This window comes from Faecalibacterium langellae, from assembly GCF_002549775.1.
GTDB lineage: Bacteria > Bacillota > Clostridia > Oscillospirales > Ruminococcaceae > Faecalibacterium > Faecalibacterium langellae.
Genome location: NZ_NMTR01000021.1, coordinates 284,265 through 399,607, shown reverse-complemented (window position 1 = coordinate 399,607; position 115,343 = coordinate 284,265). Strand labels below are relative to the sequence as shown.

Genomic DNA, 115,343 nt, shown 5'->3' with positions numbered 1-115,343 from the left:
AACCGCTGACCCTCTGCTTGTAAGGCAGATGCTCTCCCAGCTGAGCTAAACTTCCACAAAAAATGGAGCGGCCGACGAGGCTCGAACTCGCTACCTCCACCTTGGCAAGGTGGCGCTCTACCAGATGAGCTACGGCCGCACATTCCATGTGTCTGCGCCGGTGTTTCCCGGCGACGTTGGTTATTATACCGCAGGGAGCGGCACTTGTCAACCACAAATTCGCATTTTTTCAAATTTTCTGCCCGTTGCGCGGCTCTGCGTGAAAAAAATTTCAGTTTCGGGGCGCACAGTGCGTCTGCGTTCAAGTTTGCCGTGACATACACGAAGAAAATTGATTTGCTTTCCTTTTTATAAAACATTATAATAAAGATGTCATTTTGTCGCTTGAAGCCATGCGTTTGCACCGCCATGCGGGCGGGCAGGCGCATTTTCGTGCGCAGAAATAGGAAACGCCAGCATAAAGGAGCAAACACGATGTATAAGATCACTGAAAAAGTCGCGCTGAACCCCACCGTGACGAAGATGGTCATTGAAGCCCCGCTCATTGCCAAAAAGGCAAAGCCGGGCCAGTTTATCATTGTGCGCCCGTTTGAGGACAGCGAGCGCATCCCCCTGACCGTGGCCGGTTACGACCGCGAAAAGGGCACTGTGGACATCATTTTCCAGATCGTCGGCGGCACCACCATGGAGCTGAACAGCCTGAAGGTGGGCGAGAGCGTCCACGATTTCGTGGGCCCGCTGGGCCGCGCCACCGAGGTGGAAGGCCTGAAGAAGGTGTGCGTCGTGGGCGGCGGCGTGGGCTGCGCCATCGCTCTGCCCATCGCCCGCGAGCTGCACGAGCAGGGCTGCGTGGTGCACAGCGTGGTGGGCTTCCGCAACAAGGACCTGCTCATCCTCGAGGACGAGTTCAAGGCCTGCAGCGATGAGCTGCGCGTCATGACCGACGACGGCAGCTACGGCACCAAGGGTGTCGTCACCGCTGCGCTGGACGAGCTGGTGGCTGCCGGCAACCAGTACGATCTGGTCATCACCATCGGCCCGCTGATCATGATGAAGTTCGTGGTCAAGACCTGCCAGAAGCACGGCTTAAAGAGCATCGTTTCCATGAACCCCATCATGATCGACGGCACCGGCATGTGCGGCGGCTGCCGCCTGACCGTGGGCGGCGAGACCAAGTTTGCCTGCGTGGACGGCCCCGACTTTGACGGCGACCTGGTGGATTTTGACGAAGCAATGGCCCGCGGCACCATGTACCGCCCGTTTGAGGCACACGCCCGTGAAGCGGCATGCAATCTGTTCAAGGCTCAGGAGGGAATGTAAGATGGCTTTCAATATGGACCCGAAAAAGTGCCCCATGCCCACCCAGGACCCGAATGTCCGCAACAAGAACTTCAAGGAAGTGGCACTGGGCTATACCGAAGAAATGGCCGTGAACGAAGCAAAGCGCTGCGTGCACTGCAAGAATAAGCCCTGCCAGACCGGCTGCCCCGTGGGCATCGACATCCCCGAGTTCATCGGTCATGTGGCCGAGGGCGACTTTGAAGCCGCCTATCAGGTCATCAACCGTTCCTCCTCCCTGCCCGCTGTCTGCGGCCGTGTCTGCCCGCAGGAGAGCCAGTGCGAGGGCAAGTGCACCCGCGGCATCAAGAACGAGCCCGTGGGCATCGGCCGCCTGGAGCGCTTTGTGGCCGACTGGCACCGGGAGAACGTGCACACCGCACCCGTCGTTCCGGAGTGGAACGGCCACAAGGTGGCCATCATCGGTGCAGGCCCTGCCGGCCTGACCGCTGCAGGCGACCTGGCCAAGCTGGGCTACAAGGTCACCGTCTACGAGGCTTTGCATGTGGCCGGCGGCGTGCTGATGTACGGCATCCCCGAGTTCCGTCTGCCCAAGGCCATCGTGCAGCAGGAGATCGACGGCCTGAAGAAGATGGGCGTTGATTTCGAGTGCAACATGGTCATCGGCAAGGTGCTGACCATCGACGAGCTCATGGGCGAGTACGGCTACGAGGCCGTATTCGTGGGCTCCGGTGCCGGTCTGCCCCGCTTCATGGGCATCCCCGGCGAGAGCCTGAAGGGCGTGTACTCTGCCAACGAGTTCCTGACCCGCTCCAACCTGATGAAGGCTTACCTGCCCACCAGCAAGACCCCCATCCGCACCGGCAAGAAGGTGGCCGTTGTGGGCGGCGGCAACGTGGCCATGGACGCTGCCCGCAGCGCCCTGCGTCTGGGTGCCGAGACCGTGTACATCGTCTACCGCCGCGGCATGGCCGAGCTGCCTGCCCGTAAGGAGGAGGTCGAGCACGCCGAGGAAGAAGGCATCATCTTCAAGACCCTGTGCAACCCCGTGGAGATCCACGCCAACGACGAAGGCTTCGTCAAGTCCATCACCTGCATCGAGATGGAACTGGGCGAGCCCGATGCTTCCGGCCGCCGCCGCCCCATCGAGAAGAAGGGCAGCGAGTTTGAGCTGGATGTGGATACCGTCATCATGAGTCTGGGCACCAGCCCGAACCCGCTGATCCGCTCCACCACCCCGGGTCTGGAGACCAACAAGCACGGCTGCATCGTCACCGACGGCGACGACGGCAAGACCAGCCGCGACGGCGTCTATGCCGGCGGCGATGCTGTCACTGGCGCTGCCACCGTCATCAAGGCCATGGGCGCCGGCAAGGCTGCCGCAAAGGCCATCGACGAGTACATCCAGAATAAGTAACCCTCTGTATCCAATGGCGGAACGGCTGCGGCTGTTCCGCTTTTTTATGTCTCCGCGCCCCTCCCGCAGGCAGGGCGCAGAAAAGGGGCCGCCGCACGAAATTTGTGCAGCGGCCCCTTCTTCTTGGGCTTGTTTTATTCTGCAGCGGCAGCCGTCTCCGTCGTCAGGGTGGGATACCCGGTGCGCACACAGCGCACGGCGCAGCGGGCACTGCCGCCGGTGGTGCAGGTGAACAGGGTCAGGTCCCAGGCATCGGAATCCTCGGTCTTGGTGGTCATTTTCTCGATCTGGGTGGGCTGCAGGTTCTCCACATAGGAGACTTCATAGCTCCAGACCATGCCGTCCATATCGGTGAAATAGACCTCGGCCCCCTCAGCCAGCCACTTGATGGGGCTGAAGTGCTTTGCATAATTGTGGGCGCAGACCACCATGTTGTCCGCATAGGTGGAGCCGGAGTAGCGGCCCGGCGCGACCTTCAGGCCCGCATAGCTCCACTCGCTCATCACGGGCAGCTGCAGCCCGACGGACGGGATGGAGAGGTAGCCGATGTAGTTCCAGCCGTCCAGCTCCACCTCGGTCATCGCCTGCTCCTGGTCCAGCTCGGGCTGCAGGACCAGGGTGTCGTCCTTCGTCTTGTCCTCAATGGTCTGGGTCAGGGTCTGCTCCAGCTCGCCCAGTGCCTGCTGGGCGGCCTTGTCCGCGCGGGAGGCGTCCCACTTGTTGTAGGCCAGCAGCGCTGCCGACGCCAGGATCAGCAGGGCCCCCAGGATCATGCATACTTTGCCGATTTTCTGTCTCATTTCGTTTCCTCTTTTCTGCGCCGCACCCGGCCGCAGGCAAGCAGCAGAGCCGCGCCCAAAACCATGATGCCGCCCGCCAGCACAAAGGGCGCCGTGCCCCTGCCGCCGGTGGAAGGCAGTTCATAGCCCGGGTAGACCGTGTTGGTGATGAAGATCTTGCCGGTCTTGGTCAGCGGTGCGGCATCCCGGTGCACCGTGGTGGTGATGGAAGCCTTCTCCTCCTCGCCCCACTTGGCGCGGTTGGTGTACGGCACATCCGTGGTGAGCAGGCTGTTCCAGCGGCTGTCGTTCTTGAAGCTGACCTGATAGAGATACTCGATGGTGTGCGCTTTTCCGTCGTCGCAGCCCTGCACCGACACTTTCAGCAAATGCCATTGGCCGCGTCCGGTGCAGAAGTGATCTGCCAGCCACCATTATACCAGTTTTGCTGCACGCCGTCCACAAAAAGTTTGTTGTTGCCGCCGCCGGTGCCCCACGCGGTGCCCTCCGGCAGAGTGTCCTCAAAGACGATCTCGCCGCTCTCGTCTGCCGAGGTCACCAGCGTGATGCGGTACAAAAGCGTCTGGTCCTTGACTTCGGCATAGTCCACGGTGGTGTCCCCCGTGAGGTAGGTCTCCCGCTTGCCGTCGATGGCCACGGCCTTTTCAAAGGAGCGGTGGCAGCGGTAGATATCCCGCGCCGAAGCGGCGGCGCTCTCTGCCCGCACAACACGCCCGCTGCATTTTTGTCTATGCCGCGCGGTCCGGGAGCAGCCTTGTCACCAGCCGCACCATCCGCCCGGTGAGCGGCAGCCACACCAGTGCACAGCACACATTGAATAATGTATGTGCGTTGGCGATCTGCCGGGCGATGACCGCGCACTCCGGCCCGGCGGGGGAAAGCCGCTGCACCAGCGCCGCAAACGGCCCCAGCAGCCCGCAGCACACCACCGCACCGCTCAGGTTGAAGATGGCGTGGGCCGCCGCCACCCGCTTGGCATCTTTCCCCTGCCCGATGGATGCCAGCACCGCCGTGATCGTGGTGCCGATGTTATCCCCCAGCAGCACCGGGATGGCCCCGGCAAGGCTCAGCAGGCCGTGCACGCCGTCCGGGCCCGGCTGGGCGGCCACCGTCTGCAGCATGGCAATGGTGGCAGAACTGCTCTGCACGGTCAGGGTCATACCAAGGCCCGCCAGCAGACCGAGGGCCGGGTTTGCCTGCACCCGCACCAGCCACTGCCAGAGCTGCGGGCTTTCGGTCAGCGGCTGCAAGGCACTGCTCATGACCGTGATGCCCTCGAACAGCAGCCCGAAACCGAACAGCGCTTCGCCTGCGCAGCGGCCCTTCTGCCCCTTGCAGGCAAAGCAGAGCAGCACCCCGCCAAACAGCAGCAGGTACCGTCCCTGTTCCACCTGAAAGGCCAGCAGCTGGGCTGTGACCGTGGTGCCGATGTTGGCCCCGAACACCACCGGCACGGCCTGCCGCAGCTGCAAAAGCCCCGCCGCCAGAAAGGCAATGACCATCACCGTGACGGCGGAACTGCTCTGCACCACCGCCGTCACGGCAGCACCGGTCACAAGCCCGGCCACAGGGTTCGCCGTGCACCGGGCCAGCAGGCTGCGCAGCCGCTTGCCCGCCCCCAGCTGGATGGCGCGGCTCATGCTGTCCATGCCGTACAAAAACAGCGCCAGCCCGCCAAACAATTGCAAGATCATGGAAATATCCTGCATCCGTTCCACCTCACTTGTTGTCCTGCTTCCATGTTTATGCACCAGTCCGGCGGTGCAAGCTGGAAAATGTACCAAATTGTTTTGTGAACTTTTGTTTAATATTTCAAAATCCGCTTGCAATCCGGGCCCGGCAGGTATACTATTATCAAGCGTCAATATTTAACACATGTTAAGCATTTTGCAGGAAGGAGGGATCGTGTGCCTGCTGAAACCGAAGAAGCGCTGAATTTTCAGGGCCTGTGCCACTATATCGGGCGGCTGAGCAAAGCTGCCAAGGCGGGTATGAAAGCCGCTCTGGCCGACACACCAAAATGCCACTTTGCCTGGCTGGAAGCACTGCTTCATGCCATCCGCAGCCGCGGGCAGGATGGTGCCATCTCGGTGTCCGACCTGGCCCACGAGGTGCACCAGCCGCTGCCGGCCATCAGCCGCGGGCTGCGTCAGCTGGAGGCCGACGGACTCATTGCCCGGGAACCCGCACCGGAGGACCGCCGTAAAACGCTGGTGCGCATCACGCCCAAGGGCTACGAAGCCTGCCGGCAGTACGAGGACGCCCTGAGCGACTACTTTACCTGTGTAATGGCCCGGCTGGAGCCCGAACAGGCGGCCCAGCTGAACGCGCTGCGCGGCGCGCTGATGGATGCCATTCTTGCAGAAAATGCTGCGCGTACCACCAAACCGAAGGGAGAACCGAACCATGACGAAAATCTTTAAGCAGCTGGCCCGGCACTGGGCCGTCTGCCTTGTGGTGTTCGCGCTGCTGTTCGTGCAGGCGTACTGCGATCTTTCGCTGCCGGACTACACCAGCAAGATCGTGGACACCGGCATCCAGCAGGGCGGCATCGAGAGCCCCCTGCCGGAGACCATCCGCCAGAGCACGCTGGACGCCCTCTCGCTTTTGATGAGCGAGGAGGACGCCGACAAGCTGCAGAACGCCTACGGGTACTACCTGCAGGACGACGGCGTGCTGAAACTGCGCAGCGATCTGACCGCCGACGAGCGCACCGCGCTGGAAGATGCCATCACCACCCCGGACATCGTGCTGTATATGGCGGCTGCCCAGGCGGCCAACGCCCCCGCCGGGCAGTCCGCGATGGGCATGACGAGCCTGGCCGACATGCAGGCGGCTTCTGCGGACAGCACCGATACCGATGCTGAAGCTGAAACGGTCGCCCCCACCGCCGACGATCTGGACACCGTGTGCGCCCAGTTCGCCGCCATGACCCAGATGCCCGGTTTCAGCCGCGACGCCATCCAGCAGCAGCTGGCCGGTGCCTTCGCCAGCCTGGACGACACCGTGGTGGAGAACCTCAAGAGCCAGTCCATGCTGCTGGTGCAGCTGGAATACGAAGCCCAGGGCGTGGCCCACGACGTGCAGATGCGCTACCTTTATAAGGTGGGCGGCCAGATGCTGGGCCTGACCCTGCTGATGGTGGCTGTGTCCATCGCGGTGGGCTTCCTCGCTTCCCGCGTGTCTGCCGCCATCGGCCGCGACCTGCGCCGCGAGACCTTCTCCTCGGTCATCGGCTTCTCCAACGCCGAGATCGAGAACTTCTCCACCGCATCCCTCATCACCCGCACCACCAACGATATCCAGCAGGTGCAGTTCGTCTGCGTCATGCTGCTGCGCATGGTGGCCTATGCACCCATTCTGGGCATCGGCGGCGTCATCCATGTGCTGAACAGCAGCACCGGCCTTTCCTGGATCATCGTGCTGGATGTGGCCGTTCTGCTGCTGCTCATCATCTTTTTGATGAACATCGCCATGCCGAAGTTCAAGATCATGCAGAATCTGGTGGACCGCCTGAACCTCGTCAGCCGCGAGATTTTGACCGGCATCATGCCGGTGCGTGCCTTCAGCCGCGAAGCCTTTGAGGAACAGCGCTTTGATAAGGCCAACCGCGACCTGATGGGCACTCAGCTGTTCACCAACCGTGCCATGGTGGCCATGATGCCCTTTATGACCCTGATCATGAACGGCACCAGCCTGCTGATCGTCTGGTTCGGCGGCAAGGCCATGGATGCCGGTACCATGCAGGTGGGCGAGATGATCGCCTTCATCACCTACACCATGCAGATCGTCATGTCCTTCCTGATGCTGGCCATGGTGGCCGTCATGCTGCCCCGCGCCGGTGTGGCCGCCGACCGCATCGACGAGGTCATCCGCACCAAGGCCACCATCCACGACCCGGACGAAGCCACGGCAAAGCCCGCACAGGAACGCAAAAACTGGCAGGGCACCGTGCAGTTCAACGACGTGAGCTTCCGCTTCCCCGGTGCCGACAGCGACGCGCTGGAGCACATCAGCTTTACGGCCAAGCCCGGCGAGACCACCGCCATCATCGGCTCCACCGGCTGCGGCAAGTCCACCCTGCTGAACCTCATCCCCCGCTTTTACGACGTGACCGGCGGCAGCGTGACCGTGGACGGCATCGACGTGCGCGAGATGCCGCAGGCCAAGCTGCACGACCTGCTGGGCTATGTGCCGCAGAAGGGTGTGCTGTTCAGCGGTACCATCGACTCGAACCTGAAGTTCGGCGGCGACCACATCACCGACGCCGACGTGAAAAAGGCGGCTTCCATCGCGCAGGCCACCGAGTTCATCGACGCGAAGCCCGAGGGGTACCAGAGCCCCATCGCACAGGGCGGCTCCAATGTGTCCGGCGGCCAGAAGCAGCGCCTTTCCATCGCCCGCGCCATTGCGAAAAAGCCGAAGATCTATCTGTTCGACGACAGCTTCTCGGCCCTCGACTTCAAGACCGACGTGGCCCTGCGCCGCGCGCTGAAGGCCGAGACCGACAACGCTACCGTCATCATCGTGGCACAGCGCATCTCCACCGTGCTGCACGCAAACCAGATTTTGGTGCTGGACGAAGGCCGTCTCGTGGGCAAGGGCACCCATGCCCAGCTGATGGACAGCTGCCCGGAATATCAGGAGATCGCGCGCAGCCAGCTGAGCCAGAAGGAACTTGACCTCGAATCTCTGAATACGGAAAAGGAGGGTGAGTGATATGCCAAGACCCGGACGCCCCACGACCGAGCGCGCCAAGGACTTCAAAGGCACGCTGCTGCAGCTCATCCGCACCATGGGCCGCTATAAGCTCTCGCTGATCACGGCCATCGTGTTTGCTATCCTGTCTACTATCTTTAATATCGCAGGCCCCAAGGTGCTGGCAAAAGCCACCACGGCCCTTGCCACCGGCTGGATCGCCAAGCTGCGCGGCGCCGGCAGCATCGACTTTGTGTATATCGGCCGCATCCTGCTGTTTTTGCTGGGCATGTACCTGCTGAGCAGTGCGTTCAGCTTCATTCAGGGCTGGCTGATGACCGGCCTTTCGCAGAAAGTCTGCTACGACTTCCGCAAGCAGATCAGCGAAAAAATCAACCGCCTGCCCCTCGCTTACTTTGAAAAGCGCACGGTCGGCGAAGTGCTCTCCCGCATCACCAACGATGTGGACACGCTGGGCCAGAGCCTGAACCAGAGCATCACCCAGCTGATCACCAGTGTGACCACCATGATCGGCGTGCTGATCATGATGCTGTCCATCAGCCCCAAGATGACCCTCATCGCCCTGCTGATCCTGCCCGTCTCGCTGGTGCTGGTGCTCATCGTGGTCCGGTTCAGCCAGAAATACTTCAAGGCCCAGCAGGCCATCCTGGGCGTTGTGAACGGCCAGGTGGAAGAAGTGTACTCCGGCCACAACGTGGTCAAGGCCTTCAACCGCGAAGCTGTGGTGCTGAACGATTTCAACGCCGCCAACGATAAACTCTACGAATCTGCGTGGAAAAGCCAGTTCCTCTCCGGCCTGATGATGCCCATCATGAACTTCGTGGGCAATCTGGGCTATGTGGCTGTGGCCATCGTCGGCAGCATTTTTGCGGCAAACGGCGTCATCACCATCGGCGACATTCAGGCCTTCATTCAGTACGTCAAGAACTTCACCCAGCCCATCCAGCAGCTCTCGCAGGTGTCCAATATGCTGCAGAGCATGGCCGCCGCCGCCGAGCGCGTGTTCGAATTCCTGAACGAGCCGGAAGAAGACCAGACCGCCGACCCCGCCCGCCGCGCAGACCCCAGCTGCATCGACGGTCAGGTGACCTTTAACCACGTCAAGTTCGGCTACACCCCCGAAAAGACCATCATCCACGACTTCAGCTGCGAGGTGCAGCCCGGCCAGAAGGTGGCCATCGTGGGCCCCACCGGTGCGGGCAAGACCACCATGGTCAAGCTGCTCATGCGTTTCTACGATGTGGACTCCGGCTCCATCACCCTGAACGGCCACGATGTGCGCGACTTTGACCGCAGCGCTCTGCGCGAAGGCTTTGGCATGGTGCTGCAGGACACCTGGCTGTTCAAGGGCACCATCATGGAGAACATCCGTTACGGCCGCCTGGACGCCACGGACGAAGAAGTGATCGCTGCCGCCAAGGCTGCCAACGCCGACCACTTCATCCGCACCCTGCCCGGCGGCTACCAGATGGAGCTGAACGAGGACGCTTCCAACGTCAGCCAGGGCCAGAAGCAGCTGCTCACCATCGCCCGCACCATTCTGGCCGATAACCGCATCCTGATCCTGGACGAGGCTACCAGCAGTGTGGATACCCGCACCGAGCAGCGCATCCAGACCGCCATGGACCGCCTGATGGAAGGCCGCACCAGCTTTGTCATCGCCCACCGCCTTTCCACCATCAAGGACGCCGACCTCATCCTCGTGATGCGGGACGGCGACATCGTGGAACAGGGCACCCACGACCAGCTCATTGAAGCAGGCGGCTTCTACGCCGACCTGTACAACAGCCAGTTCGAGGACGTGGTGGACTGAGTCCGCCCGGCAAATTCCCCGTTTGGAATTACTCCCTTCATAATCCTGCCCGGAAGCCCTTTCTGCCAAGAGCTTCCGGGCTTTTTTTGCGGCGGTCTTTTTGCCGAATTTTGAACCACCTGCTGAAAAAAGAACTGCTATTTCACGCATTTTTTGTCGCATTATCGCTTTACCCCCCCCCCTATGATGTATAATAGAATAAGAAGTATTGGCCTTTTGAATAGAGCCATGCTTTTATCATCCATTAGGGGGTATTTGTGTGACAAACAAGAAGTTCAAATTGACCGCAGCCGCGGTTGCTCTTGCGGCATGTGCCGCCGCACAGCCCGTCTCTGCGTCCGCCGCAGATGAGCTGCCCGATGCCTTCCCGGAACAGGATGCCGTCGTGCAGCCGAAGAAAGCGCCCGCCGCCGACACGGCCGAGATCAACGACACGGTCAGCCCGTCTGCAGCCGATGCGGCGCAGGACACCACGCCTGGCGATGACTCTGACCCTGCAGAAGAACCACAGCCTGCCCTGCCCGTGCTCGGCCCGAAAGACACCATCGCCTACCCGCCTGCCGAAACCGTCCAGAACCCGGATGGCTCCACCACCGAAACGACCGAAGGCCCTGTGACGGACGGCGAGACCGGCAAGGACAAGGGCACTGCGGACAAGACCGAGACCCGCACCGACGAAAGCTCCACGACCTACGACCCCGCCGGAACGGTGGTGGATAAGACCACCACCGAAAACCCGGACGGCTCGGTCACCGAGACCACCACCACGGTGAGCCAGGGCACCACCACGACCACCACCACCGTGGAGGGCAGCGCGTCTTCTTCCACCAGCAAGACCGAGACCACGCCCAAGGATGAGCTGGATGCCGACGAAGAACTGAAGGACATCACCGTGGACTGGAGCACCGGCAAGGGTGCCGAGGTGGGCGGCAACTACATCGTGACGGGCGAATCCGAACTATCCGAAGACGGCAACTCCCGCCAGCTCACCCTGACCAAGGTCACCCACGAGACCGGCTCCATGGAGGGGCAGGACATTGCCAAGCTGATCGACGCAGGCTACGTTGACAACGGCGACGGCACCTATACCCTGACCAAGACCATCACCGACGCCAACGGCCGCCAGCAGCAGACCACCGTGACGGTGGATTCCAGCACCGCTTCCCGGACCGTGACCACCACCCTGATCGTCAAGGTGGAAAAAAGCACCCAGCACGGCCGCGAGGACGTGAAGCAGGACTACACTTACCCGCCCGAGACCACCCTGACCGACGGTGCCGGGAACTCCTACACCCTGAGCATCGCCGACCTGCTGGCCGACCCGGATGCGCAGCGCAGCGAGGACGGCAAGACCATCACGGTACAAAAGGGCAGCAAGACCTACACCCTGACGCTGGGGGATGAGACCACTGCCGGGCAGGCAGAGCTTTCCAACAAAGACCTTGCCGCTTTGATGGGCGGTGAAGAAAAGGGCTATACCGTCGGCAAGGACGGTGCCCTCTACCTGACCAAAGACGGCGAGACCTGCAAGCTGGATGCCGACCAGACCGCCCTGCTGCGCAAGCAGATGAAGGTGCATGTCAAGGTGGAAAACGACAAGGGCACGTTTGGCAGCCAGCAGCTGGCAGACGGCAGCCAGACCCCGGAGCAGGCAGCCGCCGCCGCAAAGCAGGCTGCGCTGGAAAATGCCCTGACCGCCGCTGCCGCCAAGGCCTCCGGCGTGGAAACGGTGTCTTTCTCCGAGCTCACCCTTAATGCAAACGGCAGTTACACCTATACGCATGACGGCAAGACCTACACTTTTGCGGTCACGGTCAGCGGCGAGACCAGCGAGACCTATCAGGTCACCGAAACGGCCAGTGAGACCAATAACGGCGAGTCCGGCACCCACACCGTCACCGGCAGTGCCACCGCAGGCGGCGCCGTCATTGCATGGAGCGAGAGCGGCAAGCCCTACTTCCAGCTTGACGGCAGCACTGCCGCCTCTCCCCTGACCGATGCTCTGGGTGCCCCGTCAGACGCCACCGACATCAAGACCGACGCCGAAGGCCGTGTGACCGAATACACCCGGACGGTGGACGGCAAGACGAAAGTCTACCGTTTCCATTACGACAGCAGTGCCAGCCTGACCGACGATGAAAAGCGGGACTACGCCCTGAAGCAGCTTGCCGCCGAAAAAGGCATGACGGTGGAGCAGCTGGTTGCCGCCGGGTATACCGTGACCGACACCAGCTTTACCGGTCTGACCCGCATTGCGTGGGACGTGTTTGAAAAGGCCGACAGCACGGAAACCCCGGGCACGGTCCAGCAGGGCAGCAGCTGGACCATCACGCCCGCAGGCGAGGGCGACGACGCCACCTACACCATCGTGAAAAACGGCCAAACCTACACCGGCCTGAAAAAGGACGGCGATACCTACACCAGCGAGGTGACCGACGCTTCCGGCAAGACCACCAAGACCACCATCACCCTGAAAAACAAAAACGACCTGACCGATAAGCAGATCCTTGCCCTGCTGGCGGACAAGACCGCCGGTGCCTCCGACCTTGCCGTGACCCGGAAGGACGGCAAGGTGACCGCGACCTACACGAAGGGCCAAACCATCTACACCATCGACTGCACCGACCTGCTGGAGCAGACCCTCAGCGTGGAGACCCGCGAGAGCTGGTCGCTCTCCGAGACCCGCACCGAGGACGAGAAGGACGATGCCTACCAGAAGCTGTGGGATCAGATTGACGCCATCCGCCAGAGCCTGAAACCCAACCAGGTGCTGAAGGTGGGTGATATGGAGATCACCTCCACAAGTACGAAAGAGGACATCATTAAGAAGATCACCACCGCCGTCAGCCTGAACAACATGAACGAAGATCAGCTGGCGAAAATCCTGAAAGAGCAGGAGAAGCTGGCGCAGGACCCCAACAAGAAGGTCTGGGTCAACGAGGACACCGTAGGCACGCAGTATGAAGCAATGTACCACGAGCTGCGCAAAAACTATTATACCGGTGGAACCAATGACGACCTCAAGCATCTGGAACTCATCACGGATTCCACCCTGCATCTGCTCCCGGATGAAGGCGGCAGCTCGAAAACAACCGATTGCCTGATCATCCGCAATGGCCTTCAGCTGGAATGGAACTACAACGTAGACGATCTGCTCAATAAGCCTGCAAGCAACCAGAAAGCCGGCCTTGCCAAGAATATCGGCTTCGACAAAACCGATGGCATCCAAGGCTTTTATGAATATGCCCGTACCGAAAACCAAGAGTATAACAACAACCCCACTAAGAGCGCTTTCTATAAGCTGACCGGCACCGTAGTCTACGATGCCCTCACCAATGCAGACGGCACCGTACAGCACTATGCCACTTACGGTGAAGCTGTCGCTGCCTACAAGGCTGCTATGGAAGCGCAGGGCAAAAAAGTCACGGATGCAGACATCCAGCGGCAGGTCGTCCGCCTTTCCGACCAGTCCTGGTATGACGCAAACAAGGGAACGCCTGAAACGGTCTGGTATCAGGTCTACCTCAACAATTCCAAGCTTTCCGCCTATGGTTATATGGATGTCAGCAGCAACAAATGTGCCAACGCAACCAAGGCACGCTGGAACCATTCGAATAGCTGGTACGGCGGTTACGACCTGAAGATCTCTGACCTTGTGCAGGTGGAAAGCGGCGAAGTGGTGGGCCAGAACGAATCCACCATCAAGACCTATGTTGCCCCGCTGACCGTTATCACCAAGGAGGACGACGCCGTGGGCACCTCCATGAGCACCCGCACCGCTTCCACCGCTGCCCACAGCGGCTCCGGCTGGCAGCAGCAGGGCAGCTACCGCGCCGGTTTCCGGCAGACCACCACCGAGACGACCACCGAGACCGGCACGGGTACCTACGATACCGTAAAGCCCTGGCAGCAGACCACTGCCGAAACGGACGAGACGGCCGAAAAGCTGGACGGCGACGTCACCTACACCTATCGCTCCGAGAAAGACCCGGTCGTGACGCTGGACGGCGACAAGACCGTGCAGACGGACACCAAAGCCTCCGTCCGCTATACTTACGGCTGCGTCTCCACCACCGACGCGGCCCCGCTGGTGACCACGACCACCCAGACAACACCCGGCACCCCGGAGCAGACCCCGGCCGACAGCCTGCCTGCCGAGACCCCGGCTGACACCGTTGTTCCCCCGGCAGAGGCCCCCGTCGTCGCCCCGGCTGCTCCTGCGGCTTCCACCCTGCCGCAGACCGGCGTCAACCGGCTGGCGGTGCTGTTCAGCGCCCTGAGCGGCAGCATCCTGCTGGGGCTTGGCGCTGTGTTGAACCGCCGCAAAGAAAACCGCTGAGCACCCCTTTGACCCCTTTGCATGTTTGCCCCTTCCCCGGAGAGCCCCATCGCCCTCCGGGGTTTTTATTTTCCGTTTCTTTGCTCCCCCGCCCCCTACACAAACGCCCCGGATTGTGCTATGATAAGCTTGAACAGCCGGTCAGTGATGTGAAACCGACCGGCAAAATCGAGGTGTTTGTACAAATGTCTGATCTCCTTGAGACTCTGCGGCAGGAGGGCGTTGACCCTGCCCTGCTGGAAGCGGTGCAGCAGTACCGCGCCGCCCACCCGCTGGCCGCCGAACTGCGCCCGCGCATCCCTTCCCCTGCCTTCACCTACTACGGCAAAGAGGTGTGGGAGCAGGCGCTGGCGGCCCTGCTCTGCGGCGAAAACCTGCTGCTGGCGGGCGGCAAGGCCACCGGCAAAAATGTGCTGGCCGAGAACCTTTCCGCTGCCTTTGGCCGCCCCGCGTGGGACATCTCGTTCCATGTGAACATGGACGCGGCGTCCCTCATTGGCATGGACACGTTCGCAGGCGGGCAGGTGGTGTTCCGCCCCGGCCCGGTGTACCGCTGTGCCCAGTGCGGCGGCTTCGGCGTGCTGGACGAGATCAACATGGCCAAAAACGAAGCGCTGGCCGTGCTGCACGCGGTGCTGGACTTCCGCCGCGCCATCGACGTGCCCGGCTACGACCGCATCCCGCTGGCGGAGGAGACCCGCTTCATCGCCACCATGAACTACGGCTACGCCGGCACCCGGGAGCTGAACGAGGCCCTCACCTCCCGCTTTGTGGTCATCCAGATGCCCACCATCACCCAGGATAATCTGGAAAAGCTGCTGCGGGCCCAGTTCCCGGACCTGACGGCGAAATATGTGCACCAGTTCGCGCTGCTGTTCCTCGACCTGCAGAAAAAGTGCGACAGCGCGGAAATTTCCACAAAAGCGCTGGACCTGCGCGGTATGCTGGACGCCCTGCGGCTCATCCGGCGCGGCATCCCGGCGGGCGCGGCGCTGGATATGGGCATCACCAACAAGGCCTTTGATTCCTACGAGCAGGGCCTGATCCGGGACGTCATCGCAGCGCGCATCCCGGCAAAGCTGGATGCCGGAAAGCTGTTCGGCTGATGGAAGCCCAGAGCTACACCGCCCAGGAGCGGCGCGCGGCCAATCAGGTCTGGGCTGCTGCAGGAGCCTATGGCTTTGAGCCGCTGTTCCTCGCCCGCTACACCGACGGCACCACCGATTTTTACATGAATACCGTCGTGGGGCTCATCCACAAATATTACGGAGATGCGCTCATCCGCAGCATCTTTGATGCATGGGACGGCGACATGCGGCAGACCATGCTGGACGACATGACCTGGCTGTACCTGGAAAACGCGGCTTACCGGCTGGAACTGCCCCGCCGCCCGGTGCTGGAAGCACTGCGCCATGCCCATGCGGACTACTTTTTTGCCATCCAGTACAAGCTTTCGCGGCAGGAATGGATGGCGAAAAACCAGCTGGTCTACACCATGCAGGCGGCGCGCTGGCGGCGTGTGCTGGGCCGTGCCGACCCGGTGATGACGCCTTATGAGTCCGGCCTTGCGGCGGCCCTTGCCCCCGAAAGCGCACCCGAACCGGAACAGCTGAAGGCCGAGATTTTGGCCGTCTACGCAAAATTCAACTTATTCGACGGCACCGTGCACCAGAAAGCGGCCCTGCATCTGCACCTGGACGGCCTGCTGGCAAAGCTTGCCACCAAGGCCATGCCCACCCAGATGATCAAGACTGACCGGGTGACCGTGGAGCACTCCAATTCTGTGGACGCCGCCGGCGGCGGGCTGGCCGTGGACAAGCGCAAAGCCCACATCACCTTAAAGCAAAACGCCGCGCAGGACCGCGCCTACATCGAGAGCTGCTTTGGCCGCTCCATTTACCCGCCGGAACGGCTGCGCAAGGCCGAGCAGGAGCTGTGCGTGGGCGACCATCTGGGCTGCCATTTGTGGTTCAGCGCCGGTGTGCCCAGCCCGGAGCAGGCCCCCACGCCGGAGGCAAGGCATCTGGCCGAACAGGCCGAGCTGCAGGCCGACCGCAACCGCGCCTATTACGCCAAAAACCGGGAACTGCACCGCAGCGTCGTGCTGCGGCTGACGGAGCAAATTCGCAACTGCATCCTCGTGCACCAGCAGCCCAACGCCCGCGTGGCCCGCAGCGGCAACTTAAACGCCGGGCGCATCTGGCGGGCCCCGCTGCTGAACGACGACCGGGTGTTTTTGTGCGCGGAAGAAGAAAACCAGCCCGCCTTCACCGTGGACCTTCTGCTGGATGCATCGGCCTCCCGCCTGCATTGTCAGGAGGTCATCGCTGCGCAGGGCAGCATCTTGGCCCAAAGCCTTGCGGCCTGCGGCATCCCGGTGCGGGTGTCCAGCTTCAGCAGCCTGCGGGGCTACACCGTGCTGCGGGTGCTCAAGGGCTTTGCAGACAAAAACCTGCAGAACATCAACCGTTACTTTGCCTCCGGCTGGAACCGCGACGGCCTTGCCCTGCGCGCGGCAGGCGACCTTTTGCAGTTTGCGCCCGGGCCGGCGCCGCGGCACCTGCTCATCGTGCTGACGGATGCTTCCCCCAACGACAGCCGCCGCATCCCGCCCAGTGCAGAAAATCCCCTCGGCTGCGGCTATGAGGACGCCGCCGGTGTGGCCGACACCGCCGCGCAGGTGCGCGCGCTGCAGCGCATGGGCATCCGGGTCTCGGCCGTGTTCATGGGGGAGGACAGCTCTGCCGGTGCCGCCGCACAAATTTACGGCAAGAACATGGCCCGCATTCGCGGCATGGACCAGCTGGCCCGCGCCGCCGGACGGCTGATCCAGAACGAGATCCGTGAACTGGGTGACTGATGATACCTTATTAGAATAGCGCCCGCAGGCGAGCGGTTTTGCCGTTCCGTCTGCGGGCGTTTTGCGTTCAAATACAACCGCGCGCATGTTTCAACAACCATATTTCGAGCCGTTCCGCCCCGGTTTGCAGAATTTTTTCGAATTTTGACAAACTTATAGTTGTTTTTTGTTGTGAGATGTGCTATACTATGTTCAGTCAATAAAACATTCCTGCGTAAGCCGCCTGTCGTGCACCGGGTCGTCTCACGCAGCGCCCGTCCGTTATACAACGAACCGCTGTATCTCATTTTTAGGGAGGAACCGCTCATGGATGCCAACCGTTATTTTGATGCCATGCACAACGCCATGTCAGCCCAGCACCCCGGTGCCCAGCTGCTTTTAACGGTAAAGCTGCAGGACACCTGCGGCAACGATGCCTGCCTGGAGCTCAAACAGCTGCCCGGCGAGAGCACCTCCATCCTGTGCTACTCCACCATGGGCCGCCGCTGCCTGAGCTTCCAGCTGTTCCGCAAAGGCTGGCAGCTGTGCCACAACGCCGACGGCCAGCTGGTGGGCCGCTTCCCCGCCAGCGCCAACGGTCTCATCGACGAGACGGATTTCCGCGCCTACTGCCGCGAGGACCGGCTGGACCTGGCCCGCACCCAGCGCATCCTTTCTGAGCTGCAGCAGTGTGCCGGTGTCAATTACCGGGGCCGCATCCCGCAGGATGCCCGCACCGGGGCCCAGATCACCGTGGAAAGCTTTGTGGGCACCGGTGCCCGCTGGACCTATTGGAGCCAGGACGCCGCACCCAGCCTGCCGCTGGCAGCCATCCTCTATTGGCTGGCCGATTTTCTGGCCGGTGCTGAGCGCCGCACCCTGCAGGCAGACCCGCAGGCAGCGCGCCTTGCGGCCCAGTGGCTGGCCGGTGACACCGCCGTGTTCTTTCACCCGACGGTGCCCCTGACCGCCATGAACGCGGCCGCTTCGGCCAGTACCAGTGCGCCTGCCCGCCGCAGCCGTTCTGCCGTGCCTGCCGCCCGGAACAAAAGCTGGCAGAGCATCATGGCCGTGATGGCAAGCATGTGAGAAGTTCTCTCCGCTTCGCTGCGCTCAGCAGCTCTCCCGAAGGGCGAGCTTTCTATATTCGGAAGCAAAAGCCGCCTGCAAACCAAACGCTTGCAAGCGGCTTTTTCTGTGTTTTTATTCCAGATACGGGTCCAGCAATTCGTCCACCGTCTTGTTGCGCTTGGGGTTCGGTTTTTTCACCACATGGCCGCGGCAGACCACCAGCTCCAGATGCTGCAGGGCACGCAAGTCTTCCAGCGGATTGCGCTTCGTCACGATGAAATCGGCGCTCTTGCCCGGCTCAATGGAACCGGTGATGTCCCCCACCCCGGCCAGCTGGGCGTTGCGCAGGGTGGCGGTGTAGAGGGCAAACTGGTTGCTCACGCCGCAGTACTTGTGGAAATAGCACAGCTCCCGCCAGAAGTCGTACTGGGTGATGTAGGGGCAGCCCACATCGTTGCCCAGGCCCACCGGAATGCCGTTGGCAAGGGCGGTCTTGGCGCTTTCCACCACACCGTCAAAGACGATCTTGCCGTTGTACTGGTCTTTTTCCGATGCGCCGGAGACGGCCGTATCGAACAGCGCATAGGGCAGCGCCGGAGAGATGGTGGTGCACACGAATGCGCCGCGCTCCTTGTACAATTTCACCGTTTCTTCGTCCATTTTTGCGCCGTGCTCAATGGAATCCACGCCGTTTTCCAGCGCCACCTTCACGCCCTCGGGCGATTCGGTGTGCGCCGCCACGGGATAGCCCAGCTTGTGGGCCTCGTCGCAGACGGCCTTGACCATTTCCGGCGGCATTTTCAGCTCGCCGGGGGTGCCCTTCTCGGTGGCGTCCAGCACGCCGCCGGTGATCATCAGCTTGACAAGGTCCACTTTCTGGCCGCTGGCCTTTTTCAGCTGGGCCAGTGCTTCGGCGTTGTTATGGGCTGCCACGGCCACCGAGCCTGCCATGTGGCCGCCCGGCACCGAGATGCCCTCGTTGGCGGCAAGGATGCGGGGTGCCAGCAGCTTGCCGGCTGCGGCATCGTCCCGGCAGCGGGTGTCAAAATCTGCGATGCCGCCCACGGTGCGGATGGTGGTCACGCCGCCCAGCAGTTCCAGCTTTGCATAGCTGCACACCAGCCGGTAGGCCACCGCCCGGGTCAGGGCATTGCTCAGGATCTTGCGCACCAGCGCTGCATTGTCGCGGGGCTTTGCGCTGGGCTTGCCGTTGCCCGCCAGGTGCACATGCAGGTTGATGAGGCCCGGCATCACATAATTGCCGTGCAGGTCGATGACCTCATACCCGTCCAGATCGGTGCCCTCGTCCGCCAGCGCGGTGATGGTGCCGTCCTCGCACAGCAGCACCTTGTGGGCCTGGGGTTCCATATGCTGGGTGCCGTCCAGCAGAATGCCGTTGATGTAGGCTCGCTTCATTGGTGGTTCCCTCGCTTTTACACGACAGCTGTCGTTTTTTCTTCCAGTATAGCACGTTCGTGCCCCGGGTGCAATCGGGCGCACAAAAAGGGCAGGCAAAGGTTTTGCCTCTGCCTGCCCTGTTGCTCTTAGATGCGGCTGAAACCGTGCCTCCCCGCCCGTACCGACAAAAGCCGATACGGAGGCTTTTAGATGCACGCGCGATTGCATTGCTGCATTTTATCAAAGCCTTAACCTTATCCATAACCTTGATCAAATAACAAAACAACCCAAATTTGTAACCTTGTACCAGAACCTTATGGCTCTCCCAGATTCAAATAAAAACGCATTCACCCCGGAATATCACGGTCACCCCTCCAGCTCCACTTCAAATTCCAAAAGCAGATTGGCGCGGTCCAGCGTCAGCTGCAAAGCCGTCAGCTGATCACTGACACGGCGGTACTCCTGTTCCACCTGTTCTGCATCGTAGTTGCGGCAGGTCATTTCCGGAGTGTTGCTGCCATAGCCGGGGGATGTGCGCACCAGCGACGGCACCTGCTTCATCCGTGCCAGACGCTGCTTCTTTTTTGTCAGCATTGCCATGCGCACCAGTGCCTCGTCGATGGTAAACCCAAATCCCTCCAACACAGTGGTGGTATTAAACACGTTCACTGCATGACGCAGCACAGCGATCTTCTGGTTCAGCGCATCCATCTGCTGCTGCATCCGAGCAAAGTCGTAGTTTGCGGGCAGCGGTTCCTCATTGATTCCATAGGTCGTTCTGCTTTCCGCTTCTTCTTTTTTCAGCAGCCCCTCCAGGTCTTCGTTCCATGCTTTGATCATTTTATTTGCGCCTGCGGATGTCAATTTCATGCGTTGTCCCTCCCTGTCGTTTTTTCTTCCAGTATAGCACGTTCGTGCCCCGGGTGCAATCGGGCGCACAAAAAGGGCAGGCAAAGGTTTTGCCCCTGCCTGCCCTTGAACCATTTTCCGGTTTACTGTGCTGCGGATGCGGAAGCAGCCTCGGAAGAAGCAGCCTCGCTGGAAGCGGCATCGTCCGAGCCGCCCACAACGCCGCCCTCGACGACCAGCTCGTCCTCGTAGTCCAGGCCGTAGGTGTCCACCAGAGTCTCCTCATAGTCCTTGTGGAAGAAGTTCTCCTCGCCCAGTGCCTTGATCTCCTCGTTCAGCCAATCCAGCACGGTGGTGTTGCCCTGGCTCACAGCGGGAGCAATGGTGTCGGCGCTGCCCAGCGAGGGGATGCCCACGGTGTAGCCGGGGTTCTGCTTTGCAAAAGCGATGACCTCGGTGTTGTCGTTGGCCCATGCCACGCCGTTGCGGTTCTCCAGTGCATTCTTTGCAGTTGCGTAGGAATCGTACTTCTGCAGCGGGATGTCGGGATACTCCTTGGTCAGGTAGGTCTCGGCGGTGGTGCCGGAGATGACGATCATCTGGTCATCGGCGTTCCAGTTGTCCAGCGTGGTGACAACGGCATCGTCCGGAGAAATGACGCCCAGGGCCACGTTCATGTAGGGCAGAGCGAAGTCCACTTCCTCAGCACGCTCGGGGGTGACGGTGAAGTTTGCCAGGATCACATCCACCTTGCCGGTCTGCAGGTACTCGATGCGGTTGGCAGCCTCGGTGGAAACGTAGTTGATCTCCACGCCCAGGTCTTCGCCCAGACGGTTGCCGAAGTAGATGTCATAGCCCTGATACTCGCCGTTCTCGTCCACATAGCCGAACGGGTTCTTATCGGAGAAGACGCCGATATTGATGGTGCCGGACTCCTTGATCTCGTCCAGGGTGCGGTACACGACGCCGCTGCCGGAAGCAGCACTGCCAGATGCTGCAGTGGAAGCAGAGGAGCCGCCGCATGCGGTCAGCGCGGCAGCAGCGGACACGGCACCCAGGCCCAGCAGGAAGGAACGACGCGAAATTTTGGACTGTTTCATAATGGATTCTCCTTTACAAAATCTTTCCCATGGCCCCGGAACCCCCGGAGCCGTTATATGATCTGTGACTCATTTCACAGCATCAAACGTGAAGGTGCGCAGGAAGCGCTGCGCGCGCTCGGTCTTGGGGTGGTCGAAGAAGTCCGCCGGGGCAGCTTCTTCCACGATCTTGCCGCCGTCCAGGAAGATGACCCGGTTGGCGATGGCGCGGGCGAACTGCATCTCGTGGGTGACGATGATCATGGTGCGGCCCTGCTTGGCAAGGTCCAGCATCACGTCCAGCACCTCGCGCACCATTTCGGGGTCGAGGGCGGCGGTCACTTCGTCAAACAGCAGGATCTCCGGGTGCATACACAGGGCGCGCACGATGGCCACGCGCTGCTTCTGGCCGCCGGAAAGCTCGCGGGGGTAGCTGTTTTTCTTGGCCAGCAGACCCACGCGGTCCAGCAGGGCTTCGGCTTCCTTCTGCACCTCGTCCTTCGGGCGCTTCTGCACCTTGGTGGGGGCCAGCAGGATGTTATCCAGCACGGTCAGGTGCGGGAACAGCTCGTAGCTCTGGAACACCATGCCGATGCGCTGGCGCAGCTGGGTCAGGTTCTTGCCGCCGTAGGCGACCGTTTCATTGCCCAGCCGGACGCGGCCGCTCTGGGTGGGTTCCAGACCATTCAGACAGCGCAGCAGGGTGCTCTTGCCGCAGCCGGAAGGGCCGACCACCACGATGACCTCGCCGGGCTTGACGGCAAAGCTGATGTCGTCCAGCACCGGGGTCTCACCATAAGCCTTGATCAGATGTTCAACAGTCAAAATAGGTTCTGCCATGTGCGGTCACTTCCATTTCTTCTCGAGGTAGCTTGCCAGCAGGCTGATGGGCCAGCAGGCAAAGAAATATAACACGAAAACCGTGAGATAAATGCCGAAAGCGGCGTTGGGGCTGGCGGTGCGGTTGGCTTCGATGATCTGCTGAGCCACCTTGATCACCTCCACCACGCCGATCATCAGCACCAGACTGGTGGTCTTGATCATGCGGGTGATCAGGTTGATGGACAGCGGGATCAGGCGGCGCACCGTCTGCGGGATGATGATGTACCAGTACGCCTGCGCGCGGCTCATGCCCAGCGCTTCAGCGCTTTCGTACTGGTGCTTCGGGATGGCGATCAGTGCACCGCGCACAAGGTCGCTCATCTCGGCGGTGCCCCACAGCACGAACACGATGACCGACGCCGTCTCGCCGGAAAGGTTCCACCCAAAGGCGCGGGTGGTGCCGAAGTAGACGAGGAACAGCAGCACCATCTGCGGCATGATGCGGATAAACTCCAGATACAGCCGCAAAATCGCCTTGATGATGGGGCTGCGGAAGGTCATCAGCACGCCCAGCAGGATGCCCAGCGGCAGGCTGATGAGCACCGAGGTGGCACTGATCTTGAGCGCCACGCCCAGGCCTCCCAGCAGACGGGCCAGGTTTTTGCCCTTGAACAGGACGTCAAGACCCAAATCCAGCATAGCGCAGCCTCCTTTCGATCAGGCTGCCCACGATGGACACCGGCAGCAGAATGATGAGGTAGAACACCACCAGCAAAAACAGGCACTCGATGGTCTTGGAGTACATGCCGATGAGGTCCTTGGCCGTGAACATCAGGTCCATCAGGCTGACCGCGCTGAACACGCTGGTCTCCTTGAGCAGGAAGATGACGTTTGCCATGAAGGCCGGCATGCTGGTGGACATGGCCTGCGGCAGAATGACGTACCGCATAGCCTGCCAGCGGTCCATGCCCAGGCTGTAGGCGCTTTCGGTCTGGATCGGCTCAATGGCCTCCAGACCGCTGCGGAATGCTTCGGCCATGTAGCTGCCGCCCAGGAAGGCCAGACCCGCGATGCCGCAGAGCTCGGCGTTGGTACGGATGCCCACCTTGGGCAGGCCGTAGTAGATGAAGAACAGCTGCACCAGCAGCGGTGTGTTGCGGGAAAGCTGGATGTACACCCCCACGATCTGCCGCAGCACGGGAATTTTGTCATACTGGATCACCGCGCACACAAGGCCGATGACGATGGCAAAGATGATGCCTGCGACGCCCAGCCGCAGGGTGAGCACGGCGGCTTTCTGATAAAGCGGCAAATATTGCTGGATCGCATTCCAGTCCATTGCCGGACCCCCTCCTTGTTATCCTGATACTGCGAAGGCCAAAACAAAAAGCCCGGAAGCCCTATGCAAGCTTCCAGGCAGTTGACGACCTTCGGGCTGCACCCTTTGTGCAGCGCTGCGGGACATGCTCAGAATGCACGCCCGTTTGCAAGGCAGCCGGTCCGGGAAGCGTTCGCAGAACAACAACACATTGCGCAACAACACATCATGACCGTTTCCTCCCTGCAGTTTTTGTTCCGGGCCGTTCCGGCCCATTGCTGGTAGTTTACACCCCATTCCCCACTATGTCAATATGATTAAGGGCATTTGTAAAAATCTCCGCGCAGCCAACAAAAAACCGCCTTTCTGCCCCGTGAAATTTATCTACTTTTGCAAGAAAGCTGTTTTTACTCCGCGGACAAAAATCGACCCGTCCGGGTAAGTTTCGGCTTACTCCTGCTGGATCTCCTCCACCAGCGGCAGATAGGCGGCGCAGAACTGTGCATACAGCGGCTGCACCAATGTGCGGAAGCGCTCCAGTTCTTCGTCCGAGAGGGTGATCTCGCGGCAGCCGGCGTCCAGCGCCTTCTGGCGGGCCGCCGTCTCCTCCTGCGCCCAGAGCCCGCGCTCATACTGCGCTGACTCCCGCGCGCACTCCCGCAGCGTTTCGCGGTACTCTGTCGGCAGCTTCGTCCAGGTGCTGTCGCTGGCCAGCTGGATCTCCGGCACGCGGCTGTGCTCGTCCAGCGTGTAATACCGCGCCACCTTGTAGTGGTCCATAGAGTAGTAGGCCGGCCAGTTGTTCTCGGCCGCGTCGATCTGCCCCGTCTGGAACGCCGCATAGACATCGCTGTAGGCGGTGGTTTCCGGCACCGCGCCCAGCAGCCGGATCATTTCCAGAATGACCGGCGAATCCTGCACGCGGACCGTCTTGCCCGCAAGGTCCGCAAGGCTGCGGATGGGCTGGCGGGAATAGAACGACCGGGCCCCGGCGTCGTACCAGCTCAGGCCCACGCAGCCGCCCTCGGCGAAAGCCTGCAGAAATTCTTCGCCAATGTCCCCGTCCAGCACCCGCCACATATGGCCGGCATCCCGGTAGAGGTAGGGCAGCATCAGCACATTCAGCTTGGGCAGATCGTCGGTGAGGACGGACAGCGAAAGCCGGGCAAAGTCCACCCCGCCGATGGCCAGCTGCTGCCATACCTCCTGCTCGGTGCCGTACTCGCCGTCGGCCTTTACCTGAATGACCACCTTGCCCCCGGTGCGCTCCCGCACAAGGTCGGCGAAATACTGTGCGCCCTGGGTGGTTGGATAGTCAGAGGGCTGGTTGTCGGCATAGGTCAGCACGTAGTCCGGCACCGTCTGCGGCGCGGTGCCGCAGCCTGCCAGCTGCAGCGCTGCAAGGCCCGCCCCGGCCAGAAATGTCCGTCTGCGCATGATGCACTCCCCCTTTGCCCTTGTAGTATAGCGCATTTTGCCTTCTTTGTGCAAGCGGTATGGAAAAGGGCGGTGCCTTTTGCAAGGCACCGCCCACGGAGAAGAAAAGGATGATATCTGTTTTACATCAGGCCCATTGCCTGGGGCAGTGCGATAGACACTGCGGGGATGAAGGTGACCAGCAGCAGGCCGCCGATGATGGCCACATAGTACATGAGCATGTACGGCATGACCTTGGACAGCGAAGTGCGGCCCACCTTGATGCCGACGAACAGGGCGTTGCCAACGGGCGGGGTGATGTTGCCGATGCACAGGTTGTACACGAGGATCAGACCGAACTGGATGGTGCTCATGCCAAAGCTCTGGCAGATGGGCAGGAACAGCGGGGTGAAGATCAGGATAGCCGGGGTCACGTCCATGAAGGTGCCGGACACCAGCAGGATCACGTTCATGATGAGCAGGATGATGTACTTGTTGCTGGTCAGGCTCAGCAGAGCGGCCGCCACAGCGTCCGGGATCTGCAGGAAGGCCATGACCCAGCCCAGAATGTTGGAAACGCCCACCAGGAAGACCACCATGCCGGACATCTTGGCAGAGTCCACAATGATCTTCCACAGGCTCTTGAGGTTGATGGAGCGGTAGCAGAAGGCCAGCACCAGAGCATAGACAACGGCAATGGCCGAGCCCTCGGTGGCGGAGAACACGCCGCCGATGATGCCGCCGATGACCACGATGATCAGCGAAAGGCTGGGCAGGGCGCGCAGGGTGCACACGCCCAGGTTCTTCCAGTCGAACTTGCCCGGTGTGCCCTTATAGCCCAGCTTGATGGCCAGCAGCACGCCCACCACGCAGCAGCACAGTGCCCAGATGATGCCGGGAATGTAACCAGCCATGAACAGGGCAGCAACAGACGTGCCGCCGGAAGCCAGCGAGTAGGTGATCAGGGCGTTGGACGGCGGGATCAGCAGGCCGGAGCAGGAGGAAGCCGCGTTGGTGGCGGCGGTGACGGCGGGGTCATAGCCCTGCTCCTCGGCACCGTCGCGGATCATGGAACCGACGGCAGCGGCAGCGGCGGAAGCAGAACCGGAGATGGCACCGAACAGGGCATTGGTGCCGATGTTGGTCACCAGCAGCGCGCCGGGCAGCTTGCCCAGAATGGCCATGACGAAATCGACCAGACGCTTTGCAATGCCGCCCTGGTTCATGATGTTGCCCGCCAGGATGAAGAACGGGATGGCGGTCAGGCTGAACTTGCTCATGCCCACAAAGGTGCGCTGGGCAGCGGTAAGCACGGCAACGTTCAGATCAATGGACGAGAGGATAGCGGTCAGAGAAGAAACCGCAATGGCGTACGAGATAGGCACACCGAGGAACAGCAGCACCAGCAGGACTGCCAGAATAACGAGTAATGCTTGAATTGCCACAGCTTAGTCCTCCTTGTTATCTTTATCAGCTTCGGCAGCCATTTCAGCTTCCACCTTGGCGAAGTCTGCATCCTCCGGGGTATCCAGACTGATGGAGCCGTTGGCAATGCCGATGATGTTGAGGATGGAGTAGATCAGGATGATCACACCGCAGACGGGCATGACCCAGTAGAACACGCCCACGGCCACACCCAGCGAGGATGTCTGCTGGCCCATGGCCAGCTTGGACACCTGGAAGCCGCCGAACACCAGAATGGCGGCGGAGAAGATGAAGGCGATGACCTCGGCAAAGATGTGGAAGGCCTTGCGCATGGTGGGGTTGAAGCGGTCCACCAGCACGGGGATGTTCATGTGGCCGCGCTCGCCGGAAACGATGGTGGCACCCAGCATGGTGCTCCAGCCGAACAGATAGCCCACCAGTTCTTCCGACCAGGTGGAGGGCGAATTGAAGATGTAACGGACGATGACCTGATAGGTGGTCAGCACCACCATGACGGTCATGCTCAGGCCTGCCAGCAGGTTGAGCACCTTGTTCAGGGTATTTCTCAGTTTTTCCATGATGCTCCTCCTCAGTCTGCGGTGTTGGCCGCGTTATGCTGCTGGATCAGGTCGTAAATGGGCTGCAGCTCCGGGTTTGCGGCCAGCACAGAGTCATGCAGGGGGGCCATTGCCTCCTGGAACGGAGCAGTGTCCGGGTAGATGAAGTTGACGTGCTGCTCGTTCTCGGCCTTATCCTTGGCCTCGGCTACAGCGTCCTCCCAGGCGCCCTGCTCGACCTGCTTGACGATCTCGAAGCCCTCATTGAAGATGGCGCGCTCCTCGTCGCTGAGGCCCTCCAGGAAAGCATAGTTCGCCACCAGCAGGTCCGGCACCATCTGGTGCATATCGTAGGAGTAATACTTGCAGATATCGCCGTGGCCGTTGTCGGTCAGGGCCAGCTCGTTGTTCTCGGCACCATCCAGGATGCCGGCCTGCAGGGCGGTGTACACATCGCCGAAGCCCATGGGGGTGGCGGTGCCGCCCAGCAGACGCATCATTTCCACGTTGGTGGGCGACTGCTGCACGCGGATCTTCAGGCCCTTCAGGTCGGAGGGCTGGTTGATGGGGGTCTTGATGGTGTAGAAATTGCGGGTGCCTGCGTCCAGCCAGGCCACCGTCTCCAGACCGGCCTTGGAGGTGGTCTTGAAGATGGGGTCCGTCACCTCGGGGTCGTCCATGGCCTCGTGGTAGGCCTCCACGCTGGAGAACAGGTACGGCAGGTTGAAGATCTGGTATTTGGCGCTGAAGGTCTCCATGATGGCAGTGGACGCCACCACAAAATCGATAGCACCGGTCTGGGTCAGCTGCACCATTTCGGTCTGGGAGCCCAGCAACTCACTGGGGTAGACCTCCACACGGTACTTATCGCCCAGCTTTTCATTGATGTGGTCGGCAAACGCTTCCAGGCCCAGGTGATCCGGGTGGGTCTGGGACTGCACATGGCCGATGCGCACGATCTTGCGGTCGTCATCGGAGCCGGCGCCGCAGCCGGTAAGCATCGCGCCGCTTGTCAGTGCCGCTGCGCCCATCAGCGACAGAAACGTTCTTCTTTTCATGAATTGCATCCTCTCTTTTCGCTTTTTCGCATTCTTTCATGTTTTTATTTTAACAAGCTGTGAATTTTTTCGAAACGGGAATTTTTTGCGAAAGCCAGCACGATTTTGTCTTTGTTGTATCCAAGTACAAATTTCGTGCGGTGCGGACGAAAGAAACTGGCAAAAAGTAAACCGGGAGCAGGCTGATTTCTCCGCCCGTTCCCGGTCATTTTGCACAAAATCAGTTTTATTGGATGCTCTGCTCTGCCGCTGCCGTCCGGTACTCGGAAGGCGTCTGCCCGGTGAGCCGCTTGAACACCCGGGTGAAGTAGTTGGCGTCCGCATAGCCCACCGCCGTGCCCACGTCCTTCAGGCTCAGGCGGGAATCCCGGATGAGCTGCTGGGCCTTTTTCACCCGGTACTCGTTCAGGTAGGCCGAAAAATTTACCTTGAAGCACTGCTTGAACAGCTTGCAGAAGTAAGCGTCCGAGTAGCGCAGGGCTGCTGCCGCGTCCTGCATGGAGATGTCCTCCCGGTAGTGATTCTCGATAAAGTTGCCGATCTCGGCCCGGATGATGGTGGTGCGCACATCTTCGTCTTCCTCCCGGCGCACCGGGGCCGGGGCGGATGCCGGGGCCGGGCGGCTGGGCCGCGTGGGCCGGGCCGTCACCTGATGGATGGCTTCCTCCACCGCAAACACCAGCTCCTGCTCGTTGTAAGGCTTGAGCAGGTAGTCCAGCGCCCGCACCGAGATGGCCTGCCGCGCGTAGGCAAACTTATCATAGCCGGTGAGGAACAGGATGGCACAGTTCTTATCCGTTTCACGAATTTTGCGTGCCACTTCCAGCCCGTTGGCACCGGGCATCTCGATATCCAGAATGGCCGCCTGCGGGGCTTCCCGCTCAAAAATTTCGATGGCTTCCCGGCCGTTCTTCGCTTCATACAGGGTGATAAGGTCGCCCAGATACTTCTGCAGCGTCTTGCACAGCACCTTGCGCTCGATCAGCTCATCTTCCGCCACCAGCAGCTTACACTTCATGCGAACCATCCTCCTCTCGGTCCTCCTGCGGGATCTCGAACCGGATCACCGTGCCGTGCCCTTCCCGGCTGAAGACCTGCATCCGGCCCTCCGGGTACAGCATGGTAATGCGGCGGGAAATGTTGCCCAGCCCGATGCTGCGGCCGGTGCGCTCGCTCTGGGCGATCTTTTCCTGCAGGGCGTCCAGCTCCGCCGGGGTCATGCCCCTGCCGTTGTCTGCCACAGTGAGGATCAGGGTGCGGCCCTGCATCCAGCCCCGCAGCAGGATGCGCCCGCCTTCCTCGCAGGACTTGAGCCCGTGGGAGAAGGCGTTTTCCACGATGGGCTGCAGGGTGAAGGACGGCAGCCGCACCGCCGCCGGGTCGGCTTCGATCTTCTTTTCCACGGTGATGCGCCCATCAAAGCGCATCTGCTGCAGGTAGATGTAGTCTTCCAGCCCGTCCAGTTCTTCTTCCAGCGTCACTTCCTGCTGCTTGGTGCGCAGGTTGTGCCGGAACAGGCTGCCCAGGTGCACGATCATCTGGTCGGTAGTGGACGCATCTTCCAGCCGGGCCATACAGGAGATCATGTTCAGGGTGTTGAACAGAAAATGCGGGTTCACCTGGCTTTTCAGCACTTCCAGCCGGGTGTGTTCCAGGTCCTTTTCCAGCGCCAGATTCCGCACCTCCTCCCGGTGCAGGGCGTTCAGGGTGGAGAGGTGTTCCGCCATGGCGTGCTTCATGCGGTTGAAGGTGCCGGTGAGCTGGCCCACCTCGTCGCCGCTGTGCACCGGCAGGTCCGCGCCGGTGTAGTCGCCGCCCGCAATGCTGCGGGACGCCTGCGCCAGCCGCAGCAGCGGCTGCACCACGGCCCGGTTCAGCACCCGGATGAGCAGAAGCATCAGTGCCACTGCCGCCGCCAGCAGCCCAAAGTAGAGCCACGGCAGCCGCTGCAGCCGGGTGGCCTGGCTGCTGTAGGTGGTGTTCTCCTGCTCCAGGGTGGCCTGGGTCAGCCGCAGGGCATACTCGGCCAGATAATCCTGCTGGTCCATCACGGCGTACATCCGCTCCACATAGTCTTCCGCCGAGGGGGCCAGCTGCAGGAAGGCGTCCCGCGCCTTCTGGTAGCCCGCATAGCCCTGCCGCAGGCTCCAGGTGCGGGCATAGCGGTCCTCGCCGATCTTGGCGTAGTCGAAGGGCAAAGCGGCAAGACTTTCTTCCGCCGCCGCGCAGGCATCGGCAAAGGTCTGACTGCTCTCCTGCGAGGGCTCCCGCACATAGTGCTCGAAGGCGCGGGTCTCCTCTTTGATGGCATCCTGCACGGCATAGCAGGCAGCGTTATCCTCCAGCAGGGTGTCGAAGGCCTTCACGGTCCACTGACCCACCGCCGTGGCAATGCCGATAGAGATCAGGGTCACCAGCAAAATGGCCGCAAGCCACCCGGTGGCCTTTGCGCGCAGTGACATCTGTTTTTGTGCCGTCGTCTGCTGTTCCATGCTGCTCCCCCGCCCTGTTCGTCCGTTTTCTATCAGTATAATAATTTTCCGCAAAAAGTGCAACAAAAAAGCCGCACCGTTTCCAAAAGAAACAGTGCGGCGGCAGTTCAGGCTATTTTAAGATCAATCGAACAGCATGTCGTGGATGGAGCTGACAGCCTTGTCGGCATCCTCACGGTTGATGATGCAGGAGATCTTGATCTCGCTGGTGGAGATCATCTTGATGTTGATGTTGTTGTTGGACAGTGCTTCGAACATCTTGGAAGCAACGCCGCTGTGGCTCTGCATACCGGCACCCACGATGGAGACCTTGGCGCAGGTGGTGTCCACACTGACATCCTTGAAGTGTGCGCTCTCCTTCAGCACGCGCATGGCCAGGTCGGCTTCACCCTCAGAGCAGGTGAAGCTGATGTCCTTCTTGCCGTCGCGGCCGGTGGACTGCAGGATGATGTCCACGTTGATGTTCTTCTGGGCCAGCAGGCCGAAGATCTTGAAGCTCATGCCCGGCTCATCGGGAACGTTCAGAATCGTGATAACAGCAACATCGGTGTCCTTTGCGACGCCCTTGATCAGCATACCTTCCATGTCTTTCGTAACCTCCTTGACCACCGTACCGGGGACGGGATTCAGGCTGGAGAGCACCTCCAGCTCCACGTTATACTTCTTTGCCAGCTCAACGCTGCGGTTGTTCAGCACCTGTGCGCCCAGAGATGCCAGCTCCAGCATCTCGTCGAAGGTGATCTCCTCCAGCTTGCGGGTGTTGCGCACCTTGCGCGGGTCGGCGGTGTAAACGCCTTCCACATCGGTGAAGATCTGGCAGCGGTCTGCGTGCAGGGCGGCCGCAATGGCAACTGCGCTGGTGTCGGAGCCGCCGCGGCCCAGGGTGGTGATATCGTCCAGCTTGTTCAGACCCTGGAAGCCTGCCACCACCACCACACGGTTGCGCTCCAGCTCGGAGGAGATACGCTCGGTCTCCAGGCGGGTGATGCGTGCCTTAGTGTAGGCGCGGTCGGTGCGGAAGCCTGCCTGCCAGCCGGTCAGGCTGATGGCATGGCAGCCCAGCTCGTTCAGGGCCATGGCCAGCAGCGAAATGCTGATCTGCTCGCCGGTGGCCAGCAGCATATCCATTTCACGCGCCGAAGGGTTGTGGGTGATCTCCCCTGCCTTGGCGATCAGGTCATCGGTGGTGTCGCCCTGAGCAGACACCACCACAACTACGTCATTGCCCGCGTTGTGGGTGTTGGCCACAATGCGCGCCACGTTGAAGATACGGTCACGGTCCTTCACCGAAGAACCGCCGAACTTCTGTACGATCAACGCCATATCTTGTCACTCTCCTCTTTTTGCCCCCGTACACACGGGGTCTCACCGGGCGGAAGCGGTTGGCACAGCCTTGCACTTCCCTTACCCGTTTATCATTCCACAGTCGCGCCGGTGTTATCGGCATCCAGTCGCAGCAGTGTAAATGCTTCACATCCGTCCAGACCTTCCAGCAGCTCCAGACCTTTTTCCAGCTTGGAATAGAACTTTTCGGCGTCGGCCTTCTCGGCCACCGCCATCACGGTGCTGCCTGCGCCGGAAACATAGACAGCCTTTGCGCCGCACAGCCGCGCCATGTCGAACACCTCTTTGGAGCCCGGCATCAGCGGCATACGGTAGGGCTGGTGCAGCTTATCCTCGGTGGCAATGGCCAGCAGGTCGTGGCGGCCCTCGCAGAACGCGGCGGGCACCAGCGCTGCGCGGGACAGGTTATACACCGCATCCCGGTGCGAGACTTCCTTCGGCAGGGCTGCACGAGCCGCTTCGGTCAGCAGCTTGTAGTCCGGCACGATGGCGGCAAAGCACAGCGTTTCGTCCACGTTGCGCTTGACCGAGTAGACCTTGCCATCCTCAAAGACGCTGCTGGTCAGGCCGCCCAGCAGGGCCGGGGCCACGTTATCCGGGTGGCCCTCGATGGAAGTAGCCAGCGTGAGCAGCTCCTGGGTGTTGAGCACATCGCCCAGCATCCGGTTCGCGCCAAGCAATCCCGCGATGATGCAGGCCGAGGAAGAACCCAGGCCGCGCGCCATGGGGATGGGGTTCGTCTGGGTGATCTTCAGGGGCGGGATCTGCTTGCCCACCTTCTCGAACAGGCCCTTTGCCGAGCGGTACACGAGGTTCGACTCGCCGCGCGGGATGCGGGTGCCGTCTGCGGACGAGATGTCCAGCACTTCGCTTTCCTCAAAGGTGACCGTATTATACAGCGTCACCGCCAGACCCAGTGCATCGAAGCCGGAGCCGATGTTCGCACTGGTGGCCGGGACAGAAACCTTGATCTTCATAGCCGCCGCACCTTTCTTTGTTCCGTTATCAGTTTTCTTCCGGCAGACGCTTGAGCACCAGCTTCACGCTGCCGCCCACGGCCTCCACCTTGCGGGCTGCTTCGGTCAGCGCCTTCTCGTCGGCGCGCTCCACGAAGTAGGCGCAGCCGTCGTAGCGCTCATCCACCACCTTGCCGTAACCGTAGATGGCTTCCACCACCGCCGGAGCAATGCCCGCTACACGCACATAATATGCGGCGGGTGCCGGGTCGGTGAGCATGCCTTCCACCGGCTCGGCGGGCTGCCAGTACAGGCTGTCGTGCACCTTGGAGCCATGCTTGAGGGCATCCACCACGTCGGCCACCACAGCGCTGGCGGTGGGCAGCTTGCCTGCGCCCTTGCCGTAGAACACCACGTCGCCCAGCATATCGCCCTTGACCAGCACTGCATTGAACACATCGTCCACGCTGGCCAGCTGGTTTGCCTTGGGCACCAGACACGGCTCCACACCGGCAGCCACGCTGCCATCCTTGCCGCGCTTCATCCATGCGATCAGCTTGATCACGCAGCCCAGCTTCTCGGCCGCTTCCACGTCCGCCGTGGTGATATCGCGGATGCCGCGGGTGGGGATGTTCTGAGGGTAGATCTGGTGGCCGCAGACCAGCGAGGACAGGATGGCGATCTTGCGGCAGGCGTCGCGGCCGTCCACGTCGTCGCTGGGGTCCTTGGTCTCGGCGTAGCCCAGCTCCTGTGCGATCTTCAGCGCGTCGTCAAAGCCCAGACCCTCGCGCACCATCTTGGTGAGCATGAAGTTGGTGGTGCCGTTCACGATGCCCTGCACCTCGGTGATGACATTGGCCGCCAGGCACTGGTGCATCGGCGTGATGATGGGCGTGCCGCCGCCCACCGAAGCCTCGAACAGGAAAGCGCAGCCATGCTCCTTGGCCAGAGCCAGCAGCTCGGCACCGTAGGTGGCCACCATCTCCTTGTTGGAGGTGCACACACTGCGGCCACTCTCCAGGCAGGCCTTCACATACGGGTAGGCGAAGCGGGTGCCGCCGATGGTCTCGACCACGACCTTGATCTCCGGGTCTTCCAGAATGGTGTCAAAGTTCTTGACGAACAGATGGGCTGCCGGGTGGTTCGAAAAATCCTTCGGGTCCAGGATATACTTGACCTCCACCGGTTCGCCTGCGCGGCGGGAGACGCCCGCGGCGTTGCGGCACAGCACTTCGTAGACACCGCTGCCCACCGTGCCAAAGCCCAGAATTGCAATTTTAGCCATTGTTGTTCTCCCTCGTTTCCCTATTTCTGCGATCAGAGATTGTATCCGCAGTGCACGCCCACCACCATGTGCTGGCGCGAAAGCTTTTCCGTGAGTTCCTCCGGGGTCATCTGCATGGTATCGGTGCGGATGGTGACAGCCACCAGTGCGGCACCGTTCTCCGGCGTGGACTGATTGATGGTGACGATACTTGCACCGGCGGCGCTGATGCCGGCCAGCAGGCTCTGCAAAGCGCCCGTCTCGTCCCGCAGGGTGGCCATGACGGTGATGACCTCGCGGCCGTTCTCGGAATCAAAGATGCAGTCCTTATACTTATAGAAGGCGCTGCGCGAAAGGTCCACGGCGCGGGTGGCAGCGGAAATGCTGCGTGCTTCCCCGCTGGCCAGCAGTTCTTTGGCACGGACCACCTTCAGGAAAACTTCGGGCAGGACCTGCGCATCGACCAGATAAAAGCGGCGTTCCAACTTGTTCACCTCACAAACACAAGTGTTCTTGCAGTGAATATAATAACATCCGGTCCCCTGCTTTGCAAGAGGCCGGATGCGTTTTTGGCAGATTATCCAGTTTTGGCTTGTGAAGTGCGGTGTTTCCTTGCCGGAATTATGGGCAGAAGCCGAAGTTGTACGACTTTTGCCCGTTTTGTCCGCGCGCGGGCTACAGAATCACTCGGTATCCAGGGCACTTGTATCCGACGGGATGACAGTCTGCTCCGGGGCCGCATCACCTGCCGGGGCGGCGGTGTCGGCCGGGGTCTCGGCTGCCGCACTGGCGTGAGAGTAGTTGCAGGTATCGGGCAGATCATCGGCGCGGTAGTAGCCCACTGCCGTGCTCGGGCAGGAGGCACCGGCCAGCAGACCGCTCTGGGTGCAGTAGCGGCGCTCCACTACGCCATCGGACGTGGGGAATGCCTTATAGGGCAGGTCTGCCTGCACCTGCTCCATCAGTGCCTTCCAGGCGTTGACGCAGGTGCGGGTCTTGGCCTGCTGCTTGCCCAGGGTCTTGGTCATATCATAGGGTGCGTCGTAGCCCCACCACACAGCGGTGACGTAGTACGGCGTGCCGCCCACGAACCACAGGTCCTTTTCGTCGCTGGCGGTACCGGTCTTACCAAAGGCTTCCATGCCGTTGGAGTTGGGGTAGCGGCCGCTGGCAGTACCCACGCTGGAGTACAGCACGTTCTTCAGCAGGCGGTTCATGACGTAGGCGGTATCCGGCGTCAGTGCCTGATAGCTGGTGGCGTTGTTCTCCAGATAGATGTTGCCATCGCGGTCCAGCACACGGGTGTACAGGTGCGGGGTGGTGTATTCGCCGTCATAGAAGATCTGGAAGGCGGCCGCCAGCGCCGTCGGGGTAACGCCGTGGGTCTGGCTGCCCATGACCATCTGGGCCAGACCCACATCGTTGGTGGGGTCCAGCGTATCCAGCTGCAGGGTGTTGTAAACAAAATTGAAGATATTGCTTGCGCCCACCAGGTCGCCCACGCGGACGGCAATGGTGTTCAGCGAGCGGGCCAGACCGTTCCACAGCGGCACATCGCTGTTGTCGCCATAGCTGCCGCCGTAGTTGCGGGGCCAGCTGCGCCATGCGTTGGGGTAAGCACGCAGCTGCTTGTCGGTCAGGCCCATCAGGCCGTTCTTGCGGCAGTAGTCCTCATCGCGGATGACCATGTCCTGCTTCTGGTACAGGGGCGAGTTGTTGAGCATGGTGGACCAGTTCACCAGACCATATTCAATGCCCAGTGCATAGGCACCGATGGGCTTGATGGTGGAGCCGGTCTGCCGGGTGACACTATAGGCGCGGTTCAGCGAGAGGCTCTTGGTCTTTTCGCCCAGACCGCCCACGATGGCGATGACGTTGCCGTCATAGTCCAGCGTGACCATGGCCGCCTGGGTGCGGACGTTGCGGTAATAGTAGACCGTGCCGTCGTCGCCGGTGCGGGTCTTGGGGGTGCCGTCGTCGTTCATCACCTGGATGTCGTCGTCCGAGATGGAGGTGACTTCTTCATCATGCCAGCCGGCCGGGAAGTAGGCATCGTCGGTGTTCAGCATCAGGTTCTCCATGGCGGACTGCACCTTGGTGTTGACGGTAGCCTCGATGGTGAAACCGCCGGTGTACAGCAGCTTCTGCGCTTCCGACTCGGTGATGTTCTCCTTCGCCATGATGTCCTGCACCACTTCGGTGAACAATGCATCGGTGAAGTAAGAGGTGACGGAGGAAGTCTTCTTGGTGTCCTCCTCCTCGGCCAGCACCAGCGGCTGCGCGGCCGCATTGCGGTACTCGTCCTCACTGATGACGCCCTGCTGCCACATGTTGTACATGAGGAAGTTGCGGCGGTTGATCAGGTTTTCCGGGTTCGTATAAGGGTTATAGTTGGTGGGGTTCTTGGTGATGGAGGCGATGGTGGCGCACTCCCACAGAGTCAGCTGGCTGACATCCTTGTTGAAGTACTCGTTCGCCGCCGTCTGCACACCCTGGATGGTGCCGGTGAAGCTGATGGTGTTCAGGTAAGCTTCCAGGATGGTCTCCTTGGAGTAGCTCTTGCTCAGGCACAGGGCGCGGTAGATCTCGCGCAGCTTGCGCAGGGCACCCTCGATGCCGCTGGCGCTGTCATCCTCGGTCAGGTTCTTGATCAGCTGCTGCTCCAGCGTGGAAGCGCCCTGCTTCGAGCTGTAGATGGGCAGCAGATATTCGTTGACCATGGCACCGATGGTGCGCTTGAAGTTGACGCCGGGCTCATTGTAGAAGTCCTTGTCCTCGGTGCAGATGAACGCATACTGCAGGTTCGTGGGGATCTGCTCCAGGTCTGCCCACACGCGGTGGCTGTTGGAGGAGCGCAGGGTGGCATACTCCACCTGGGCACCGGTGTCCGGGTCGGTGGCCATGACCACACTGGACTGGCTCAGCTGGATGTTGTCCAGGTCCAGCAGGTCGCCGTCGTTGGCGGTGGCCTGCACCACATAGTACACCATGCCCACGGCCACCAGGCTGCCGAGCATGACGCCCAGGCAGATCAGGGTGGCGATGGTGCGGCCGATGAACCGCAGGATGGGATGGTTCTTTTTCTCCTTCGGTTCCTTCGGCGGCTTGGCACCGCCCGGTTCCCGCGCGGGCTGTTCCCGGCGGCTGTTGTTCACGTTCACCCTACGGCCCGCCGGTGCGGCCGAATGTTCTTCGCCGCTGCGGCGGATCTTTCTCATCTCATTGTCGGAGATAGAAATCGCCTCCTATCATTACAGGCTGATGATCCAGCGCCACGCGCTGGGAATGTTTGTTTGCGGCGTGCACACTGCTGCACGCAATACCATATTATAGCACGCCCGCCGGACACGGGCAAGGACCAATCTTCGTCCGGAACGGTCCCAGTTATGGTTAGTATATCACATTCTGCCGGTCAAAGTACAGCATTCGGATGTGAAAAATGTTTACCATTCCCCTTTTCCGGCCATACTTTTTCCTGAAAGGAGCGTGTTTTCCCCATGCGCAAGCTGTACACCTGCCTGTTCTACGGGCTGTGCGTGTTCACCATTGCATTCAGCCTGTTCTGGATGGCCCTGCCGCGCCTCACTCTGCCCTCCCCTGCCGGGAGCGAAACGCCGCCCTCCTCGGCAGAAGAAAGCCTTGCTGCGCAGGCCCTGCCGGAGCTTTCGGCCCAGGGGTATCTGCTGCAGGACAAGGGCGGCCGGGTGGCCGTGTATCGCTGCGATGCAGACGGCACCGCCGGGGCCCTTCTGACCGTGACCGGCATCTACACGAACCTGCTGCCGGAAAACGACGCGCTGCGCATCAAGCAGGGCATCCGGGTGCACAGCGAGCTGGAGCTGGACCAGCTGCTGGAAGACCTGGGGGAGTAAGCCGCGCCTTAACTTTATATGTCAAATCTGTCATTTTTTATTGACATCGCAATGATGTAATTGTATAATAATTAAAGAGAGTAAAGTTTCTTAGCCAGTGTGAGAAGAAGGAAGTGTGGTCCCCATGTCCGAACCGATCCGGCTCCATTACCAGTGCCATTTCTGCGGGATGCAGACCAGCAAGGATCTGCAAAGCGGCCCGCCCAACCCCGGCGTGTGCAACAAATCGCCCAAAGTGGATGGTTTCCACACCCACCACAAGTGGGTCATCATCCCGCAGCGTGCCGCTCAGCGCTGAGTATTCTCATTTTGTCTGCCTCATACTTTTTCAAAAAACAAAACCCTCCGACGCACGCCGGAGGGTTTTGCTTTTTTTGTCGATTTACCTTTTTATGCTTCCATGGATTCCAGCGGGATGAGGTAGGCCTTGCGGCACTCCTCATACTCCAGCATGTAGTCTTTGGTGGGGTTGTGGTGCATGATGCTCTTGAGGGTGTGGGAGTCGTAGTCTTCGCCCGCATCCATGCCGATGAGCCGGGCTGCGATGTTGGAGCAGTGGTCCGAGATGCGCTCGGCGTTGTTCAGCACGTCCAGGAACACCACGCCGGTGTCGATGGAGCACACACCGTCCTTCAGGCGGCGGATGTGCTGGTCGCGCAGGCGTTCCACCATCACGTCGATGATCTCCTCCAGCGGCTCCACCTGAGCCGCCTTGTGCATGTCGTCGTTTTCAAAGGCGTCGTTGGTCAGGTTCAGGATGCGCTCCAGCGCCTGCTCCAGCAGCTTGAGCTCCTTCTGGGCACTCTCGCTGAAGGAAGCTTCCTTCTCGTTCAGCTCCTCGGCCTTTTCCATAATGTTCACGGCATAGTCGCCGATGCGCTCGAACTCGGTGACGAAGTTCAGCAGTTCGGTCACCTCGTGGCTCTCGTCGTCGCCCAGCTCCTGGTCGGTCATCTTAATAAGGTAGTTGGAGATGGCCACTTCCATGCGGTCGATCAGGTTCTCGCGCACCTTGATGGCGCTGACGGTGTCTTCGTCCAGCTTCAGCAGCATGGGCGCGGCAAGGTTCACGTTGCGGGCGGCGCGGCGGGACATCTTCACCACCGCGTTCTTGGCCTGCTGCAGGGCCACGGCCGGGCTCTTGAACAGGCGTTCGTCCAGCACGGGCATGCTCAGCTCCTGGGCTTCCTCGGCGTTGTCCGGCACGGTGAGCATGGCCAGCTTGGACAGCACGCCGCTGCAGGGCAGGAACAGCAGCATGGCGCAGATGCTGGACAGGGTGTGGATGTTTGCGATGGAGCTCTTGTTCATCACGTCATGCCACATGGGGATGCCAATGGTGAACTGCACCGCATACACCAGCGCCAGCAAGATCACGCTGCCGATGACGTTGAAATACAGGTGGATGAGGGCGGCGCGCTTGCCGTCCTTGGAGGAGCCGCCGATGGTCAGCAGCGGAGTAAAAGCCGTGCCGATGTGGGCACCCAGAATGATGGGGATGGCCGAGCTGAAGGTGACAAGGCCGGTGCTGGACAGCGCCTGCAGGATGCCCACCGAAGCCGAAGAAGACTGGATGATGACGGTGACCACCACGCCCACCAGAACGCCCAGGATGGGGTTGGTCATGGTGACGAACAGGTTCTGGAACACCGCACTTTCCCGCAGGGGGGCCACGCCGGTGTCCATCAGGCTCATGCCGGTGAACAGGATGCCGAAGCCCAGCATGATCTGACCGATGTTCTTTTTCTTGGCGTTGCGCAGGAACACATAAAAAATGCAGCCGATGAACGCCACCACAGGCGCAAAGGTCTTGGGCTGAATGAGGGTCAGCCAGAGGCTGTCGCCGGAGATATCCGCCATGCGGATGAGCTGGCCGGTGACAGTGGTACCAATGTTTGCACCCATGATGACGCCTACCGACTGCGTCAGGGTCATGATTCCGGAGTTGACCAGGCCGACACAGATGACGACGGTGCCAGCCGAGGACTGAATGACACCCGTGATAAGGGTGCCGAAGATAACGCCTTTGATGGTGGAGGAGGTCAGCTTTTGCAGCACGCCCTGCATTTTGCCGCCCGCCAGCTTTTCCAGACCGGCACCCATGATGGACATGCCGTACAGGAACAGCGCGATGCCGCCCAGCAAAGAGGTGATGTGAGTGATATCCATAACGATACTCCTAGCAGATGATCTTCCGTTTAACGCTTTTTTGACAGCACACAGCCGCCGGGGCACGCCTTGCATCGGTTTGTCCCGGCAGCCGTTCGGGCCGCCCGCCCATCCTTCCGGGCGGAGTGCACAGTTTTTGTGCCGCGGCCGCGCTTGCTGTTATTATATCATCTTTTCCCCTGCAACAACAAGGTTTATTTTACATGAAAACCACTTTTTCTACACATTTTTCCGCTTCTGAGCTTTTCGCAGACGGCTTCTTTTCAATTATTTTACATTGATTTTACAAACGCACCAAACGCGACCGCAGTTAAGCGGCGCTTACCCCGCCAGTTCTTCCATGGCCTCGCGCACCGTATCCGCCGAGAACAGGAACACCCCATTGCCGGTGTATACCTCCACATGGCTCCCCACATAACGCAGTTCATACTCTTTCATTCCTGTTCCCTCCTGTGCTGTTTTGTGTTAGTTTTTGGAGCGTTTTCGTTCCATGGCCGTATTATCGCACAGAAGCCATCCCATAAAACGGACTTTCAGGCTGTTTTGCGCAAAAAAGCTGCCCCGCACCGTTTTTCGTGCAGGGCAGCTCCCGTTACCTATTTATGATAATATATACCGTTTCAGTGCACCGCCGCATACTCCGGCAGGCGCTGGCTCTGCGGCTTTTGCTCGGTGCGGGCCTTTTCGTAGCAGTAGCGGATGATGGCCTGCCGCCGCACGATGCCGATGAAGCTGCCCCGGTCGTCCACCACCGGCACAAAGTTCTGGTTCATGGCGGCTTCGATCAGCTGGTCCATGCTGGTGGTGACCGTGACGGCCTTATAGTCGCGCTTATGCGGGAAGGCCGAGATGGGCACGTCCTCAGCGGCCTCCAGGTCCAGCCCGTGGAACTTTTTCAGCCCCCAGAGGATATCGCCCTCGGTCAGGGTGCCCACATACTTGCCCTGCCGGTTCAGCACCGGGATGGATGCATAACGGTTGTTCTCCCACTTTTCCAGCGTCTGACGAAGGGTGAAATCATCGTAAACGTACATCAGATCCTGCTTGGGAGAAAGGAAAAACAGAATGTTCATGACAACAGCTCCTAAAAATGTGATGATCTTGCAGCGCAAAAAACAGCGCAGTCTTTCCGCACAGCGGGACCCTGCGCCGCAGTCCCTATCCTTGGTTCCATTTTAGCACTTTTCCATAGACAGATAAAGCGTTCTCACCCACCTTTTATAATTTTTTAACAGATTGTTTGCTTTCTTTCGTCATACTTTCGGGTTTGATAAAATCGACTCGCGTCCGGTATCTTACCGCTTTTGCGGCGCGAAACGGCCCGAAAGCCGCGCCGCGCACAAAAAATGCCGCAAAAAACTGCGATGCCAGCAATTAGAACTGTACAACCGGGCTTTGAAGTTGTATAATGGAATGGGTATTTCTCGGTGAGCGCCGTGCTTTCGCGCCCGGCCGGGCACCCCAGACCTTGCATGTGTTTTACGAAACTAACATAAAGGAGCAGAGCGACTATGATCACTTCCCGTTTCCCTCTGGGGGATGTCAGCTTTACCTCCGGGTACTTTGCGACCCTGGTGGGTGAAGCAGCCAAGCAGTGTTACGGTGTTGCCGCAATGGCACCCCGCGATATGACCGATGCCGTCAGAAGCATGGTGCACGGTTCCGATTACCCGGAAAAAGGTGTCCGTGTCACGCAGGAAGATGGGCGTCTGGTGATCGAGCTGCACATCGCCGTGAGCTACGGCCTGAACATCTCCACTGCTGCCCGCAGCATCTCCCACCGCGTCAAGGACGAGGTGGAGCAGGCCACCGGCCTGAAGGTCGCCCGCGTGGTGGTCTCGGTGGACGATGTGATCGGCTGAGCCTGACGTTTCATCCCAGTGCCGGGGCGCTTTTCCCCGGCGAGATACAAGGAGTAATAAAGAATGATTTCTGGTAAGATCCTGCGCGACGCCATTATTTCCGGCGCCAACAACATCAACAATCAGCGCTCCCGCGTGGACGAGCTGAACGTCTTCCCCGTCCCGGACGGCGACACCGGCACCAACATGGGCATGACCGTGGGTGCTTCCGTGCGTGAGCTGGAAGCCCTGGACGACAGCTGCACCGTGGGCGAGGCCGCCAAGACCGCTGCCTCCGCCATGCTGCGCGGCGCACGCGGCAACTCCGGCGTTATCACCAGCCTGCTGTTCCGCGGCTTCTCCAAGGCTCTGGAAGGCAAGAAGGAAGCCGACGCTGCCGACATCGTCGAGGCCCTGAAGAAGGGTGTCGAGGGTGCTTACAAGGCCGTCATGAAGCCCACCGAGGGCACCATCCTCACCGTGGCCCGTGTGGCCAGCGAGGAAGCTGCCGCCTGCGGTGCCGCCGATGTGCCCGCCCTGTGGGACGTGGTGATGACCGCGGGCCAGAAGGCCCTGGACGACACCCCGAACCTGCTGCCTGTTCTGAAGAAGGCCGGCGTCGTGGACGCAGGCGGTCAGGGTATCCTGATCATCTTCGAGGGCATGGGCAAGGTGTTCCATGGTGAGCCCATCGTGGCAGGCGGCGAGCCCGCCCCCAACAAGGCCAAGCTCTCCACCGAGAACGCCGGCAAGGGCGTCTTCACCGACGACCTGATGAAGGTGGAGGACATCAAGAACGGCTACTGCACCCAGTTCCTCATCAACAAGAACGAGGGCGCCAGCGCCGCAAAGATGCGTGCCTTCGCCGAATCCAACGGCGACAGCGTGGTGTGCATCGAGGATGACGACGTCATCAACCTGCACGTGCACACCGCCGACCCCGGCAAGATCCTGAGCGAGGCCATCAAGTACGGCTACCTGACCAACTTCAAGATCGAGAACATGCACGAGCAGTTCCTGGCCCGCCAGCGCCAGGGCAAGAGCCTGGAAAAGCAGGCTTCTGCCGAGAAGGCTCCCGCACAGGCCAGCGAGTTCGTCTACGCCGCTGTGGACCCCAGCCGTGACTACGGCTTTGTGGCCGTGGCAGCAGGCGAAGGCCTGAAAGCCGTGTTCACCGATCTGGCAGCCGACGCTGTCGTTTCCGGCGGCCAGACCATGAACCCCGCCACCGAGGACATCCTCGCCGCCATCCAGAGCGTGCCCGCCAAGACCGTGTTCGTGCTGCCCAACAACAAGAACATCATCATGGCTGCCGAGCAGGCCGAGAAGCTGGCCGACCGTCAGGTGATCGTGCTGCCCACCCGCACCGTGCCCATGGGCATCACCGCTCTGCTGAACTTTGATCCTTCCGTGAACGCCGAGACCAACACCATCAACATGATGGCAGCGGCCGATAAGGTGTCCACCGGCCTGATCACCTACGCTGCCCGCGACAGCGAGTACGACGGCAAGCGCATCAAGAAGGGCGAGATCATGGCGCTGGAGAACGGCAAGATCGTCTCCACCTCCAACGACATCACCAAGGCCACCTACCGTCTGGCCCGCGGCATGTGCAAGAAGGACTCCAGCTTCGTCACCATCATCTCCGGCTGCGACGTCAGCGACGAGGACGCCGAGAAGGTGACCGAGATCGTCAAGGCAAAGTGCCCGAACCACGTCGAGGTCAGCCACATCCGCGGCGGCCAGCCCGTGTATTATTATATGATCAGCGTGGAGTAAGCACTCCCCTGCCCTGATCTGGCATTATCGCAAACTATAAAGAGGCTGCTGCATGGTATTCCGTGCGGCAGCCTCTTTTTCTAGTAAAAAAGCAAGGCTGGAAGTTCCGCAGAACTTCCAGCCTTGGAAATTATAAAATACCTTTCCGCTGAAAATGCCCAAAGCACACGCGGCGGGCATTCAAAATCGTCCAGACCTGACAAAAGGCCGCTGCACAAAATCTGTGCAACGGCCTTTATTTCTCAGAAAAAGCTCACCTGGCTGCTCTCGGGCAGGTCGCCCAGAGCGCCCACCTGGCGCAGGCGGTCCAGGATGCTGCTGCCGACGCCGGAGGCCTGCTGCAGCTCCTCCACCGAGATATACTCCTCGCCGTGGATGGTGGCCTTTTCCAGCGCATCGGCGGCCGCACCGCCCAGGCCTTTCAGCGCGCAGAAGGGCAGGCGCACCTTGCCGTCCTCCACGATATACTTGGAGCCGCGGCTCTTGCCCAGCTCGATGGGCAGGAATTCGAACCCGCGGGCCAGCATTTCGTTGACCAGCTGCAGGCTGACCAGCACATCTTCGTCCTTGGCGTTCTTTTCTTCCTTCAGGCGGCGCTTGACCTCCTCCATGTGGGCGCGGGCCACCGCTGCACCGCCCACAGCGGCCTCGTAGTCAATGTCGTCGCCGCGCACGGTGAAGTACACCGCGTAGAACTCGGGCGGGCGGTAGATTTTGAACCACATCAGGCGGATGGCCGACATCAGGTAGGCCACGGCGTGGGCCTTGGGGAACATATACTTGATCTTGCGGCAGCTCTCAATGTACCAGTCCGGCACATCGTGTTCCCGCATGGCTTCTTCCCAGCCGTCCTTGAAGCCGCCCTTGGCCACCTTGCCTTTACGCACGGCCTCCATGATGTCGAAGGCCATCTTGGGTTCCAGACCCTTGCGCAGCAGGTACAGCATAATGCTGTCACGGCAGCCGATGACTTCCGCGATGGTGCAGGTGCCGCTGCGGATCAGCTCATCCGCGTTGCCAGTCCACACGTCGGTGCCGTGGGACAGGCCCGAGATCTGGATCAGCTCGGAGAAGTTCTTAGGCCGGGCTTCCACCAGCATACCGCGCACGAAGTTCGTGCCCATTTCCGGGATGCCGAAGGTACCGGTCTGGCTGTCGATCTGTTCCGGGGTCACGCCCAGCGCTTCCGGGCTGGTGAGCAGACTGTACACCTTGGGGTCGTTCATGGGGATGCTGTCGATGGGGATGCCCGTGTACTCCTCAAAATATTTGTAGAAGGTGGGCATATCGTGGCCCAGCTCGTCCAGCTTGAGCAGCGTATCATGCAGATACTTGAACTCGAAGTGGGTGGTCAGCAGGCCGCCTGCCACATCGTCTGCCGGGTGCTGGATGGGGCAGAAATCGTAAATTTCGTAGGTGTCCGGCACGACGACCATGCCGCCGGGGTGCTGGCCGGTGGTGCGCTTGACGCCGGTGCAGCCCAGCGTCAGGCGGTTCTCCTCAGCGTGATTCACGGTGCGGCCGCGCTCGTCCAGATACTTTTTGACGTAGCCATAGGCCGTTTTGTCCTGAATACCGGACACCGTACCGGCCTTGAACACGTTGGCTTTACCGAACAGTTCCTCGGTGTAGCGGTGGACGTTGGACTGATATTCGCCCGAGAAGTTCAGGTCGATATCGGGCTCCTTGTCGCCGTAGAAGCCCAAGAAGGTCTCGAAGGGGATGTCGTGGCCGTCCACCAGCATCCGGGTGCCGCAGTTGGGGCAGTTCTTGTCCGGCAGGTCAAAGCCGTCATCCACGCTGCCGTCGGTGATGAACTCGCTGTGCTTGCACTTGGGGCAGCGGTAGTGCGGCGGCAGGCTGTTCACCTCCGAGATGCCGGAGAAATGGGCCACAGCCGACGAGCCGACCGAACCACGGCTGCCCACCTGATAGCCGCCCGCGTTGGAGTAGGCCACCAGCTTGACCGCAATAACATACAGCACCGCGTAGCCGTGGCCGCAGATGGAATCCAACTCTTTCTGCAGACGCTTTTCCACGATCTCTGGCAGCGGGTCGCCGTAGTCGCGCTTGGCGTGTTCCCACGTTGCATCGCGCAATTGCTGCTCTGCGCCCTCGATGCTGGGCGGGTAGGTGCCGCGCGGGATGGCGCGCACCGTGTTGTCGATCATGGCAGCGATCTTGCGGGGGTTCTTTACCACCACCTCGTAGGCTTTTTCCTTGGGCAGGTAGTAGAACTGCGCCAGCATGTCCTGCGTGGTGCGGAAGAACAGCGGCGGCTGGTTGTCGGCGTCCTTGAAGCCGTTGCCTGCCTGCAGCACGGCACGGTAGGCCGCATCTTCCGGCTCGGTGAAGTGCACGTCGCCGGTAGCAATGACCGGCTTGTGCAGGTCTTCGCCCAGTTTAATAACCGTGCGGTTGAAGTTCTTGATGTCCTCCTCGCTGTCCACCTTGCCCTCGCGCACCATGTAGGCATTGTTGCCCAGCGGCTGAATTTCCAGGATATCGTAGTAGGATGCGATCTTTTTCAGTTCGTCGTAGCTGGTGCCGTCCACGATGGCGCGGTACAGCTCACCTGCTTCGCAGGCCGAGGTGAGCAGCAGGCCGTCGCGGTACTTGTTCAGCAGGCTGCGGGGCACGCGGGGCTTTTTGAAGAAGTAATTCACGTGGGCTTCGCTGACGATCTTGTACAGGTTCTTCAGGCCCATCTGGTTCTTGACCAGAATGATGAGGTGGTAATACTTCTTTTTCAGCACTTCGCGGTTGCCGCCGAGACCCGTGTTGATCTCGCTGACCTTCGTCACCTGCTTTTCGGCCAGATCGTTCAGCATCACGCCGAAGATGCGGCCCAGCGCCGCCGAGTCCTCACAGGCGCGGTGGGCTTCGTAGGCGGGCAGCTCCAGGTGCTTGTTGATGGTGCCCTGCTTGTAGTTGTGCAGGCCGGGGTACATGGCCTGTGCCATGGTCAGGGTGTCAATATAGGTCGTGCCTTCCAGCGAGATGCCGCTGCGCTTCGCGGCGGCCCGCAGAAAACGCATATCAAAGGAGTGGACATTGTGGCCCACAAGGATGCGGTCACCCGCAAACTGCAGGAAAGCTTCCAGTGCTTCCTTTTCGCTGGGGGCGTTGGCCACCATCTCGTTGGTGATGCCGGTCAGCTCGGTGATCTTGGGCGTGATGGGCTTGCCGGGCTTGACAAAGGTGTCGAACTCGTCCACCACTTCCCCGTTCTTCACGATGACCGCACCGATCTCGGTCATATACTCCACGCCGGGGTCAAGGCCCGTCGTCTCAGTATCGAACACGCAGAACTCGCCGTCCAGCGGCTGGTCTTTCACGCCGTAGACGCAGGGCACCATGTCGTCCACAAAGTAGGCTTCGCACCCGTAGATCAGCTTGAAATCCGGGTCGGTCTTGTGGATGTCGTCCGCCGCCAGCATGGCTTCCGGGTAGCCCTGACACACGCCGTGGTCGGTGATGGCAATGGCCGGGTGCCCCATGCGGTGGGCCAGCTTGACGATGCCGCCGGGGTCGCAGAAGCCGTCCATGCTGGAAAGCTTGGTGTGCAGGTGCAGCTCCACCCGCTTGACCGGGGCAGTATCCTCCCGCTTTTTGCGCTCTACGATGAGCACATCGTAGGGGTAAACGATATAATCGTGCTCGTATTTATCGTAGGAGCAGTCACCGCGCACGATGAGGGTGGTGCCCTTGCCGAGAGACTCCCACTTGGAGCAGTCCTCGCCTTCCTGCGCGCGAATTTTCAGGTTGATGGAGCCCTGATAGTCGGTGATGGAAACGGTGTAAATTTTGCGGTAGTTGCCCTTCACCTCGGAGAAGAACACATCACCCCAGATGGTGCACTTGCCGCCCTCGCCGCCCAGGTCCTTGAGCGGGGTGAGGTTCTTGGGGGTGAACATCTTGCCGTGGAAAATGGTCACGGGCTTGTCGGTCAGGTCGAGGCCCTCCACCTTGATGGACGGGGCGGTGTTCTTCTTCTCGAACTTGACCACCGGCGGCGCGATCTTGCGCTCCAGCTTTTCTTCCATCTGGTGCTGCTCGGCTTCACTCACCGCGCTTTGCAGCGTCACCTGCGGCTTGACGCCGGTATGGGCCGCAATGCGCTCAGCCAGCAGTTTTTCAAAGCCCATCTCCTGCAGAAACTTCGTGCCGTGGCACACCCCGATGGTGATCTTCTGGCCGGTGATGCCGATGGTGCACCGGTCCAGAAAACCGTTGATGGGCACACCGTCCCGCTTCATCTCCTCCATCAGGTCCCGCAGGGCAGCTTCGTCCAGCATGGCATAGCCGAACAGGTTTTCAATTTTTAGCTCAAAGCCTTCATAGTCCGGCTGCAGGGAAGCCAGCAGACGGGCGCACAGGCCCTTATCCAGCGGGGCGGCGCTGCGCAGCGTGAAGATGACCTGCTGGCTCTGCCGCAGCATCCGGGCATGCTCCACGATCACCTGCCCGAAGCAGGACGCAAAGGCCGGGTCCACCATGAACTGCGGCCAGAGCTGGGAAACGAGTGGTGTCACAAATGGTACTCCTTTTTATGGTTTACAGCACAAACTGCCGCACCTGTGTCCGCAGGCGTGGCAGCAGAGAAAATACAGTGTTTACAGTTTATAGATCTCGTCCATGAACTGGTCGAGGATATTGTCCCCGGTCAGCTTTTTGATGGGCTTGCCATGGAGGAACAGCACCGCTTCACCCTTACCGCCGGCAATGCCGATGTCGGCTTCGCGGGCTTCGCCGGGGCCGTTGACCACGCAGCCCATCACGGCCACCTTGATGGATTTTTTGTAGCCCTGCAGCCGCTTTTCCACCTCGTTGGCGATGGCGGTGCAGGGGTACTGGGTGCGGCCGCAGGTGGGGCAGGTGATGACCTCCGGCCCTGCCACCGGGAAGCCCACGGCACGCAGGATGTTGTAACCGGCTTCCACTTCCTTTTCCGGTTCGGCGGCCAGCGAAACACGGATGGTATCGCCGATGCCTTCCAGCAGCATGCCGCCAATGCCCATGCCGCTCTTGAGCAGGCCCATCTGGTAGGTGCCGGCTTCGGTCACGCCCACATGCAGCGGGTAGTCCGTGACGGCGCTGAGCTGGCGGTAGGCTTCCATCATGCGGGGCACGTTGGAGTTCTTGATGGAGATGACGATATTATTGAAATCGAACTTTTCCAGCAAGCGCACATGATACAGCGCACTCTCCACCATGGCTTCCGGCGTGGGTGCGCCATATTTGGCAAGGATGTGCTTTTCCAGGCTGCCGCCGTTCACGCCGATGCGGATGGGGATGTTCTTGCGCTGGCAGGCGTCCACCACTGCCTTCACGCGGCTGTCGTCGCCAATATTGCCGGGGTTGATGCGAATTTTGTCCACACCCACATCCGCGCAGGCTAATGCAGCCTTGTAGTCAAAGTGGATGTCCGCCACGATGGGGATGCTCACGGCGTTCTTGACCGCTTCGATGCACCTGGCGTCCGCCGGGCTGGGACAGGTCACGCGCAAAATCTGGCAGCCCGCTGCCTCGCAGCGCTTTGCCTGTGCCACATTGCCCTCGATGTCCTCCACCGGAACATTCAGCATGGTCTGCACCGCAATGGGGTTGCTGCCGCCAATGGTCACGTTTCCAATTTTGACTTCCCGCTTTTTCTGCCGCATAAGGCTCCCCTTTCTGTTACATGGCTCCGGTCACGAGCCGGATGATATCATTGTAGGTTGCAAAGAGCATCAGCGCGAACAGCAGCCCGAACGCCGCAACGGTCAACGCGCTCTGCAGCTTTTCGGGCACCGCGCGGCCCGTGATGCCCTCAATGATGAGAAAGACCACCTTGCCGCCGTCCAGTGCCGGGAAGGGCAGCAGGTTGAAGATGCCCAGATTGATGGTGATGAGGGCCAGCAGTTCCAGCAGGTCCTGCCAGCCATAGCTGGCGGCCTGGCCGATGGCCGTCACGATGCCCACCGGGCCGGAAAGGTTGTTGATGCTCTCGCGGCCCCGCAGAAGGTCGGCCAGCGAGGTGAACACGATGCGCCCATAGTACAGGGTGCTGTTCCAGGCTTCCTTTAACACGCTGAGCGGTGTTTTTTCGATGCCGTACACGCTGAAGCCGAGGGTCATGTGCGTTTCACCATTTTCGTCCTGCCAGGTATCGAACTGCACATCCGGCAGCTCCACCTTCTGGCCGTCCCGCTTCACGGTGAAGTCGGCACGGTAGGCTTCGGTGCGCACCAGCTCATACAGGATGTCGTTGGCCACAAAGCAGTGCCGACCGTTCACAGCTAAAATTTCGTCGCCTGCCTGCAGGCCGGTCTGGCCGCAGAGGGCACCGTCCTGCACGGCATAGACCGTCTTGCTGGTGATGGCACCGTCCTGCGCCGCCACCAGAATGATGAGCACCACAAAGCCCAGCACAAAGTTCATGAAGGCACCGGCGGCCATCACCAGTGCCCGCTGCCATACCGGCGCTTCGGGCAGAGGGATGCCGGTGCGCTGCTCGGGCGGGATGGGGTTCACATCTTCCGCTTCCCGCTCGCCGCGGGCATCCTCAGCCTGCCGGCTCTCGGGGCTCTCCTCCCCTTCCAGCGCCACAAAACCGCCCACCGGCAGAGCGCGCAGGCTGTACTGGGTGCCCTTGTGGACCTTCTTCCACAGCGTGGGGCCCATGCCGATGGAAAACTCGTTGACCTGAATGCCGCAGAGCTTTGCCACCGCAAAATGCCCGAACTCATGGATGGCGATCACCGCGCTGAACACCACCAACGCCGCGATCAGGGTGATAAAAACTGACATTGCGTCTCCTAAAGTTTACAGATGTGCTCTCACAAATTCCCGTGCCATGCGGTCGCATTCGTACACATCGCTGAGGGTGTAGTCGCCGCCAAAGCTGTCGCTGTCCACGACGGCTTCCACCAGACGACCGATATCGAGAAAACCGATCTTATCCTCGAGGAACAGCTTGACGGCTTCTTCGTTGGCACCATTGGCAGCGCAGGGGCCGAGACCGCCCTTTTGGATGGCCTTTTTGCAGGCGGCCAGGCAGCGGAAGGTCTCGTCGTCGGCCACGTCGAAGGTGAGCACCTTCAGCGCGGCAAAGTCCAGCTCCGGCACCACGCCCGGCACCCGCTTGGGGTAGGTCAGCGCGTACTGGATGGGAATGCGCATATCCGGCACGCCCAGCTGGGCAATGACCGAGTTGTCGCTGAACTGCACCGCCGAGTGCACGATGCTCTGGCGCTGCACCACGATCTGAATTTTTTCCGGCGGCAGACCGAACAGCCACACCGCTTCGATGAGCTCCAGACCCTTGTTCATGAGGGTAGCGGAGTCGATGGTGATCTTCGCGCCCATGTTCCAGTTGGGGTGCTTGAGGGCGTCGGCCTTGGTCTTGCCGCGCAGCTCCTCCGTCTTCATGCCAAAGAAGGGGCCGCCGGATGCCGTCAGCAGAATTTTGGTCAGGCTGGGGGCGCTCTCCTTATCCTGCAGGCACTGGAAGATGGCCGAGTGCTCGCTGTCCACGGGCAGCAGCTGCACGCCATGCTTCGCCACAGCCTGGGTGACCAGATGGCCGCCGGTGACAAGGCTCTCCTTGTTGGCCAGGGCCAGGTCGTGGCCGTTCTCGATGGCGCACAGGCTGGCACCGAGGCCCGCGATGCCCACCACGCTGTTCAGCACCACATCCGGGCCGTCCAGTGCGGCCAGCTGCTTGAGACCTTCCGGCCCGATCAGCAGCCGGGGTGCATCGGCGCGGCCGGCCAGCTCTGCGTCCAGTCTGCGGGCAGCATCCGGGTCGGTCATACAGACATACTTCGGGTGGAACTCCTCGATCTGCTGCAAAATTTTCTCCACATGGCTGTGGGCCGACAGACCGAACACCTCAAACCCCTGGGCCCGGATGACATCCAGGCTCTGGGTGCCGATGGAGCCGGTGGAGCCCAGCAGAGTGATCTTTTTCGACATCACACGCGCCCCCTTTTAGGAATAGAACACCGCCGTGATCACCATGGTGACGAACGGTGCAATGAACATCACGCTGTCAAACCGGTCCAGCACGCCGCCGTGGCCCGGGAAGATGGTGCCGTAATCCTTGATGCCGCACTGGCGCTTGACCACGCTGGCAAACAGGTCACCATAGATGCCCAGCACCGCCGCCACACAGCCCAGCAGCGCAATGACGACATACAGCGAAACGCCGATGTTGGTGCGGGTGAACTCCTCCATGCGGTCGGCCGCCACCGAGTAAACCAGCGTTGCGACCACACCGAACACCATGGTGCCCAGCACGCCGCCAATGGCACCCTCCACGGTCTTTTTGGGGCTGACCACCGGGCACAGCTTATGCTTGCCGAAGGCGCGGCCTGCAAAATAAGCGCAGGTGTCGCCGCCCCAGGCAAAGCACAGGATGAGCAGGATGAAGAACATGGCGTCGTAGCCATACTGTTCTACCGGAAGGCGCTCTTTGAGCAGGATAAAGGAGTAGAAACAGAAGATCACGATGCCCGAGAACACCAGCAGGCCGCTGGCCTTCTGGTAGCTGATGGTGCCGTTGCGCACCACCAGATAGATGGCATAGAAGGTCACCAGCACAAACGACACCGGCATGACCAGCCGCCGCATGACGCTGTAGTTGGAAAACATGACCAGCAACGTGTAGGGCACCATGGCCGCATACATGAGCCAGTCCTTCTTTTCAAAGCCGAGGGCATTGTAAATTTCGTGGATGGCGATCAGGGTGATGGCCGCGATGACCAGATTGAAGATCATGGTGTCAAAGGTGAACATCACGCCGATCAGGACGATGATGCCCACGATTGCAGTAATAATACGAGTTTTCATAGGTTTTGTTCTCCTTTGCTCTGCCGGAGGGCCGCCCCTCTATCGGTGTCCCGCAGCCCGAGGAACAGTCGGGCATTCCGGTCCCTGCGCCGTGCGCAGGAGTGAATGGGTGATTACAATCCGCCAAACCGGCGGGAGCGATGATTGAATTCCTCAATGGCGGCGTCCAGGTCGTCACGGGTGAAATCCGGCCACAAAACGTCCATTTCCACCAGTTCCGAGTAGGCCGCCTGCCACAGCATGAAGTTGGAGAGCCGCTTTTCTCCGCTGGGCCGCAGGATGAAATCCGGGTCCTTCTGGCCTGCGGTGTACATGGCGTCGCTGAGCATCTGCTCGGTGATGTCCTCCGGCTTCAGCTCCCCTGCCGCGGCCTTTGCCGCCAGCTGCTGCGCGGCCCGCACGATCTCCGGGCGGCCGCCGTAGTTGATGGCAATGTTCAGGGTCATGCCGGTCTTGACCGAAGACTCCGCTTCCAGCTTATTCATCAGTTCCTGCAGCTTCGGGTCCAGCACGGTGCGGTCGCCCAGAAACTTGATGCGGATGTTGCGGTTCTTGTAGTCAAAGCCTTTCAGCAGATATTCGCCGAACAGCCGCATGATGGCGTTCACTTCTTCCAGCGGGCGCTTCCAGTTCTCGGTGGAGAAGGCATAGAAGTACACCGACGCAACGCCCAGCTCATCGCAGTAATCCGCGATGTCGCTGAACACCTCCGCGCCCCGTTTGTGGCCCGCGGTGCGGGGCAGGCCGCGGTTCTTCGCCCAGCGGCCGTTGCCGTCCATGATGATGCCAATGGAAAGCCCCTCGGCAAATTCTTTCGGGTGAGCCATTGTTTCCTCCCGGCAGCCGCAGCCGCCTTCAACAAAAGTGCCGCGCACCATAGAAGTCTTGACTCCTCCACCAGCGCACGGCACCTTGCGTTCTTTTCAGCTTTCCGCAGCCGATCAGACGGACATGATCTCCTTCTGTTTTTCTTCCACGGCAGCGTCAATGTTCTTGATATACTTATCGGTCAGCTTCTGGACATCTTCTTCCATGGTCTTCTGGCTGTCCTCGGTGAGCTCGCCGGCCTTCTTCATGGCCTTGGCCTTGTCCATGGCCTCGCGGCGGATGTTGCGCACAGCCACCTTGGCCTCCTCGCCCAGCTTGGAGACTTCCTTTGCCAGCTGCTTGCGGCGCTCCTCGGTGGGAGCCGGGAAGTTCAGGCGGATGGTGGAGCCGTCATCAATGGGGGTGATGCCCACATCGCTGGCCATGATGGCCTTGCTGATGGGGCGCAGCAGGGTGCGGTCCCAGGGGGTGATGGTCAGAGTGCGGGCCTCGGCAACGGCCACGGATGCCACCTGCTGGATGGGAGTGGGGGCACCGTAGTAATCCACGCTCACCTTATCCAGCACGGCGGGGTTTGCACGGCCTGCGCGCACAGCGCCCAGCTCGCGGCCCAGATGCTCGACGGAGCTTTTCATCTTGTCTTCGTAAACCTTGGTGTTGCTGCTCATTGCGGTAGTCTCCTGTTCCTTTTTATCTCAGGGCTGCGAATGCCGCCCTATAAAATGTATGTCTGCTGCGGTCCGCTTAGCCCTCGTAGACCAGCGTGCCCACGTTCTCGCCCTGCACGGCACGGGCAATGTTGTCCGGGTCAGCCAGGTCGAACACAAGGATGGGCAGCTTGTTGTCGCGGCACAGGGTGGCTGCGGTGCCGTCCATGACGGCCAGCTGATCTTCCAGCACCTTGGTAAAGGTGAGGGTGTCGTACTTCTTTGCGTCGGGATACTTGTGGGGGTCCTTATCATAAACGCCGTCCACCATGGTGGCCTTGAACATCACATCGGCGCTCACCTCGACCGCACGCAGGGCTGTGGCCGTGTCGGTGGAGAAGAAGGGGTTGCCGGTGCCGCCGCCGAACACGGCGATCTTGCCCTCGTCCATGGCGCGCAGGGCGTCCTTGCGGGTGAAAGGCTGTGCCACCTGCGGCATGGTGATGGAGGTGAACACCTCGGTGGGCACGCCCAGCTGCTCCAGCTTGTCGGAGACAGCCAGTGCGTTCATCACGGTTGCCAGCATACCGATCTTGTCGGCCAGGGTGCGCTCCATCTTGCCGCTGGAACGGCCGCGCCAGAAGTTGCCGCCGCCGACCACAATGCCGATCTGCACGCCCAGATCGTGGGCTTTCTTCACGCCGCCGCAGATCGCATCCATGGTGGGCTCGTCAAAGCCCATGCCCTTTTCGCCGCCCAGGGCCTCGCCGCTGATCTTAAGCAGAATACGCTGATATTTCAATGCCATAATCCAAACACCACCTGTTTTATCTTCCGTCGGGGCACACCCCGGCATTTTTACTATAGCTTATTTTACAATAAAACGCGTCCAAAGTAAACAGGAAATCTGCGCGGAAATTCCAAAGCTTTTATGAACGGATGCGCAGGCCCCGCAGCAGCCGCTTCCTTTCGTCCGGGATGCGGTAGCTTTCCACGGCTTTCTGGATGGTCTTGTTGTGGGTCCAGACGTCCAGCCGCTTTTCCGTGAGCCACGGCAGAGTTGCTTCCGGCTGCTTTGCCAGTGCGGTGGCAAAATACCACGCCCGCATCATATTGATGTAGTATTCCTCCCTGTGCACCCCGGCCACCCAGACAAGATACTCCGGCCGGAAGTCCGCGTCGAGGTAATACCGCATCAGCATCCCCATGGCATAGCGCATGGTGTAGGTCTCGCCGGAGTCCAGCCAGCGGCGGATGTGCGGGAGCAGTTCAGCCTTGTGCTTTGCAAACACTTTCGGGCAGAAGCAGTCGCAGGTGGCCCAGTTGTCGATATAGGGCAGGAATTTTTCGGTCTCGGCCAGCGCTGTGCCGTAATCCCGGATGGCTTCGATCAGGAAGGCATGAAGGTTGTTTTCTTCATAGTAGTCGTGCGGCAGTGCCTGCAGGAACGCTTCCGCCTGCGGGGTGCCTGCCAGCTGCTTTGCCAGCTTGCGCAGGGCCGGTGTCCGCACACCGATGACTTTTTCTTTCGGCACGGTGGGCATCAGCGCGCTTTGAAAGTCCCGGTATGTCTCATCCTGCAGGCCGAACAGCTGCGCCCGGACGGCCTGAACTTCTGTCTCCATCACGTCCCCCTCCTTTTGCATCTCGCCTTATTGTACCAGACACCGCCGCAAAAGCAAAGCGGTTTTGCCCGGTTTTTCCGCCGCTTTGCCGCGCGGCAAAATTCGGGCTGGACATTTGTGCCGGAACATGCTATAATACCGCTTGTGAATGCGGGCATCGTACATCGGCTAGTATATCAGCCTTCCAAGCTGAGGAGGTGGGTTCGATTCCCATTGCCCGCTCCATTTTGCGCAGAAAGAGCCGCAGTTCTTTGGAACTGCGGCTCTTTTGTTTTGCTTTATCGGTCCCACTTGTCGCACAGGGCGTTGATCTGGTCGGCAAACTTTGCCAGGTCCTTGTTAGCACCACCCTCGTTGTGCTCGATGACCCGCAGCAGCCGCTTGCCGGCGCTGACCAGCCGCTGGAACACGCTGGCGGCGCGGCTTTGGCCCTCGGACACCTTGTGCTCGATGCGGACTTTCGTGCCCTCCTGCAGGCAGACGGCCCCTTCGGCCCCGATGGCCCACTGCGCGCCGTTGTAGGGTGCACAGGCGGTGAAGCCCTCGCCGGTCAGGGTATCCACGAAAATGTTCTCCACCTCGTCCTCGCCGTGGATGACGAACACCCGCTTCGGCTTCTGTTCAAAGGCGTTCACCCAGCGCAGCAGGCCCTCTTTATCCGCATGGCCGGACATGCCGGTGAGCTGGCACAGCTCGGCCTGCACCTCGATGGGCTCGCCGAACAGCTTGACCGTCGTGGCACCGTCCAGCAGAGTGCGGCCCAGCGTGCCCACGGCCTGATAGCCCACGAACAGGATGGTGCACTCCGGCCGCCAGAGGTTGTGCTTGAGGTGGTGGCGGATGCGGCCCGCCTCGCACATGCCGCTGGCCGAGAGGATGACCTTCGGCACGCGGTCCGAGTTGATCATGCGGGATTCCTCGCTGGTCACGCTGACCCGCAGCCCCGGGAAAGTGATGGGGTCGATGCCCTGCTGCAGCAGCGCAAGGGTCTCCTCGTCAAAGCAGTCCGGGTCGGTATCTTTAAAAATGCGCGTTGCTTCGATGGCCAGCGGGCTGTCAATGTACACCGGGAAGTTGCCGTGCCCCTTGACAAGGCCTTTTTCTTTGATCTCGCGGATGAAGTAGAGCATCTCCTGCGTGCGGCCCACCGCAAAGCTGGGGATGACCACATTGCCGCCCCGGTCGAAGGTGCGCTGCAGAATTTTGGCCAGCTCGTTCACATAGTCCGGGCGCGGGCCGTGGCTGCGGTCGCCGTAGGTAGACTCCATGAACACATAGTCCGCTTCCTGAATGTAGGTCGGGTCCTTGATGATGGGCTGGTGCAGGTTGCCGATATCGCCGGAGAAGACCAGCTTCGTGGTGGTGTCGCCCTCGGTGATCCACAGCTCGATGCTGGCCGAGCCCAGCAGGTGGCCCACATCCACGAACCGGATCTCGATGCCCGGGGCAAGCTCCACCCGTCGCTCATACGCAACGCCCGTGAACAGCTTCATGGCCGCTTCGGCGTCCTGCACGGTGTACATGGGCTCCACCGGTTCCGCGCCGGAGCGCTTGCCCTTGCGGTTCTTCCACTCGGCTTCAAATTCCTGAATGTGGGCGGAGTCCCGCAGCATGATGCCGCACAGTTCCACGGTGGGGTTGGTGGCATAAATTTTGCCCCGGAAGCCGTTGCGCACCAGCAGCGGCAGCATACCGGTGTGGTCGATGTGGGCGTGGGTGACCAACACCCAGTCGATCTCGCCCGGTGCCACCGGGATAGGCTGGTTCTCGTAGACATTCTTGCCCTGCTCCATGCCGCAGTCGATCAGAAAGCGCCGCCCGGCGGCTTCGATCATGGTACAGCTGCCGGTGACCTCATGGTTCGCGCCCAAAAACGTGATCTTCATGCAAAACACCTCCGGTCTGGTTTCTGCTTTTAGTATAGCATATTTTAAAGGTACACGCCGCACAAATCGCGGGGCTTTTCTCAGGCATTTTGCCGAAAGCGTGAAAAAATTTTTATACAATCTTGACAAACCACCCCGTTCTGTTATAAACTTAGGATTGTATGACGTTCGTTCGTATTTTATGAGTTTTAATAATAGAGAGGTTGAATTTTATGGTTCGTAACGATTTGCGCAACGTTGCCATTATCGCTCACGTTGACCACGGCAAGACCACCCTGGTGGACGCCATGCTGCGTCAGAGCGGTGCGTTCCGCGACAATCAGGTCGTGGCCGAGCGCGTCATGGACAGCGGCGACATCGAGCGTGAGCGCGGCATCACCATTCTGGCCAAGAACTGCTCCTGCACCTACAAGGGCGTCAAGATCAACATCGTCGATACCCCGGGCCATGCCGACTTCGGCGGCGAGGTCGAGCGCGTGCTGAAGATGGTCAACGGCGTTCTGCTGCTGGTGGACGCTGCCGAGGGCTGCATGCCCCAGACCCGTTTCGTGCTGCAGAAGGCTCTGCAGCAGAACCTGAGCCTGGTGGTGGCCATCAACAAGATCGACCGTCCTGATGCCCGCATCAAGGAAGTTATCGACGAAGTGCTCTACCTGCTGATGGACCTGGGCGCTACCGACGAGCAGCTGGACTGCCCCATGCTGTTCTGCTGCGGCCGCGACGGCACCGCCAGCCTGGACCCGGATGTGCCCGGCACCGACCTGATCCCCCTGTTCGACACCCTGCTGAGCACTATCAAGCCGCCCGAGGGCGACCCTGAGGCTCCCTTCCAGATGCTGGTGTCCTCTGTGGACTACAACGACTTCGTGGGCCGCATCGGCATCGGCCGCATCCAGAACGGCATCGCCAAGGTGGGCGAGGAAGTCGTCGTCTGCGACTGGCACAACCCCGACCTGAAGATGCGCGGCCGTCTGACCAAGCTGTACGACTTCCAGGCCAACGGCCGTCAGCCCTGCGACAACATCACCGCAGGCGACATCGTGGCCTTCTCCGGTCTGCCCGATGTGACCATCGGCAACACCCTGTGCAGTCCCTCCAATGTGGAGCCGCTGCCCTTCGTGAAGATCAACGACCCCACCGTGGAGATGACCTTCTCCGTCAATGACAGCCCGCTGGCCGGCCGTGAGGGCAAGTACGTCACCAGCCGCCAGATCCGCGACCGCCTGCAGAAGGAACTGCTGAAGGACGTGGCTCTGAAGGTGGAAGACTCCGCCACCACCGATTCCTTCCGCGTCATGGGCCGTGGTGAGATGCACCTGTCCATCCTGATCGAGACCATGCGCCGCGAAGGTTACGAGCTGCAGGTCTCTCCCCCGCACGTTCTGACCAAGGTCATCGACGGCAAGACCTACGAGCCCATGGAGCATGTCGTCATCGACGTGCCCACCCAGTATCAGGGCGCTGTCATGACCGGTCTGGGCCAGCGCAAGGCCATCCTGCAGCAGATGGAATCTCTGGGCACCGATCGTGTGCGTCTGGAGTTCCGTATGCCCAGCCGCGGCCTGTTCGGCTACCGCAACCAGTTCCTGACTGATACCCACGGCGAGGGCATCATCAACCAGATCTTCGACGGTTATGACGTCTGGGCCGGCATGATCGCCAACCGCTCCACCGGTTCTCTGGTCAGCTTCGAGACCGGCGAGGCCGTCACCTACGGTCTGTTCAACGCGCAGCAGCGCGGCACCCTGCTGGTGGGCGCTGGTGAGAAGGTCTACGAGGGCATGGTCATCGGCTACACCGCATCCGGCGAGGATGTGGACGTGAACGTCTGCAAGACCAAGCACCTGACCAACACCCGTGCATCCGGCTCCGACGATGCTCTGCGCCTGATCCCCATCAGCAAGCTCAGCCTGGAAGGCTGCCTGGAGTTCCTGGCACAGGATGAGCTGCTGGAGGTCACCCCTGAGAATCTGCGCATCCGCAAGCAGATCCTGAACCACGAGCAGCGCATGAAGGCAAAGAGCAAGCTCAAATAACAAGCTGACGCAAGCCTTTCCGTTCTTACCTTATAAATAAATGCATTTGCACCCTGCAGAATCCACGTTCTGCAGGGTGTTTTTGTTTGTGCCGCAATTTCCTGCATCTTTTTTGCAAAAAAGCTTGCAAAAGGCCCTGTTCTGCGGTATAATATCTCTCGCAGTCACAATTGTGATCTGCCTCTTTAGCTCAGTCGGTTAGAGCACCTGACTGTTAATCAGGGTGTCGCCTGTTCGAGTCAGGCAAGAGGCGCCATCGGAGCAATGTTCTTTGTGGACATTGCTCCTTTTGTTTTACCCGGCATCTTGCGTTCTGCCGCAGTGCGATATCTCTGTTCCCTCAAAAGCAAGGCCCGGCGCGGCAAAAGAGACACACATTAATGATTTCTTAAAATTTGACCACTTGAAGATACTGTCATATTGTGGTATACTGCCTATGAGCTTTTGGGATTTGTGTACACTTTTCCAAAAGTCTGCACAGGAATCAAAGGGCAGGCGCTCCCTTCTTTTGATCACAGCAGACCGGTGCTATGCTCTGGTTCTTTGCAGGCCGGAGCACAGGCACCGGTCTCTTGCTGTCAAAACGGCGCGGCTCATTTTCTCTTGGTCAGATCCGCAGTTTTCGCTGTCCGGTCCCGGGCGGCGGAGCTGCTGTGTTTGAATAAATTTGTATATAGTCAAAGGAAGCATCTATGCGTTATACCTACGTCCGGCAGCACGACGCCACCGACTGTGCGGCGGCCTGCCTCGCAATGGTGTGCCTCCATTACAAAAAGGAAGTTACCATCACCCGCCTGCGCGACATGATGGGCACTGACCTGAAAGGCACGAACCTTGTCGGTTTGCAGAAGGCCGCGAATGAGCTGGGCTTCACCACAGCAGCCGTCCGCGTGGACCGCGAGAATTTTCTGAGCGACTTCTCCCTGCCCTGCATCGCCCAGGTCATCACCGACCAGGGCCTGGCGCACTTTGTCGTCGTCTTCAAAAAGACCACGATCAAAGATGACGCCGAGCGCCGCAAGCACATGCTGAAAGAAGCCGAGTCCGTCAAGGAAGACGAAAAGAACGGCAAAAAGCACAAGTGCAAGGATTACGTCGTCATTGGCGACCCCGCCTCGGAGCTGAAAAAGATCAGCCTGGACGAGTTCTACAAGAACTTCACCGGCGTGCTGCTGCTGCTGAACCCCACCTCGGAGTTCAAGGGCGGCAAGATCGAAAAGGGCGGCATGATGAAGCGGTACATCGACCTGCTTCTGCCGCAGAAAAAGCTCTTTGTGTATGCCATCCTGGGTTCGCTGATCGTCACGATCCTGGGCATCGCGTCGTCCATGTTCAATAAGATCCTGATGGATGAAGTGCTGCCATACGGACTAAGCAACCTGTTGGTGACATTGATCGTCGTGTTCAGTCTGGTGAGCATCACGAACACGCTGGTGGGCTTCGTCCGGCAGTGGGTGCTGATCTATCTGTCCATCAAGATCGACATCCCGCTGATGCTGGGCTACTTCGGGCACATCTTCAAGCTGCCCATGAAGTTCTTCGCTACCCGCAAGACCGGTGATATCACCACCCGTTATTCGGATGCGAACACCATCAAATCCATCTTCACCAGCATCGCGCTGAGCCTGGTCATGGATATCTCGATGGCCATCATCACCGGCGTCATCCTGTTCCGCATGAACTCCACCCTGTTCTCCATCTCCCTGTTCATGGCGCTGGTCAGCATCCTGCTGGTGCTGATCTACAAGCAGCCCTACAAGAAGATCAACGAGGAGACCATGGTGCAGTCCGCTGCGCTGAACAGTCAGATGATCGAGAGCCTGCGCGGCATCGAGACCGTCAAGTGCAACGCCAACGAGGACACCGAAATGGACAACCTCGAGCGTGAGTACATCAAGAGCCTGAAGATCAGCCTGCGGTCCAGCAAGATCAGCAGCACCCAGGGCCTGATCTCCTCCTTTATCTCCACCGGCTTCAGCATGCTGACCACCTATGTGGGCATCAGCCAGGTGCTGAACGGCGAGATGACGCTGGGCGGCTTCATGGCCTTCAGCACCCTTTCCTCTTACTTCACTTCCCCGCTGAGCAACCTGATCGGTCTGCAGATGCAGATCCAGGAGGCCAGTATCTCCATGAAGCGTCTGACCGAGATCATGGATTACCCCTCCGAGCAGGCAGGCGATGAAGACCGCACCGACCTGCCGAAGGTCGAGGGCGACATTGAGTTCAAGGACGTCACCTTCCGCTACGGCAACCGCGCCCCGGCGCTGGATCACATCAGCTTCACCATCCCGGCCGGCAAGAAGGTCGCGCTGGTGGGCAGCAGCGGCAGCGGCAAGTCCACCATCACCAAGCTTCTGCTCAAGTACTACGAGCCGGAGGATGGCGAGATCGACATCAACGGCGTGAACCTGGCCGAGTATACCAACGCTTCGGTGCGCCGCGCCATCTCCTATGTGCCGCAGAACATTGAGCTGTTCAGCAAGACCATCTACGACAACATCCGCGTTTCCCGCATGGACGCAACGCTGGACGAAGTGAAGGAGGCCGCCAAGAAAGCGGACGCTCACGACTTCATCCGCCACCTGCCCCTGCAGTACAATACCTATCTGGAGGAAGCAGGCAACGGCCTTTCCGGCGGCGAGAAGCAGCGCATCGCGCTGGCACGCGCTTTCCTGAAGAACTCCAACCTCTACATTCTGGATGAGTCCACCAGCAATCTGGACTTCGCGACCGAAAACCTGATCTTCAACATGATCTACAACGAGCTTGCAGATCGTTCCATGCTGATCGTGGCGCACCGCCTGTCCACCGTCCGTGACTGTGACCTGATCCTGGTGATGGATCACGGCAAGATCGTGGAGCGCGGCACCCACGACGAGCTGCTGGCCAAGGAAGGCAAGTATTACGAGCTGTGGAACATGCAGCAGGGTATCTTCCGCAAGAAGGCAGAGGCCCCCAAGCCGGTGGCGGCTGCAGTCGTGGAAGAAGACGACGACGGCGAGTCGATGACCTACTGATGCATTCCCGCTCCCCGGTGCTTCCCTGCTGAGGGGCAGCACACGGATCCGATCGGAATGTTCATCGGAAGGGCACTTGCCAAATCAGGTGACAATGCCTCGCTATGGTGTGCCCGGGGGCGTTCCGCCTCCGGGCACATTTTATTGGGCAGGGCCGCCGCTTTCCTTTTGTATATCCAACGAAAAAATAAATTTGAGAAACAGGGGTATCTATCATGAACGAGATCAAAGTTGCTGAAAACAAGACGCTCAAGCTCACCAATGTTCTGTCTCACGAAGTCCAGCCCACGGAGATGGGCAACATGCAGCTGGTGCTGACCCAGATGCAGAACTTCATGAAAAGCAACGGCGCACAGCCCATCGGCCCGCTGGTGCAGGCCATCACCTTTACCCCGGACCACCAGATGAAGCTCATCCTCATGCAGCAGGCCACCCAGTTCATCCCCCAGATGGAGCAGGGCTACCACATGGACGCTGTGCTGCGCGTGAAGAACTGCCTCTACGCCCATTACTGCGGCCCCATGAGCCAGAGCCAGCTGGCAGCTTCCAAACTGCAGATCCATGCATTTGAAAACGAGCAGACCCTCACCGGCGACACTTACACCATCTTTGTCCGCCAGGACGATGATGACGCCGTTGTGGATGTCTTTATGGAGATCAAGTAATTATGACGATGAATGTTCAGAACCTGTCTGACCTGCAGGATCGCCGCATCATGATGGAGAAAAAGCTGCCGCCCTTCGGCTACGCTTTTCTCATCCTGGTGGGCGTGTTCATGGCGTTTCTGGTGGTGTGGAGCACCAAGACCAACCGCATCTATGTGAGCCAGAACTCCGGCACTGTGCAGGCCAGCAACAAGACCTATATCATGTCCAGCTATTCCGGCTCCATCACCGAGCTGTATATCTCCGAGGGCAGCTATGTGAACGAGGGCGACCTCGTGGCCCACATCAAGAGCACCGACCTGGATATGCAGCAGGAAAACCTGGAGAGCCAGAAAAAGATCTACCAGACCCAGCTGGACCAGTACACAAAGCTCTTGCAGTGCGTGCAGGACGACACCAACTACTTCAGCGAGACCGATCCCGAAGATCAGCCCTACTACTACCAGTATGAGACCTACAAGAGCCAGGTGGCCCAGAAGACCTTTGATGCTTCGGCCTACCAGGCTGCCGGTTACTCCGACACCCAGATCAAGACCCTGATGGAGCAGAGCCAGAGCGAGCTGGAAGCGCTGTATTACTCCACCATGCAGACCATCTCCCAGAATATCACCAGCGCACAGACCAATGTGGACAACATCCAGGCGCAGATCGACTCGCTGAACAACGGTGCCAACGATTACTACATCTATGCCCCCACCTCCGGCACCATCCACATGGACAGCCCTTATAAAGAGGGCATGGTGCTCAGCGCCGGCTCCGCACTGGCCACCGTCGCCAGCGAGAACAACGATCTGGAGATCGTGGCCATGGTCACCGTGAGCGACCGCCCCCTGCTGCATGTGGGCGACCCGTGCAAGATCGCCATCACCGGCCTTTCCGAGTATTCCTACGGCACCCTGACCGGTACGGTCACTTCCATTGACAGCGACGTGACCTCCAGCACCAGCGGCTCCTACTACAAGATGACCATCAAGCCCGACACCACCTATGTGGTGAGCAAGAGCGGCGACAAGGTGGACCTTTCCAACGGTATGAGCGTCACCGCCCGCGTGGAGTACGACCAGGTCACTTACTTCGAATACGCGATGGAAGCTCTGGGCGTCCTGTTCCGCTAAGGCGTTTCCCCGGTGCTGCGCTGTCAGCCCGTTTCAAACCACCCAAAGAGGTATACAAAACATGAAATCAACCGCAAAAAAACTGGCAGTCTGCGCCGCAGTGCTCTGCCTGCTGGTGGGCGGCACCGCCGTTTCCGCTTCGGCGGCCTCCCCGCTGACGGGCCTTGCCCTGAGCAATGTCACCCTGCCGTGGAATCAGGATGTGCCCGCTGAAAGCATCGACGCGGGCAGCTACACCGCCAACATGCTGCTGGGTTCTTCGCAGCAGCTGTCCCCGACGGTGCGCCCCCGCAATACCACGGACACGGTGGTCTACATTTCGGATGATACTTCCATCCTGACGGTCAGCAACAGCGGCGTCGTGCAGGCTGTGGGCGTGGGCACCACCCGCATCACCGCAGCCGCCGGCAACCAGATCTGTGCCTACACCATCGCCGTTTCCATGGATTCTTCCATGATCGTCACCGAGATGGACCTTTCCCTCTCCTCCAACACCATTTATGTTGGCAACTCGGTCTCGGCACAGCTGCAGGTGCGGCCTTCCTCCGCTTCCAGCTATGCCACCGTCACCCTGACCTCCTCCAATGAAAAGGTGGCCACCGTGAACAACTTTGGCCGCGTCACCGGCATTGCGCCCGGCACCGCCACCATCACCGCCACCTGCGGCTCGGTGACGGCCACCACGAAGGTCACCGTCATCAGCATCCCCAGCACGGAGACGGGTTCCACCTCGACCAGTTCCAACAGCGGTCAGGTCGTTACCGTAGACCCCTCTTATGTGGTGCTGAAGCCCGGTGCCACCCGCACTCTGACGGCCAAGGCAACGCCTTCCTCGGCTTCCCAGAAGTTCACCTATAAGTCTGCCAACAGCAGCATCGCCACGGTCAGCCCGTCCGGCGTGATCACAGCGGTGGGCACCGGTGCCACCTCCATCACGGTTTCCAACGGCACGGCGTCCGCCATGGTGACGGTCATCGTCAACCGCTCCGCGTCTTCTTCCTCGGAGGATGGCAGCAGCGAGCCGACCGACGACGACAATTCCGTCACGCTGGACCCGGTGGTCCAGGCCATCCAGGACAGCGAGGACAACGAGATCGTCTTCACCCAGGCTGAGGTCCCCACCGTGACCGGTGACATCCTCAACGCGCTGCGCACCACCGGCAAGACCCTGTGCGTCGTGGGCGACGGCTACACCATGCAGATCGCAGGCAGCGGCGTCAAGAGCACCACCAGTGAGCTGGACACCATGCTCACCCTCACCGAGACCGATCAGGGCATTGAGTTTGAGCTGGACAAGGGCCACGCCCTCCCCTGCTCGGTGCGCATTGATCTGGACGTGAGCACCTACTCCCGCCTGTACCTGTACAACACGGTCTCCGGCAAGTGGCAGTACCTGAACAGCTACACCGACGGCATCATCACCGCAGACACAGCCGGCCGCTACCTGCTGACCAACCAGAACCTGAAGTTCGCCAACGTCAACTGGACCTTCTTCATCGCAGGCGGCGTGGTGGTCGTGATCATCGGCGTGGCCTACATCGCGTTCAAGAAGCGGTACTGGTTCTGGTAAGCCTTTCCCGCGGATCTTCCCCTGACATACAAAGAGGACATCTTCTGAACTTCAGAAGATGTCCTCTTTTTGTTTTTCCGTTCTATGCCGCCTGCGGAGCGTTTCAACGGGTTTATTCCACCGTCACGCTCTTTGCCAGGTTGCGGGGTTTATCCACGTCACAGCCGCGCAGAACCGCCATATAGTAGGCAAACAGCTGCAGCGGCACGATGAGCTGCAGCGGCATGAAGATGTCCTCATATTCATCCAGCCGCACCACGGCATCGGCCACGCCTTCCGGCACCACAGCGTCCTTCGTGGTGAACAGCAGCACCCGCGCCCCGCGGCTGCGGGTCTCTTTGGCGTTGGAGATGGTCTTCTCATAGACCTTTTTCTGGGTGGCCAGCGCGATGACCGGCACACCGTCGGTGATCAGGCTGATGGTGCCGTGCTTCAGCTCACCGGCCGCGTAGGCGTCCGAGTGCACATAGCTGATCTCCTTCAGCTTCAGGCTGCCCTCCAGCGAGAGGGCGTAGTCGAACCCGCGCCCGATGAAGAAGCAGCTCTGGGTATTCACATAGCGGCTGGCGAGGTACTTGATCTGTTCGCAGTCTGCCAGGCGGGGCTTGATGACCTCCGGGGCACGCAGCAGCTCGGCGGTGTAGCGGCGGGTATCGGCCTCGCTCAGCTCCCCGCGCGCATAGGCCAGACGCAGTGCAAAGAGGTACAGCACGCACATCTGCACCATATAGGCCTTGGTGGACGCCACAGCGATCTCCGGCCCGGCATAGGTGTACATGACGTAATCTGCCGCCCGGGCAATGGAGCTGCCCACCACATTCACGATGGCCAGCACCGGCACGCCCCGGCTCTTGGCCAGCTTGAGCGCTGCCAGCGTGTCGCTGGTCTCGCCGGACTGGCTGATAATGATGACCAGATCGTTGGGCCGCAGGATGGGGTCGCGGTAGCGGAACTCGCTGGCAATGTCCACCTCGGCGGGCACCCGGGCCAGCGCTTCAATGGCAGTCTTGCCCACCATGCCCGCGTGCATGGCCGTGCCGCAGGCCACCAGATGCACCGTGCCGATGTTCCGCAGCACCTCATCCGTCAGCTCCGGGATGCGCAGCACCGGCAGGCCGTCCTCCACACGGGGGCTGACCGTGGCCGTGATGGCTGCGGGCTGCTCGTTGATCTCCTTGAGCATGAAGTGCGGGTAGCCGCCCTTCTCGGCCGCTTCCATATCCCAGTCGGCGGTCAGCACTTCGCGCTCCACCGGCTCGCCGAACTCATTGTAGAACCGGATGCCTTCTGCGGTGCAGACAGCCATGTCGCCTTCTTCCAGCACGCTGTACTTGCGGGTGTACTTGAGCAGGGCCGGAATATCCGAAGCCACAAAGTTCTCGCCCTCGCCCCAGCCCACGATCAGCGGGCTCTCGCGCTTGACGGCGAACACGGTGTCCGGGTAGTCCCGGAACAGCACGGCCAGCGCATAGCTGCCGCGCACCTTTGCAAGGGCCTGCTGCAGCGCACGCAGCGGGTCGCCGGTGTAGCAGCTGTCGATCAGCTTCACCAGCACTTCGGTGTCGGTCTCGCTCTGGAAGGTGTAGCCTTTTGCGATCAGGCGCTCCTTGAGCAGGCCATAATTTTCAATGATGCCGTTGTGAACGATGCTCACGCGGGGCGTGGAATGCGGGTGGCTGTTCACATCGCTGGGTTCGCCATGGGTGGCCCAGCGGGTGTGGCCGATGCCGCAGAAGCTCTGGGCCAGCTGCTGTGCTGCCAAGCGCTCCCGCAGGGCGGTCAGGCGGCCTTTCGCCTTCACCACTCGGATGCCGCCGTCCAGCGCAAGCGCCACACCGGCGGAGTCATAGCCGCGATATTCCAGTTTTTCCAGGCCATCCAGCAGCACATCCTGTGCGCTGCGCTTCCCGACATAACCAACAATGCCGCACATACAAAACACCTCCATACCGGCCGTGCCCCGCGCCAAAACGCGCAGTGCCCCACGGCCAGCTTCTTGTCATTAGTTTATGTTCTTGTATGGCTTTCTTTGAAGGGATCTGTTGCGGTATCGCTGCCGTTTTTTGCCCTTCTCTGCGGCTGGTCTAGCCCTCAGCCGGAGAAACATCCGCCGAATCTTTCGATGATTCCTCTCCTCGTCACCCTCGCGGCTGTCACCCGCGTGGCCCGGCGCTTTGCGTCACCCGTATTGTCCACATTCCACCTTTCGAGGCCTTATTATAGCACAAAGGCTGGCTCAATGCCAGCCCAATGTTTTATGAAGCTTCGGCTGCCAGACCAGTTTGTACATCAGCAGCATGTTGTGCAGCGCCCGGTCGTAGAGCAGAAAGGCCACGTTGCCCATGGCCAGCGTGGCCAGCGCAGCGGCTGTGGCCGTGGCCCGCAGCTCCTGCGAGATGCTGCCCGCAGGCACCAGCAAAAACACCAGCCCGTACATAGCCAGCACCGCGCCGTTGCACAGCGCCAGCTTTGCCAGCCCCCGCAGCGCGGCCGGGCGGATGCGCTCGAACCACGGCTTTGCCAGCGGGTAATACCCCAGCAGGAACACGAAGATGAGCGCCACTTCCTTATCCGGCACAAAGAGCACCGCCAGCAGGCCCACCGCCGCATAGGCCGTGAGGGCCATGGTACGGCCGCACTCCACGCAGACCGTGGCAATGAGAAAGCCCGCAACGGCGGGCGCGATGAACATGGCAATGGGGATCACAGCGCCCAGCAGCATCAGCGCGACGCACAGCGCCGCCACGATGCCGCAGTAGGCCATGGCCCAGCTTTTTCGTTGTTGCTTTTTCATGGGATCTCCCAGTTTTCCTGCTCGGCACCGGCTTCCAGCGGGTCCACCGCGTGGTGCAGGCCCAGCAGCATGATGTTATCCAGCAGACTGCGGTTGAGCTTGATGTCCAGCATGCTGTACACCCGCATCAGGTCGTTTGCGGCTGCCAGCGCCTGGCGGCGGGCGTTCTCCACGGCGGCGGTCTGGCCCTTCAGGTCGTTGACCACGAACACGTTGTAGCGGCCGCTGCGCTTATCCTTCTCAAACCGCTCGGCCTTGTCCAGCAGATAAAAGATACGTCCGATGCTGCTGCCGATGTAGCGCATGCTCTTGCGCTGGCTGGGGTCGTCGGTGGCAAGGGTGGAGTACAGCGCGCCGTAGATGTTGCTCATGGGCTCGGCGGCCAGGCTGTAGTTCTTGGCGCTAAGGTTCATCTGCACCACAGCCTGCTCCCGCTCCTGGCCGAACAGCCGTTCCAGCGCCGGGTTCTCCTGCACGGTGCGCTCGTAGGCACGGCGCAGCAGCAGCCGGTCCATTGCGCGGCGCAGGCGCTTGAGGGGCCGCAGCTCGTCGTACCTGCGGTCCTGCAGGCTGTGCCACCCCAGCAGCACCTCCACCTGCGCCGCCTGCCGGATGCCCTGGGTCTGGCACATGAGCCTGCGCCAGACCAGCGTGCCGGGCACCCGCTTGCGCTGGCAGGTGGCTGCACGCCCGGCCAGACTGTCCGAAAGGATGGCAAACAGCACCCCGTTGGTGCGCAGCAGGTGGCAGGCGTAAAGGCCGTATTCCTCATAGAGCTGCCGCCGCACGCCCCGCAGATACTGCAGGTAGATGTTGTAATCCCGGATGGTCAGTTCGGGCAGATAGGGCCGCATCCTTCCCTCCATACGCACGATTCCTTTCTGCGGCGCACCGCTGGACGTTTATAATAAGGCTAGTATAATCCATTTTGCCTTCCGGTGCAACCGTCCGGTGTAAAATCCCGATGAATTTGTCTCATCTTTGCCGTTTTGTTTCCCGCACAAGTGCAAAAACTTCCTGTCCATGCGTCCATTTCCCTGTCAGGATGCATTCCTGTTTGTCCTAACTTTTCCCGGTACTTTTCAGGCCGGACGAAAAAAGCCGCACCGGTGCAGCCCGGTGCGGCAGGTAACAATTGTGAATTATTTGTTTTTCTCAAAGCGGTTCGGCGCGGTGCGCTTGCCGTCAAAGCCGGACTTCGGCATGGGCTTTGCGGTGTGCTCGAACTTGGGTGCGCTGTAGTACATGTACAGCTGGCAGGGGATCATGCCGTTGTACATCTTGCGGCGCTTGTTGGCACGCTTGCCGTAGTGGCTCTCAAAATCCATGTCGGCGGTGATGGCATACACGCCCGCGCAGGGATGCGCTTCCATCTGGCGGCCCAGGGTGCGGGCCAGTTTGGCAGCACCCTCGATGGTGCTCATGCGCTCGCCATAGGGCGGGTTGGTCAGCACGATGGCCTCCTGCTTCGCGGCAAAATCGGCCACATCGGCCACTTCAAAGTGGCAGCGCTTTTCCACACCGGCCAGCTTGGCGTTGGCGTTGGCCAGTGCCACGGCGGCAGGGTCGATATCATAGCCGAAGGCTTCAAAGCCCACATCCAGCTTGGACTCAGCCAGGGCCTTCTGGCGCTGCTCCGCCCAGATGGAAGCGGGCACGAAGCCGTAGCGCTCGGCAGCAAAGCGGCGTTTCAGGCCGGGTGCGATGTTCATGGCTTTCTGGGCGGCTTCGATCAGCAAAGTGCCGCTGCCGCAGAAGGGGTCCTCTACCAGACTGTCGCGGCGCACACGACCCAGGTCGGCGATGGTGGCGGCCAGCGTCTCGCGGATGGGTGCCTCCATAGCGTTGCGGCGGTAGCCGCGCTTGTGCAGGCCCTCGCCGGTGGTGTCCAGCATGATCTCGCACTGGTCTTTGCGCAGCATGAAGCGGATCTTGTACTCCGCGCCGGTCTCGGGCAGCACCGAAGTGTGGTGCTTGGCCATCAGGCGCTTGACCACAGCCTTTTTGATGATGCTCTGGCAGGCGGGCACACTGGACAGCTGGCTGTTCAGCGAAGAACCGGTGACCGGGAAGGCCGCGTCGGCGGGCAGCAGTTCTTCCCAGGGGATATCGTAGACGCCGTCAAACAGGTCGTCGAAGGTGGCGGCCTTGTAGCGGGCCAGCAGCAGCATGACGCGCTCGACGGTGCGCAGGTTGAGGTTGGCCGCCGCGATCATCTCGGCACCGCCGGCAAAGCTCAGGCGGCCGTCATCCACCCGGATGTTCTCGGCACCGATGCGGGTCAGCTCGAATTTTGCAGTGGACTCGCACCCGAAGAAGCAGGGCGCGATCAGTTCAAATTTTGCAGGCATTGCAGTTCCTTTCTTGTTTTGTCCTGGCGAAAAAACAGACCTGCCCGATCAAAGACAGGTCTGTTCTGTTATTCAGATCGGGTGCGCGCTGGCGAAGCTCAACGGCGGCCGCCGCGTCCGCGGGGTGCATAACCGCCGCCGCGGCGGTTGTTGGTCTCGTGGTCGAGATCGGCCATTTTTTCCTCGCTCTGGCTCTTGAAGCGGCTCATCATGTCCTCAAAGCTCATGTTGTCGGACCGGACGGGAGCCTTGGGCTGCCACACACGGGGTGCACTGTCGCGCGGGGGGCGTCCGCCTTCCCGCGGGGGACGGCCGCTGCCGCCGCGTCCGGCACCAAAGTGACCACCCTCGCGGGGGCCGCCCTGACGCGGGCCGCCGGGGCGGGGGCCGCCTGCCGGGCCGCGGCCTTCCCGTGCGGGGCGCGGGGGCGGCGGCAGCAGACGCTTCATGGAAAGCGCGATCTTGCCGTCCGGTGCAATGTTGATGACCTGCACCTTGACGATATCGCCATCATGCAGAACCGCTGCAATGTCCTGCACGAACTCGTTGGATACTTCGGAAATATGGACCATGCCCACGCGGCCCTCCGGCAGCGCCACAAATGCGCCGAACGGTTTCACACCGGTAACGCGGCCTTCAAATACGTTCCCTACCTCAATTGCCAAAACTCAATACTCCTTGTTTTCGAAATAATGCTTGCCGCTCAGTTGCCGGTCACATCCACAAAGATGCGCTCATTGGGCGCGGCATAGTTGTAAGAATCCCGCGCGACCCACTCGGTGATCTGGTCTGCGTTGCCGCTGAGGATGCGCTGCATCTCCTCGTTCTCGGTCTTCTGCTGGGCGATCTGCTCGTTCAGCGTGTCCAGCTCTGCACGTTTGGAGCTGATGGTGACCTGGTTGGAGATATAAGCGGCCAGCATGCTCAGCAGCAGCAATACAAAAAACAAGCGCACAAACGTTCTCCAGACCACGTTCTTCTTGCGTTTTCTGCGGTCTCGCGCTGCCATCGTACTCTCTGCCCCCATTGCATTTTGACTCTTACTTTGATACGTTTGAATTATACAACATACGCTGCCGGTTTGGCAAGTTCTTTTTGGGATTTTTTGCGGTTCTTTTTGCGTTCCGGCGTCGTTTGCGGGCCTGTCTGTTTTCTTTGTGGCGGTCAAGGGCGGGCCGCAGCAGCCGCACCCGGACAAAATGCCCCGGCCAGCGCGCGGCGTGCCGCACCGCCCGGCCCACGGCCCGCAGCGGCACCCCCAGCACAAAGGCGGCAGCGCCTGCGCCCGCAAAGGCGGCGGCTGCCATGTACCAGCGCAGCACCCCGGCATAGCTTTCCCCGGCCGCATAGCTCTGCACGGCGGTGAGCACCGCGCCCACCCACAGCACATCCGGCAGGATGGCGGCGCGGCTTTTCACCGGGAAAAACGCCCGCACCGCGCCGGTGCACCCGCCCAGCACCGCGCAGGCCGCGATCTCCTGCCCCAGCGCCGGGGGCGGCAGCACCGGGATCATCGCAGCAGCCGATGCCAGAAGCCACCCGCCGGGGCACCGGACGTATACTCCAGCCCGTCGATGCGGCCGGTGAACTTTGCCTGCCCGGCTTCCAGATCCAGCTCGGTCATGTTCAGCTGCGCGCCGGCAAGGTGCAGCGTGCCCTTGCCCGTCTCGATGGCGGCACTTTCGGCGCTGCAGTGCAGCACCTTCTGCACGCCGGTGATGGTCAGGCGGGTGCGGCTCTCCAAAATCAGGTCGTGGGGCGCGGCGGGGGCGTTCGTTGTTTTTTCCGGCATAGGCGCAGCTCCTTTGGGGTGGTTTGCTGCATCCTATGCAGAACCGGACCGGATTTATTCCCGGGGCGGGTTTTCCGCCAGCACGGCGGGCTGCTCCATGATCTCGTACATCTCGCGGGCCACATCCTTCGTGCGGGGCTCCACGTCCGAGAGCACCCGCACCTTGATGGGCCGGTTGCCGAAGGTCACCTCGATGATGTCCCCGGCCTTGACGGCCTGACTGGCCTTGGCGGTCTTGCCGTTGATGAGGATGCGGCCTGCATCGGCCACCTCGTTGGCGACGGTGCGGCGCTTGATCAGGCGCGACACCTTCAGATATTTATCCAGACGCATCGTCTTTTTTCCTTTCTTTCCAAGAAAATGTCTCACAAAAAATGCCGCCGCACCCTCTTGCAGGCAGCGGCGGCAAAATGAGTACAGCTTACAGAGTGTCCTTCAGGGACTTGCCGGGCTTGAACACGATGCTGCGGGAAGCAGCGATGGTGATGGGCTCACGGGTGCGAGGGTTGATGCCCTGGCGCTCGGCGCGCTCGCGGACCTCGAAGGTGCCGAAGCCGGAGATGGTGATCTTCTCGCCATCGGCCATGGCCTTGCCCAGTGCCTCGAACATTGCGCCCACGGCACGCTCGGCGTCCTTCTTGCTCATTTCGGTGTTTGCAGCAACCTGCGCGATCAGATCAGTTTTCGTCATAAGAATACCCTCCAGATTTTTTGATTCAATTTTCTCTCACAGTTTGTTTCTCTATCGGAGCAGGTCCCTGGACCTGAGTACCGCTTTGGGTCTTCTGTTCGGCGCAGAAACGCTTGGAAGCAAAGGTCAGTGCTTCTTCTGCGTCCACACCGGCCAGGCGCATGGCATCCGCCGCCGCAAACAGCAGCCGGCCTGCCGCCTCGGCGCTGGACGTTTCGTTCCAGTGCGCCACTGCCGTCTGCAAAGCCTGCTGTGCCTCGGCCTTATCCGGCCGGGCACCGCCGCTGCGGGCTGCACGCTTCTGCAGCTTCTGGGCGCGCATCAAAGCAGGCAGGGTGGCGGGCACTGTGTCCAGCTCGTCGGCCAGAGTGGTGCGGCCCTTTTCCTTATTTTTGAGCGCATCCCAGCCGTTTATACCGGCATTTTCCGCCGCAGAGGAGGCAAAGATGTTCGGGTGGCGGAACACCAGCTTTTCACACACGGCGCGGCACACGTCCTCAAAGGTGAAGCGGCCGCGTTCTTCCTCCATGACGGCATGGAATGCCACCTGCATCAGCACATCGCCCAGTTCTTCCCGCATCATGTCCGGGTCGTCGGCGTCGATGGCTTCCAGCACTTCGCAGGTCTCCTCCAGAAAGTTTTTGCGGATGGAAGCGTGGGTCTGTACCTTGTCCCAGGGGCAGCCGTTTTCCGGGTCCCGCAGGATGCGGAGCACTTCCACCAGCTGCTCAGCCGTATAAGGCGGCTGCGGTTCCCAGTCCAGCACAGACTTCATCTCCCTTGCAAAAGATACTGTAAATTGTACCGCACCTTCTGCGGATTTGCAAGCAAAAGCCGCAATTTTCCCGCATTTTTCAAGGTTTTCTGCGCTTTCCACAAAAACAGGACGGCATCCTTTGGCGGGACGCCGCCCTGCTGCGGGCATTTGCTTCGTGCCGGCTGCTGCTTACAGCTGCGCGCCGCACTTGTTGCAGAACAGCGCATCGTCCGAGACGGGCGCACCGCACTGCGGGCAGCTCTTGTGTGCCTCGGCGGCAGGGGCCTCCGGCTCCTCGGCGGGCACATCCTCGTGGACGACATAGTCCACCTCAGCAGCTTCGGCCGGGGTCAGGCTTGCCTTCAGGCGGGCGATCTCCTGCTCGATGCTGTCGATCATTTCGATGTATTTATCCACCAGCGGCTGGTTTTCTTCCTTGCCCTTGGCCAGGCTGTACACCAGTGCGCCCAGCTGACGCTGTGCCTTGAGCAGCTTGCCCTGTTCGCTGACGATCAGCGCCTGGGTCTTGCCCTTCTCCGCCAGATCCAGCGCAGCGTTCTTGCCCTTTTCGGCGTATTCCAGACCCATTTCCTTGATCTTGTTGAAATCCATAAAAGACACCTCTCTTATTGCGATCTTCGCAGGCCGCGCTTTGCAAAGCAGCACGCCTGCGGTGTGCTCCTTACGAGTGTTCCGTGGATGCTGTTTTCATTATAGCGCACAGGGCGCAGCTTTGCAACGAACGGGCCGCACTTTTTACAGATTCGTGCCCATTTGGAAACAGATTTTTCGCATTTTTCACACGTTGGCCGGTCACTTCACCGCGCCGCCGTAGAATTCCCGCAGCATACTGTCTTCCGGCAGCAGAGCCAGCTCCAGCGGCATCACATGCTCAAAGCGGCGGGCCGTCTCGTCCCACAGCTCAGCATTGTGGCCTTCCAGTGTGAACTGCTGGCGCACCTGGCCCAGCAGCTTTGCGATGAGGCCCAGCTCATAGGTGAAGGAAGTGTCCAGCAAAAAATCCGCCGTGGTCTTGAAGCCCTTGATATACCGCGTCTCGCCGTCCAGCACACGCTCCCACATGGCCAGGGTCTTTTCCGGGCTGCGGCCGCGGGTGGCGGCGTCGCGCAGGGTGCGGCGGCACAGGCGGATGTCCTGGGTGTTGATGACCCGGCGGCCGTCGATGCAGTATTCCTCCCGCAGGCCCGCGTACACCCGGTAGATGTCGTCGCCCTTCACAAGGCCGGTCAAATCGGGGTTCAGCGCGTGGATGCCCTCCACGATGCACACACCGCCCTGCAGGTCCACCGGCTCCACCTCGGCCGAGCGCTTCTCGGCGGCGAAATCGTAGATTGGCAGCACGGTCTTGCCGGTCTCGCTGAGCTCCTTCAGGCACTGCTTGATGAGGGGCAGGTCCAGCGTGTCGGGGTTTTCGTAGTCCAGCGTGCCGTCCGGCAGGCGGGGGTAGAACTCTGCGCCCTTGAAAAAATTGTCCAGACTGATGACGTGGGCCGGGGTGCCGCGCTTTTCCAATGCTTTGGCGATGCAGTGGGCGCTGGTGGTCTTGCCGCTGGCCGATGGGCCGGTGAGCATGACGATCTTCGCGCCGGAAAGCTGGATCTTCTGGGCGGCATAATCCACCCGCTGGGCATAGCTGCGCTCGCTCAGGTCTGCCAGCGCCTGGGGGCTTCTGGCCGCCACATTGTAAAGGTCGATCTCAACCAATCGTTTCGGGACCCAGATCGTGATCATAAAAATCAGCCACTCCTTTTTTCCGTTCCAGCACCTCCGCAAACCGCTGGATATACTCGTTCGGATACTTGAAATTGAAGATGCGCTGCATCCGCCTGCCGCCGTCGGCCACCAGCTTGGTGCTGCCGCCCGCGCCTGCGGACAGGATGGTTTGGACTTCCTCCATAATATAGATGTTGTAATATCCCTCGTGGCCCGGCTTGCACCAGCCCACGTTTTCCAGGTTCTGCAGGGTGTTCTTCTGGCGGTAGAGGTAATAGGGCCGGTAGCCCGCTTCGGCCAGTAGATGGCACTTTTCCAGCATGGCGGCGACATCGGCGTAGTCGTTCTCCTTCTGGTCCTCAATGACGATGCGGGAAGCCCGCTTGAGGGTCAAGGTGTGGACGGTGATGTTTTCCGGGTCAAGGGCGATGGCCTGCCGCAGGCTGCGCTCGAAGCTCTCCACCGTGTCACCGGGCAGGCCCGCGATGAGGTCCATGTTGATGTCGTCGTGGCCGGCCTTGCGGGCCTCGGCATAGCAGTCCAGAATGTCCTGCGCCGAGTGCTTGCGGCCAATACCGGCCAATACTTCATCCGAGAAGGTCTGGGGGTTGATGGAGATGCGGGTGGCGCCGTATTCCTTGATGACCGCCAGCTTTTCGGCGTCGGTGCAGTCCGGGCGGCCTGCTTCCACCGTATATTCTACGACCTTGGAAAGGTCAAAATTCGCCCGGACGGTGCCCATCAGCTGGCGCAGCTGGTCTGCTGAAAGGCTGGTGGGCGTGCCGCCGCCGATGTAGATGCTGCAAAGGGAAAGCCCTGCCTTTTCGGCCTGGATTCGAATTTCCTCCACTTCCCGGCACAGGCAGTCCACATAGGGCTGCACCATCTTGCGGTCGCGGTCCAGGTTGCAGTTGACGAAGCTGCAGTAGCTGCACCGGGACGGGCAGAACGGGATGCCGATGTACAGGCTGTAGGTCTTCGGCTCGCTGCCCACTTTCAAAATAGGCTCCTGCAGGTCGGCAATGGCCTTGGCCATCTGGTATTTCTGCTGGGAGCAATCGAAGCGGTCGAGGAAAAAGCGGTCGATCTCCGCTTCGGTCCAGCCTGCGGCACGTTTGTCGTGGATGAGCCGCACCGGGCGCACGCCGGTCATCTTGCCCCAGGGCGGGCGGATGCCGGTCCACTGGCGCAACAGGTCGTAGGTCAGGCTGGCAAGAGAAAATTCCGGCGTTTCGCCGCCCTGCTCCACAGGCGCAGGCAGCGGAGCATACTTTTCGGCGCTCTTGCCGCCCTGCCGCACCAGTGCGTGCAGGCCGTCCGGCGTTTTTTCGGCCCAGACGCAGTCTTCGGTGTCTTCCGGCGGGGTAAGGGTGAGCGGTGCCATGGGGTAAAACAGGCGCACCAGATGCTCCACCTCGTAGCCGGAAGGCAGGCCGGTAATATAAATCTTCATGTTGTTCACTCTTTAAAATAAATCATTGTTGCCGCGCACAGCGCTGCGGATGAAGTAATTGTTGTCCAGCTCGTCGCCAAAGGTGGAAAACTCGCCGTGGCCGGGCAGCACCTGCGTCTCGCGCGGGATGGGCAGCTTTGCCAGCTTGCGCAGGCTTTCGGCCATCTGGGCACTGCTGCCGCCCTCGAGGTCGGTGCGGCCAATGCTGCCCGCGAACAGGGTGTCGCCGCAGAACAGATATTCCCCGCACAGCAGCACCACGCTGCCGGGCGTGTGGCCGGGCGTGTGCCAGACCGTGAAGGTCAGCTCATCCACCGCGATGCTCTCCCCTTCCGCATAGCCACAGTCGGCAGCGGAAAGCGGATACATGCGGTCACCTGCCAGATCGGCCTTTTCGCAGTAGAGCTTCGCGTTCCACTCGGCCTGCAGGGCTTTGGCACTGCCCACGTGGTCGTAGTGGCCGTGGGTGCACAGGATGGCGGTGAGGGGCACATGGTGCTCCTTCAAAATTTTATCATAGGTCTGCGCATCTGCCGCCGGGTCGATGACCACAGCATGGCCTGCATCCGAGATGAGCAGAAAGGTGTTGGTGTACAGCGGTGCCGCGCCCGGGATATGAAAAGCCTGCATGGAACTCACTCCTTTTTCTTCCACTCGTCGGTGTCGATGATGATGGTGCAGGGGCCTTCGTTCACCAGCGACACCTGCATGTCTGCGCCGAACTCACCGTGCTGCACGTCTTTGAGGCCCTGCCGGTTCATCTCGGCAAGGAACAGCTCGTAGGCGTCTACGGAGAGCGGCGGCTTGGCGGCCTTGATGAAGCTGGGCCGGTAGCCCTTTTTCGTGTCACCGTACAGGGTGAACTGGCTCACCACCAGCGCCGAATAACCCAGGTCGCGGGCGCTGAGGTTCAGCTTGCCCTCGCTGTCCGGGAAAATGCGCAGGCCCGCACATTTGTCGGCAAGCTTCGGCACGATGTCCAGACTGTCGGTGTCCCTGACGCCCAGTAAAATCATCAGCCCCGGGCCGATGGCGCGGGGTTCGCCGCCTTCCACCCGCACACTGGCCGAAGAAACGGCCTGAATGACTGCACGCATATATTAGCTCCTTGTCACCTTGAGCACATCCTTCACCTTGGAAAGTCTTGCGACCACCCGGTTGAGGTGCTCGGTATTGTTGATGCCGATGGTCAGGCTGACCATGGCGCAGCCGTTCTCCACCTGACGGGCGTTCACGGCATAGATGGGCACACGGATATCTGCCAGTGCCGCCAGAACGTCCTGCAGCAGCTCGTTGCGGTTCAGGGCGATGATCTCAAGGCCTGCCTTGTAGCTGTCCTTGACGCTGTCGGCCCAGTAGGCCTTGACCCAGCGGGGGGCATTGGTGGGGTCCTTCATGCTGGAGATGGCGTTCACGCAGCTCTGCTTGTGGATGGACACGCCGAAGCCCCGGGTGATGAAGCCCACGATGGGGTCTCCGGGCAGCGGGCTGCAGCACTTGGCAAACTTGATGGGGGTGTTGTCGAAGCCTTCCACCACCACGCCGTCGGTGGCGTGCACCCGGCTCAGGTCCACCTTGGGCAGGTCGTCTTCGGTCTTGTCCTCGGCAGCCTTCAGCTTCTGCCACTCCTCCTTGAGCTTGGGCAGGCAGTTGGCGATGGTCATGCCGCCGTAGCCGATGGCGGCATACAGTTCTTCGGCGTTGTTCTGGCGCAGACGGCGGCAGCAGCTGTTGATGAAATCATCCAGCTGGTCGTCCGGAACGAGGATCATCTCCCGCCGCAGCTCACGCGCCAACGCGTCACGTCCCTGCGTGATATTTTCCTCGCGGCGCATCTTCTTGAACCAGTTGCGAATTTTGCTCTTGGCCTCGCTGGTGCGCACGATCTTTAGCCAGTCGCGGCTGGGGCCCTTGTCCGCCGGGCCGAGGATGACCTCGATGATCTCGCCGGTGGAGACCACATGGTCGATGGGCACCATGCGGTTGTTCACCTTGCAGCCCACCATGCGGTTGCCCACCGCCGAATGGATGGCGTAGGCAAAGTCGATGCAGGTGGCACCGGTGGGCAGGTTGATGACGTCGCCCTTGGGGGTGAAGGCGAACACTTCCTCGGGCAGCAGGTCGCTCTTGAGGTCGTGCAGAAGGTTGCCGGAATCCTCGCTGACGCGCTGATTTTCCAGCAGCTGGCTCACCCAAGCCAGACGCTCGTCCAGCTTGTCGTGGCCGTCCAGACCCTCCTTGTACTTCCAGTGGGCGGCCACGCCGTACTCGGCCATCTCGTCCATTTTGCGGGTGCGGATCTGCACCTCGAAGGGGATGCCCTCGTGGCCGATGACCGTGGTGTGCAGGCTCTGGTAGCCGTTGGGCTTGGGGGTGGAGATATAATCCTTGAAGCGGTTGGGCAGCGGATGGTACATATCATGGATGAGGCCCAGGGTGCTGTAGCACTCAGCCAGCGTATCCAGAATGACGCGCACCGCATAGATATCATAAATTTCATCGAAGGACTTGTTCTGCATGATGGTCTTGCGGTAGATGCCGTAGATGCTCTTGACCCGGCGCTTGATGGTGGCGCCTTCGATGCCGCTTTCCACCAGACGCTGCTCGATGACACCGGAGACCTTGGTCAAAAACTCCTCGCCCGCACGCTCGCTGAGCATCCGGCTGATCTCCTCGTAGCCCACGGGGTCGAGGTAATGCAGGCTGCGGTCTTCCAGTTCTTCCTTCACGTTCAAAATGCCCAGGCGGTTGGCGATGGGTGCATACACTTCCATCGTCTCGCGGGCCTTGTCGCGGCGCTTCTGCTCCGGCCAGGCATCGCCGGTGCGCATATTGTGCAGCCGGTCGCACAGCTTGATGATCATCACGCGCACATCGCGGCTCATGGCCAGCAGCATCTTGCGCAGGTTTTCGGCCTGCAGTTCTTCGATGTTGGAGAATTCGATCTTGGTCAGCTTGGTCACACCGTCCACCAGCAGGGCCACTTCCTCGCCAAATGCGGCGGTCAGGTCGGCCAGGGTGGTGGGGGTGTCCTCCACCACGTCATGCAGCAGGGCGGCGGCGATGCTCTCGGTGTCCATGCCGAGGTCCAGCACCAGCCGTGCCACGGCCAGCGGGTGGCAGATATAAGGCTCGCCGCTGCGGCGGCACACGCCCTTGTGGGCGTCGTTGGCAAGGTTGTAGGCCTTTTCGATCATCTCCATATTGTAGGAGCGGCCGCTGGCCTTGATGGCCTCGCACAGCTTGTCCCAGGTGACGATCTCGGGCCGCACCTCAGAAGGCAGTGCGCCCTCCGGGGCATCGGCCAGCTGGGCTGTGGCCGAGACGGTGGCCGTCTCCTGCACCGGCACAGGCTGGTGCAGATGGGTCTTCGCCGAGTAGGAGTCCTCGTCCCGCACCGGGACGGGGGCCGGGACTGCGTTTTTCTTTCCCTCTGGCATTTACATTCCCTCCAAACATTTCAGGATCGGGGCATCGGCAAGGTTTTTCTTGCCCTGTGCGGGCACAAGCTCCAGATACTTTGCCCCGCCCTTTTCCACTGTGGCAATGAGGCCCACCTGTTCCAGGGCCGTGACCGCCACCAGCGTTTTGCCTGTATTTTCTTCGCCCAGCTTCGCGCACAGCGGCTGCAGGTCTTCTGCGTGCCAGCGGCGGGCCTGCAGCTCACGGTACACCGTGATAATGTGGCTGCGATCAGGCGTGATCAGCGTTTTCTGTTCAGCCGTCAGGGGCGTGCCGCGGCGCAGGGCGGCCACAAGGGCTGCCTGTTCGGACAGTTTGGTGCCAAGGCCCGCCGGGTGCAGGTCCAAAATGCGTCCGGAAAGCTGTGCGCCCCGGGCCGACTCGTAGACCGAGAGGTTCAGCGCGGCATCCACCACGTCGCCCATGGTGTAGGGCAGCTGTTCCGGCGGCATACCGAACCAGACCGCATATACGCTGGCATTGCCCTGCCGCAGGCGCAGGCGGCTGTGCCTGCCCTCGGACACCGGATAGACTCCATCCACCACGGCGCTCTGCAGCAGGAACACCGGCGTCGGGTTCTCGGCCCCGAAGGGGGCCAGCGCGTCGATGCGGCGCACGCTGTCCACCGTGACCCGGTCCAGATGGATGGGCAGGTCGCATTCCAGCGGGGCGGTGTGCAGCACCGGGCATTCCCGGGCGGCCCACTCGTTCAGGCGGCGGCGCAGCTCGGGCAGATTTTCTTCCCGCACCGAAAGGCCCGCTGCCATGGCGTGGCCGCCATAGCGGATGAGCAGGTCGGCGCAGGAGCCGATGCAGGCGTGCAGGTTGAAGCCCGGCACGCTGCGGCCGCTGCCCTTGCACTCGCCATGCTCGTCCACTGTGACCACGATCACCGGGCGACCGGTGCGCTCCACAAGGCGGGACGCCACGATGCCGATGACGCCGGGGTGCCAGTCGCGGCCCCACAGCAGCATCACCCGGTCTTCCAGCCGTTCGGGCTGTTGTTCCAGCAGCACCTGCGCGGCCTTGAAGATCTCCAGTTCCGTTTCCTGCCGCTTGACGTTGATCTCGTTCAGCTTGTGGGCCAGTTCTTCGGCCCGGTCCGGGTCCTCGCACAGCACCAGCTGCAGGGCCGTGACAGCGCTGTCCATGCGGCCCGCCGCATTGATGCGGGGCGCGATGGCATAGCTGATGTTCTCGGCCGTGATGGGGCGGCCCGCAAGGCCCACTTCTTCCAGCAGGGCTTCCAGGCCCGGGCGGTCGGTGTTCTGCAGCTGGCGCAGGCCGGATTTTACCAGCGTGCGGTTCTCGCCGGTCAGCGGCATCACGTCGGCCACAGTGCCCACGGCGGCAAGGTCGCCGCAATAATCCAGCATTTCTTCCGGCGGGCAGCCGTCCAGTGCGGCGCACAGCTTAAAAGCCACACCCGCGCCGCACAGGCCCTTGAAGGGGCTGGTGTCGTCCAGCCGGCGGGGGTCCACCACAGCAACGGCTTTGGGCAGCGTTTCCGGCGGCAGATGGTGGTCGGTGATGATGAGGTCGATGCCCAGTTCTGCGGCAAACTCCGCTTCTTCCACAGCAGAGATGCCGTTGTCCACGGTCACGATGAGCTGATAGCCCTTGTCGTGGATGGACTGGATGGCGTTGCGGGAAAGGCCGTAGCCGTCGCCCTCGCGGCTGGGCAGCATGCATTTCACCGTGGCCCCCATACCCTTGAGGTGCTGGTAGAGCAGGGCCGTGGCGGTCACGCCGTCCACGTCGTAATCGCCAAAGACCACGATGGTCTCGCCGTTATCAATGGCCTGCCAGATGCGCTCGCAGGCTTTTTGCATATCCGTCAGCAAAAACGGGTCGCTGAGATCTTCCTCCCCGGCCAGCAGGGTGAGGGCTTCGGCAGGGTCGGTGATGCCCCGGGCGGTCAGGATGCCCGCCAGCAGGGCGTTCTCCTTCTGCTGGGCGGAAAGCACGCTGCTGTATTTTGCGTCAGACCAGGGTTCTTCTTCCATAGCCTGCTGTTCCAGTTCTTCCACGGCCTGCTCGGCGATGGCCTGCGTCAGCTCCTTCAGGGCCGCGCGGTCCAGCGGCTTGAGCTCCCATGCACGGTAGGTCATTGAAAGTCCCCTCCCGTCAGGCCGTCGTTGGCCAGCATCCCCTGCAGCGCCGCGATCTCCGAGGAGACATCCATGGCCATATCCGAGAGCAGTGTGTTGTAAAGGGTGTCATACGCCTGGTTGAGGGTGTGCAGGATGCCCGCGATATCCCGGCGGATGGTCTCGGCATTCTCGCCCTTCTGACCCTGCACATCGTTGTAGGTGTGCAGCAGCTTGAGGGTGGTGGGGATATAATATTCCGCAAAGCGGCGGGCCTTGGGCAGGCTCTCCGGGTGGGCTTCCAGCCAGTCGCAGATGGCGGTGGTGGTCTTCTGCATATGCTCCAGTTCTTCGCGGCCCTGGGCATCCTGCATGACCTGCTTTTCCTGCGCCAGCACGGCGGCAAAGCGGCGGGCGGTTTCCAGATTCAGCGGTGTTTCGTCCGCTTCCGGCTTTTCCGGCTGCGGCTCTGCCTTGGGTGCGGCAGCAGCTTCCTGCGCGGCGCGGTAATCTTCGGCCGTCAGGTAAAGCTTCTGGGTCTTTTCGTCCAGCCAGGCGCGCAGCCAGCCCTTGCGGATATACTTTTGCAGCTGTTTCAGCGTTTTTTTCTTTTTCTGATGGGCAAGATCGGCCAGCATCTGCACCGAAAGGCCCTGTTTGTAGTCCATGCCTTCGGCCATGTCGGCATACAGGTCCATATTCTTGCCTGCCTTCATGCGGCTGGCCCCGGCGGCGATCATCCAGCAGAAGCCGAGAGCCACAACGGTAAACACATTGCCGCAGATCTCCAGCGCGGTCATGCCCGCACTGCTAAGCAGCCCGCTGCCCAGCGCATAGACCACGCCGTCTCCCACAGCCGCTGCCAGCGGCGTTGCCGCCTCCGCCACCGCCAGGCAGCTGATGCCGGCAGTGCCGAAGATGACCGCAAAGGTGATGCCGGTGGCCAGCAGCGCAATGCCCGTACCTCTGTACTTTTTTGCGCTGCTGCGGACGTTTTCCACCGGGGTCGGCTCCGGGAAGCCGAACATCTGGCGCGCCCACTGGGGCATGCCGGTGCTGCCTGCCGCAGCAGTGCCGTCCGCCGCATTCCGGCGGGCCTCCTGCTGGTTTTTATAGTAGGCGTCGCGGCCGCTGCGGAAAGCCTTGGCTGCTTCGCCGATGCCATAATTGGCCGCGTGCACCGCTGCCTTGCCCACACCGTAGGCCCGGTCGCCAATGTCCATGCCGCGGCCCTCAAAGCCGTGGGCAAAAGCGTCCGATACGGTGTCGCCAAAGGCGCGCAGCTGGCTTTCCAGCTCCTGCTGCACCCGGCGGCCCTCGTTTTCCTGCATTGTATCGTTTTCACGATCGTTCATCAATTTTTCTCACCCTTCTGCCGGTGCATACCGGCTGATGATGGCGCGGGCCACCCGCAGGCCATCCACGGCGGCGCTCATGATGCCGCCCGCATACCCTGCGCCCTCGCCGCAGGGGTACAGCCCTGCCAGCTGGGAACACTCAAAATTCTCCTCCCGCTTCAGCCGCACCGGGCTGCTGGTGCGGGTCTCAAGGCCGGTGAGGATGGCGTCCGGCGCGGTGTAGCCTGCGATTTTGCGCTCGTAGGCGCGCAGGCCCGCCCGCAGGGTGTCGGCCAGCTCCCCGGGCAGCAGGGCCCCCAGGTCGGCCGCCGTCACGCCGCGGTCATAGGTAGGCTGCACGCTGCCGATGCGCAGCTGGCCGCGTCCTTCCAGAAAGCTCTGGATGTTCTCGGCCGGGGCGGCATAGGGCCCGGCGGCATGGCCTGCCGCATAGGCTTTGGCTTCCAGCTCCCGCTGGAACGCGATGGCCCGGCGCGGGTCGTTTGCAAAATCAGACGCACCTACGCTCACCACAACCGCCGCGTTGGCGTTTTTGCCGTTGCGGGCGTGGTAGCTCATGCCGTTGGTGACCACGCGCCCTTCTTCGCTGGCCGAAGCCACCACCTGCCCGCCGGGGCACATGCAGAAGGTATAGACGCACCGCTCACCCACATGCTGGGAGAGCTGGTATTCGCCCCGGGGCAGAGCCGGGTGGCCTGCCGCCTCGTGGTACAGGCTCTTTTCGATCTCGCTCTGCAGGTGCTCGGCACGGAAGCCCACGCTGAAGGGCTTGCACTCCAGCTGCAGGCCGCTGTCCATCAGCATCCCGAAGGTGTCCCGGGCCGAGTGGCCCACCGCGAACACCAGCGCTTCACAGGGGAAGGTGCCATTTGTGGTAAAAATTCCGGTCAGCTGTCCGTTTTTCTGTTCAAAGCCGGTCAGGGCCGTGTTGAAGTGCACCTCGCCGCCCAAAGCCTCGATCTCCCTGCGGATGGAGGTGATGACGCCCCGCAGCAGGTCGGTGCCCACATGGGGCTTCTGCTTCCAGGCGATCTCTGCCGGTGCACCGTGCTGCAGGAACACTTCGGTGACAAAGCCGCACAGCTCGTCGCCGATGCGGGTGGTCAGCTTGCCGTCCGAGAAGGTGCCCGCGCCGCCCTCGCCGAACTGGATGTTCGCGTTCACGTCCAGCTCACCGGTGGCGGAAAAATGCTCCACAGCCTTCACACGCTCGTCCAGCGCAGGGCCGCGTTCCAGCACGATGGGCTTATAGCCCTGCCGGGCCAGCAGCAGCGCTGCAAACAGGCCCGCCGGGCCCAGACCGCAGACCACCGGCCGGTGGCCCAGCGGCAGGGTGCCGTTCTGCACCGAGAAATCAGCTTTCTCGTGCAGAGTCACGTCCCCGCCCCGGGCGGCAAAGGCCGCTTCGTCTGCCGGGTCCTTCAGGGTGACAGCCACGGTGTACACCAGCTTGGGCTGGCCATGGCGGGCGTCCACCGAGAGCTTTGCCACGCCCAGGTGCTGCACCCTGCCGCGCGGGATGCGGGCGGTGTGCAGGGCTTTTTCAAATGCCTGCGGTTCCCCGGCGGAGAGCGGCAGACGGATGTTGCGAACCAGAATCATGTTGTTATGCTATCCTTTTCAGTTGCTGTCGATGCGGCACTGCAGCACATAGCTGCCCAGTGCGAAAATTTTGCCGTTGGAGGGCACATACAGGCGGCAGGCGATGTTCTGCTGGCCGGTAGCCACCGAGAAGTCCTCGGCGTCGATCTCCACCACGACCTGCTCCGGCGTCAGCGTTTCCATCGCGCCCTTCGGGCCGCAGAGGGTCACGTTCATGAGCCGGTCCGTCTCCACTGTGAGCTGATAGGTGGAGGGCAGGTTCACCACCTGCACGCAGCTGCTGGGCAGGTTCATGGTCTTGGTCTCCAGGTTCGAGCAGTCGAAGCTGACCGTGATGGTGGAGATGTTATCCAGCAGGTAGATATCCGTCGGCAGCTCAATGGGCATCTCGTAGCTCTTGTTCAGCGCAAAGGTAGAAAGGTCGATGCTGCCGATGGGCAGGGTGGAAAGCTGGTCGATCTTTGCCGTGGGGCCCGCCACCTTGAGCTCTTTGCGGCTGAGGGCGTACACCAGCACAGAATCGTCAAAATCCTTCGGTGCATTGATGAAATTCACATTCACCGGCAGAGTGGCCATCTTGTAGACCTGCAAGGTCACGTCCACACTGCTTTCCTCCAGCTGGGTGTACTCGAAGGTCACTTCCTTGCCTCCGGCGGTGTAGAACCGCAGCGGCGTGCTCAGCGTGACCGATTCGTTCAGCTCGCCGGTGTAGGTCACCTCGGCGGTGCAGGTGGCCACCTTGTCCAGCTCGCTGCTGGGGCCGGACAGGGTCACGGTCTCCTTGGAGACATCGGTGCTGTAAAGGATGTAGCCGTCCGCGATGGTCAGATAGTTGGTGGTGATGGTCACGGGCAGGGTCTTCTCCTCCACCACGTCGAACACCACATCCACCGTGTTGTCGCTGCCTTCCATCGTCACGGTGACACCGTTCAGCAGGCCGTTGGCCCCGCGCACCAGCAGGCGCAGGTTCTTCTCTCCGCTGTCACGCACGCTGGAAAAATCCGGGTAGACCACGAAATCCGAAGCGGTCAGCCCGCCGATGGTGTAGCCGTCGCCGGAAATTTTCAGGTTCACGGTCTTGTCCTCGACGCTGACGATGCTCAGGCCGCGGGAAGTGTAGGCTGCGGAATCATAGGAATAATCCACCGGCACATTGTAGATGGTGTTGGTTGTGCCGGGCTGGACGATGATGGTGACCACCATCCACGCAATGACAGCCAGCAGGATCGAAAGTGCCAGCCGGATGCGGCGGTCATCCAGAATGTTTTTCTTGTGTGCGACGGCCTGCTTCGTGCCGTTCGCCTTGTTGGGCGTGTTGCTCATTGCTGCTCGTCCTCCTTCTGGCTGGCCCAGTTCCACAGACGGCTGAGCTGGCCCTTCCAGCCGCTGGCGGTCGTCTTCTCGGCGGCGGTCTCCTTGGGGATCATCTCGTCGATCAGGCGGGTGTAAAGGGTCTGGCGGTCAAAATGGCGGATCAGCACGCCGTTCTTCGCCATGGAGATGATGCCGGTCTCCTCGCTCACCACGATGGCGATGGCGTCCGAGTTTTCGGCAATGCCCAGGCAGGCGCGGTGGCGGGTGCCCATGTCCTTGCCGAGATCAAGATTATTGGAAAGGGGCAGCACACAGCCTGCCGCCTTGATGCGTCCGTTTTCGATGATGGCCGCGCCGTCGTGCAGCGGGGTGCCCTCGTAGAAGATGGTGCCCAGCACTTCCAGATTGACCGCACTGTTCACCGGGGTGCCGGTGCGCACGATCTCAGAAAGGTTCGTGTGGCGTTCCAGCACGATCAGTGCGCCGGTCTTGGTCTCCGAGAAGCGCTCGGCCGCGTCGCAGATGGCAATGATGGCGCTGCGCCATGCGCCCTTCAGGCTGGGGTCGTTGTAGCGGCCCTTCACGTTGAACAGCTTTGCCGTCCACTGGTCGGTCTGGCCCATGCGCTCCAGCGCGCGGCGGATCTCCGGCTGGAACAGCACCACCAGCGTCAGCAGGCCCACCTGCAGCAGTGAGTTCAGCAGCCAGGTGACGGTGCGCATGTTCAAAGTGTTGGCCACCAGATAAACGGCCAGCACGATCAGCGCGCCCTTGGCCAGCTGCCCGGCGCGGGTGCGGTTGATGATGCCCAGCACCTGATAGATCAGGAACGCAATGATGATGATATCAAGCAGATCCACGATCTTGAAGGTCTGGAAATTTGCAATGATCGCATTCAGAGTCATTGGTGCACACTCCCGTTACAGCGTTTCGATGAGGGCAACGGCATGGGCGGCGATGCCCAGGCCTTCGCCGGTAAAGCCCAGATGTTCCTCGGTGGTGGCCTTCACGCTCACGGCGTCCACCGGCAGGCCGAAGGCATCCGCCAGGTTCCGGCGCATAGCCGGGATGTGGGGCGCCAGCTTCGGGCGCTGGCACAGCAGCGTTGCGTCGATGTTTTCAATGCGCCAGCCGTGCTCCTTTAAAATTTCGGCCACGCGGCGGGCCAGCTTGAGGCTGTCGGCACCGGAGTAAGCCGGGTCATTGTCCGGGAAATGCTGGCCGATATCCCCCAGCGCCGCCGCGCCCAGCACGGCATCCATCACCGCGTGGGTCAGCACATCGGCGTCGGAGTGGCCCAGCAGCCCCTTCTCAAACGGGACGTCCACGCCGCCCAGAATGAGCCTGCGGCCCTCCACCAGGCGATGTACATCATAACCGTGTCCAATGCGCATTTTCGGTTCCTCTTTCTGTGCCGGGCGGGGCAGGTCCTCCCGGGTGGTGATCTTCAGGTTGGCGTAATCGCCCTGGGTCAGCTGCACGGCGCGGCCGGTCAGCTCGAACAGGCTGCAATCATCGGTGACGCGCCGGGCCTTCTCAGCGTCCAGCTCCCCCAGTGCTGCCAGATATTCGGCGCGGTCAAAGCACTGGGGCGTCTGCACCGCATACAGGGTGCTGCGGTCGGGCGTGGTCTGCACAAGGCAGGCCTCCGGCACGGTCTTGCCGTCACCGCGCACCGCCGTTTTGATGGTATCCTTCACCGGCACGGCAGGGGCAGCGGCCCCGCTGCGGGCGGCAGCTTCCAATGCCGCCGTGATGACCGGCTGGCTCACGAAGGGCCGGGCCGCGTCGTGCACCGCCACGATGTCCCCTTTTGCCGCCAGAACGCCATTTTTCGCGCTCTCGGCGCGGGTGGCACCGCCGGGCACGATCTGCACGGGCTTTGTGCAGTCCGCAGCCTGCTGCTCCACAAACGCACGGTTTTTGCCCGCCACCAGAACGATCTCCGTCACCAGCGGGCACTGCTCAAACGCACGGATGCTGCAGCGCAGCACCGTCTCACCGCCCAGATCAAAGCTGAGCTTATCAAAGCCCATCCGGGTGGAAGACCCTGCCGCCACCAGCACCGCCGATACTCTCTTTTCCATTTTCTGCACCTGCCTTATCACACACCGCCGTTTTCCACTTTTCCGGCAGCTGGATAGAATAAGCCATATTTTATTATAGCGTATCACGCCCCAAACTGCAACCGAAAATCTACAGCAAAAATGCCCCTCCGCACACGGCAGAGGGGCACAAATGAGTCATGCTTTGGTTTTGCTTCGGGAATTACTTCAGGATGGGCTCGATGGCAGCGGCCAGAGCATCCTTCTGGGCCTGTGCTTCAGCCAGGTCCTTGCCCAGGGTGGTGAAGTAGGTCTTGATCTTCGGCTCAGTGCCGGAGGGACGCACCACGACGGTAGCACCATTTTCCAGCGTGTAGATCAGCACGTTGGCGGCGGGCAGGCCGGTCTCCTCGGGCTTCTTGTAGTCGGTGACCTTGACCACCTTGTGGCCGGCCAGCTCGGTGAGGGGCTGGTCACGCAGCTTCTGCATGATGGAAGCCATCTTCTCCATGCCGGTCAGGCCGGGGAACTCAAAGCTGTCCACCTTGTTCAGGTAACGGCCATACTGGGCATAAATTTCCTCCAGACGCTGCTTGATGGAGGAGCCGATGCTGCGGTAGTAAGCGGCCATCTCGCAGATGAGCATGGAGCCGATGATGGCGTCCTTGTCGCGGACATAGGGGCCAGCCAGGTAGCCGTAGCTCTCCTCGAAGCCGAAGATGAAGCGATCGACCTCACCGGCAGCTTCCAGGTTGGCGATCTGATCGCCGATCCACTTGAAGCCGGTCAGCACATTGCGCATCTCCACGCCGTAGTGCTTTGCCACAGCGTCGGCCAGCGGGGTGGACACGATGGACTTGACAGCGACCGGGTTCTTGGGCATGGTGCCCTTCTCGATGCGGCCGGCGCAGATGTAGTCCAGCAGCAGCACGCCCATCTCGTTGCCGGAGACAAGCTCATAGCTGCCGTCCGGGCACTTCATGGCGATGCCCACGCGGTCGGCATCGGGGTCGGTGGCCAGCATCAGGTCGGCACCGGTCTCGGTGGCCAGATTCAGGCCCAGCTTCAGGGCCTCGAAAATTTCGGGGTTCGGGTAGGAGCAGGTGGTGAAGTAACCGTTGGGGTACTCCTGCTCAGGCACGATGGTGATATCGGTGATGCCCATATCGTTCAGCACATGGGTGACCGGCACCAGACCGGAACCGTTCAGCGGGCTGTACACCAGCTTCAGGCCGGCGGTCTTGCACAGGCCCGGGCGCACCTGACGTGCCTCGATGGCATCATACAGGGCCTTCTTGCAGTCGTCGCCCACAAAGCGGATCAGGCCCTGCTCTACGCCCTCGGCGAAGGAGATGTACTTTGCGCCGGTGAGCACATCGGTCTTCTGGATCTCATCGTAAACGATGGCAGCGGCGTCATCGGTCATCTGGCAGCCGTCCGGGCCGTAGGCCTTGTAGCCGTTGTACTTGGCCGGGTTGTGGGAAGCGGTGACCATGATGCCTGCGTTGCAGTTGTAGTAACGGGTGGCAAAGCTCAGGGCCGGAACCGGCATCAGAGCATCGTAGATGCGCACCTTGATGCCGTTGGCCGCCAGAACGCCTGCGGCGGTCTTGGCAAAGATATCGCTCTTGAGGCGGCTGTCGTAGCTGATGGCCACGGTCTGGGTGCCGCCCTGGGTCTTGACCCAGTTTGCCAGGCCCTGGGTGGCCTGACGCACGACATAGATGTTCATCCGGTTGGTACCGGCGCCCAGAACGCCGCGCAGGCCCGCGGTGCCAAACTTCAGGGCCACAGCAAAGCGGTCCTTGATCTCATCGTCGTTGCCCTCGATCTTTGCCAGCTCGGGCTTCAGATCGGCGTCTTCCAGTTCAGCCGCCAGCCAGCGCTTATATTCATCCAAATACATCTTGCACACCTTACCTTTTGTAAATTTTTCCGCAAAAAGAACGCAAAAAGAACAGGTTTGGTTAAACCTACTTATAATATAAACTCTTGTGTCCATCGTGTCAATTGCGTAATCTGCCACAAGATTTTCCCTTCAAACCGGGCATATGGCACAAAAATCCAGATTTTCGCCCGCAAATCCCGCAAATTCCGGTTCTGCTGCCGGGTTTTGCAGCGGCTGGCAAACCTCGCCCGCGTCGGCCAGCACTTCCAGCCACTGCTCCGGCTCCACGCCGTTCTCGCACAGATAGCGCATCAGCTGCATGGCCCGGGCAAAGCTGCACCGGGCCAGCGCCGTGCGGCGCTCCACCCGGCCGCCCTGTTCGCTGCGCAGTTCCAGCAGTGCGCCCTGCGGGGTGGCAGAAGCGCAATAAATAAATGTGTGGGCGTGCTGCAGGCCATCCAGCTCGGAATATGTACGGATGTAACGGCAGTATTCTCTGGTGAACATGAAAAAACTCTCTCCTCTCTATCACATTGACAACTTTCCTGCCCTTTACTATAATGAACTTGAACATATTTTTGTGTCGAAGTCTGGCGTTTTTATCCAATATTTCCCATCTTTGCCAGTTCTTTTCCGACACATCATCTGCTGGAATGAGGAAAAGCATCATGTATTCTGTCACCAGAAGTTTCGGCCTGCGGGGCCTGAGCGGCTTTGCCGTGGCTGTGGAAGCGGACGTCTCCGGCGGGCTGCCCGCATTTTCCATCGTAGGTCTGCCGGATTCCGCCGTGCGGGAAAGCGCAGACCGGGTGCGCGCCGCCATCAAGAACCTGGGCTTCAAGTTCCCGGACCGGCGCATCACGGTCAACTTGGCCCCGGCGGATGTGCGCAAGACCGGCCCGGTCTACGACCTGCCGCTGCTGCTGGCCCTGCTGACGGCCAGCGGCCAGATCGAGGAAGTCCCTTCTGACACCGCCTTTCTGGGCGAGCTGGCGCTGGACGGCACCCTGCGGCCGGTGTCCGGCGTGCTGCCCATGGCGCTGGCTGCGGCCGAAAGCGGCATCCGTGCGCTGTATGTGCCCGCTGAAAACGCTGCCGAGGCCGCCGAAGCCTGCGGTGACGGCATGACGGTCTACCCTGCCCGCACGGCCCGGGAAGTGGTGGACGCTTTGCGCGGCATCGCGCCCATCGCCCCGGCAGCCGTCATCCCCTTTGACCCCGAAGACGCCTGGGCCCAGGTGCCGGATTTTGCAGACGTCATGGGCCAGTCGCTGGCGCGGCGGGCCATGGTGATCGCGGCCGCCGGCGGGCACAACGTGCTGCTCATCGGCGCGCCCGGCACCGGCAAATCCATGCTGGCAAAGCGCCTGCCCGGCATCCTGCCGCCTCTCACCCGAGAGGAAGCCGTGGAGACCACCAAAATTTATTCCATCGCAGGCCAGCTGCCCCAGGGGCGGGGCCTTGTGTCGGCCCGGCCCTTCCGCAGTCCGCACCACTCGGCCAGTTCGGCCGCGCTGGCAGGCGGCGGGGCACAGTTCCGCCCCGGCGAGTGCAGCCTTGCCAACTGCGGCGTGCTGTTCCTGGACGAGCTGCCGGAGTTCTCCCGCGAAAGTCTGGAAGTGCTGCGCCAGCCGCTGGAGGACGGCCAGATCACGGTCAGCCGCGCGGCAGGCAGCGCCACCTATCCCAGCCGGTTCCAGCTGGTGGCCGCCATGAACCCCTGCAAGTGCGGCTACTACGGCCACCCCACCCGGCAGTGCACCTGCTCCCCCAGCGCGGTGCGGCAGTACCGCAGCCGGGTGTCCGGCCCGCTGCTGGACCGCATCGACCTGTGCGTGGAGATGGACCCCATCGCCTTTGACGAGCTGCACACCGCTGCCCCTTCCGAGAGCAGCGCCGAGCTGCGCAAACAGGTGCTGGCAGCCCGGGCCATTCAGGCCAAGCGGTATGCAGCGCCCGGATTCGAGGGCATCCACTGCAACGCCCAGCTCACTGCCGGGCAGGTACGGCGCATCTGCCGCATGACCCCCGCCGCCGAGCGGCTGCTGCGGGCCTCTTACGATGCACTGGGCCTTTCTGCCCGCGCCCACGACCGCATCCTGCGGGTGGCCCGCACGGTGGCGGACCTTTCCGGCAAGCAGCTGCTGGACGAAGACGCTCTGCTGGAAGCGCTGCAGTACCGGGCACAGGAGAAAGTAGAAGTATAAAACGATTTTGAATGCCCTCCGCTGACGCTCTGGGCTTCTTTAGTGGAATAATATCTTTTTTATTTTGAGTTCCAGAAAAATCTGCGGATTTTTCTGGAACTCTTTTTCACGAGAAAGAAGTAAGCCGGAAAACCAAAACGGCTTTCCGGCTTACAGACCAGTAAATTATTTAGAACTTGCGCCAGGTATCCGGCAGGAACAGCACCAGCATCGGGAAAATTTCCAGACGACCGGCCAGCATATCGAAGATCATGACCAGCTTTGCCGGGTTCGTGAAGCTGCCGAAGTTCATCATCGGGCCCACCTGTGCAAGGCCGGGGCCGATGTTGTTCAGGGTTGCGGCAATGGCGGTGAAGTTCGTCACCATGTCGAAGCCGTCCAGGCTGATGAGCAGGAAGGACGCCACGAAGATGAAGAAATACGCTGCCATGTACACATTGGTGGTGCGGATGGTCTCATGGTTCAGCAGCTTGCCGTCCATGCGGACGGGGGCCACCACCTGCGGGTGCAGTGCCTGCTTGAGCTCTTTGCCCAGCGTCTTGCCCAGAATGAGGAGGCGGCTCACCTTGATGCCGCCGCCGGTACTGCCCGCGCAGGCGCCAATGAACATGAGCACCACCAGCACTTCTTTGGAGAGGGTGGGCCACAGGTCAAAGTCGCAGCTGGAAAAGCCGGTGGTGGTGATGATGGAGCCCACCTGGAAAGCCGCCTGCCGCACCGCCTCGCCAACGCTGTTGTAGAGACTGTAGATGTTGACCGTGATGATGCCCACCGCCGCCAGAATGACAAGGAAGTAGCCGCGCACTTCCTCGCTGATGACACGGCCGAACTTGCGCATCAGCAGCAGGAAGTAGGCGTTGAAATTGACGCCGAACAGGATCATGAAGATGGTAACGACCCACTGGATGTAGGGCGAAAAGCTCGTGAAGCTGTCGTTCTTGAAGCCGAAGCCGCCGGTGCCCGCCGTGCCGAAGGCCGTGAGCAGGCTTTCAAACACCGGCATGCCGCCCAGCAGCAGGAATACCACCTCCAGCACGGTGAGTGCAAAATAGATGCCGTACAGGATCTTTGCGGTAGACTGCACCTTGGGCACCAGCTTATCCACCTGAGGGCCGGGGCTTTCTGCCTTCATCAGGTTGACGTGGGAGCCGCCGGTCAGCGGCAGCAGCGAAAGCAGGAACACCAGAACACCCATGCCGCCGATCCAGTGGGTGAAGCTGCGCCAGAACAGAATGCCCTTGGGCAGATCCTCCACGGCGGGCAGGATGCTGGCACCGGTGGTGGTAAAGCCGGACACCGTCTCAAACAGGGCGTCCACCGGGTTCGGGATGCAGCCGGTGACCACGAAAGGCACCGCGCCCACGATGGAGATGACGATCCAGCTCAGTGAGGTGGCAGCAAAGCCCTCGCGCATATAGAACACCTTGCTGCGGGGTTTGATGCCGCGCAGCGCATAGCCCACAGCAGCACTGACCGCCGCCGTGACCAGGAACACGCCCAGCACAGACCACTCGCCGTAGAACCCGCTGGCCGCCGCCGGAAGCAGCAGCAGCGCGCCTTCGATCATGAGCACATAGCCCAGCAGGCGGAAAACGATCGCATAATTCATAGCCTGCCTCCGTCAGTTCTGGGCGGCATGGTCCACGATGTCGCGCAGGTCGTGCAGGCCATGCTCCAGCGTGACCACGATGACGTTATCGCCCACCTGGATCTGGTCGCCGCCGCGGGGGATCAGGATCCGGTCGCCGCGGGTGATGCAGCACAGCAGCAGGTTTTTCTTCAGGTGCAGCTGGCTCAGCGGCACACCGGTGGCCGCGCTCTCCTCGTGGACGGTGAACTCCAGCGCTTCCACGCGGTCGTCCAGGATGCGGTACAGGGTCTTGATGTTGCTGCCCGCCTCGTTCTGCAGTGCGCGCACATACTGCACGATGTAATCGCAGGTCATGTACTTGGGGTAGACCACGCTGCCCAGGTCCAGCCCGGCCAGAATGTCGTCGAACTCCAGACGGTTCACCTTGGTGACCAGCTTGCCGTGAGAGTGCTTTTTGGCAAACAGGGTCAGCAGCACGTTCTCCTCGTCGATGTTGGTCAGGGCCACAAAGGCTTCGGTGGACTCCATACCCTCGGAGAGCAGGAATTCGCGGTTGGAGCCGTCTTCGTTCAGAATTTGCGCGCCGGGCAGCTGTTCCGCCAGCTCGGTGCAGCGGTCGGCGTCGCGCTCCACGATGCGCACGCGGACGTGGTTTTCCAGCAGTTCCTGGCTCAGGTAGAACGCGATGGCACCGCCGCCCACGATGAGGGCGTTGCGCACCGGGCGCACCGGCAGACCGATGCGCTGAAAGAACTCATGGGCGTTCTCCTGCGTGGCAAGGAAGGTGACCTGGTCGCCGCTGCGCAGCACGAAGTTGCCGTTGGGGATGATCACGTCGCCGCTGCGCTCCACCGCGCACACCAGGATATCGCTTTTCAGCCGGGTGGGGATCTCGCGGATGGCCACGCCGTCCAGCGCCTGGGTGCCGTTCAGGGCAAACTTGATCAGGCGCACGCGCCCGCCCGCAAAGGTGTCGATCTTGCTGGCCCCCGGGAACCGCAGCAGATGGGAGATCTCCTTGGCGGCCGCCATTTCCGGGTTGATGATGGCCGAGATGCCGATCTGCTTTTTGATAAAGTCCAGCTCATGGCTGTAGGACGGGTTGCGCACGCGGGCAATGGCGTGGCAGTGGCCCGCCTTTTTTGCGAACATGCAGCACAGCAGGTTCAGCTCGTCCGAGCCGGTCACCGCAATGAACACGTCCGCATCCTCAATGCCCGCTTCCGCCAGCGTGGTGATGGAAGAACCGTTACCCACGATGCCCAGCACATCGTAGCTTTCCGTCAAATGTTCCACGCGGGCTTTGTTGGTGTCCACGATGGTCACATTGTGGCCTTCCTCGCTGAGCTGCCGCGCCAGCGCCGTGCCGACCTTGCCGCCGCCCACCAGAATGATCTTCATAACAAGTCCTTTCTCCTTCCGTGTCCCTTCGCCGGGACCGCATGAATGCAATCTAGTATATCACATCAAGAGACAAAGTTCCACTCTTTTCCACGATAAGCAACAAAAAACTGGCAAAAGACGCAAAAAGCCCCGGAGCAGGACGGCCCCGGAACCTTTTTGTTCAAAATCAGTAGCGTTCCACGCCGTCTTTGGTCACCAGCGCGTACACCAGCGGGGCTTCCTCCGGCTTTTCGCTGCCGTAGACAAGGCCGCTGCGGTACTCCTCGGCGGCTGCGGCAAACTTATCCGCCGCGCCGTAGAAGGTGGCAAGGCTCTCGCCCTTGTGCACATAGTCACCGCGCTTTTTGTGCAGGGTGATGCCGGCGGCAAAGTCCAGCGGGTCGCCCTTCTTCTGGCGGCCTGCACCCAGCAGCACGCTGGCCGAGCCGATCTTCTCGGCGTCGTTCGCCACAATGTAGCCGTCCTGCTCGGCCAGCAGCTCAAAGCTTGCCGCGGGCTTTTCAAACAGGCTGTAGTCGTCCAGCACGCGGGTGTCGCCGCCCTGGGCCGCGAACATCTCCTTGCACTTTGCAAAGGCGGAACCGTCCGCGATGACGGCTTCGGCCATAGCGCGGCACTCAGCAGGGGTGCCCTTATCCGCCAGCACCAGCATGTTCGTTGCCAGCTGCAGGCACACCTCGGTCAGGTCGGCCGGGCCGTGACCTTTGAGCACGTCCATGCTCTCCATCACTTCCAGGCTGTTGCCGATGTTGTGGCCCAGCGGGGTGTCCATATCGGTGATCATGGCGGCCACGCGGCGGCCGTGGTGGGTGCCGATGGAGACCATGAGCTTTGCCAGCTCAATGCTCTGGTCCACGGTCTTCATGAACGCGCCGGTGCCGGTGGTCACATCCAGCAGGATGGCGTCCGAACCGGAGGCCAGCTTCTTGGACATGATGCTGGACGCGATGAGCGGGATGCAGCTGACGGTGGCGGTGACGTCGCGCAGGGCGTACATCTTTTTATCCGCGATGGCAATGCCCTCGCTCTGGCCGATGACCGAAAGGCCAATCTTGTTCACCTGGGCAAAGAATTCTTCCTGCGAGAGGGCGGTCTTTGTGCCGGGAACGCTCTCCATTTTATCAATGGTGCCGCCGGTGTGGCCCAGGCCACGGCCGCTCATCTTGGCGATCTTCACGCCGCAGGCCGCCACGATGGGTGCAATGACCAGCGTGGTCTTATCGCCCACGCCGCCTGTGGAGTGCTTGTCCACCTTGATGCCCGGGATGGGCGAAAGGTCCACCATCACGCCGCTGTGGGCCATCACGTCGGTGAGCTCTGCGGTCTCGGCGTCGGTCATGCCGCGCAGGTAGACGGCCATCATCCAGGCAGCCATCTGGTAATCGGTCACTTCGCCGCTGACGTAGCCGTTGACGATGGTCTCCAGCTCGGCGCGGTCATGGGTGCCGCCGTCACGCTTTTTTGCGATCAGATCATAAATGCGCATTGTATCACGCTCCTAATTGAAATAGTACGACATTCTAATTTCAGTATAGCAAAAATCCAGACAAAGGCAAGCTGTTTTCTGTAAAATTTGTCCAATTTTAGCTTTTGGAAGCAAACAAAAGGCGCAGCCGCCGGAAAAGCAGCTGCGCCCTGTATCGTTTTGCGGAACCGTCCGGCCTTAGCGGGAACCCTTGTCGTAGGGGATGCCCTCTGCCTTGGGTGCCATGCTGTTCTTGGACGTGAAGGCCAGAATGACCATGGACGCCACGAACGGCATCATATTATAGATGTTGCTGGACCAGTGCAGCTGTGCCAGGAAGGTGGAGTCTGCAATGTTGGCCAGGCTCTTGAACACGGCAAAGAACATGGCCGCGCCGAAGATGTTGAAGGGCTTCCACTGGCCGAAGATCATAACGGCCAGGGCCAGGAAGCCTGCACCGGCCACGCCCACCTCAAAGTTCCAGGTCTGCACCGGGGGCACGATGTAAGCCATGCCGCCAATGGCACCCAGGGCACCGGAGAGCAGCACACCGGCGTAGCGCATCTTGTAGACGTTGATGCCCACCGAGTCGGCTGCCTGGGGGTGCTCACCGCAGGCCCGCAGACGCAGGCCGAAGCGGGTCTTGTACAGCACCACATAGCTGATGATGAGCAGGATGATGCCCAGCGGAACAAAGACGCTGAGCTCCAGCCCGCCGATGCTGAACAGGAAGGGCTTGTTGGTATAGTTCAGCTTGGCGCTGCCGCTGTCGCTGAAGTATTTGGCGATGACCACGGCAATGGCGGTGGCCAGCAGGTTCAGGGCTGTGCCGCCGATGGTCTGGTCCGCCTTCAGGTTGATGGAGGCAAAGGCCAGCAGCAGGCTGTACACCATGCCAGCCAGGGCCGCCGCCAGAATGGTGAGCAGCACCACCAGGAAGGGAGACATGTCGGCGGGCAGCAGGGTCAGGGTGAGGACACCCGCCACACCGCCGATGACCATGATGCCTTCCAGCGCAATGTTGATGATGCCGGAGTGCTCACTGAACATACCGCCCAGAGCCACCAGCATCAGCACGATGCCATACAGCAGCGTATATTTGATCAGAAGCAGCATATCACTTGCCCTCCTTCTTGGTTTCGGTCTTGGCCGGAGCGGGCTCTGCGTTCACATTGGTCTTGTCGGCATTCTTGAACAGCAGGCCGTGGATCTTGCCGCGGAACAGCATGGAGAATGCGCACAGATAGATGATGATGCCGCTGATCAGGTCCGAGATCTCCGTGGGGTAATACTTGGTGGACAGGAACGAGCCGCCCACCGAGATGTGCGAGATGAACAGTGCCGAGAAGATGGTGCCGATGGGGTTGGAGCTTGCCAGCAGAGCAACGGAAATGCCGTTGAAGCCCATGGCCGGCAGGCTGGTGGAGTTCAGCGGGTTCCACTGGGACACGTTGGACAGGTAGTACAGGCCCGCACCAAAACCGGCCAGTGCACCGGCAATGGCCATGGAGAGGATGATGTTCTTCTTCTCGTTGATGCCGGCATAGCGGGCAGCGCTCTTGTTCAGGCCGACGGCCTTGAGCTCATAGCCGAAAGTGGTCTTGTTCAGCACCACCCAGATCAGGATGGCCACCGCCGCCGCCAGGAAGATGGCGATGGTGGTGCTGTTGGTCTGGAACAGCTTGTTCAGGCCGAAGTCCGGGATGACGGACTGGGCATATTCAGCGCTCTTGCCCAGGTTCAGGGTGCGGGTGTTGCGCACATCGTACATGGGGCCGGTGCCGTTCTGGTAAATGAGCTCATTCACCAGATACAGGCCGATCCAGTTGAACATGATGGAGGTAATGACCTCGTTGATGTTGAAGTAGGCTTTGAAGAAGCCGGGGATCGCGCCCCAGATGCCGCCCAGGATGGTAGCGGCGATCAGGCAGACGAACCAGGGCATCTTGAGCATGATGGCACAGTACAGGGCACCGAACGCACCCAGCGTGTACTGGCCGGCTGCGCCGATGTTGAACAGGCCGGTCTTGAAGGCGAAGGCCACGGACAGGCCGGTCATGATCAGGGGGGCCGCATTGGCCAGCTCCTTGCCGACACCGTAGGGTGCGTCATGGAAGCCGCCCTTCAGGATGCGCACGAAGCCATCGGCCCATGCGTGGGCCGGGTTGATGGCCAGCAGCACCAGAAAGCCCACGAACAGGCCGATGAGAATGCACAGCAGAGCCGCCAGCACACTGGTGACCGAGCTTTGCAGACTGCTGTGGGAAAGTTTTTTCTTGTCCATTTGTTACTTAGTCTCCTTTCCCTGCTTGCGTGCACCGGCCATATACAGGCCCAGTTCCTGCACGGTGGTGGTCTTGGGGTCAAACTCGCCCACGATCTCGCCCTCGTACATGACCAGGATGCGGTCGGACAGGTTCATGACCTCGTCCAGCTCCAGGCTGACCAGCAGCACGGCAGTGCCCTTGTCGCGCTCGGCCACGATCTGCTTGTGGATATACTCAATGGCACCCACGTCCAGGCCGCGGGTGGGCTGCACGGCAATGAGCAGCTTGGGATCCCTGTCGATCTCACGGGCAATGATCGCCTTCTGCTGGTTGCCGCCGGACATGCTGCGCACGATGGTGGAGCTGCCCTGGCCGCTGCGCACGTCGTACTGTGCGATCAGCTTATCAGAATACTCCCGCACCTTGTCGGCACGGATGAAGCCGCCCTTCTGGAACTCGGGCTGCCAGTAGCGCTGCAGCACCATGTTGTTCTCCAGGCTGTAATCCAGCACCAGACCGTGCTTGTGACGGTCCTCCGGGATATGGCTCATGCCGTCCTTGGAGCGCTGGCGGATGGTAGCGTGGGTAATATCCTTGCCATCCAGCGTGATCTTGCCGTTGGTCAGCTTTTCCAGACCGGTCAGGCCGTAGACAAACTCGGTCTGGCCGTTGCCCTCAATGCCCGCCAGACAGACGATCTCACCGGCGTGCACCTGGAAGGTGACATCCTTCACCGAGTCTTTCTTGCGCTGGTCGTTGTGCATGGTCACGTTCTGCACGTCCAGCACCACGGCACCGGGATTTGCAGGCTGCTTTTCCACCTGCAGCTGCACATCGCGGCCCACCATCATGCGGGAAAGCTCTTCCTTGGTGGTGTCCTTGATGTCCACGGTGCCCATGTACTTGCCCTTGCGCAGCACGGTGCAGCGGTCGGCCACGGCCATGATCTCGTTCAGCTTGTGGGTAATGAACAGGATGGACTTGCCTTCCTTCTTGAACCCGCGCATGATCTCCATCAGCTCGTCGATCTCCTGCGGGGTCAGCACAGCGGTGGGCTCATCGAAGATCAGGATCTCGTTGTCGCGGTACAGCATCTTCAGGATCTCCACGCGCTGCTGCATGCCAACCGAGATATCGCTGATGAGCGCGTCCAGGTCCACGCGCAGGCCATACTTCTCGCTCAGGGCCATGACCTTCTTGCGGGCCTCGGCCTTCTGCAAAAAGCCCATCTTATTGGGCTCCACGCCCAGAATGATGTTGTCCAGAACGCTGAAGCACTCCACCAGCTTGAAGTGCTGGTGCACCATGCCGATGCCCAGAGCATTCGCATCGTTGGGGTTGCGGATGGCGACCTCCTTGCCGTTCTTGCGGATCTGACCAGCTTCCGGCTGGTACAGGCCGAACAGCACGCTCATCAGCGTACTTTTGCCGGCGCCGTTCTCGCCCAGCAGGGCGTGTACCTCGCCTTTGCGCAGCTGCAGGGTGATATCATCGTTTGCCTTGATACCAGGGAATTCCTTGGTAATGTGGAGCATCTCGATCACAAAATCCTCTGCCAATCTGCTCACTCTCCTTTCGTGCCATAGCGACACCTATACTATTCTATCTTTCATTATACCTGATTTTCGACAGTTTGCACACGGCTTTTTTCACTTTTGGCAAAAAGTACAGATAATAGTATTACTTTTGCAGCATTCTGGCGGAATATTCCAGCTTTTTGCCGTTTTCCTGCTGTTGCCAAAGCCATACATACAAAAACAGGGTGCTCCTGCCTGTTGGAGCACCCTGTTCTGAAAGGGACATATAATTCATTGGCAGGCAAGCCTGCCACCGGATAACAGAATGTTTGTGCTGTGCTTACTGGATGTAGTTGACAGTGGTGAACTCGCTGACGGTGGGCTTGGTCGCGTCGTCGGAGCTGTTGTCCACAGTGATCTCGCCATTCTTGATCTTGTCCTTGACTTCCTCGTACTCCTCGGTGGTGAAGGTCTCGAAGTTCCAGCTGTCGTCTGCGGTGGGCAGGCCGATGTAATCGCCGTCCTCCAGACCGAAGTTGCCGTTGGAAGCAGCGATGTCAGCCCAAGAGCCAGCCTCGATGTCAGCCAGAGCGGTGTTGACAGCCTCGCTCAGGCCCTTCATGGCGGAGGTGATGAACGGGTTGTAAGCATAGGTGCCGTCAGCCACGCCATTTGCGCCGATGTAGTTCTGGTCAACGTCCACGCCGATGACGTAGCCGTTGTTCTTCAGAGCAGCCTCCACAGCGGAGGTGTAGATGCCGCCGCCGCAGGCAAACACGACCTGAGTGCCGTTGGAGTACCAGCCCTCCATACGGGAGGTGATGTTGGCATCGCCGTAGAACTGGCCGCCGTAGAAGTAGTTGATCTCGATGTTCTGGCCCAGCTCCTGTGCGGCAGCATCAGCGCCCTGCACGAAGCCGTAGCCGTAACGGATGACAGCGGGCACAGCCATGCCGCCCAGGAAGCCCAACTTGGTCTTGCCGTCCTTGGCGATCGCGTAACCGGCCAGGTAACCTGCCTGCTCTTCCTTGAAGGTGATGCAGTAGCAGTTTGCGGGGATGGTATCGGTGCCGATATCGCCCTGGGTCACGTCAACAGCGATGAACTTGACATCCGGGTACTGATCAGCAGCCCAAGCCAGAGAAGCACCGTACAGGTAGCCGACGCAGACGATGACGTCAGCGCCGTCGTTGACAGCCTGGCGGATCATGGTCTCGCGGTCCTCATCGGAAGCGTCGGACTCGGGGATGTAGTACTGGCAGTCATCGCCCATGTAGCCGGAAACAGCCGTCCAGCATGCCTGGTTGAAGCTCTCATCGTCGATCGTGCCGGTGTCGCAGGTCAGAGCGACCTTGACGATCTTCTCGCCGCCCTCAGCAGCGGAGGAAGCGGTGGAAGCAGCAGCGGAAGAAGCGGTGCTGGTGGAAGAAGCGGAAGAACCGCCACAAGCGGTCAGAGCAGCGGCGGCGGCAGCAGCACCAGCCACAGCCAGGAAGTTACGACGAGAAATCTTCATAATGAAACTCTCCTTTTATTTTAAAAAATTACGTCAAACAAATAAAATGCGCAGAAAATGCACATTTACTGGCTTCAGTATAACGGCAAGCCGCACCAGATGCAAGCAGTTTTCGATTACAAAATCTTTACAAAAAATTTGTGAGAATTCGTGAAAAGTATTACTTTTGCACAAATCTGCCGCTGTGCCGCCTTTTCCGGCCCCGGCACTGTGCTGAACGCTGCATCGTTACTTTACTCGCCTGCAGTGCTCACTTGCCTTCCACGGCGGCATTGCCGGCCACGTTGGAGGGCCCAAAGCCAAAGGGCAGCAGCTCGTCCATGCTGCGCTCGATAAAATCCTCCGGGCTTTTGGCCATGATGACGTTCAGCTCCGGCCCGCCGAACTCGAACAGGGCCTGGCGGCATACACCGCAGGGCGAGGTGATCTGCCTGTTCACCTCACCGCGGCGGCTGCCTACAACGGCAATATCGGTGAACTCGGTCACGCCCTCGGCCACAGCCTTGAACAGAGCCGTGCGCTCAGCGCAGCTGGTGGGGGTGAAGGCGGCGTTCTCCACGTTGCAGCCGGTAAAGATGCGGCCGTCCTTGGCACGCAGGGCGGCGCCCACCATGAAATCGCTGTAGGGCACATAGGCCTTTTCCCGGGCGGCCAGCGCCATGCGGATGAGCTCCTTCTTTTCTTCCAGGGTCAGGTTCGTCATTGTATTTACCTCCTTTATATGGGGCGAAAACAGCGCGGCCAGCCCTTTTGCAGGCAAACCGCGCTGAATGTTCTGTTCTGGGCTTTAATATTCTGCGCCCAGTGCCACCTTCATCATGTCGGTAAAGCTTTTCTGGCGCTGCTCGGCCGTGGTGATCTCCGGGGAGACAAAGCTGTCCGAGATGGTCAGCAGGCAGGCGGCGTTCTTGCCCAGCACCTGCGCATTGGCAAACAGAGCGTAGCTCTCCATCTCCACGCACAGGCAGCCGCGCTCGTCGCGCAGCTTTTCCCAGTAGGTGGGCTTTGCGTCGGAGGGCTGGCGGTAGAACACGTCCGAAGAATGGACGTTGCCTTCGATCAGCGGGATGCCCTGCTTGGCAGCGGAAGCACGCAGCTTGTCGTTCAGGCTCTGGCTGGGGAAAGAGATGTCCTTGTCGTAGCCGCTCTGCACCCGGGCATAGCTCGACTCACTCACCGCGCCGGTGGCCAGCACGGTGTCGAACAGCTTAGCCTTGTCGGTGTAGCTGCCGGCAGAACCGATGCGGATGATGTTGTCCACATCGTAGAACTTGAACAGCTCATAGGAATAGATGCCGATGGACGGCATGCCCATGCCGCTGCCCATCACGCTGATGGGGCGGCCTTCATAGGTGCCGGTAAAGCCCAGCATGCCGCGCACGCCGGTCACCTGACGGACATCCTGCAGGAAGGTGTCGGCAATGAATTTTGCGCGAAGCGGATCGCCCGGCATGAGGACGGTCTTGGCGAAATCGCCCTTTTCGGCGGCGTTGTGAGGGGTAGACATAAGATCATCTCTCCTTTTTTCCTATTTACAGCAGATGGGCCTTTTCCCTTTTGGAAAAGCCCTTTCTGCCAAGTTACCTGTATTTGCTGCGGTTGAACACGTTCTGGGGCGCAACGTAACTGCCGTTGCGGCGGATCTCAAAGTGGCAGTGGTTGCCGCTGGAGCGTCCGGTGCTGCCCACATAGCCGATGAGCTGGCCCTGCTTGACCGACTGACCGGCGTGCACCACCAGCGACAGGCAGTGAGCGTACAGGGTGGTGTAGCCGTTGCCGTGGTTGATGATGATGGAGTTGCCGTAGCCGTTGCCCGCACCAGCCCGGTTGTAGCCGGCCTTGGTCACCGTACCGCCTGCCGAAGCATAGATAGGTGTACCGGCTGCGGCGCAGATATCCACGCCCTTGTGGCTGCCGCCGTACCAGCGGGAACAGTTCCGGTAGCCGGGCACCGGCCAGATGAACTGACCGCTGCCGGTGATGTAGCTGGTGCTGCTGGTCACCTTCTTGGTGCCCACCACGATCTGTTCCGTGACCGGCTCCTTGATGACCGTCGTCTCCAGGATCTGCTGCGAGAGCTGCACGCCGTCGGTGTTGTAGACGCGCTGCGCTGTCACGCTGCGGATGCCGTTCTCGCCGGTCTGGGTGGTCTTCTTCGTGCCCACCGTGTATTCACTGGATTTGGTCGTCTCGGTGGTGTAGGGGATCTCCTCCTGCCAGGTCTCGATCTTGGTGATGCGGATTTCCAGCATCGCCTCCTGTTTGGTGACGATCAGTTCATCGCCCGCCTGGATGTTGGAGGTCTCGGTCAGGGCCGCGCCCTTGAAGTTGGTGTTCAGGTCGCACAGCTCACGGAAGGTCAAATCATTCTTCTGCGCGATGCTCCACAGGGTATCACCGGCCTGCACCGTATAAATTTTTTCCTGCTGCTGCACACCGGAAAGTTCGTTCTCCACCTCAGCTTCGTCCTGGAAGCTCTCGTTGAAGTAGATGCCGTTTTCCAGCGTGACATCCTTGTTGAAGCCCACGGTCACATTGGGATTCTCCGGGTCTTCGTAGGGCTCCAGCAGGCTGCTGAGATAGCTCTGCAGGCTGGTGCCGTCGCTGCACACGGCGGTCAGCTCACCGTCCAGATACAGTGCTGTGCCTTCGCTGATCTCGTCGCTGGCACTTTTCAGGATGGCGTCGGCCATCTCGTTCTCGTCCATGGTCTTGTGGGCCACGGTCACCGTGTAGGTAGGCTCCACGGTCCACTGGGTCTTGTCGGTGCCGGCGTAGCTGATACGCTCCTGCACCGCCTCGCGGGCTGAGTTGAACACATCTTCGTTGGCCACATAGCCCACGGCCTCGCCGTTCACCTGCACTTCCAGTGCATAGGGCTGACGGATGGTGTTCTGCACCACCGTGACCATCCCGGCCAGTGCCAGCACCGGCAGGATGTACATGGCCATGCGCGGCAGGGTGCGCACATTGCGCCGCACGCCGCCGACCAGATAATGCACGCTGTCCTTTACGGCTGCGCCAAAGCCCTTTTCCTTCCGGACGCGGTGCGCATGTACCAGCAGCGAGCCCATGCCCCGGAAGAACAGCACGATGGGCCCGAACAGGTCCCGGAACACCTGTGCCGCCCCGGGGAAGGCCATAGCGGCAAGGTTTGCCAGCAGTTCCCGCCCGGCGTTCCATGCGTGGACGGCTGCACGCCGGATGCCGCGCCCCGCCCGGACAAAAACATACTCGGTCGAGAAGCCCAGCGCATACAGCGCTTCGCCGATCGCGGGTACGACCGGGTTGCTGGAAAGCTTCCGGCCCAGATCGCTCACATGGCTCTGGGTCTTACGGCGCAGCCGGTGCCGGTGCAGAAGCCCGATGCACTGCAGCTGTGCCCAAAGGGAGCGAAGCTTCTGTCCGCGCTTGGATTTTGAGGGCGCGGGGCTCTGCTGCTCCTGTGTCTTATCTTCGATCAAAAGGGTTTTCTCCTTCCTTGCCGCCTGCGGCACACCACCATGTGCACCCGTTGCCCAAAAGCCAGCGGCTCTATGAAACGTGCAGACAGCCTTCAGCACGCGTCTGCACGGAATACTCTTATTTTATTATACACCCTGCACGCATTGAAACAAGCATTGTCACAAAATTTGGGCGGTTCTTTCACTTACTTTTCACGAAAAGCTGCGCCATATCCGGCGGCAGCGGACTTTCCGCCGTGATGGTCTGCCAGTTCTTTCCAGTCATCGGCAGTTCCACCCGGATGCCGTCCGGCAGCGGCGTGCACACCGGCACCCGGAAGGTCTGCTTTGCGCAGTGCAGCGCCTGCCGCCCGATGCGCGCCCGGCTGCCGCCGTAGAGGTCGTCCCCGGCCAGCGGGTGGCCGATGGACGCAAAGTGCACCCGGATCTGATGGGTACGGCCGGTCACCGGCACACAGGCGGCAAGGCTCAGGCCGTCCTGCACCTTTATAATAGTATACTCGGTGCGGCTGGGCTTGCCCTCCGGGGTCACGCAGCGGCCGATGATGCTGTCGCCTCGGCGGCCGATGGGTGCGTCGATGACGCCCTCGCCCAGCGGCAGCTCGCCCTCGGCCACGGCATAGTAGAGCTTTTCCACGTTCTGGGCCAGCAGCGGCGCGGCATAGGCATGCTTTGCCGCCAGCACCAGACCGCTGGTGTCCTTGTCGATGCGGTTCACCGGGCGGAACACCGGGCTCTCGCCCCGGGCTGCCGCCCAGGCTGCGTAGCCGTTGGCCAGCGTGCCGCCGGGATAATTCAGGGTCGGGTGCACCGCCAGATGCGGCGGCTTTTCCAGCACCACAGCGAAGGCATCCTCGTAGACCACCTTTACCGGGATGTCCGGCTGCGGGGCCACGCCCTCGCCTTCCGGCGGCAGTTCGAAGCTGACCACCTGCCCGGGGTACACCCTGCGGTTGGCCAGGATGGGTTCCCCGTCCGCGAAGAACCCGCCGCCCCGGAACTTCACCGCGCGGGCAAGGTCGGTAGAGACGGCGCACTGGCGCAGAAAATTGCGCAGCAGCGCGCCGCCGTGGTTCTGTTCGGTGTCCGGCACCGCAAAGTATAACCGCATCCAGCCGCCCTCCCACACGAAAAAATACAGATTTATTATAGCAAAAAACGCTTTTGCTTGCAAATCTTGTTTTTTTATGGTATCATGAGGAGCGGAAAACGAGTGGAACATACGGCGGCGGGGCGGCTTTGACCGCTCTGAGGAAAGTCCGGGCCTCACAGAGCACGGTAACTGCTAACGGCAGCCGAGGGTGACCTCAGGGAAAGTGCAACAGAAAACAAACCGCCGCAGCAATGCGGTAAGGATGAAACGGCGAGGTAAGAGCTCACCAGCGCATGGGTGACTATGCGGCTTTGTAAACCCTACCGGAAGCAACGCCTATATGGGACGTACAGCGCTGCTCGCGTGTCCCGAAGGCGGCACGAACCTGTCAGCAATGGCAGGTCTAGACAGATCGTCGTTTAATACAGAACCCGGCTTACGGTCTATCTCGTTTTCCATTTTTTCGGCTTTTCAAGGCGCTGTCTGCACCCGTGCAGGCGGCGTTTTGTTTTGTCACAGTTCTTTTACCAAGCTGTCACTTTTCGTTTGTGTCCGTTTGTGGTATACTATGACCACTGCAAAGCTTTGCAGTCAACTATGAAAGACAGGATGTGAAATCCTCCGATGAAAGATGGTTTTTTGAAGGCAACTGCCCTCTCCCCCGCACTGCGGGTGGCAGACTGCGCCTATAACGTGCAGCAGATCACCGAAGCGCTGCGCTCTGCCGCTGCCCGCGGCGTGAAGCTGGCGGTGTTCCCGGAGTTCTGCCTCACGGGCTACACCTGCGGCGACCTGTTTTTGCAGCGCACGCTGCAGACCGGCGCGCTGGACGCCCTGAACGCCCTGCTGACCGAGACGCAGGAACTGGACGTGGTGGCGCTGGTGGGCCTGCCGCTGCTGGTGCACGGCAAGCTGTACAACTGCGCCGCCGTGCTGTGCCATGGCAGAATTCTGGGCCTTGTGCCCAAGACCTACCTGCCGAACTACGGCGAGTTCTACGAAAAGCGCCAGTTCACCCCGGGCAGCACTGAGGTGGAGCGGGTGGAGGTGTGCGGCCAGCAGGTGCCGTTTGGCACGTCGCTGCTGTTCCGCTGCCGCCAGATGCCCAGTTTTGTGCTGGGCGTGGAGATCTGCGAGGACCTGTGGAGCGCCCTGCCGCCCTCCACCTTCCACGCGCTGGCCGGTGCCACCGTCATCGCGAACCTTTCGGCCAGCGATGAGACCGTCGGCAAGGCCGAGTACCGCCGGGCACTGGTGTCCAACCAGTCGGCCCGCCTGCTGTGCAGCTACCTGTACGCTTCCGCAGGCCATGGCGAGAGCACCCAGGACATGGTGTTCGCGGGCCACGACCTCATTGCCGAGAACGGCACCATCCTGGCCGAGAACGCTCCTTTTGACGGCGGCGCGGCCGAGACCGAGATCGACTGCCAGCGCATGGAAGCCGAGCGTGCCCGCAACACCAGTTTTGAGCTGTCCACTGAGGGCTACACCACCGTGGAGTTCGACCTGGAGCCGGTGGAGACCGTGCTGACCCGCTGGATCGATCCGGCACCCTTCGTGCCCGGCGACCCCAAGCGCCGCGCCGAGCGCTGCGAGCTGATCCTGAAGATGCAGGCCGACGGCCTTGCCAAACGCTTGGAACACGCCCACGCCAAGACGGCGGTCATCGGCATTTCCGGCGGTCTGGACAGCTGCCTTGCCCTGCTGGTGGCCGTGCGTGCCATGAAGCAGCTGGGCCGCCCCACCAGCGATGTGCTGGCCGTGACCATGCCCTGCTTCGGCACCACCAAACGCACCCGCAGCAATGCAGAGATTTTGTGTGATGAGCTGGACGTTTCTTTCAAAGAGATCGACATCGCCAACACCGTGCACAGCCACTTCAAGGATATCGGGCAGGACGAGAGCGTGCTGGACGTGACCTTTGAGAACGGTCAGGCCCGCGTACGCACGCTGGAACTGATGGACACTGCCAACCGCACCGGCGGCCTCGTCGTCGGCACCGGCGACCTCTCCGAGCTGGCACTGGGCTGGGCCACCTACAACGGTGACCACATGAGCATGTACGGCGTGAATGCCGGTGTGCCCAAAACGCTGGTGCGCCATCTGGTGCGCTACGAAGCCGATATTGCCGCCACGGACGCCCTGCGCACCGTGCTGCTGGATATTCTGGATACCCCCGTCTCCCCGGAACTGCTGCCCGCCAAGGACGGCGAGATCGCGCAGAAGACCGAGGACCTTGTTGGCCCCTACGAGCTGCACGATTTCTACCTGTATCAGGTGCTGCGCTTCGGCTTTGGCCCGGCCAAGATCTTCCGGCTGGCAAAGGCTGCCTTCGCAGGCCGCCCCGAGTACCCCGACAGCGTGCTTTACAAGTGGCTGCGCAACTTCTACTGGCGGTTCTTCGCCCAGCAGTTCAAGCGCAGCTGCCTGCCCGACGGCCCCAAGGTGGGCAGTGTGACCCTTTCGCCCCGCGGCGACTGGCGGATGCCCAGTGATGCCTGCGCCGCGCTGTGGCTGGCCGAGCTGGAACAGCTTCAGATCAAGGATTGAATATGAGCAGCAACAAAAACACACCGAAAAAAAAGAGTATCCTCATCAATGTGATCTTCGTTGTGGTGGTGCTGGCCATTGCCGCCGCACTGCTTGTGGCGCGCAACCTGCGCTCCACCTCGGCCGCCCTGCGGGCGGAGCTGATCTACGGTGACGACAACACCACCATGAACCTGCCGCTGGACGTGAACGACACCTACGACGTGGACACCGGCTACTACACCGTCCACATCGAGATCAAGGACGGCGCGGCACGGTTCGTGGATTCCCCCTGCCCGGATCACATCTGTGAAAGCTTCGGCTGGCTTTCCCACGAGGACCAGACCGCCACCTGCCTGCCGGCCCGTGCGGTGCTGACCATCGTGCCCGCCGCTTGAGCAAGCCCGCTCAAAAGGAGATTTTCGTATGAAAGATGATTCCAACCGTTCCCTGCGGCACCTCAGCCGGAAGTCCGGCAAGGACGAGGACCGCACCGTTGTGGTGGACAGCTCCGCCTTTTTCTCCGAGACCCCGTCGGAGCCCACTCCGCCGCCGCGCCGTCCTGCCCCGCCGCAGCCGCCGCGCAATGGCGGCCGCCGCACGCCCCCGCCGCACGCAGGCGGGGCCGCCGCCGTGCCCTCCCGCTTTGGCAAGGTTTTGCTCACCGTGCAGGGCATTCTGAGCGTGCTGGCACTGGTGCAGCTGTGGCGCACCCAGATGCTGCCTGTGCTCTACCTTGTCATTCTGGCGGCGCTGCTGGCCCTGCTGTGGCTGCTGGTGAAACGCTGCCAGGAGTACAATGTGCCCGGCAAGGTGTCCCGCGTGTTCTCGGTGTTTCTGTGCGCCGCCATGGCCATGGGCTGCATCTGGGCCCAGCAGGGCCTTTCCGCGCTGGGCAGCATGACCTCCGGCCTGCTCACCGGTGCCGAGGCCAACAAGATCACCAAAGAGCCCTTCGTCATCTACCTCAGCGGCGTGGACACCCGCGGTGAGCTGACCGAAAATGCGCGCAGCGACGTGAACATCCTCGCCGCCGTGAACCCGGTGACCAAGCGGGTGGTCCTCATCAACACCCCCCGCGACTACTATGTGGACCTGGCGGGCACCAGCGACAAAGACAAGCTGACCCATGCCGGTCTGTACGGCGTGGAGACCAGCATGGAAACGCTGGGCAACCTCTACGGCGTCAACGTAGACCATTACATCCGCATCAACTTTGCAGGCTTCATCAGCATCATCGACGCGCTGGGCGGCGTGGATGTCTACTCCGATCAGGCGTTCACCTCGGTGGGCAGCCCCGGCTACTATGACCCCACCACCTTCGTGGAGGGCTGGAACCATCTGGACGGAAAGGCCGCTCTGGCCTTCGCCCGTGAGCGCCACGCCTTCGCTTCCGGCGACATCCAGCGCGGCATCAACCAGATGAAGGTCATCGACGCCATGCTGAACAAGATCAAGTCCCCTGCCCTGCTGATGGGCTTTTCCAAGATCATGGACGCCGCCGCCGACTGCTTTGTGACCAGCTTCTCGCAGGATCAGATCAGCGCACTGGTGCGCATGCAGCTGAGCGACTTCGCCGATTGGGACATTGAAAGCTACACCGTCACCGGCTCGAGCTCCACCAGCACCAAGTGCCACTCGGCCAAGGGGCAGAAGCTGTACGTCATGCTGCCGGACGACGCCTCGGTGAGCAAGGCGAAGGAGATGATCGCCTCGGTGCTGGGCGGCGAGGGCACCGTGGCCTCCACCAGCCAGAAGCCGGAAAAGGGCGATGTCTACACCCCCACCACCGACCCGGATGCCGCCGTATCCGTGCCGGAGGAATCCGCTGAGAGCACCGTGCTGGAGGAGCCTGCCGACAGCGTGCCGGAGGAGACTCCGGCCGAACAGCCCGCCGACGCAGAACAGCCTGCCGACACCCAGCCGCAAGAATCGGAGACGCCTGCCGCAGGTGAGACCGGCGGTGATACGTCCGCCGAAGCGCCGTCCATTTCCCTGCCCACGCAGGAGGAAGTGGAGCAGGCCGCTTCGTCCATCTACAATGCGGCTTCCACGATTTTGGACGCCATTTATAACGCGGCTTCCCAGCAGAACGACGCTTCTTAACGCTGCACAAAAAATGCCAGCTCTGTATGCACAGAGCTGGCATTTTTTTGCGCTATAAGATCAGGCCTTGATCTCGTTCCAGACGCTCTTGCCGTCCAGAGAAGAAGCATCCACGCCCAGATATTCGCAGATGGTCTGGGCGATGGTGCCGAAGCACAGGTGGGTGCCCAGGTCCACGCCGGGTTTGATGCCCTTGCCGTAAATGAGGTACGGCACATACTCGCGGGTGTGGTCGGTGGTCTTGGTGTAGGACGGATCGCAGCCGTGGTCAGCGGTGACCATGAGGATGTCGCCCTCCCGCATGCCGGGGATGAAGTCGGCCACGAACTTATCAAACTCGGTGGCGGCGGCGGCATAGCCCGCCACATCACGGCGGTGACCGTAGAGCATGTCGAAGTCTACGAGGTTCACGAACGCAAGGCCCTCAAAGTCGCGGGTCTGCAGGGCCTTGGTGAACGCGATGCCGTTGGTATTGCCGGTGGTCTTGATCTTTTCGGTGACGCCCTCGCCATCAAAAATATCAAAAATTTTGCCCACCGCGATGACGTCCTTGCCGGCATCTTTCAGCAGGTCCAGCATGGTGGCGCGGGGCGGCTTCAGGCTCAGGTCGTGGCGGTTGGTGGTACGGTAGAAGGTATCGGCGGTGTGGCCCAGGAAGGGGCGGGCGATGACACGGCCCACGCCGTACTCGCCCTTGAGCATCTCACGGGCGATCTCGCAGTAGCGGTACAGCTCGTGCACCGGCACCAGTTCTTCGTTGGCGGCGACCTGGAACACGCTGTCGGCGCTGGTGTAGACGATGAGGGCGTTCTCCTTCATGGCCTGCTCGCCGTAGTCCTTCAGCACCTGGGTGCCGGAGTAAGGCTTGTTGCACAGCACCTTGTGGCCGGTCTTCTCCTCAAATTCGTGGATGAGGGCATCCGGGAAGCCGTTCGGGAAGGTGGGCAGCGGCTTCGGGCTGACAACGCCCGCGATTTCCCAGTGGCCGATGGTGGTATCCTTGCCCATGCTCTGCTCCTGCAGGCGGGCAAAGGAGCCGATGGGCGCTGCGGCCTTTTCGCCTGCGGTCACGCCGTCGATGTTGAACATGCCCAGCTTTTGCAGGTTGGGGCAGTTGAAGTTCGGGTGCTTTGCAATGGCACCCAGGGTGTTGGTGCCCTCGTCGCCAAAGGCGGCAGCATCCGGCTCTGCGCCAATGCCGAAGCTGTCCAGGACGATCAGAAACACACGTTTTTCCATATCGTTTTTCTCCGTTTCCTCCGGGGCAATGCCCCGGATCAAAGTGGTGCTCAAAGTGTTACTTCTTACCTATCATTATAAGCAAATCCCGCAGCGGATGCAAGCTTTTTCGCCCCGCCGCCGATCTCCGTCATTTTCGCCAAAATGTTCGTCTCTTTTTTCACAATTTAACGAAGCAAACCGCGCTTTTTTCACGTTTTATCGTCACCTGGCGGCAAAGGCGTCTTTACCGGTGAAAAAATTGCATCTTTGGGTGAAGTTTTTCTTGCCCTATTGCATCCCAGCGATTATAATAGTAGCCGGAAAAGTTTTGCGCAAGGCTTCTTTTCCCATTTTTTCACCACTGCACGGGAGTTTTCCCGTTGGTCGTGCGCAGCTGTCTGCATGGCAGCGGACGGCTTGCCGCAAAATAAAAGAGAGACTGCGAAGTAAGTTGGAGGTAAGTATGAGAAAAACCAAGATCATCTGCACCCTGGGCCCGTCTACCGATCAGGAGGGCGTCCTGCGCGAGCTGGTCGCCAACGGCATGAACGTTGCCCGTTTCAATTTTTCCCACGGCTCCCACGAGGAGCACCTGGGCCGCTTTGAAAAGCTGAAGGCCATCCGCGAGGAACTGGGCCTGCCGGTGGCTGCCCTGCTGGACACCAAGGGCCCCGAGATCCGCCTGCGCGACTTCAAGAACGGCACCGAAATGCTGGAAGCCGGCCAGACCTTCACCCTGACCACCCGCGAGGTGGAGGGCACCAAGGAGATCTGCTCCATCACCTATAAGGACCTGCCGCAGGATGTGCAGCCCGGCGGCACCATCATGCTGGACGACGGCCTGATCAAGCTGCAGATCCAGACCGTGAACGACACCGACATCGTCTGCAAGGTGCTGAACAACGGCAAGATCAAGAACAAGAAGGGCGTCAACGTGCCCGGCGTCCATCTGTCCATGCCGTATATGAGCCAGCGCGACCGCGACGACATCATCTTCGGCGCACAGCAGGGCTTTGACTTCATCGCCGCTTCCTTCGTGCGCACCGCACAGGACGTGTACGACATCCGCAACCTGCTGAATGAGTACGACTCCAACATTCGCATCATCGCCAAGATCGAGAACCGCGAGGGCGTGAACAACATCGACAGCATCCTGGCTGCCGCCGACGCCGTCATGGTCGCCCGCGGCGATCTGGGCGTGGAGATCGACTTCACCGAGCTGCCCGGCATCCAGAAGAACATCATCGAACGCTCCTTCTCCTTCGGCAAGCCCATCGTCACCGCCACCCAGATGCTGGACAGCATGATCGTGAACCCCCGCCCCACCCGCGCCGAGATCTCGGACGTGGCAAACGCCATCTACGACGGCACCTCTGCCATCATGCTGTCCGGTGAGACCGCTGCAGGCGCTTACCCCGTGGAGGCCCTCAAGACCATGTCTGCCATTGCTGAGCGCACTGAGCAGGAGA

Annotated in this window: 94 protein-coding genes, 4 tRNA genes and 1 other RNA gene (2 of these 99 cut by a window edge); 26 read left to right on the top strand and 73 right to left on the bottom strand. The window is 60.9% G+C overall.

Annotated elements, in window-relative coordinates; all coding sequences use genetic code 11:
• Both CGS49_RS10385 and CGS49_RS10380 read right to left on the bottom strand, forming a co-directional pair.
• Positions 1 to 55 (bottom strand) — tRNA-Val (locus CGS49_RS10385); it reaches 21 nt to the left of the window's first position.
• Positions 56 to 63: 8 nt separating this feature from the next.
• A tRNA-Gly gene (locus tag CGS49_RS10380) sits at positions 64 to 139 on the bottom strand.
• A 335-nt stretch (positions 140 to 474) separates the two neighbouring features.
• On the opposite strand from CGS49_RS10380, the gene CGS49_RS10375 reads away from it, so the two are divergent.
• On the top strand, positions 475 to 1,320 hold the full coding sequence (locus CGS49_RS10375) for a sulfide/dihydroorotate dehydrogenase-like FAD/NAD-binding protein (RefSeq protein WP_097801757.1): 846 nt from the start codon (positions 475 to 477) through the stop codon (positions 1,318 to 1,320).
• Position 1,321: 1 nt separating this feature from the next.
• Positions 1,322 to 2,716 (top strand): NADPH-dependent glutamate synthase, encoded by a 1,395-nt coding sequence (gene gltA / locus CGS49_RS10370; protein ID WP_097801756.1) that lies wholly within the window; start codon positions 1,322 to 1,324, stop codon positions 2,714 to 2,716.
• A gap of 134 nt (positions 2,717 to 2,850) precedes the next feature.
• Here gltA and CGS49_RS10365 read toward each other — a convergent pair whose 3' ends face one another.
• The 4 genes from CGS49_RS10365 to CGS49_RS10350 are packed head-to-tail and all read right to left on the bottom strand — an operon-like array spanning position 2,851 to position 5,210.
• Positions 2,851 to 3,516, bottom strand: coding sequence for a sortase (locus tag CGS49_RS10365; RefSeq protein WP_097801755.1), 666 nt, complete (start codon positions 3,514 to 3,516; stop codon positions 2,851 to 2,853).
• Positions 3,513 to 3,875, bottom strand: coding sequence for an LPXTG cell wall anchor domain-containing protein (locus CGS49_RS10360; protein ID WP_097801754.1), 363 nt, complete (start codon positions 3,873 to 3,875; stop codon positions 3,513 to 3,515). Before CGS49_RS10360 ends, CGS49_RS10365 begins: the two co-directional genes overlap by 4 nt.
• A 2-nt stretch (positions 3,876 to 3,877) precedes the next feature.
• Positions 3,878 to 4,222: a hypothetical protein gene (locus CGS49_RS10355; protein WP_097801753.1), complete on the bottom strand. Its 345-nt coding sequence runs from the start codon at positions 4,220 to 4,222 to the stop codon at positions 3,878 to 3,880.
• 22 nt (positions 4,223 to 4,244) lie between these two features.
• Positions 4,245 to 5,210: a Na/Pi cotransporter family protein gene (locus CGS49_RS10350; protein ID WP_242975439.1), complete on the bottom strand. Its 966-nt coding sequence runs from the start codon at positions 5,208 to 5,210 to the stop codon at positions 4,245 to 4,247.
• Positions 5,211 to 5,423: 213 nt separating this feature from the next.
• On the opposite strand from CGS49_RS10350, the gene CGS49_RS10345 reads away from it, so the two are divergent.
• From CGS49_RS10345 to CGS49_RS10315, 7 genes are all read left to right on the top strand, one after another.
• Positions 5,424 to 5,939, top strand: coding sequence for a MarR family winged helix-turn-helix transcriptional regulator (locus CGS49_RS10345; protein WP_242975438.1), 516 nt, complete (start codon positions 5,424 to 5,426; stop codon positions 5,937 to 5,939).
• Positions 5,923 to 8,235 carry an ABC transporter ATP-binding protein gene (locus CGS49_RS10340; protein ID WP_097801751.1) on the top strand — a complete coding sequence of 771 codons (2,313 nt, stop codon included), beginning with the start codon at positions 5,923 to 5,925 and terminating at the stop codon, positions 8,233 to 8,235. The genes CGS49_RS10345 and CGS49_RS10340 overlap by 17 nt, the downstream gene beginning before the upstream one ends.
• A 1-nt stretch (position 8,236) precedes the next feature.
• Positions 8,237 to 10,048: an ABC transporter ATP-binding protein gene (locus tag CGS49_RS10335; protein WP_097801750.1), complete on the top strand. Its 1,812-nt coding sequence runs from the start codon at positions 8,237 to 8,239 to the stop codon at positions 10,046 to 10,048.
• Between the two features lie 259 nt (positions 10,049 to 10,307).
• The gene (locus CGS49_RS10330) at positions 10,308 to 14,387 is read left to right on the top strand and encodes a hypothetical protein (RefSeq protein ID WP_097801749.1); all 4,080 of its coding nucleotides are present in this window, start codon (positions 10,308 to 10,310) and stop codon (positions 14,385 to 14,387) included.
• A gap of 185 nt (positions 14,388 to 14,572) precedes the next feature.
• Positions 14,573 to 15,493 carry an AAA family ATPase gene (locus tag CGS49_RS10325; RefSeq protein ID WP_097801748.1) on the top strand — a complete coding sequence of 307 codons (921 nt, stop codon included), beginning with the start codon at positions 14,573 to 14,575 and terminating at the stop codon, positions 15,491 to 15,493.
• On the top strand, positions 15,493 to 17,247 hold the full coding sequence (locus CGS49_RS10320) for a vWA domain-containing protein (RefSeq protein ID WP_097801747.1): 1,755 nt from the start codon (positions 15,493 to 15,495) through the stop codon (positions 17,245 to 17,247). The genes CGS49_RS10325 and CGS49_RS10320 overlap by 1 nt, the downstream gene beginning before the upstream one ends.
• 306 nt (positions 17,248 to 17,553) lie before the next feature.
• Positions 17,554 to 18,315: a hypothetical protein gene (locus CGS49_RS10315; protein ID WP_097801746.1), complete on the top strand. Its 762-nt coding sequence runs from the start codon at positions 17,554 to 17,556 to the stop codon at positions 18,313 to 18,315.
• A gap of 114 nt (positions 18,316 to 18,429) precedes the next feature.
• Here CGS49_RS10315 and CGS49_RS10310 read toward each other — a convergent pair whose 3' ends face one another.
• From CGS49_RS10310 to CGS49_RS10230, 17 genes are all read right to left on the bottom strand, one after another.
• Positions 18,430 to 19,713, bottom strand: a complete 1,284-nt coding sequence (locus CGS49_RS10310) for an amidohydrolase family protein (protein ID WP_097801745.1) — start codon at positions 19,711 to 19,713, stop codon at positions 18,430 to 18,432.
• Positions 19,714 to 20,061: 348 nt separating this feature from the next.
• A complete protein-coding gene (locus tag CGS49_RS10305) occupies positions 20,062 to 20,565 on the bottom strand; it encodes a hypothetical protein (protein WP_097801744.1) in 504 nt (167 codons plus the stop codon).
• Positions 20,566 to 20,687: 122 nt separating this feature from the next.
• Positions 20,688 to 21,644 (bottom strand): transporter substrate-binding domain-containing protein, encoded by a 957-nt coding sequence (locus tag CGS49_RS10300; RefSeq protein WP_097801743.1) that lies wholly within the window; start codon positions 21,642 to 21,644, stop codon positions 20,688 to 20,690.
• Positions 21,645 to 21,713: 69 nt separating this feature from the next.
• Positions 21,714 to 22,463: an amino acid ABC transporter ATP-binding protein gene (locus tag CGS49_RS10295; protein WP_097801742.1), complete on the bottom strand. Its 750-nt coding sequence runs from the start codon at positions 22,461 to 22,463 to the stop codon at positions 21,714 to 21,716.
• 6 nt (positions 22,464 to 22,469) lie between these two features.
• The gene (locus CGS49_RS10290) at positions 22,470 to 23,144 is read right to left on the bottom strand and encodes an amino acid ABC transporter permease (RefSeq protein ID WP_097801741.1); all 675 of its coding nucleotides are present in this window, start codon (positions 23,142 to 23,144) and stop codon (positions 22,470 to 22,472) included.
• Positions 23,125 to 23,784, bottom strand: coding sequence for an amino acid ABC transporter permease (locus CGS49_RS10285; protein ID WP_097801740.1), 660 nt, complete (start codon positions 23,782 to 23,784; stop codon positions 23,125 to 23,127). Before CGS49_RS10285 ends, CGS49_RS10290 begins: the two co-directional genes overlap by 20 nt.
• A gap of 429 nt (positions 23,785 to 24,213) precedes the next feature.
• Positions 24,214 to 25,200 (bottom strand): TRAP transporter substrate-binding protein, encoded by a 987-nt coding sequence (locus CGS49_RS10280; protein WP_097801739.1) that lies wholly within the window; start codon positions 25,198 to 25,200, stop codon positions 24,214 to 24,216.
• Between the two features lie 122 nt (positions 25,201 to 25,322).
• A complete protein-coding gene (locus tag CGS49_RS10275) occupies positions 25,323 to 26,624 on the bottom strand; it encodes a TRAP transporter large permease (protein WP_097801738.1) in 1,302 nt (433 codons plus the stop codon).
• 3 nt (positions 26,625 to 26,627) lie between these two features.
• Positions 26,628 to 27,182 (bottom strand): TRAP transporter small permease, encoded by a 555-nt coding sequence (locus CGS49_RS10270; RefSeq protein ID WP_097801737.1) that lies wholly within the window; start codon positions 27,180 to 27,182, stop codon positions 26,628 to 26,630.
• A gap of 11 nt (positions 27,183 to 27,193) precedes the next feature.
• The gene (locus tag CGS49_RS10265) at positions 27,194 to 28,228 is read right to left on the bottom strand and encodes a TRAP transporter substrate-binding protein (protein ID WP_097801736.1); all 1,035 of its coding nucleotides are present in this window, start codon (positions 28,226 to 28,228) and stop codon (positions 27,194 to 27,196) included.
• Positions 28,229 to 28,445: 217 nt separating this feature from the next.
• The gene (locus CGS49_RS10260) at positions 28,446 to 29,237 is read right to left on the bottom strand and encodes a response regulator transcription factor (RefSeq protein ID WP_097801735.1); all 792 of its coding nucleotides are present in this window, start codon (positions 29,235 to 29,237) and stop codon (positions 28,446 to 28,448) included.
• Positions 29,227 to 30,711, bottom strand: a complete 1,485-nt coding sequence (locus tag CGS49_RS10255) for a sensor histidine kinase (protein WP_097801734.1) — start codon at positions 30,709 to 30,711, stop codon at positions 29,227 to 29,229. The genes CGS49_RS10260 and CGS49_RS10255 overlap by 11 nt, the downstream gene beginning before the upstream one ends.
• Before the next feature lie 123 nt (positions 30,712 to 30,834).
• The gene (locus CGS49_RS10250) at positions 30,835 to 32,034 is read right to left on the bottom strand and encodes an aspartate kinase (RefSeq protein ID WP_097801733.1); all 1,200 of its coding nucleotides are present in this window, start codon (positions 32,032 to 32,034) and stop codon (positions 30,835 to 30,837) included.
• A 92-nt stretch (positions 32,035 to 32,126) separates the two neighbouring features.
• Positions 32,127 to 33,032 carry a homoserine kinase gene (thrB, locus tag CGS49_RS10245; RefSeq protein ID WP_097801732.1) on the bottom strand — a complete coding sequence of 302 codons (906 nt, stop codon included), beginning with the start codon at positions 33,030 to 33,032 and terminating at the stop codon, positions 32,127 to 32,129.
• Positions 33,033 to 33,060: 28 nt separating this feature from the next.
• Positions 33,061 to 34,296, bottom strand: a complete 1,236-nt coding sequence (locus tag CGS49_RS10240; protein WP_097801731.1) for a homoserine dehydrogenase — start codon at positions 34,294 to 34,296, stop codon at positions 33,061 to 33,063.
• A gap of 32 nt (positions 34,297 to 34,328) precedes the next feature.
• The gene (locus CGS49_RS10235) at positions 34,329 to 34,769 is read right to left on the bottom strand and encodes an ACT domain-containing protein (RefSeq protein ID WP_097801730.1); all 441 of its coding nucleotides are present in this window, start codon (positions 34,767 to 34,769) and stop codon (positions 34,329 to 34,331) included.
• Between the two features lie 189 nt (positions 34,770 to 34,958).
• On the bottom strand, positions 34,959 to 37,493 hold the full coding sequence (locus tag CGS49_RS10230; protein WP_097801729.1) for a transglycosylase domain-containing protein: 2,535 nt from the start codon (positions 37,491 to 37,493) through the stop codon (positions 34,959 to 34,961).
• A 279-nt stretch (positions 37,494 to 37,772) separates the two neighbouring features.
• Here CGS49_RS10230 and CGS49_RS10225 point away from each other — a divergent pair, with 279 nt between their 5' ends.
• Together CGS49_RS10225 and CGS49_RS14225 are read left to right on the top strand one after the other, a co-directional pair.
• Complete coding sequence (locus CGS49_RS10225; RefSeq protein WP_097801728.1) at positions 37,773 to 38,147, top strand: BofC C-terminal domain-containing protein; 375 nt, start codon at positions 37,773 to 37,775, stop codon at positions 38,145 to 38,147.
• Positions 38,148 to 38,271: 124 nt separating this feature from the next.
• Positions 38,272 to 38,445: a hypothetical protein gene (locus CGS49_RS14225; RefSeq protein WP_179859065.1), complete on the top strand. Its 174-nt coding sequence runs from the start codon at positions 38,272 to 38,274 to the stop codon at positions 38,443 to 38,445.
• 92 nt (positions 38,446 to 38,537) lie between these two features.
• Here the strand turns inward: CGS49_RS14225 and CGS49_RS10220 are convergent, their stop codons facing one another.
• Positions 38,538 to 40,316, bottom strand: coding sequence for a Na/Pi cotransporter family protein (locus tag CGS49_RS10220; RefSeq protein ID WP_097801727.1), 1,779 nt, complete (start codon positions 40,314 to 40,316; stop codon positions 38,538 to 38,540).
• A 620-nt stretch (positions 40,317 to 40,936) separates the two neighbouring features.
• Entirely contained in the window at positions 40,937 to 41,389 is a 453-nt protein-coding gene (locus tag CGS49_RS10215) for a CBS domain-containing protein (protein WP_097801726.1), read from the bottom strand.
• A gap of 438 nt (positions 41,390 to 41,827) precedes the next feature.
• On the opposite strand from CGS49_RS10215, the gene CGS49_RS10210 reads away from it, so the two are divergent.
• Positions 41,828 to 42,178 carry an Asp23/Gls24 family envelope stress response protein gene (locus tag CGS49_RS10210; protein WP_097801725.1) on the top strand — a complete coding sequence of 117 codons (351 nt, stop codon included), beginning with the start codon at positions 41,828 to 41,830 and terminating at the stop codon, positions 42,176 to 42,178.
• A 63-nt stretch (positions 42,179 to 42,241) separates the two neighbouring features.
• Entirely contained in the window at positions 42,242 to 43,936 is a 1,695-nt protein-coding gene (locus CGS49_RS10205; protein ID WP_097801724.1) for a DAK2 domain-containing protein, read from the top strand.
• 242 nt (positions 43,937 to 44,178) lie between these two features.
• Here CGS49_RS10205 and CGS49_RS10200 read toward each other — a convergent pair whose 3' ends face one another.
• The 9 genes from CGS49_RS10200 to CGS49_RS10160 all read right to left on the bottom strand — a co-directional run bounded on the left by CGS49_RS10200 (position 44,179) and on the right by CGS49_RS10160 (position 55,871).
• On the bottom strand, positions 44,179 to 48,435 hold the full coding sequence (locus CGS49_RS10200; RefSeq protein WP_097802250.1) for a PolC-type DNA polymerase III: 4,257 nt from the start codon (positions 48,433 to 48,435) through the stop codon (positions 44,179 to 44,181).
• 117 nt (positions 48,436 to 48,552) lie between these two features.
• A complete protein-coding gene (ispG, locus tag CGS49_RS10195) occupies positions 48,553 to 49,599 on the bottom strand; it encodes a flavodoxin-dependent (E)-4-hydroxy-3-methylbut-2-enyl-diphosphate synthase (RefSeq protein ID WP_097801723.1) in 1,047 nt (348 codons plus the stop codon).
• Positions 49,600 to 49,615: 16 nt separating this feature from the next.
• Positions 49,616 to 50,728 (bottom strand): M50 family metallopeptidase, encoded by a 1,113-nt coding sequence (locus CGS49_RS10190; protein WP_097801722.1) that lies wholly within the window; start codon positions 50,726 to 50,728, stop codon positions 49,616 to 49,618.
• A gap of 15 nt (positions 50,729 to 50,743) precedes the next feature.
• Positions 50,744 to 51,895: a 1-deoxy-D-xylulose-5-phosphate reductoisomerase gene (gene dxr, locus CGS49_RS10185; protein WP_097801721.1), complete on the bottom strand. Its 1,152-nt coding sequence runs from the start codon at positions 51,893 to 51,895 to the stop codon at positions 50,744 to 50,746.
• A 15-nt stretch (positions 51,896 to 51,910) separates the two neighbouring features.
• The gene (locus tag CGS49_RS10180; RefSeq protein ID WP_097801720.1) at positions 51,911 to 52,771 is read right to left on the bottom strand and encodes a phosphatidate cytidylyltransferase; all 861 of its coding nucleotides are present in this window, start codon (positions 52,769 to 52,771) and stop codon (positions 51,911 to 51,913) included.
• 113 nt (positions 52,772 to 52,884) lie between these two features.
• Complete coding sequence (uppS, locus tag CGS49_RS10175) at positions 52,885 to 53,598, bottom strand: polyprenyl diphosphate synthase (RefSeq protein WP_097802249.1); 714 nt, start codon at positions 53,596 to 53,598, stop codon at positions 52,885 to 52,887.
• 114 nt (positions 53,599 to 53,712) lie between these two features.
• Positions 53,713 to 54,267: a ribosome recycling factor gene (frr, locus tag CGS49_RS10170; RefSeq protein ID WP_005945866.1), complete on the bottom strand. Its 555-nt coding sequence runs from the start codon at positions 54,265 to 54,267 to the stop codon at positions 53,713 to 53,715.
• Between the two features lie 76 nt (positions 54,268 to 54,343).
• Positions 54,344 to 55,054 carry a UMP kinase gene (gene pyrH / locus CGS49_RS10165; RefSeq protein WP_097801719.1) on the bottom strand — a complete coding sequence of 237 codons (711 nt, stop codon included), beginning with the start codon at positions 55,052 to 55,054 and terminating at the stop codon, positions 54,344 to 54,346.
• Between the two features lie 121 nt (positions 55,055 to 55,175).
• A complete protein-coding gene (locus tag CGS49_RS10160) occupies positions 55,176 to 55,871 on the bottom strand; it encodes a DNA alkylation repair protein (RefSeq protein ID WP_097801718.1) in 696 nt (231 codons plus the stop codon).
• Positions 55,872 to 56,021: 150 nt separating this feature from the next.
• Here CGS49_RS10160 and CGS49_RS10155 point away from each other — a divergent pair.
• Positions 56,022 to 56,096: transfer RNA gene (locus tag CGS49_RS10155), tRNA-Gly, on the top strand.
• Positions 56,097 to 56,149: 53 nt separating this feature from the next.
• Here the strand turns inward: CGS49_RS10155 and CGS49_RS10150 are convergent.
• Complete coding sequence (locus CGS49_RS10150; protein ID WP_097801717.1) at positions 56,150 to 57,757, bottom strand: MBL fold metallo-hydrolase RNA specificity domain-containing protein; 1,608 nt, start codon at positions 57,755 to 57,757, stop codon at positions 56,150 to 56,152.
• A gap of 212 nt (positions 57,758 to 57,969) precedes the next feature.
• Here CGS49_RS10150 and typA point away from each other — a divergent pair, with 212 nt between their 5' ends.
• From typA to CGS49_RS10120, 6 genes are all read left to right on the top strand, one after another.
• Positions 57,970 to 59,793, top strand: a complete 1,824-nt coding sequence (gene typA / locus CGS49_RS10145; protein WP_097801716.1) for a translational GTPase TypA — start codon at positions 57,970 to 57,972, stop codon at positions 59,791 to 59,793.
• Positions 59,794 to 59,972: 179 nt separating this feature from the next.
• Positions 59,973 to 60,049 (top strand) — tRNA-Asn (locus CGS49_RS10140).
• Positions 60,050 to 60,485: 436 nt separating this feature from the next.
• Complete coding sequence (locus tag CGS49_RS10135) at positions 60,486 to 62,813, top strand: peptidase domain-containing ABC transporter (protein ID WP_097801715.1); 2,328 nt, start codon at positions 60,486 to 60,488, stop codon at positions 62,811 to 62,813.
• Between the two features lie 215 nt (positions 62,814 to 63,028).
• Entirely contained in the window at positions 63,029 to 63,478 is a 450-nt protein-coding gene (locus CGS49_RS10130) for a hypothetical protein (protein WP_097801714.1), read from the top strand.
• Between the two features lie 2 nt (positions 63,479 to 63,480).
• Complete coding sequence (locus CGS49_RS10125) at positions 63,481 to 64,593, top strand: HlyD family secretion protein (protein ID WP_097801713.1); 1,113 nt, start codon at positions 63,481 to 63,483, stop codon at positions 64,591 to 64,593.
• A gap of 61 nt (positions 64,594 to 64,654) precedes the next feature.
• Positions 64,655 to 66,163, top strand: a complete 1,509-nt coding sequence (locus CGS49_RS10120; protein ID WP_097801712.1) for an Ig-like domain-containing protein — start codon at positions 64,655 to 64,657, stop codon at positions 66,161 to 66,163.
• 112 nt (positions 66,164 to 66,275) lie between these two features.
• On the opposite strand, the gene glmS is transcribed toward CGS49_RS10120, so the two are convergent.
• From glmS to CGS49_RS09995, 25 genes are all read right to left on the bottom strand, one after another.
• Positions 66,276 to 68,096: a glutamine--fructose-6-phosphate transaminase (isomerizing) gene (gene glmS, locus CGS49_RS10115; protein WP_179859064.1), complete on the bottom strand. Its 1,821-nt coding sequence runs from the start codon at positions 68,094 to 68,096 to the stop codon at positions 66,276 to 66,278.
• Positions 68,097 to 68,399: 303 nt separating this feature from the next.
• Positions 68,400 to 68,957: a hypothetical protein gene (locus tag CGS49_RS10110; RefSeq protein ID WP_097801711.1), complete on the bottom strand. Its 558-nt coding sequence runs from the start codon at positions 68,955 to 68,957 to the stop codon at positions 68,400 to 68,402.
• A complete protein-coding gene (locus CGS49_RS10105; RefSeq protein ID WP_097801710.1) occupies positions 68,954 to 69,823 on the bottom strand; it encodes a DUF5685 family protein in 870 nt (289 codons plus the stop codon). Before CGS49_RS10105 ends, CGS49_RS10110 begins: the two co-directional genes overlap by 4 nt.
• A gap of 276 nt (positions 69,824 to 70,099) precedes the next feature.
• A complete protein-coding gene (locus CGS49_RS10100) occupies positions 70,100 to 71,308 on the bottom strand; it encodes a THUMP domain-containing class I SAM-dependent RNA methyltransferase (protein WP_097801709.1) in 1,209 nt (402 codons plus the stop codon).
• A gap of 98 nt (positions 71,309 to 71,406) precedes the next feature.
• On the bottom strand, positions 71,407 to 71,973 hold the full coding sequence (locus CGS49_RS10095) for a S1 RNA-binding domain-containing protein (RefSeq protein ID WP_097801708.1): 567 nt from the start codon (positions 71,971 to 71,973) through the stop codon (positions 71,407 to 71,409).
• Positions 71,974 to 72,011: 38 nt separating this feature from the next.
• The gene (locus CGS49_RS10090) at positions 72,012 to 72,263 is read right to left on the bottom strand and encodes a septum formation initiator family protein (RefSeq protein WP_242975436.1); all 252 of its coding nucleotides are present in this window, start codon (positions 72,261 to 72,263) and stop codon (positions 72,012 to 72,014) included.
• 85 nt (positions 72,264 to 72,348) lie between these two features.
• The gene (locus CGS49_RS10085; protein WP_097801706.1) at positions 72,349 to 72,822 is read right to left on the bottom strand and encodes a hypothetical protein; all 474 of its coding nucleotides are present in this window, start codon (positions 72,820 to 72,822) and stop codon (positions 72,349 to 72,351) included.
• The gene (locus CGS49_RS10080) at positions 72,819 to 73,100 is read right to left on the bottom strand and encodes a YabP/YqfC family sporulation protein (RefSeq protein ID WP_097801705.1); all 282 of its coding nucleotides are present in this window, start codon (positions 73,098 to 73,100) and stop codon (positions 72,819 to 72,821) included. Before CGS49_RS10080 ends, CGS49_RS10085 begins: the two co-directional genes overlap by 4 nt.
• A 54-nt stretch (positions 73,101 to 73,154) precedes the next feature.
• Positions 73,155 to 73,433 carry an RNA-binding S4 domain-containing protein gene (locus tag CGS49_RS10075; protein ID WP_097801704.1) on the bottom strand — a complete coding sequence of 93 codons (279 nt, stop codon included), beginning with the start codon at positions 73,431 to 73,433 and terminating at the stop codon, positions 73,155 to 73,157.
• 88 nt (positions 73,434 to 73,521) lie between these two features.
• Positions 73,522 to 73,791, bottom strand: coding sequence for an HU family DNA-binding protein (locus tag CGS49_RS10070; RefSeq protein WP_097801703.1), 270 nt, complete (start codon positions 73,789 to 73,791; stop codon positions 73,522 to 73,524).
• Between the two features lie 25 nt (positions 73,792 to 73,816).
• Positions 73,817 to 74,566 carry a nucleoside triphosphate pyrophosphohydrolase gene (gene mazG, locus CGS49_RS10065; protein ID WP_097801702.1) on the bottom strand — a complete coding sequence of 250 codons (750 nt, stop codon included), beginning with the start codon at positions 74,564 to 74,566 and terminating at the stop codon, positions 73,817 to 73,819.
• Positions 74,567 to 74,737: 171 nt separating this feature from the next.
• On the bottom strand, positions 74,738 to 75,160 hold the full coding sequence (locus tag CGS49_RS10060; RefSeq protein ID WP_097801701.1) for a zinc ribbon domain-containing protein: 423 nt from the start codon (positions 75,158 to 75,160) through the stop codon (positions 74,738 to 74,740).
• Between the two features lie 201 nt (positions 75,161 to 75,361).
• Complete coding sequence (locus tag CGS49_RS10055; protein ID WP_097801700.1) at positions 75,362 to 76,300, bottom strand: uridine kinase family protein; 939 nt, start codon at positions 76,298 to 76,300, stop codon at positions 75,362 to 75,364.
• A complete protein-coding gene (hemZ, locus tag CGS49_RS10050; RefSeq protein WP_097801699.1) occupies positions 76,266 to 77,735 on the bottom strand; it encodes a coproporphyrinogen dehydrogenase HemZ in 1,470 nt (489 codons plus the stop codon). The genes CGS49_RS10055 and hemZ overlap by 35 nt, the downstream gene beginning before the upstream one ends.
• 12 nt (positions 77,736 to 77,747) lie before the next feature.
• Positions 77,748 to 78,365, bottom strand: a complete 618-nt coding sequence (locus CGS49_RS10045; RefSeq protein WP_097801698.1) for an MBL fold metallo-hydrolase — start codon at positions 78,363 to 78,365, stop codon at positions 77,748 to 77,750.
• 5 nt (positions 78,366 to 78,370) lie between these two features.
• Entirely contained in the window at positions 78,371 to 78,832 is a 462-nt protein-coding gene (gene dtd / locus CGS49_RS10040) for a D-aminoacyl-tRNA deacylase (protein ID WP_097801697.1), read from the bottom strand.
• 3 nt (positions 78,833 to 78,835) lie between these two features.
• Positions 78,836 to 81,175, bottom strand: a complete 2,340-nt coding sequence (locus CGS49_RS10035; protein ID WP_097801696.1) for a RelA/SpoT family protein — start codon at positions 81,173 to 81,175, stop codon at positions 78,836 to 78,838.
• Positions 81,176 to 83,308 (bottom strand): single-stranded-DNA-specific exonuclease RecJ, encoded by a 2,133-nt coding sequence (gene recJ / locus CGS49_RS10030; protein ID WP_097801695.1) that lies wholly within the window; start codon positions 83,306 to 83,308, stop codon positions 81,176 to 81,178.
• Positions 83,305 to 84,642 (bottom strand): 5-bromo-4-chloroindolyl phosphate hydrolysis family protein, encoded by a 1,338-nt coding sequence (locus tag CGS49_RS10025; protein ID WP_242975435.1) that lies wholly within the window; start codon positions 84,640 to 84,642, stop codon positions 83,305 to 83,307. The genes recJ and CGS49_RS10025 overlap by 4 nt, the downstream gene beginning before the upstream one ends.
• A 9-nt stretch (positions 84,643 to 84,651) precedes the next feature.
• A complete protein-coding gene (locus tag CGS49_RS10020) occupies positions 84,652 to 86,247 on the bottom strand; it encodes an NAD(P)/FAD-dependent oxidoreductase (RefSeq protein WP_097801694.1) in 1,596 nt (531 codons plus the stop codon).
• 18 nt (positions 86,248 to 86,265) lie between these two features.
• Positions 86,266 to 87,570 (bottom strand): CdaR family protein, encoded by a 1,305-nt coding sequence (locus tag CGS49_RS10015; protein ID WP_097801693.1) that lies wholly within the window; start codon positions 87,568 to 87,570, stop codon positions 86,266 to 86,268.
• Positions 87,567 to 88,466: a diadenylate cyclase CdaA gene (gene cdaA / locus CGS49_RS10010; protein ID WP_097801692.1), complete on the bottom strand. Its 900-nt coding sequence runs from the start codon at positions 88,464 to 88,466 to the stop codon at positions 87,567 to 87,569. Before cdaA ends, CGS49_RS10015 begins: the two co-directional genes overlap by 4 nt.
• A gap of 15 nt (positions 88,467 to 88,481) precedes the next feature.
• Entirely contained in the window at positions 88,482 to 89,648 is a 1,167-nt protein-coding gene (gene ispF, locus CGS49_RS10005) for a 2-C-methyl-D-erythritol 2,4-cyclodiphosphate synthase (RefSeq protein WP_097801691.1), read from the bottom strand.
• Between the two features lie 181 nt (positions 89,649 to 89,829).
• The gene (locus tag CGS49_RS10000; RefSeq protein ID WP_097801690.1) at positions 89,830 to 91,512 is read right to left on the bottom strand and encodes a phospho-sugar mutase; all 1,683 of its coding nucleotides are present in this window, start codon (positions 91,510 to 91,512) and stop codon (positions 89,830 to 89,832) included.
• A gap of 132 nt (positions 91,513 to 91,644) precedes the next feature.
• Entirely contained in the window at positions 91,645 to 92,001 is a 357-nt protein-coding gene (locus CGS49_RS09995; protein ID WP_179859063.1) for a hypothetical protein, read from the bottom strand.
• Positions 92,002 to 92,162: 161 nt separating this feature from the next.
• Between CGS49_RS09995 and CGS49_RS09990 the strand changes: the two genes are divergently transcribed.
• A complete protein-coding gene (locus CGS49_RS09990; protein ID WP_097801689.1) occupies positions 92,163 to 93,701 on the top strand; it encodes a YifB family Mg chelatase-like AAA ATPase in 1,539 nt (512 codons plus the stop codon).
• Between the two features lie 169 nt (positions 93,702 to 93,870).
• Here the strand turns inward: CGS49_RS09990 and CGS49_RS09985 are convergent, their stop codons facing one another.
• The 12 genes from CGS49_RS09985 to CGS49_RS09935 all read right to left on the bottom strand — a co-directional run bounded on the left by CGS49_RS09985 (position 93,871) and on the right by CGS49_RS09935 (position 108,036).
• Positions 93,871 to 95,310 carry a TrkH family potassium uptake protein gene (locus CGS49_RS09985; protein WP_097801688.1) on the bottom strand — a complete coding sequence of 480 codons (1,440 nt, stop codon included), beginning with the start codon at positions 95,308 to 95,310 and terminating at the stop codon, positions 93,871 to 93,873.
• A 12-nt stretch (positions 95,311 to 95,322) separates the two neighbouring features.
• On the bottom strand, positions 95,323 to 96,693 hold the full coding sequence (trkA, locus tag CGS49_RS09980; RefSeq protein WP_097801687.1) for a Trk system potassium transporter TrkA: 1,371 nt from the start codon (positions 96,691 to 96,693) through the stop codon (positions 95,323 to 95,325).
• A gap of 169 nt (positions 96,694 to 96,862) precedes the next feature.
• Complete coding sequence (locus CGS49_RS09975; RefSeq protein WP_097801686.1) at positions 96,863 to 98,182, bottom strand: thymidine phosphorylase; 1,320 nt, start codon at positions 98,180 to 98,182, stop codon at positions 96,863 to 96,865.
• Between the two features lie 177 nt (positions 98,183 to 98,359).
• Positions 98,360 to 99,277, bottom strand: coding sequence for an ABC transporter permease (locus tag CGS49_RS09970; protein ID WP_097801685.1), 918 nt, complete (start codon positions 99,275 to 99,277; stop codon positions 98,360 to 98,362).
• A gap of 1 nt (position 99,278) precedes the next feature.
• The gene (locus tag CGS49_RS09965; RefSeq protein ID WP_097801684.1) at positions 99,279 to 100,445 is read right to left on the bottom strand and encodes an ABC transporter permease; all 1,167 of its coding nucleotides are present in this window, start codon (positions 100,443 to 100,445) and stop codon (positions 99,279 to 99,281) included.
• A 3-nt stretch (positions 100,446 to 100,448) separates the two neighbouring features.
• Entirely contained in the window at positions 100,449 to 101,963 is a 1,515-nt protein-coding gene (locus tag CGS49_RS09960; RefSeq protein WP_097802247.1) for an ABC transporter ATP-binding protein, read from the bottom strand.
• A 77-nt stretch (positions 101,964 to 102,040) separates the two neighbouring features.
• Entirely contained in the window at positions 102,041 to 102,175 is a 135-nt protein-coding gene (locus CGS49_RS14560; protein WP_275542721.1) for a hypothetical protein, read from the bottom strand.
• A 110-nt stretch (positions 102,176 to 102,285) separates the two neighbouring features.
• Complete coding sequence (locus CGS49_RS09955) at positions 102,286 to 103,461, bottom strand: BMP family lipoprotein (protein ID WP_097801683.1); 1,176 nt, start codon at positions 103,459 to 103,461, stop codon at positions 102,286 to 102,288.
• A gap of 250 nt (positions 103,462 to 103,711) precedes the next feature.
• Positions 103,712 to 104,197: a cytidine deaminase gene (locus tag CGS49_RS09950; RefSeq protein WP_275542725.1), complete on the bottom strand. Its 486-nt coding sequence runs from the start codon at positions 104,195 to 104,197 to the stop codon at positions 103,712 to 103,714.
• 51 nt (positions 104,198 to 104,248) lie between these two features.
• Positions 104,249 to 104,968: a purine-nucleoside phosphorylase gene (gene deoD / locus CGS49_RS09945; RefSeq protein ID WP_097801681.1), complete on the bottom strand. Its 720-nt coding sequence runs from the start codon at positions 104,966 to 104,968 to the stop codon at positions 104,249 to 104,251.
• 73 nt (positions 104,969 to 105,041) lie between these two features.
• Positions 105,042 to 106,925: a LysM peptidoglycan-binding domain-containing M23 family metallopeptidase gene (locus CGS49_RS09940; RefSeq protein WP_242975434.1), complete on the bottom strand. Its 1,884-nt coding sequence runs from the start codon at positions 106,923 to 106,925 to the stop codon at positions 105,042 to 105,044.
• A 181-nt stretch (positions 106,926 to 107,106) separates the two neighbouring features.
• Positions 107,107 to 108,036: an RluA family pseudouridine synthase gene (locus CGS49_RS09935; protein ID WP_097801679.1), complete on the bottom strand. Its 930-nt coding sequence runs from the start codon at positions 108,034 to 108,036 to the stop codon at positions 107,107 to 107,109.
• A gap of 99 nt (positions 108,037 to 108,135) precedes the next feature.
• Here CGS49_RS09935 and rnpB point away from each other — a divergent pair.
• The 4 genes from rnpB to CGS49_RS09915 all read left to right on the top strand — a co-directional run bounded on the left by rnpB (position 108,136) and on the right by CGS49_RS09915 (position 112,653).
• Positions 108,136 to 108,473: RNase P RNA component class A (rnpB, locus tag CGS49_RS09930), an RNA gene on the top strand.
• A gap of 169 nt (positions 108,474 to 108,642) precedes the next feature.
• Positions 108,643 to 110,568 carry an NAD(+) synthase gene (locus tag CGS49_RS09925; RefSeq protein WP_097801678.1) on the top strand — a complete coding sequence of 642 codons (1,926 nt, stop codon included), beginning with the start codon at positions 108,643 to 108,645 and terminating at the stop codon, positions 110,566 to 110,568.
• A gap of 2 nt (positions 110,569 to 110,570) precedes the next feature.
• The gene (locus CGS49_RS09920) at positions 110,571 to 110,945 is read left to right on the top strand and encodes a NusG domain II-containing protein (RefSeq protein WP_097801677.1); all 375 of its coding nucleotides are present in this window, start codon (positions 110,571 to 110,573) and stop codon (positions 110,943 to 110,945) included.
• Between the two features lie 28 nt (positions 110,946 to 110,973).
• The gene (locus CGS49_RS09915) at positions 110,974 to 112,653 is read left to right on the top strand and encodes an LCP family protein (RefSeq protein ID WP_097801676.1); all 1,680 of its coding nucleotides are present in this window, start codon (positions 110,974 to 110,976) and stop codon (positions 112,651 to 112,653) included.
• A gap of 60 nt (positions 112,654 to 112,713) precedes the next feature.
• On the opposite strand, the gene CGS49_RS09910 is transcribed toward CGS49_RS09915, so the two are convergent.
• Positions 112,714 to 113,892 carry a phosphopentomutase gene (locus tag CGS49_RS09910; RefSeq protein WP_097802246.1) on the bottom strand — a complete coding sequence of 393 codons (1,179 nt, stop codon included), beginning with the start codon at positions 113,890 to 113,892 and terminating at the stop codon, positions 112,714 to 112,716.
• Between the two features lie 445 nt (positions 113,893 to 114,337).
• Between CGS49_RS09910 and pyk the strand changes: the two genes are divergently transcribed.
• Positions 114,338 to 115,343 carry the 5' portion of a pyruvate kinase gene (pyk, locus tag CGS49_RS09905; RefSeq protein WP_097801675.1) on the top strand. It continues 749 nt past the right edge of the window, so only the first 1,006 of its 1,755 coding nucleotides appear in the window; the start codon lies at positions 114,338 to 114,340; its stop codon lies beyond the right edge, outside the window.

Excerpts from the sequence above, each read along its gene's own strand:
- CGS49_RS10375 (WP_097801757.1), top strand. The coding sequence starts at position 475 with ATGTATAAGATCACTGAAAAAGTCGCGCTGAACCCCACCGTGACGAAG.
- gltA (WP_097801756.1), top strand. The coding sequence starts at position 1,322 with ATGGCTTTCAATATGGACCCGAAAAAGTGCCCCATGCCCACCCAGGAC.
- CGS49_RS10365 (WP_097801755.1), bottom strand. The coding sequence starts at position 3,516 with ATGAGACAGAAAATCGGCAAAGTATGCATGATCCTGGGGGCCCTGCTG.
- CGS49_RS10350 (WP_242975439.1), bottom strand. The coding sequence starts at position 5,210 with ATGATCTTGCAATTGTTTGGCGGGCTGGCGCTGTTTTTGTACGGCATG.
- CGS49_RS10340 (WP_097801751.1), top strand. The coding sequence starts at position 5,923 with ATGACGAAAATCTTTAAGCAGCTGGCCCGGCACTGGGCCGTCTGCCTT.
- CGS49_RS10335 (WP_097801750.1), top strand. The coding sequence starts at position 8,237 with ATGCCAAGACCCGGACGCCCCACGACCGAGCGCGCCAAGGACTTCAAA.
- CGS49_RS10325 (WP_097801748.1), top strand. The coding sequence starts at position 14,573 with ATGTCTGATCTCCTTGAGACTCTGCGGCAGGAGGGCGTTGACCCTGCC.
- CGS49_RS10320 (WP_097801747.1), top strand. The coding sequence starts at position 15,493 with ATGGAAGCCCAGAGCTACACCGCCCAGGAGCGGCGCGCGGCCAATCAG.
- CGS49_RS10315 (WP_097801746.1), top strand. The coding sequence starts at position 17,554 with ATGGATGCCAACCGTTATTTTGATGCCATGCACAACGCCATGTCAGCC.
- CGS49_RS10310 (WP_097801745.1), bottom strand. The coding sequence starts at position 19,713 with ATGAAGCGAGCCTACATCAACGGCATTCTGCTGGACGGCACCCAGCAT.
- CGS49_RS10305 (WP_097801744.1), bottom strand. The coding sequence starts at position 20,565 with ATGAAATTGACATCCGCAGGCGCAAATAAAATGATCAAAGCATGGAAC.
- CGS49_RS10300 (WP_097801743.1), bottom strand. The coding sequence starts at position 21,644 with ATGAAACAGTCCAAAATTTCGCGTCGTTCCTTCCTGCTGGGCCTGGGT.
- CGS49_RS10295 (WP_097801742.1), bottom strand. The coding sequence starts at position 22,463 with ATGGCAGAACCTATTTTGACTGTTGAACATCTGATCAAGGCTTATGGT.
- CGS49_RS10290 (WP_097801741.1), bottom strand. The coding sequence starts at position 23,144 with ATGCTGGATTTGGGTCTTGACGTCCTGTTCAAGGGCAAAAACCTGGCC.
- CGS49_RS10285 (WP_097801740.1), bottom strand. The coding sequence starts at position 23,784 with ATGGACTGGAATGCGATCCAGCAATATTTGCCGCTTTATCAGAAAGCC.
- CGS49_RS10280 (WP_097801739.1), bottom strand. The coding sequence starts at position 25,200 with ATGCGCAGACGGACATTTCTGGCCGGGGCGGGCCTTGCAGCGCTGCAG.
- CGS49_RS10270 (WP_097801737.1), bottom strand. The coding sequence starts at position 27,182 with ATGGAAAAACTGAGAAATACCCTGAACAAGGTGCTCAACCTGCTGGCA.
- CGS49_RS10265 (WP_097801736.1), bottom strand. The coding sequence starts at position 28,228 with ATGCAATTCATGAAAAGAAGAACGTTTCTGTCGCTGATGGGCGCAGCG.
- CGS49_RS10260 (WP_097801735.1), bottom strand. The coding sequence starts at position 29,237 with ATGAAGTGTAAGCTGCTGGTGGCGGAAGATGAGCTGATCGAGCGCAAG.
- CGS49_RS10255 (WP_097801734.1), bottom strand. The coding sequence starts at position 30,711 with ATGGAACAGCAGACGACGGCACAAAAACAGATGTCACTGCGCGCAAAG.
- CGS49_RS10250 (WP_097801733.1), bottom strand. The coding sequence starts at position 32,034 with ATGGCGTTGATCGTACAGAAGTTCGGCGGTTCTTCGGTGAAGGACCGT.
- thrB (WP_097801732.1), bottom strand. The coding sequence starts at position 33,032 with ATGAAGATCAAGGTTTCTGTCCCGGCCACCAGTGCGAACATCGGCTCC.
- CGS49_RS10240 (WP_097801731.1), bottom strand. The coding sequence starts at position 34,296 with ATGGCTAAAATTGCAATTCTGGGCTTTGGCACGGTGGGCAGCGGTGTC.
- CGS49_RS10230 (WP_097801729.1), bottom strand. The coding sequence starts at position 37,493 with ATGAGAAAGATCCGCCGCAGCGGCGAAGAACATTCGGCCGCACCGGCG.
- CGS49_RS10225 (WP_097801728.1), top strand. The coding sequence starts at position 37,773 with ATGCGCAAGCTGTACACCTGCCTGTTCTACGGGCTGTGCGTGTTCACC.
- CGS49_RS14225 (WP_179859065.1), top strand. The coding sequence starts at position 38,272 with ATGTCCGAACCGATCCGGCTCCATTACCAGTGCCATTTCTGCGGGATG.
- CGS49_RS10220 (WP_097801727.1), bottom strand. The coding sequence starts at position 40,316 with ATGGATATCACTCACATCACCTCTTTGCTGGGCGGCATCGCGCTGTTC.
- CGS49_RS10215 (WP_097801726.1), bottom strand. The coding sequence starts at position 41,389 with ATGAACATTCTGTTTTTCCTTTCTCCCAAGCAGGATCTGATGTACGTT.
- CGS49_RS10210 (WP_097801725.1), top strand. The coding sequence starts at position 41,828 with ATGATCACTTCCCGTTTCCCTCTGGGGGATGTCAGCTTTACCTCCGGG.
- CGS49_RS10205 (WP_097801724.1), top strand. The coding sequence starts at position 42,242 with ATGATTTCTGGTAAGATCCTGCGCGACGCCATTATTTCCGGCGCCAAC.
- CGS49_RS10200 (WP_097802250.1), bottom strand. The coding sequence starts at position 48,435 with ATGGTGGACCCGGCCTTTGCGTCCTGCTTCGGGCAGGTGATCGTGGAG.
- ispG (WP_097801723.1), bottom strand. The coding sequence starts at position 49,599 with ATGCGGCAGAAAAAGCGGGAAGTCAAAATTGGAAACGTGACCATTGGC.
- CGS49_RS10190 (WP_097801722.1), bottom strand. The coding sequence starts at position 50,728 with ATGTCAGTTTTTATCACCCTGATCGCGGCGTTGGTGGTGTTCAGCGCG.
- dxr (WP_097801721.1), bottom strand. The coding sequence starts at position 51,895 with ATGTCGAAAAAGATCACTCTGCTGGGCTCCACCGGCTCCATCGGCACC.
- CGS49_RS10180 (WP_097801720.1), bottom strand. The coding sequence starts at position 52,771 with ATGAAAACTCGTATTATTACTGCAATCGTGGGCATCATCGTCCTGATC.
- uppS (WP_097802249.1), bottom strand. The coding sequence starts at position 53,598 with ATGGCTCACCCGAAAGAATTTGCCGAGGGGCTTTCCATTGGCATCATC.
- frr (WP_005945866.1), bottom strand. The coding sequence starts at position 54,267 with ATGAGCAGCAACACCAAGGTTTACGAAGACAAGATGAAAAGCTCCGTC.
- pyrH (WP_097801719.1), bottom strand. The coding sequence starts at position 55,054 with ATGGCATTGAAATATCAGCGTATTCTGCTTAAGATCAGCGGCGAGGCC.
- CGS49_RS10160 (WP_097801718.1), bottom strand. The coding sequence starts at position 55,871 with ATGGAGACAGAAGTTCAGGCCGTCCGGGCGCAGCTGTTCGGCCTGCAG.
- CGS49_RS10150 (WP_097801717.1), bottom strand. The coding sequence starts at position 57,757 with ATGAAGATCACGTTTTTGGGCGCGAACCATGAGGTCACCGGCAGCTGT.
- typA (WP_097801716.1), top strand. The coding sequence starts at position 57,970 with ATGGTTCGTAACGATTTGCGCAACGTTGCCATTATCGCTCACGTTGAC.
- CGS49_RS10135 (WP_097801715.1), top strand. The coding sequence starts at position 60,486 with ATGCGTTATACCTACGTCCGGCAGCACGACGCCACCGACTGTGCGGCG.
- CGS49_RS10130 (WP_097801714.1), top strand. The coding sequence starts at position 63,029 with ATGAACGAGATCAAAGTTGCTGAAAACAAGACGCTCAAGCTCACCAAT.
- CGS49_RS10125 (WP_097801713.1), top strand. The coding sequence starts at position 63,481 with ATGACGATGAATGTTCAGAACCTGTCTGACCTGCAGGATCGCCGCATC.
- CGS49_RS10120 (WP_097801712.1), top strand. The coding sequence starts at position 64,655 with ATGAAATCAACCGCAAAAAAACTGGCAGTCTGCGCCGCAGTGCTCTGC.
- glmS (WP_179859064.1), bottom strand. The coding sequence starts at position 68,096 with ATGTGCGGCATTGTTGGTTATGTCGGGAAGCGCAGCGCACAGGATGTG.
- CGS49_RS10110 (WP_097801711.1), bottom strand. The coding sequence starts at position 68,957 with ATGAAAAAGCAACAACGAAAAAGCTGGGCCATGGCCTACTGCGGCATC.
- CGS49_RS10105 (WP_097801710.1), bottom strand. The coding sequence starts at position 69,823 with ATGGAGGGAAGGATGCGGCCCTATCTGCCCGAACTGACCATCCGGGAT.
- CGS49_RS10100 (WP_097801709.1), bottom strand. The coding sequence starts at position 71,308 with ATGCCTGCAAAATTTGAACTGATCGCGCCCTGCTTCTTCGGGTGCGAG.
- CGS49_RS10085 (WP_097801706.1), bottom strand. The coding sequence starts at position 72,822 with ATGATCCCGGTGCTGCCGCCCCCGGCGCTGGGGCAGGAGATCGCGGCC.
- CGS49_RS10080 (WP_097801705.1), bottom strand. The coding sequence starts at position 73,100 with ATGCCGGAAAAAACAACGAACGCCCCCGCCGCGCCCCACGACCTGATT.
- CGS49_RS10075 (WP_097801704.1), bottom strand. The coding sequence starts at position 73,433 with ATGCGTCTGGATAAATATCTGAAGGTGTCGCGCCTGATCAAGCGCCGC.
- CGS49_RS10070 (WP_097801703.1), bottom strand. The coding sequence starts at position 73,791 with ATGACGAAAACTGATCTGATCGCGCAGGTTGCTGCAAACACCGAAATG.
- mazG (WP_097801702.1), bottom strand. The coding sequence starts at position 74,566 with ATGAAGTCTGTGCTGGACTGGGAACCGCAGCCGCCTTATACGGCTGAG.
- CGS49_RS10060 (WP_097801701.1), bottom strand. The coding sequence starts at position 75,160 with ATGGATTTCAACAAGATCAAGGAAATGGGTCTGGAATACGCCGAAAAG.
- CGS49_RS10055 (WP_097801700.1), bottom strand. The coding sequence starts at position 76,300 with ATGATCACGATCTGGGTCCCGAAACGATTGGTTGAGATCGACCTTTAC.
- hemZ (WP_097801699.1), bottom strand. The coding sequence starts at position 77,735 with ATGAAGATTTATATTACCGGCCTGCCTTCCGGCTACGAGGTGGAGCAT.
- CGS49_RS10045 (WP_097801698.1), bottom strand. The coding sequence starts at position 78,365 with ATGCAGGCTTTTCATATCCCGGGCGCGGCACCGCTGTACACCAACACC.
- dtd (WP_097801697.1), bottom strand. The coding sequence starts at position 78,832 with ATGCGTGCAGTCATTCAGGCCGTTTCTTCGGCCAGTGTGCGGGTGGAA.
- CGS49_RS10035 (WP_097801696.1), bottom strand. The coding sequence starts at position 81,175 with ATGCCAGAGGGAAAGAAAAACGCAGTCCCGGCCCCCGTCCCGGTGCGG.
- recJ (WP_097801695.1), bottom strand. The coding sequence starts at position 83,308 with ATGACCTACCGTGCATGGGAGCTCAAGCCGCTGGACCGCGCGGCCCTG.
- CGS49_RS10025 (WP_242975435.1), bottom strand. The coding sequence starts at position 84,642 with ATGAACGATCGTGAAAACGATACAATGCAGGAAAACGAGGGCCGCCGG.
- CGS49_RS10020 (WP_097801694.1), bottom strand. The coding sequence starts at position 86,247 with ATGATTCTGGTTCGCAACATCCGTCTGCCGCTCTCCGCCGGGGAACCG.
- CGS49_RS10015 (WP_097801693.1), bottom strand. The coding sequence starts at position 87,570 with ATGAGCAACACGCCCAACAAGGCGAACGGCACGAAGCAGGCCGTCGCA.
- cdaA (WP_097801692.1), bottom strand. The coding sequence starts at position 88,466 with ATGACTCTGAATGCGATCATTGCAAATTTCCAGACCTTCAAGATCGTG.
- ispF (WP_097801691.1), bottom strand. The coding sequence starts at position 89,648 with ATGGAAAAGAGAGTATCGGCGGTGCTGGTGGCGGCAGGGTCTTCCACC.
- CGS49_RS10000 (WP_097801690.1), bottom strand. The coding sequence starts at position 91,512 with ATGTATTTGGATGAATATAAGCGCTGGCTGGCGGCTGAACTGGAAGAC.
- CGS49_RS09995 (WP_179859063.1), bottom strand. The coding sequence starts at position 92,001 with ATGTTCACCAGAGAATACTGCCGTTACATCCGTACATATTCCGAGCTG.
- CGS49_RS09990 (WP_097801689.1), top strand. The coding sequence starts at position 92,163 with ATGTATTCTGTCACCAGAAGTTTCGGCCTGCGGGGCCTGAGCGGCTTT.
- CGS49_RS09985 (WP_097801688.1), bottom strand. The coding sequence starts at position 95,310 with ATGAATTATGCGATCGTTTTCCGCCTGCTGGGCTATGTGCTCATGATC.
- trkA (WP_097801687.1), bottom strand. The coding sequence starts at position 96,693 with ATGAAGATCATTCTGGTGGGCGGCGGCAAGGTCGGCACGGCGCTGGCG.
- CGS49_RS09975 (WP_097801686.1), bottom strand. The coding sequence starts at position 98,182 with ATGCGCATTTATGATCTGATCGCAAAAAAGCGTGACGGCGGCACCCAT.
- CGS49_RS09970 (WP_097801685.1), bottom strand. The coding sequence starts at position 99,277 with ATGCTGCTTCTGATCAAATATACGCTGCTGTATGGCATCGTGCTGATG.
- CGS49_RS09965 (WP_097801684.1), bottom strand. The coding sequence starts at position 100,445 with ATGGACAAGAAAAAACTTTCCCACAGCAGTCTGCAAAGCTCGGTCACC.
- CGS49_RS09960 (WP_097802247.1), bottom strand. The coding sequence starts at position 101,963 with ATGCTCCACATTACCAAGGAATTCCCTGGTATCAAGGCAAACGATGAT.
- CGS49_RS14560 (WP_275542721.1), bottom strand. The coding sequence starts at position 102,175 with ATGGCTTTGGCAACAGCAGGAAAACGGCAAAAAGCTGGAATATTCCGC.
- CGS49_RS09955 (WP_097801683.1), bottom strand. The coding sequence starts at position 103,461 with ATGAAGATTTCTCGTCGTAACTTCCTGGCTGTGGCTGGTGCTGCTGCC.
- deoD (WP_097801681.1), bottom strand. The coding sequence starts at position 104,968 with ATGTCTACCCCTCACAACGCCGCCGAAAAGGGCGATTTCGCCAAGACC.
- CGS49_RS09935 (WP_097801679.1), bottom strand. The coding sequence starts at position 108,036 with ATGCGGTTATACTTTGCGGTGCCGGACACCGAACAGAACCACGGCGGC.
- CGS49_RS09925 (WP_097801678.1), top strand. The coding sequence starts at position 108,643 with ATGAAAGATGGTTTTTTGAAGGCAACTGCCCTCTCCCCCGCACTGCGG.
- CGS49_RS09920 (WP_097801677.1), top strand. The coding sequence starts at position 110,571 with ATGAGCAGCAACAAAAACACACCGAAAAAAAAGAGTATCCTCATCAAT.
- CGS49_RS09915 (WP_097801676.1), top strand. The coding sequence starts at position 110,974 with ATGAAAGATGATTCCAACCGTTCCCTGCGGCACCTCAGCCGGAAGTCC.
- CGS49_RS09910 (WP_097802246.1), bottom strand. The coding sequence starts at position 113,892 with ATGGAAAAACGTGTGTTTCTGATCGTCCTGGACAGCTTCGGCATTGGC.